The following is a 115,343-nucleotide window of genomic DNA, read 5'->3' as shown; positions in this document are numbered from 1 at the left end:
GACGTTTCCACAGATGGGCTCTTACCACTGCTTTCAGTAGCGCATTGTTTGTTTTCCCTTCTGGTTCTACTACTGTGCATTTGTTTCCTTTCTTCTTTAAATTCATTGCTATAAATGTCTTCTCTGACTCAGAATGCACCTCTATTCCATCTTCTTTTACCATTACTCCCTTTACTAATTTCTTCACCACTTCTTTCTGTTTTCCAAAACTTAAATTTTCCCATTTTTCTTCCCCTCTTTCCCAATTTTCATATAAGCGTTCAGCTCTCTTCATCACTTCTTTCTCTACTTCTCCGGCTATTACATTTCGGTTTCCTGATTCACAATCCTTTCCCCTCAAATGATTATTGCACACGTAATATCGGTACCTTTTATTTTCTTTTTTTGAGTATGTCAGCGTCATGTTTACATCACAGCTCTTGCACTTTATTATTCCCTTTAGTAGCGCCTCTTCATATTTTGCTTTTCTATACGGCTGATCCTTTATTAATTCCTGTGCCTTCTTCCATTTTTCTTCTTCTATTATCGCTTCATGCTTTCCTTTATATTGTTTCTCGTAATGTCTTGTTTTTCCCATATATATAGGGTTTGTTATTATTCTCCTTACCGTTGCTTTCTTAAATATCTCTCCTCCATATACTTTTCCCGATTTTGCTTCAAACTTCTTCGTTCGATATCCTTCTCTGTTTAACTCTCTTGCCAATTCTGCCATTGATTTCAGCTCCATATACCTTTCAAATATGTGCTTTATTACCTTTGCTTCTTTCTCATTTATTATTAATTCCTTATCTTTTACATCATAGCCGAGTGGTGGATTTCCTCCCATCCATAATCCTTCCTCTTTCGATGTTGCTATTTTATTTTTTACTCTCTCTACTATCATTTCTCTTTCTAGTTGTGCTGCTCCTGATAACACTGTTTGCACAAATTTTCCCATTGGTGTGTTGTTATCAAATATTTGCGTCACTGCTACAAAACTTATCCGGTGCCTTCTAAAAAATGACGTTACTTCTATGCAATCCTTCGTTTCCCTTGATAACCTGTCCAACGTGTATACTACCACGCAGTCTACCTCTCCGGCTTTTACATCTTCAAATAATTCCTTTATCGCTGGTCTATTTAAATTACTTCCTGAATAGCCTCCATCATCATACCTTTTGGCTAATGCTACCCACCCTTCTCGGCTTTTTATATATTTTTCACATGCTACTCGCTGTGCATCAAGACTATTAAACTTCTGCTCTAGCCCGTCTTCATTTGATTTTCTCGTATATATCGCACACCTTACCTCTTTTAGCATTTTCTCCCCCTCAACTTACCTTTTTATCACGCATCCCAAATAATAAAGGACCGTTGTAGCTCATTCCCATTATTTTTCCGGCTACCGCTGATAATGACGTATAAAACTCTTCTCGGTAGATCAAACCTGTATTTGTTACCATTACAACGTGGACTTCTTCTCCTCTCTCTAATATTAACTCTGTTCCCTCTACTGGCAGTTTGTCACTACTTATTCTTTTTCCCTTCTCTAGTCGATCTGCTAGATATTCTAGTCTTTTTGCCCCTTTTCTTGATATTTCTCCATACGCTTTCTCCTGTAACCTATATGCTAACCTCGGTATCAGGTATTTCTTTGAGTGTCTAGGTGCTTCTTCCTCAAATACCTTCTTCCATATTTTTTTCAGTTCTGCTAGTGGTTTTTTCTCTAAGCATTTTACCTCTTTTTCTACTTTTTTTTCCATATGATCACCTTTTCAAACACAGCCCTTCTGAATTTTTAAACGCTATAGCACTTTCTCATCCACAGTTTCTAGCTCTTCCTTTGCCGCTATCACACCTGCTGTCGTACTTTCCGATACAACCCTTATTCTTTCTATAAACTCTCTCTGTTTATTTGCCATTTTTACGTTCTCTAACACTTCTTTTATCTCTTTATTATTTCTCGCATAATCCATTGGGGTTTTGCCATATTTATCCTTTTGCTCTACATTTGCTCCCGCTTTTACTAGTTCTTCTACTATTTTTACCTCACTGACCATGCATGCCAGGTGTAACGCGGCAAATTTGCTACTACGTTCCACTACGTTTACCTCTACTCCCGCCTTTATCAGCTCTTTTATATTTTCTAGACGTTGCCCCATCACTGCTAGGTGTAGTGGTCTATATTTCCCGGCATCTGCTGCATCTAAATCTGCTCCTTTTTCGATTAATAACATCACTTTTTTTGGATCTAGCATCCCTACTGCATAATGTAATATCGTCCTTCCTTTTGTGTCTTTTTTATTAATATTTTCTATTGGGTTATCTAATACTTCTTTCCACGACTTATTAAATTCTTCTCTTTCTTTCTTACTAAATTTTACCATAAGTTCCTCAGCTATTAATACAATATAAAGTGGCTCCAATTTGGCTCACTTTAGCGCTTAGCAAATCTTGTTTGTTTACTAGCTACTTTTTCACTTAGGGCTGTTTTGGCATAAAAAGCAAGTTTTTTACAAAATATACACATTTTTTCCGCATATTATATTAAGATATAAATCTATATACTTAATCTATTAAATCTACCTCCTGCTGTTGTCAGCTTTTCTCTATCATTTAGCTTCTTTCCACCATTTACCACCTGCTTTTCCGATACCTTACTTATTTTTTCCATTAACTCCCTCTATTTATTCACTATTTTTCCTCCATTTTTCTTTAACACCTCGCTTATCTATTCATCACTTGCGTAATACATTGGGCTAAATCCTGATATACTTACCCGGTTTATTTCTGCCCCTGCTTTTATTAACTCTTCTACTATCTTTTTTCCACCTACCATACACGCTAGATGTAGTGCCGTATTTCCATCTTCTTCAGTTGCGTTTATATCTGCTCTGGCTTCTATTAATTCTTTTACGTTTTCCAGACGCATTCCAAGCGCTGCTAAGTGCAGTGGTGTATAACCTTCGTTATCTCTTGCATCTACATCTGCTCCTTCCCATATCAGCCAGTTTACTTTTTTTCTCGTCGACATTTTTGCTGCTCGGTGCAACATTGTTTCACCGTTTTCATTTTTTCTATTTATATGCTTTTTAGACAATTTGCCTGCAAGCAACTCTTGAAATAATTCATTAAAATCATCCCTTTCTTCTTGACTAATCCACATGATGTACCTCACTATAAAACTTCCTAACTTCTAGCGTTTGGTAAATCTTTTTTGTTTACCTACACCTACCTAATTTATAGCTGTTTTGGCATGGAAAAGCAACTTCTTTTTTTTCAAAAAACACACATTTTTACCGAATGTTAATGTAGTGTATGAAGATATAAGTATATATATTTAACTCATTAAACATATGACCTGTTTTTCTTCCCAACTTCTGTTCAAATGTCGATGTTCGTGCCACGTTAGTACACCTGGGTAAAACACTAAAATGTAATTTTCCGGTTCATGTATTGAATCCTTTTGCTCTGAATTTAAATCGCTTTCAAAATGAACATTGTGTTCTGCTAAACCAAATCTTATAACTTTTTGGTTGGTAAAATCTTCTACCTTGTAGTGGTGAGTAACGCTAAACCTTTCTAAAATTGGCTTGTATTTTAAATTCCACAGTTGTTCAGATAGTTTGCTACTTCCCAATAAAAATTTATCCCCTTCCTCTTCTATACCAGTAACCGGAAAACATGCGTTTATTTCTCCTAAGTTCCAGCTATCTGATAATACTATCTGCGCTTTAGCAAACTTAATTGCCGGTAGTAAGCTCTGTGGTAGCGGATATAGCGCTTTGAAGTTATACCACACATGATTTCTTTCATAAATACCGTTATAGTTCTTAGTATGAGGCTCGGTTTCTCCAAGGATTGCTACATCCAAGCGATATATGTCATTGCTTAAAGCTCGTTCATAATGATCGCGTAGATAGTTTTCTATAATCCTAATAACTGGACCACTAGACCTGAAAAAATTTACTCTTCCAAATGATAATACTGGTCCATCTTTTTCTATTTTTACCCCTGAATAATCCGATAACAAACTGCCAAAAAAGCTTTCATCTAAAATAAATCTTCCAATATTATAGTGGTCATTGAAAAGCCTCATTAGCCTCGATCTTGCTGGCAATGATAGTTTTGCTAGTTCTACTACTGCATCTACGAACGGTACATCTCTTATCCCTACCTGCAACTCAAAAAAGTGTTTACCGGGTGGCTCTTCAATGATCGTAATATCTTCTATATTTGCCCATTTTAATGCTATTTTAAGTGATTCTGGTGTGCCACGCAGTCTTTGAAATTTTATCCCTTCTTTTATCGCTTTTCTTTTGTCTGTTACCCAATGCAGGATTTCTCCCAGCCCGTACTCTTCAATTATCCATGGTAATACTTTTTCCCCTGGGCTAAATTTAAACCCTCTGATACAACCAGGATCTACTTTGTAATCTACTGCATCAACCAGCGCTTTTTCTTGTTTTGTTGCATTTGGTGGTAATAGCATTAATTCAACTCAACATTTAAACTTCTTAAGGCAGCACACTCATTCCCCAATACCACAACATCCTCTCTTGGCTCTATTAATTCTACGTTTTCTACTCCTTCTACGAACAAATTCGCTATAATCCATGATCTTGTCACCTTCCATCCCAATCTTTTCGTTGTTTCAAATTTTTCTATAAATTTCTTCTTCACCGTTTCAATAATATCTGGTCTTTTAATACTAATTCTGCTGTGGATATTTATTTCAATAATATTGCAACCAACTACTGTTATCGTATCTGTTAATACCCTTATATCATCCCTGGTGACTTGCTTTCCTACAATATCAAGTAGTTCTTCAGACGCTATGCCATTTGTGGATAACTCCGTGGATAAAATCGAGATCTCTACACTTCCTGGCACTTTTGATTCAACTAGCGCATCCTTTACTCTTCTATCTGCTGAGAGTGCTTGAAACCTATAATTTCCTCCAGTGCTCCAGCCAACTATTCTTGCCTTGATTCTTTTTCTAAATCGTTCGTCATCTTCTTCTTTTTCTCTCTCAACTCCGTAAAACTCAGCTAAACGATCTAAGTCTTCTCCTCCTGCGAACTTAAGTAAATTACTTTTTACCGCTTCGTTTATTCTTTCTCTCAGCAAAAGTTCTCGCCATGCTGCTACTTCTAAAACCTTTATTGCTGGATCATTTTCTACCAATGCTGTGAAACTTGATTCACGACGCACTAATTCTTCCTTCATCCGAGACAAAATTTCTTCAAAGTTCAGTGGCTCAATAATGTTAGGCTGCTCCATCTCTATACCACAATCCCACCAAAATGAATATTTTTTCCATTTGGTAGATAAATACCATCTAATGAAATATTGACCTTTCCTTCTTTCACTTCTGTAATTTTTACTTTTTCTAACTTAAATCTTTGCTCCAACTTTTGTAGAGCTTCTGCTACTGCTGCATAGATTTCCAAAGTTAAATCCCTATTAATTGGCTTATCTACTAATTCAAGTAGTCTTGACCCATAATCCCTTCGCATAACACGTGATCCTATCGGTGTGGTCAGTATATCAATTATTGATTGTTTCAGATGTTCTATTCCTTCTAATTCTTTACCTGTTTCTTTGCTCATCCCTTTCATTGTTAGCTCGCAAATACATTTTTGCTAATACTCATTACATGAAAACCACACGATGCCAAGTCACCGGTTCTTGTTATGCCAATATCATTAACAAATACGCTGTTTGATCCTTGCGTTAGTGTCTCTCCCATAGTTAAGATATCTCCTTTTCGACACACAGATCTACCGTTTACAAAAACATCGTTACTACCACTCATACAAACATGTGCTGGTATTCCACTGCAATAATCTCCTACACAAACGATTGCTTTACCCATCTATTAGTTTAGATATATTCTTTTTGCTTTGAGTTTTATTCCCTTTTTTGTCATTTCTATACTTGATTCCCCAACTTTTAGCGTTATTTTATCTATTACATCTATCTCTAAATGATGTTTATCTTTATCATACGATAACTTTGTCCCATCTTGAAATTTTGCACTATTTATTTCCTTTTTATTCTCCGGAGGGGGATATTTCTCCTGATATATTGCTGGTAATACTACCCCTAATGACAACTCTCCATATGGCGATAATACTATTACTTGCTCATCAATATTCGGCGCAAACCAACTTCTATCTTCTCCTGCTCTTGCCGTTACCCACGGAAGCCAATCCGTTAAAAATTCTCCTATTTTTACCCGCACTCTTGCTTTTTCATAGTCTACTTCTTTAACTAGACCTATACGAATAATATTCGCTAACTTCCTATTCAGCTCTGAAATTGCAAAATTATGCTCTAACATTTTCGCCAACACTTATTGTATGTGCCAGTTTCTGACCACACTGACTTCCATACATGGATTTCATGCACCCATTCAACCATCCACACTAGATATGCATCCAACTCTGGCCTAAAATCATCTCCTCCTGCTGATATAAATTCACCTGCTGAAACATTTTCCACGTCCCAAGTATTCTTATTCACTACTCTCGCAACTTCTGCTGCTAATTCTCTCACAACTACCGAGGAATCCTCGACTGTTCCATCAACTACAATTCTTGCTTCAAATCTTGCTCTCAGCGCCAATTCCTCTGTTCCTGGATCTTTTCCTTGCTCTAAACTTGACAATTCTACAAATACCGCTGGTGCTACTATTTCCCTTCTTATCGTTGGATATACTTCACATGTCTGTATCGCTGGTATTTCTTTCTTCAACATCCTGCAAATTGCTTTGTGCAACTCAGTTAAAATCATACTTTTACAATATAGTTTAATTCACGCTCAAAATATTTCTCAAATATCCCTTCTGTTTCATAATTAACTAGCTCCTTTATTATTTTTGATGCTTCTGGCTCCAATGCTAATTTTACCTCTTGTATTGGCAAAGCTGTTCTTCCTTCACGCCTAAAAACACCACTATTTCCTCTTGGCATTATTGCCATAAATGCTCCTATAAACTCATGTTTCCTACTTTCGCTCCTTTTCTTGTTTGTTTCATCTTGCCAACTGCTGATGCTCTAATATCATATAAATTTGCTCTCATTAATACGTCTAACCTACTTGTCTTAGCCTTAAAAATTCTCAATCTCTTTCTTATCACGTTTAAGTTTATTTTCTTTTCTTCGCTAATTTCTCTAGCTGCTTGTGATTTTATCCATAGCGCTGTTTTGTTTAGTGCCCTCATCGTTGCCAATTCCACTATAGATTTTTTGGCATTTACGCTTTGTATAATGCTTTCGGTGATTTCTATGTTTATACGCATCCTGACGCCTGAATCTTCCACAACATTCCTGAATTATCCCTAAGTGGTGGTGAATATACTTTGTACTTACGCTTATCAATAATAAAGGTATCTCCTACTACTGGCTGCAATACATCGAATATACTCACCTCAAGAAAAACCATCTCCCCGACAAATTGTCCTTCACCAATTCCATATAATTTATCTGGTTGTTGTTTCAGCACCTGAACCATGTATGACTTATCCTTTGATTCATACAACGCTTGCTGCCCTAAATGTGTAAAACAATCTTTCAATAATCTCTTAATATTTCCTTGCATGTCTTCTTTTTATGTATTAACTTTTACTTCGAGCAGAGCAGCTTTTTCATACCTCTTTTCTTGTAGTTGCTCTGCCCACAAAAACCATTTTACCTCTTTATGCAATAAACTTGAAAGGCACACAAAGTGGCTATATTGGTAGGAGGAAAGTCATTCTTTCCTTTTTGGCTCCTCTATGCTGCAACGATTTTTGTTAATATCCTCGGACGGTGGCACATCGGTAAAGGGTTTGATTGGGTATGAAGGTCAGTCCCTCTATCAAATCTTCTTGGCTCTTGTTTTGCACACAATGGCTGACCAAGGGTATTCACCGTCTCATTAAAGTCCGCTGGCGCAAAGTAAGTAGTAAATGTGCTTGCTGTACCAAGTGGAAAACAGTGTCCTGTGTCTTTTTCTATAAACCTTCTCACATTTCCTTCAGGGTCAGTTGCTTGTCCTCTGTACTCCTCAAATGTTATTCCACAGAACGTAAATCCTGATCTCATGTCGTTCCTTAGCGCTGCTCCTTCTTGCCATCTCTCGTATGCTTCTTTTACTTTGGCATGAGAAGTTAGTGCATCAAAAAACTCAGGACTTACCAGTGCATGAATCCCGGTCATGTATTCACCACTTAGGTTGTCCTCAACATGGCGCAATACTTCCAGACACTTACGCTTAACATCGGTTGTCGCAGTTCCCAGTGCAAAATTTACTACTTTTGGCGTAATTTCAAATTCGTTGTAAAGATTTAATAACTCTGACCCATCTGCATCAAGAATGATTCCCTTCAACGCCCCCATTCGCAAATGTTCTAACGTTATCGCGTGTTTGTTTCTCATCAACTCCAGATGATCTGTTACCACGTTAGCCAACGCTTTCAGTTCATTCTCTGACCCAAATGCCCTTATTCCTTGCACTTCCTCAGGTAACACTACGTCATCATGGGGAATATGTGGTATCGTAAATGTTCTTATTTTTCGTTTTCCGCGTTTTCCCACTGTTGCTGGTGCTCCCGGAACTTGCGTTGGTAATAAACTCAATACTCCGTTTTGCTCTTCTATCGTGATATGTCGAAATCTTACCGATCTACTTGGAAATAAATTTAAGCTTTCTGTTCGACCATAATTTATCGGCAATATGTTTATTGCTTTAGTTAATTCCGTCATACTAAATGCTGGATTTGTAAATGGATTTTGCATGTTTTTCCCCTTTAGTGTTTTAAATTGGTTTTGCTCTTCAGTTGAGCAGTTTTAAACTCCCTTACGAATGATGATGCCCCGTGCTTCAAGTTGCTTTATTGCTGCAGCTTTTTGCTCCTCAGTGATATTTCCTGGCCACACCACTGCATGATCTGCTAGCATTGCTATACGTGTAATGATTACTGCTTTGGTGGTTTCCGTTGCGTTTACATCACTTGTTATTACACCTATTGCTGTTTGCGTGCCATCTGTAGCCGCTAAGTTTATAATTTTAATTAGATCATCTTTATCACGACCAACAACCGTACCAAGTTTAAGGTTTTGCCCCTTTGCTACTGTTATTTGGTCTCTTGAATATAGATTTGATGCCTCATACTTTAATAGGTCACCAAGGTTATTTTGTTCGGTTATACAACTCATAAATTTTTCTCCTTTTTTTCCCTTTAGTTTTACCGCCATGTTTGATACGCGGCGGTAAAAGATAGATTGCTTATAATTTTTGGCTACTTGTTTACCGCTGTGTTTGTAGCTGTTATACGCCGCGGTAAAAGATATGCCATCCTGTAATTGCCTATTCTGGCGGACTTTGGTCACTTATTTACCGCGGCGTTTGTAATTGCTGATACCTAAATTTCTCAAATGCCAGATTGCGCTCGAGTTCTTGCTACCTGCATCATCAAGTCTTCTGGTGTATTTTGCGGTATTGTACTCAGTATCTCTGTCTTCTTCGTTCTCTCCGCCAGTATCGACATTAATATTTCTTGCGCTTGTTTTGCATTTACATTCTGCTCGATAAATTCTCCTATTTTCTCTGGCATCTTTGATAAATTACATAATCTTATTACCTCTAATACTTCCTTGCGGCACCTCTCATAACCTATTCGTTTTGATTCTTCCATTAACTCATCAGCATCGATGGTGTGGCCCTTATAGTTAAATTCAGCTTTACTCATATTGTTTCTCCTATCTATAAATTCAGAATATGTTATCACTTCATCAGCAAGTCCAATCTCTATTGCTTTCTCACCAAAATATAGCCCTGCTTCCGTTGATTTGATTGTTTCCGTGGAAAGATTCCTATTCCTTGCTACAAGCTCGACAAACATCTCATATAGGCGATCTACTTCCTCTTGTAAGCTTTCCAGACTTTCAGACGTTATTGGCTCGTGTGGATTTAAATCGTTTTTTCTCTTTCCTGCAAATACTGTGGTATATTTTATCCCTTGCTTTTCATCAAATCCACTTTGATCTATATGACTTGCTATTACTCCTATGCTTCCAACTCCTGAAGTTCTCGTTACCAATACTTTTTCAGCACTTGATGCAATTGCATACGCTGCAGAATACGCATCATCATTTGCTATTGCTACGATCTTTTTTAATCCCCTTGCTTCGTAAATAAAGTCCGAAAGATCGAATAAACTGTTTACTTCTCCTCCGGGGCTGTCTATGTCCAAAATTATTGTTTCTACTTCTTCATCTATTAAAGCTTCTTCTATCTCTTCACGTATCTTCTCATACGATGTCATCCCCAACACATCATCAAAAGCCTCTGACTTCTTCGTCAAGATTCCATGTATTGGTATTACTTTTATTCCCCTTTCACTATTTCTTACTGCATGTTTTATATTTTTAAACGTTGGATGCTTCTCTGCATGTAATGACAATAAATCAAAGCTTCTTTGCTCTATCATCATCGGTTTATTGAGCCAGCTCACTTGTGTTGTCATATTATTTCAGTATTAGAATCAAAACTACTGACGTCCGAGTCAAAACTTAAACCCAATTCACTAGCACGCCTTTGATCTTCAGCAATTTCTTGGTCGATTTCTTCTATATCGTAACCTAGCTCTGATACTACTTCTGACCTGCTTTTAAACCCATTCCTTACCGCCATTTGCTGTGCTTGCTGGTCTTTCAGTGGATCTACCCAATCAAACCCTTGCGCTATCCATTTTACCTTTTTTGCACCTTTTTCACTTATGTCTAATTCTCCAGATAGTATTGCTAATTCTAACCATCTACACCATACTGGCCGGCAAAACTGAAATACTACCACGTTATGCTGTAACATTGCACACCTCCGGCGAAACTCTATTAACCCTGCTCGTATCGATGAATAATTGACCCCGGTAAGATCTCCTGTTAGCTGCTCATACGTTATTCCCATGCCTACTGCTATTGCCCTGAGCTGCTGTTTCATGAATGCTTCGTAACTTCCTCCAACATCTGATGGCTCTGAAAATTTGATATCTTCCCCTGGATCTAAAAGTTGCATAGTTCCAGGTTCTAAACCAGATAATGCTACCCCTTGCTCATTGCTTTCCCCTTCTCCCATGATGTTCGCCTCAGGATCGAGTCTGGTAATAAACCCAGCAAACATTGCAGCAGTCTTTTTTCGTACTAATTCTGCATCGTCATATTGATCAAGTTCATAGAGCTTTAAAAGTACTGTAGAAAGCCACGGTACTCCTCGAATCTGCCCAGGTCTTAGTGGTCTGTAAATATGTAAAACATCATTTGCTGGTACTCTAACTGACTCTCCAAATGATCCTTCACCCGGATGTTCTCTAAATAGGTAATACGCTTCTCTTTGCCCAAGTCGGTTAAATTCAATCCCGTTTCTTATTACATCACCGTTGGCAAGGGTTTGATTGCTCTTATTGTCTAAATGCTCTGATTCAAGTACTTGCAGTTGTAACGGCACACAAAGACCATCTTCTCGTTTTCTCGTTCTCAGCCGTACAAAACATTCTCCTCCTTCAATCATGCTTCTACAGACCAATGCCTGCAGTCCATAAAAATCACTTACTCCGCTACTGTCTGCTTCATCTGTCCATCTCAGCCATAATTCTTGCACTTTTTTCCGAAATTCTGCATCTTTCGCCTTTGACTGCGGTTTTATTCCTGTCCCAACGCAATTACTCACTATCGTATCGATGATGTTTGCTGCATAGGAGTTCTTTCTTACCATGTCACGTGATCGACTTCTTAAAGTTTCAAGACTATGCGAGAGTAAGCTATTTATACTTCCTGTCTCTGGTTGAAAGTGCAATAATCTTCTGCCAGATCCAGCTCCATCCCATGCTGAACCTTTTGGTTTTGGTCGCTTGTGGAATAATTGTTTGAATGATTTCAATAACATCATGATATCCAAAAATCTTTTAATTCTTCTAATGTTCCGTTGAATTTATTTCTATCACATGAGCCTATTCCTTCTACTGAATTTGGTTTAGGACCTGTTTTACCATCGGTATACTGCCATAAAGTCCATTTTTTCCATCCTATTGGTAATGTTAGCTCTGCTCCCCATTTTGATAACCATAGTGGGCATTCAGTTAAAATCTGCGTTGCAAAATCTTTCAGAAAATAAGGACTGCCATAAATTAATGGTAAACGTCCCGTTACTACATAAACTCGATTAACAAAGTCTTCCGCTTGTTTTGCTGTTATACTTTTTCCATCTTTATTTTCTTCAATGTCGAGGGCTAGCAATATACTTGAACTATCGCCAATTGTCTCTAAAAAATGATCAGCTTGGTCTTTGCCGCTTTTTTCCCCGACACCAAAATGGTATGCTCCCCAAAGCAATTCCTCTTCTTCAGCGGCTTTTCTTCTTTTTGCATACTCAGGATCTATGTACTTCACCCCTTGCGTTGCTTTGTGTATGATGCCCACTATACCATCTTCTTTCACTAGCTTAAAATCTACACTTTTATTCCAATGGGAAATGTCTATTATTGCATTTACAAGCATCCCTGGTGTACCAGTGGCTATAATATACTTTAAATGCTCTAAAAAGTCTGGGTATTCATTTTCCATCATATAACTTCTCATATAACTCCTTTACTAGTTGCAATAACAATCTTTCTCTTCGGCTTCACACCTGCGACTTTCAATTCAGATTTAATGCGTTGTCTTAAGTCCAATAGATCTTTTATCTGAACTTCTCCATACCGAACTACATGGTCACCATATGCAATCGATACTACTCTTTCCCCGCTCTGTAGCTTCTTTATCGCTTCTTCTACTTGAGTTAAATATTCTTGGTTGTACATCAACTTTTCTCACTCAACCATTGACTTCTTCTCACTCTTTTTGACTTTTTAGTTTTTTCACCTACTAAACTTTCCCACTTACTCTCTGGCCATCTATCTATTCCCAGTGCTATCGATGCTGCTCTTGCGTAAACTCTGCAATCTAGTACTTCATTTCGATCTCTTATCTTTTGCCACTCTTGTTTGGTATACCCTTTTACTACCTTGGTAATTAGTTGTTCTGCAGTAAGTTGCTTAAAATATTCAGGTGGATACTCTGGAAAATGACAATACCCTGGGCCGTTTTTTAAAACATTAAGTAGCTGAAAAAGCTCGGACTTCAATATCGATACCCCAACTGGCCACAGCTTCATTCCTCTCTTTAGCTTTTGTCCGCTAACTGTTACATCTACTCTACTTGGGCTGCTAAGTGGCACTAGCGCTTTGTTTGCCCCTTTTACTGCCATTACTCTCCCTGACCCTTGGTGACCTCTTACCCAGTTGTATACCTCTTGTGTTGCATACCCAGCATCAACCGCCATCATACTTATCATATATTCAAGCCCATTTTCACCGATAAAATGATGATTCAAAAGCTCTGAAAGTTTTTCCCATACTTCTCCACTTCCAGTATCACCTTCTAATACCTGATAGTCTATTGACCAACTCTCACGACCCATACCCCATGCTACTACTTCTGCTTCTAAGCGGTCTTTTTGTACATCAACCCCTGCCGTTAACACTATTTTTCCACCTTTTGGCACCGTACCTATCGGAAAATTTTCTCGACGCTCAAATAGTTGCTTCCAGTCTGGTACTTCTCCTTTATCTACCCAGGTTTCTCCGAGTGTTGTATTTATCCAAACTTTTAGTAATTGTTCATTTTCCTTTGCATGCAGAAAATCTTCTACTGCTTGTTTCCAACTATACCAGCCAACTGGGCTATACAAGCTTGAAAGGTGGAATCCTTTTTTTTTCACCTTTTATTGGATTAGTAGGCCTCCATTCACCTCTAGCTAGCATCTCTGTTTTTTGATGATTTTTTATTTCTCCCCTACACTCTATGCAAACGTAGTGGGCTGTTGAGGGATCTTTATCTTTCCACTTTATCTGTGGCCATTTCAGCACCTGATAGTGATCACAATGTGGACAAGGTACAAAAAAGTATCGTTTGTCTGAATTCTCAAATTCCTTCTCTATTCTGCTTATTCCGTGAACCGTTGGTGTTGAAACTAAAAAGATTTTTCGCCGCGTAAAAGTATTAGTTCGGGCTATGCTGAGTAAAACTGGATCTCCTTCTCCTCCTGAATCCCCTGGATACGCATCTACTTCATCTAAAAAAAGATATCTTACCGGCATTGAACGCAAACCCACTGGACTGTTGGCACCTGTTACTACTACCGTTCCTCCCGGAAATTCCTTACTTTGTACAGTGTTGCCTGAATCTCTCGACCTTGGATCTTTTATTTTACTCCTTAAACATGGTGTATCTTCAATGAGCGGCGCAAATCTTCCCTTTGACCAACGCTTGCCCATTTCTACTGTTGGCTGTACTACCAGCATAGGGCCTGGTGTTTGGTCGATTATATATCCTATCCAGTTATTCCCAGCTTCTGTTCCGCCTATCTGCGCTCCTTTCATGAATACCACTTTTTCAGCCGGTGAAGATGAAGATAGTGAATCCATGATTTCTTTAAGATATGGGGTTCTCTCTGTTCTCCATTTTCCTGGCTCTGATGATGCTATCGTCGAAAGCTGACGGTTCTTATCTGCCCACTCTGATACTTTTAGTGGTGGATCTGGCCTTAGCCCTGCATAAAAACTACTGCTGTATATCATAATGCTGCAATTGTTGCACTTTTAAGGAGAAAAAGAGGTATTTTTTGTCTGCAATAAGTATCTGCTGATGCCTTACTTAAAATAAGTATCACAATTAATATATGGGTAAGGCTTACTAAACTCATTAAGAGCTTCTTTAGTGACCTCAAATTGTATTTCATCATTAAAATACACTCTGCGTTAGCTCTTCTAAAGCTGTTCTGATTTCCTCAGTCAGTGTCTCATGGATCTTCTCTGTGTTATTTATCGATGCTAGTAATGCTGAAACCCTATCTGGAATGTTAAGCAAATTATTACGGACAACTCTTGCAACATTAAATGCTTCAGTCTTTACTTCTTCTACTGAGATAAGTTCACCAATTTCAGCTTTTGCCTTTGCCTCGAGCAGTTTTCCCCGCTCCATCTCGTTTTTTATCCGGGTTTTAAGCAACATCGTTGAAAGATCATTATTTCCTCTTTTTTCCCCTTCTTCTCCACCTTTTCTCCTCAGTGGTTGACTTGGATCTCTAATTGCTTCTATTGCTCTATTTGCTTGTTCTCGGTCAATTAATCCATCTTTCAGCTCAACTATTCCTTTCTTTACTAAATAACAGACATATTGCTTGGCAAACCCTTGTTCCCTTGCCCATTCTGTTTGTGTGATTTTTCCCTCTTCCATCTTATTGTCTTGATTCTTGAATTTGTGCAAAAGTCTTTCCAGTATCAGCGAGAATAGCATCTCTTCCTGTATACACCTGCCAACGCTTTATCGTTACATCTACAAAGGCGGAATCAAGTTCTATGGTTCTACAGATTCTTCCTGTCCTCTCACATGCAATCAATGTACTTCCAGAACCACTAAATGGATCAAGAACTATATCCCCTGGTCCACTGCTGTTTACTATCGCTCTCTCCATTAACTCCACTGGTTTCATCGTTGGGTGCAGTGAGTTGTACGTTGGCTTATCGTAAAACCAGAGATCACTTTGATTACGTCCCACATGCCACTCACGTTTATTGCCATTTTTCCAACCTAGAGTATTGTTTCGTATTGTCTTTGATAATCAGATCTTCCTAGCGTAAAATGATTCTTTGCCCAAATGATGAATGTCGACCAACGACCACCTGCTTCTTCAAATACCTTCTGCAAGGTCGAAAGCTCTGATGATGATGCACAGATGTAAATTGCCCCTTTGGTGTATGCTAAAACGTGAGAACAAATGTCATAAAGGAACAATTCGTAATTTTCACCTTGATCATCGTTTAGTATTTTTTTGTCTTCTCTTTCCTGACTGTCACCATATGCTACGTTATACGGAGGGTCACACACGGTAATATCTGCCATTTTATCGTCCAGTACCGCTTTAAATGATTCAACCAGACAACTATCACCACAGTAGATTCGATGACCACCTAAAATCCACAGATCCCCTGGTTTCGACACTACTGACTTTTTATCGACCAATTCCACCCCCTCTTTTTCTCCTCTTTCTACTTCTTCTTTTCCATCAATGTTGTCGAGAAAGCGTTGGACTTTTTCCAGCTCAAATCCAGTCATTTTAAGGTCAAACTCCAAGTCTTCTAACTCTTGAATTTCCAACTTCAAAAGATCATCGTCCCACTTTGCCCAGTTAGCTGATTGATTGGCAAGTAAACGAAAAGCTTTGGTTTGGGCTTCACTTAAGTTATCACTGAGGACTACGGGAATACTCTCCATACCCAGTTTTCTTGCTGCTTTAAGTCTTAAATGACCATCAACCACAGTGCCATCGCTTTTTGCAACTATCGGAATACGAAAACCAAACTCCCGGATTGAAGCGCACATTCTGTTTACTACATCGTCATTCTTACGAGGATTACGCTCATATTCGACAAGATTTTCAATAGGATAGTAGTGTATTGCTAAGTTCATATTAGTGGAATAATTTATTAAATTACTAGTGGAGATTCTTAAGGACTTGTTAAAAAGTTAATAATTAAAAAACGTCTGACGCTAGAGAGGGTCCGGGGTTTCGCTCCCAAGTCCGCCAGTCTGGCCGAAAGGACCCACTTCCTATGTGTTATCTAGCATATTAAAATCTTTACTAAAATTATTAACACAAAGCATCAACGCCAAAGCATCGGCTTCATTATCATCTTGAGGAATAAACCCTTTTCCCTTTACAGCTTCAATAACTTCACTTTTACTTGCATTACCCTTACCGGTGATAAAGCGTTTTATCGTCTTGACAGGTACACCTTGATAAGGTATATTGTTTTCCTCGCACCAAGCTGTTAAATGAGCTAGAAAGCCTCCGTAGCAATGTGCAGCGTCAGTACCTAAATGTCTTCTTACTTCTTCAAAATACACTGCTTCAATATCTGAAAATCTTTCCCTCATCTCATTGAGCCACCTACGAAAATTTAAGAAGTGCATTCCACCTCCGCTGAAACGGCTACCATGAAAGTTTTCACTCCCACTTTGAATTACTCCATCTGTCAGAATTGCCCAGCCGGTTTGCTTGCCGAGGTCGAGTGTTAAAATAGACATCCTAAATTACAAAAACCCCATTTTGATAACGTAATAAATGGCTTGATCCCCCACAATATAGCGTCCGTTCATCTTTTACCTCTTCTAACATGGACAAGTGCCAGACTCTATCATCACATATAGTTATGCTTGAATCGTGCTCACATACTAAAACAGCGCAGTTTAATGTCTTTGCTATATGAGCACAGCAGCCATCCATAAACTGCTTAAGGTGTAAAGGGTCTCCACCAAATAAATCCGAAATTGTATCTAACACTACAAGCTTTGGCTGAAACAATTGAATATCTTCAAATAGCTCATGAAAGAAAGGGGTAAACTCTCCTATACCCTTATCGTTAAAAATCATTAAGAAATTATTCTCTCCTTCTCTTGCAAGGATTTGTATTTGGCTTTCAAATAAAGTTTCTTCAACTTGGTAAAGACATACACTGACGACGTATTATATCTCGTTTACTGCTCTCACAAAATACACCATATGCTTTAACCTGTTTGACATCCATATTGAGCAATGGCTTACCAGTAGCAACCGATATCATTAATTGTTGAGCAAGAAGTGATTTACCAACTTCACGTTCACCTTTAAGAAATGATACTTCTCCTAGGGAAAGCCAATCTTGTATGATGAATTCTTTTTCGGGAGGTGAACCAACCCATTTTGAACAATCTATTGCTTTTATCATAAAATTACTAAAAATATTTAAATTTAAGTTTGTAGCATAAGTTCCTAAATATCGTCTGGTTCCTTCAAAATACGCTATGAATGGGTTTTTGTAAGTCAATAACAAGAATCTTATGCTACCTACCTTAATTAGGAGTTAATTCCTTGCTATTATATATATTCACCAATTTTACAAAAACTGTTCACTTTTTTTGAAAAAAATTTTCATACAACTAAAAGTTACCTTACCTTTATAGTTACTGTAAGCGTAGATAATTTGGCTTTTGAAGAGACTTTTAAGGGTTTCTTTGTTCATGTGTTTCCTCAAATAGGGCATAGCTAAGCACTAAACAACGTAATTCATTCATTACTTCACTTCTTTCATCTATTAGCTCGTTTTCAATCTCTCCATATTCTTCAGTATCCTCTTCTACGTTTTCCAATTTTTCTAAGCCTTTTTCCAGTGAGTCAATCAAATCATCTACTTTGCGTTTTACGTGATTTCTAAAAACTCCTATATGCTGAGAAATCAGACCAAGTAAAAATACATCCCCTTGGAAATTTAATTCTGGCTGGCGTATAAATAACGCGATTGCTGCTTTTTTTCTTTCTTCTATAGAACCATGTTCAGCTTTTTCTAGAAGCTTGAAAGTATCAATGTTATCGCGCAAGAAGTTGCTGAATCTTAGCTCTCTTTCTGCGTAATTTCTCATGCTACTTGTCAATTTAGGTCTTAGTTCTCCATACATCTGTGGTAATAATTCATCTAACTCATCCAACTGTTTTAAACTTTTATCGTAAACTGAAGAGTGCATTATTAAAAGAAGGCGCCTACTTAATTTTCCAAAAAAACTTAAAATTACTACTCCATTAAGCGGATTATCATCACCGCGAAAAGGTTTCAATAACTTCTTATCCGTTGTTTTTTCTATTGCAGTAGCTAATTTACTTAATTGTTTCAGCTCTCTTAAACGTTTTCCTTTAGCTTCATCTACAACCTGTTTATAGAGATTTTGCTTATCTTCATAACCTAAAGACTCACAATATTCCCTCAATTGTTCAGGAGTTTTAGATAAAAGTCGTTGTATTTCCATAAGACCTCCAATATACCAACTTAACCAGCTTTTGTTATATATATTCACCGATTTTACAAAAACTGTTCACTTTTTTTTAATTTTTCTTTGCAAAGCGTAAAAAACGTGCTAAACTCACTAGTGAGTTTACTATACAGTAATAGAATTGCTAAGAATGCCATTTATTCAAGTTCTAAGGGGCATTATATGCGTTCTTTGGTAATGGTAGTATTTTTGTACCCTAAAGTTGCATCTAGCCTTAAAACAAAGTTTTTACCTCATCTAAAAAAATACAAATTCTCAATTACGTAACTTACCAAAAGCCTAAATTTCTTTTGCTTTCTTCAATCTTCTCTTCTCTACTCTGTTTGTTTGCCGACTTTTGTGTTATCTACACTCAATGCCCCTATACTCCGGATTTCTCACCACTTTTTCCGGGATTTTCTAAAAAAAAGTTAAAATAATTTTAAGGCAGCTAAGAAATTAAAAAGAGCCTAAAACCAGCTATGTCTTTTACAACAGCTTCTTCGCTATTTGAGATCTTTCCATTTTGGAAACAACTGATTATTTGAATCTAGAAGAGGTTACATGAGTTTTTGATAAAACAGTATCTCCCTATCTAGATCATCAGTAACGCTATAATAGCCTTCTAAGGCGTTTTTAAGAATGGTGTTGCAATGGAGACAATTGAAATGGGCTGATAGCTCTTTTTTACAATGAAAATGTGCTATGTAAAACTGTATCTTTTTGGTTTTAATTTCAAGGGGGTGAAAAATTGTCCCCTCCCTTCAGAAAGCCCTATATCTCTGCTTTTTTTGACTACTACAAAAGAAGTTTTTCTGTTGGAGACAATAAATTTTGCTCTTTGTCTCCATTTTAAGCAGCAATCAAATTTTACGAGCTTCTGTTTCTTCTTCTATGGCAGTAACTTCAAACTTTTTTCCTTGACCTTCATCTATAACCTGTTTATAGAGATTTTTTCATCAAAAGACTCACAATATTCCCTTAGGAGTTTTAGATAAAAGTCGTTATATTTCCATAAGACCTCCAATATACCAAAATAACCAGCTCTTGTTGTACCGAAATTATGAAAACTGTTCACTTTTTTTGAAAAAATATTTTACAACGAATAAAAAACGTGATAAACTAAAATAGAGTTTCTTTTGCAAAGATAAAATTTGAGGTGGGTGATGACTTAGATATACCTTTTAATCGGCTTTTAAAGGGTGTTACAAGCGTTACTTAGGTGTAGTTGGTATTATTTTACCTTAAGATACTAGAATCGCTTAAAAACGACATTGAAGGCTATTTGCTTTTCTACGTTCTGTTTTATGAACATTTTAACACTATTTTTTGGGTCAGACTTAGTTAAAAGTTGAATGCATTTAGATTTGTATGTTTTATTATTAGCTTATATTATTTTATCTATTATTATTTATTACTATTATATATATAATATATAAGGGTTTTGGGAAGCTAGAATCCGCTATACTGGCTGACTTTAGACACATGATTTCTAGGAACGCTTTTGGGAACGCAGGTGGAAAAGCTAGCTCTCACGCAGGATTCAGATTCCTAATTTCCAATTACTGATTTGGGAACCTGGGAATTGGGAATGTAATTCAATTGTTGGTGGTGTTATTTCTTATATATTCTATCTACCTTTAATTGAAAATTATATTGAGTTCTAAAATTAGCGTTTTAGTTAAGTAGATATGAATTGATAGTAGCTACAAGTTGAAAAAACAATAGAAGAAACTGGGTAAACTCTAAAATATTTTTACCCATAAAAAAAGACTTATCCTAACATTAAATTTTGCCTATAGCTAAAATCTTCAGCTCCAGGAGTGAATTTTCCTATACCACAAGCAAATGGTCCAGTTGGACTGTCAAGCCATTTATCTTCTTTCGAACCTGTAGACATTCCATTTACTAATTTTGGTGGTCTTGCTTGTAAAAGTTCCTGTACCATACGCTCTAGTCTATCCCTTCCCATGCTGTGAAAAACTTCAGGTAGTCTATGCCGTTGCTTATATACTCCTGTGCTTCCTGTGTGAGTAAATGGATGTCCTGAAGCAGCAGATCGTGTAATTGCATCAGTAAGACATATTTTAAGGTCTTTTTCACTAGCATTTTTAACTGTTAGTTGTATTGTTATATCTTCTAGTAGCCCCGTTTCCTGATTTCTTAGGTAAGTTCTTACAGTGCGATCAGCTAAACCATTGGCCTTCACAACTGCCCCATGAAACAAAGCATTCTGTCTTGGTGTTTCTCCTACTGCCTTAAAGATTTCTAGCCTAGCTGTATTTTCTACTGGCCAAAAAGCATATGAGCATCTAACACCATTAACAAGAGCAGAGGTACCACGGATGGCATCTCGTGCTTGTTCAGCAGTTAATATAGGTTTCTCACTCTTTGGCTTTCTCATATGGTGAGCAGTAACAATTGAAGCTCCAGTACTATTTGCTAGATCAGACAATAGACACATCAGATAATCCCCTACAGCAGGATCAGCATTTATATCTGCATGGATAAATGAAGCAAGTGGATCAAATACTATCAATTTCAGATCTTTAATTTCCTCGAGCTGTTTCATTACGGATTCGAATTCAGGAGAAACTTCGACGATTTTACCACGAACATTTCTGAGTATTGTAAGTGATCCTCTAACGTTTGGCAGTGGTACAATAAATAATTTATCTTTATGTTTCAACCTTTCACACTTAGGGTCAAGTCGTTCTAAGCGGCGGTGTATCTCACTTGCATCATCTTCTGCTGAAAAAATCACTACTGATCCATGTTCAGTAACCAAAGGACCAAAACCGCACAGTTGATCCATATCACTTGCAACCTTAAGTGCCAGGTCAAGAAGAAGCATACCTTTGCCTGTATCTCCCATTGCTGCTATTATTGAAGTAACACCTAAAGGAAATAGACCTTCAACAAGAAACTTTTGCTCTGGTACCGGACCTACAAAGCGCTCTGCACTCCAATCTAAAATGTTAAGTGGCTGTTTTGTGGATCTTTCTAAACTTTTCATATTTGAAGTATCAGTAGCTGGAGTATCAATAGTAAGTAACGGAGTTGAAGCTAAAAACTCTTTGACATCTATACCTTCCTCTACACAATCAGCAGCATCCCATTTCTCAGGCTTACCTCGAGGAATTTCAAGCACAGCAAGTGATGCAACTCCAATTTCTAAAAGCTTATTTCCAACATTTTTAGCATATTTTGCACCTGCTTCATCATTATCTGGCCAAATAATAATATGCTTGCCCTTCAGTTGTGACCAATCAGTCTTTTTAACATCTGCGTTTGCTCCAGACATTGTTGTTGTAGCTGTAATACCTTGTTTTATCAGTGCTTCTGCACATTTTTCCCCTTCAACTAGAATAACTTTGTCAGATTTTAAAATGCCTGGAATATTGTACAAAGGTCTGATTTCTGGTGCAGTAAAAGTAGATTTTTCACATCAAAAGGAAGATATCGCTTTCCACTATCATCATCATAACGATAGACTCTAACAATAGCTTGTCCGTTTTCATCATAATAATCCCAATATGCAGTTGGATTACCTGAAGTTTTGAGCTTTTTAAAATGACCAAACCACTCAGCTATAGAAGCCATTACTTCAGGAAACTCTATTCTCGTACTTTTTCTATGTACTGCTGCCCAAAGATCGATGATATCACCACCTTCTTTTGTTGCAAAATCGTGCCATAGGCCAGCTTCACTGCCACTTAATTCTACTACTAGACTCTTTCCTTTATCACCTTGTACATTGCCTATATAAAACTTATCACCACGAAAAGTTCCCCTTGGGAATAAATAAGAAAGGCATGATCTTATGTTTAATAATAGTTGTCTTTTTATTTCTTCTACATCAAATTGCTCTAATGGTTCTACAGTATTGTTAAAATCATAATATTCATCATTTAAAGTATTTTTTTTGTTTGACATCAGTTAAAAATCTTGTACCATAAATTGAAACTCCTTTTAAGATTAAGCGTTTGAAAGGTTTTTGAGTAAGGCTGTTTTGATTGGGGTCTTACTCTCTTCTTATGAAGTAAAAACTGCAATAGGAGGTTCTCTTGGCAAGGCTATATTAAGAAATAAAGGAAGTCAGTTTATGTTTATAGTGAAAAGTGAGGCTTTAGTATCTTCTTTCTTTTAAGAAAAAATGCTCTACTATAACTCTACTACATTTTACTCACTATGTCAACCTCTTAGTTTTTATTTTGTTGATATATTGCATACTACTAATATGTAAGGAATTTTGGCTAAACCTTCTCATATACGCAGGCATAGTTTAATTTAAGGTGGAATTATAAGCGAATAGAAAACCCTCTACTATATATATACCGTGTTTCTTATGACTTTTTCTGAAAAAATTAAAAACTTTTTTCTTTGGAGGAGTTTGGCCTACCTATTAATGATAATCTTTTCAAGCCATCTGTAAAAATGAAAAGTTTCTGAAAACGGCAATTACTTTTTGGTTCATGAATAGAATTATTAAAGATGCCTTTTATTCAAATTTTAAAGGGCATTACAGGCGCTAAAAAGGTACAATGGATCTAGAGTGGTAAAATCGCTTTAAAACGTAATTACAGGTTTTTTGCCTACCAATGAGACATAAAACACAAAATTTTGTCTCCGCTATACATGATGAAATTGGAGACGTAAATTTTGATCTTTGTCTCTATTTTGAACTATTGAGCGGTAGTTATCTGGTTCTTTACATTAAATAACTCAGCTATATTATAGTGCATTTTTTATATTAACTAAATCTCTTAATTGATCGTTGTTAAATTCTGTAATCCAACTCTCGCCACTACTTATAGTTAGGTTTGCTAATTCCTTCTTGCTTTGAATCATCTCATCAATACGCTCTTCAAATGTACCTGTTGAAAGTAGCCTGTACACCATAACATTACGTTCTTGCCCGATACGATAGGCCCGATCTGTTGCTTGTGCTTCCACTGCTGGATTCCACCATAAATCGTAATGTATTACATGGTTTGCCGCTGTTAAATTAAGCCCTGTTCCACCAGCTTTTAAAGACACTATAAGAATGTTGGACTGGAATAAGTTTTTAAAGTCATTAATCATTGTATCACGTGCTTTTCTAGAAAGTCCTCCATGTAAAAATGGCACTTTTGATTCAAACCTTTCTTCAAGTAGCCTAGCTATAATCTCACCCATTTCAGTGTATTGAGTAAATATCAATGATTTTTCTGCAACTTCACCAATACTAATCAATATTTCCTCAAGCATCTGCATTTTACCGGATTGTTCAATACTCGCACGCTTTTTCTTGCCAAACTGTGATGGATGGTTACAAATTTGCTTTAAAGCATTGATAAGTTTAAAGATTAGTCCCTTACGTTCAATTCCTTCACTCTTTTCTATCTTCTCCATAGTTGTATCAACAACCTTTTGATAAAGAGCTGTTTGTTCTGAAGTGAGGGAACAATAACGATTATTCTCAATTTTATCTGGTAAATCCTGAATAATGCTTTTATCACTCTTAAGCCTACGTAACATAAAAGGGCTAGTGATTTTCATAAACCTTTCTAGACAAGTTCTATCTCTTGCTTTTTCAATTGGTGTTGCAAAATAGGTCTTAAACTGCTTAGGGATACCAAGATAAGATTTATTGATAAAATCAAAAATGCTCCAATACTCAAGTAACCTATTCTCAACAGGAGTACCGCTCATTGCTATTCTATGCGTTGCCTCAATAGCTTTAATTGCCTTGGTTTGTTCGGTATTAGGATTTTTTATATTTTGTGCTTCATCAATCAAGAGCAAAAACCAGCGAATTTTATTAAGTTCTTTTTTATCACGACGTGCAAGACCATAGGATGTTAGAGCTACATCATAATCACTTGCCAATTCTCGATTTTGTCCGTGATAGATGAAAAGCTTTAATTCTGGTGCAAAACGCTCTATCTCCCTTTGCCAATTGCTTAAGATACTTGTAGGCGCTACTATCAAGACTTTATCTTCATTTAAAAATCCTGCATTTTTACAGTATAGAATGGCTGCAATAACTTGTATAGTCTTACCAAGACCCATATCATCAGCAATTATGCTACCAAACCCACTTTCTATGTTCTGTACAAGCCAACTAAATCCGCGTTCTTGATATGGGCGTAGTTGTGCTATTAGATTATTTGGCGTAGTTACAGGTGTGTAAGTATTAAATTTTTTAAACAAGCTTGTAAGCTGCTGGTCAAATGCTACTTTAGTTTCATTTACTTCTCCTGTTAGAGCAGCTTGCATAAGCTCTGCTTGACTTAAATAATCAGGCAATTTATCAAGTTTTTTTAATAAAGCTTCTACCTCTTTGTCATCCAAAAGGACGTATTGATCCACGATTCTTACAAACCCTCGGGAATCTTTTAGCAATTTTTTAAATTCTGTAACGCTTAGTTTTTTATCTCCTATTGCTACTTTCCAATCAAATTTCAATAAATTTTCCAGCGTTAAAAAACTTTCGCGATCTTCTTTTATTTTATCCTTGGCAGACAAACTAAGACTTAATTGTGGTTTGAAGATTTTTTGCAAAGATTTCGGCAAGATAACTGTTATACCTATTGCTCTTAGTACTGGTACAATACCCAGGAATAAAGGTGCAAAATCGTCTAAATTAAATGATAACTTGCTATTGCTATCAATCGATCTTTCTAATTCAGGTATGTATTCAGATAAGAGTGCAAGATCAGATAAAATACTAAGCTTTACGTTTTGATTAGAAAGTGCTTTTTCCAGCTTTATGAATGACTTCTCATCATCCAGTGATAACTGTACCTCAAGTTCAAATTTTTCATGGTGATCTTTTATCATTAAATAGAGTTTGTAAGGTTTATCTGCTAAATAAAGACGTGAAAGCCAGAGATTAATTGCTTGCGGTATTTCCTTGTTGCTAAACTCAGTAAACTTGTATGGTCTTCCAGTAAAGAATAATTCAAAGATGTATTTATCTCTATGCTTATCCAGTGATGCAAGAAAGTTATCTTCTATATACCCTAAAAGGATGAGAGAGATAGCAACATTTACCTGTTCCTCTGGTTCCATAGCGATTTCTTGATATTTAATCAATAGAGGCGGACAAATAGATGATATCTTGCTATGAATTTCCTTAACTGACTCATTAAACAACGCCGGAATCCACCTAATTATAATTTCTCCTCTTTTGTTTTGTAATACTTGTGGTATTAGCGCTGACTTTTCCATCAGCATATGTGCAAACTGTGAAATCATATGCATGAAGCGAAGTTCACGATTAAGCCTGTGAAGTAACGAATTAGGAATGTCGTTTAAAAATCGCGCTATATCTTTCAATACATTTCTACTTAGCATAAATACATTAGTTGTACCATTGCTCACTTGAGTAAGGTAATGCTGATCATCAATGAATAGTTGAAATGTTTGCCAATTCTCAATATTTCCCCATCTTTTAATAAATAGCTCCTCTTCTGATAGTTCCTTCTTAGAAGCTGGATAGTACACTAACTTTCCTGCAGGATACTTTTGCCAGTGCTTATAATCTATCTGTAAAATATTATGGAAGTTTTTTTCAAAAAAAAGTGGATTATCTGTTAAAATACTACTGATACAATCAAAAAGGTTAGGAATAGTTGATAAATCAATATCATTTAAAATTGCTTGGTTATGTATTCTAATTTTAGAACATGCCTTAAATATATCATCTATCTTTAAAATATTTTGAGCATTTTCTAATTTTCCATTCCCAAAATCATCGATAAGTGCTGACAAATTACAATTATGAATATTAAAAATCATGAAGGGGTTTTTATCAATTTCTGCAGCAATAAGATAAATTACAGCAGCAATGTGTTTACAAGGCATAGCCCAATCAGGACAGTTGCAATTTGCATTCATCTCTTCCCAATTTGAAGGAAACAATTTAATCCCAAGATCATTAAGCTTATCAAACAAGCTGGTTGGTAATTGCCTATTTATTAATTTAGATAGTATAGAAGGTGAAGTTTCAATAATTTGACGAATGGTCTGTTGTTCTGATGAGCTTAATTCATTGAGTATAATTTTGACTTTATATGGTTGAGGTTTTGAACCACGATATGGGTAAGATCCTGAGCTATGAACTTTAGCTGTAACTATGTGACCATTAATTTAATACCAAAAGTTCGACCAGTATTAGCACAAGTTCTGCCACGTGGAAGACGGTTATCATAATCAATTCTATTGAAGCACTGAAGCCATTTTTCTCCCCACCATGTTCTTCCATAAATAGTCATCTTGTAAAACTATATATTTTAACCTAGATAAGCTAGATGCTGATTCTATGGATGATTTTCTCTGAATATGCAAAACTCATCTTGAACTACTACAAAATGTTAATTATAACAACAGAGAGGGCAAAAGCAATAAACACTTATATCAAAGGAAAAATTGATTAAGGGAAAAGTGAAACTTTTTAAAGGTTGTTTAATACCTTTACACCTGTGATTGTAGCACTAATGTTGTGCGATAAATGTACAGTGAAAATGTCATCAGAAGTTACCCAATTATTGAGTAGTTTTTTTTACGGCGTCAAGACTCTTGCCAGCATAGAAAATATCAGTTCCTATATAAATATCCTTATGGGCTAAAAGAAACTTCTATTGGTTGATAGAAAACAGAAAAAAACTATTTAAAAAGTATACTCAACAATATAACAAGGAAGCATAAGTTAGGGAAAGTAGTAGGCCGTTGATAAGGATTTGCCTATTTTCTCGATCAACTAGCTTTTGTATAAGTACTGATGGGTCAATATAAATGAGTAGTTCTGGGAAGCTTACTTTATCGGCTAATCTATATTAGCGTCATAGAGGATTTATATATTTCAAGCATGTTAATTATTTTTTCTGGATCATTTAGGAAACTATAGTAGACTTTACAACTCATTAATTATCACTTAACTTACCTCCTAGTAAGTTCTTGAGTTATGTATGGATAACACGTTGATAATATTAGCAGCAGGAAAAAGCAGTAGAATGAATTCACAGTACTCAAAAACACTACACCCAGTAGGAAATTTTACTCTTTTAGAGCATATAATTCACAATGCAAAACCGCTGAGTTTAAAAAGTCTATCAATTGTCATTAACAAGCCTTTTCTAAAGGAGTTAGAAAGATTTAGTACCTTAAAAGATATAATTGATAAATATAATATAAAATTGATAATTCAAGAAAATATTACAGATACTGGCACTGCAGTTAAAATTGCCCTAGAAAGCCTGGAGCGGTTATCTGACCAAGACATATTTTTAATACAGTACGGAGACACCCCGTTTATATCTAGTGATACAGTTATGAGAATGACTGATTGTTTAAAGTGTAATAATAAAAATTTAGTTCTTCTTGGATTTAATAGTCAAGATAAGCAATATGGAAGATTAGTAATTGATGATAATGACAATGTTCAAAAAGTCTTGAAAAGTGAAGATGAAATTCTTCTTGCAAACTCTGGAATAATGGTTTCATACGCTAAAGATCTTTATACCCTAATAAAAGAAGTAAAATTTAATGATTCGACCAACGAATGTTGTCTTAATGATATAATACCCATTGCAGCAAGCAATAACTTACGTGCAGGTTATGTAGTCGCTGACGAAAAGGAAGCAATGGGGGTAAATAACAAAGAGGATTTGGTCAAAGCAGAACGTTATTTTCAGGCAAATAGAAGAAGACAACCAACCCTTCTTTCATAACTATATTTTTTTATTCATTGATCCTTAATTTAAGTTGACATTTGTTTTATACTAGTTTTATAATGCTTTTTAAGTCTTACTTGTAAGATGATAGGTGTGAAAGATTTTCCTGGTTGTAGTGAGAGGGACACATGGGAATATTAATAACAGGTGCTGCAGGTTTGATAGGATCGGCTTTAGTAGAAAAGTTAGAAAAGCAGGGTTATGAAGTAATAAGCTGCGATATTAGGTTTCGCGACAACCCACTCAGTTTTTTTTCAGAAGATATAATGCCGCTACTCGCTAAGTGTACGGGGGTTATTCATCTGGCTGCAATTTCTAGAGTTATACATGGTGAGCTTTATCCTAAATTGTGCCAAAAAGTTAATGTCGATGGTACAATCCAATTCTTAGAATTCTGCAAGTCGCTTCCGAATAAACCATGGTTTATATATGCAAGCAGTAGAGAAGTATATGGAGAACAAAAGGAACTACCAGTTGCAGAGTCTGCTAGTATTAACCCAATAAATAATTACGCCAAAGGTAAAGCGTTTATTGAAGAACAAGTAATAAATTTAAAAGGTTCTAACTTTAATGTAGCAATATTACGCTTCTCAAATGTATATGGTGGTTTACTAGATCATAGTAGTAGAGTAATTCCTGCACTCTGTATCAATGCATTGAAAGGCGATCCAATTAGGATAGAAGGTAAAGAATGTGTTTTTGATTTTACCTATTTGGATGATGTTATAGAGGGTATATACTTAACTGTTAAATATTTACAAAACGAGAAATCTTCTCTTCCTGCTATTCATCTTACTACTAATAGCCCATGTACTTTAGAAAACTTAGCAAAAACAATATTAAAAGTCACGGAAAGTGATTCTAGAATTGATTTTTATCCTCCAAGAAATTTTGACGTAACTAAGTTCCATGGTGATTTTACTAGAGCTAAAGAGCTACTTGGTTGGTCTCCAAAGCATTCATTAAAAGTAGGATTAGGTAAATTTATAAAAAGTCTACAAAACAATACACAAGAATATCCTAACAATATAGATATGGTAATATATGAAAATATTAAAAGTTATTCATGGTTACCCTCCTTATTATAGCGCTGGTTCGGAGGTTTACAGCCAAACTCTTGCCCATGAACTAGCCAATAATAATGAGGTACAAATATTTACTAGGCATGAAAACAGCTTCTTACCTGATTTCCATTATACTACAGCTCTGGACTGTAGTGATTCCCGGATCTTACTGAATTTAATTAATATACCTACAACTAAATATCGTTACAAATTTATCAATGAAGAAGTAAATATAAAATTTAAAAGAATAATAGATAACTTTCAACCAGATCTTATACATTTTGGTCATCTTAATCATCTATCAATTACTTTACCAGAAGTTGCTTTTAAAGAAAATATATCTACAATTTTTACGCTACATGATTTTTGGTTAATGTGTCCAAGAGGAAGATTTATTCAACGTAATTCTGAAGATTTGTTACGGCTTTGTGATGGACAGAAGGATCAAAAATGTGCAACCCAATGTTACAAGGGGTATTTTACAGGAGATGAAGAATTCTTGAATTCAGACTTAAATTATTGGGAACAATGGGTTGCAACTAGAATGAAGCAAACAAAGAAAGTAGTGGACTATATAGATTACTTCATTGCTCCGTCAAAATTCTTAATGGATAAATTTACTCAAGACTTTAATGTTCCGATAAACAAATTTCTTATCTTGATTATGGTTTTGATCTAAATCGTCTTAAGAATAGAAATAGGGTGCAAGAAAAAGAGTTTATTTTCGGTTATATAGGTACTCATACTCCCGAGAAAGGTGTTGACCTATTATTGAAGGCTTTTTCTCGCTTATCATCTAAAGCAAAACTTAGAATTTGGGGAGCGGCAAGGGAAGAAACTAAAACTTTAAAAGCGATTGCCGATCAGTTTCCACATGCTGTTAAAGAAAGGATAGAATGGATGGGAAGTTATAACAATAAAAATATAGTTACTGATGTATTTAATAAAGTTGATGCGATAGTTGTTCCTTCAATTTGGGGTGAAAATTCACCATTAGTAATACATGAAGCACAGCAACTGAGTGTACCAGTAATAACGGCTGATTATGGTGGCATGGCAGAATATGTAAGAGATGGAATAAACGGACTATTATTTAAGCATAGAGATACAAATAGTTTGTCAGAAAAAATGCAAGTCCTATCTACAGACCAGGAATTATACAGTGAACTGACCCAAAGAGGCTATCTTTATACTAAAAATGGTAATGTACCTTCTATAAGTGAGCATACTGAGAAACTTAACAAAATTTACCGTAATGTTATTGAAAATAAAGGCAAATCAGTGGCTACAAAACCTGGTCCTTGGAGAATTACTTTTGATACTAATCCAGATTACTGCAACTTTGCTTGTGTAATGTGTGAATGCTTTTCACCATATAGTAAAGTTAAAGAGGAGAAGAAAGCTAAAGGGATAAAACCCAAGATAATGTCAATAGAAACTATCAGGAAGGTAATTAAGGAAGCAGATGGAACACCTTTAAGGGAAATCATTCCTTCTACTATGGGTGAGCCTTTAATGTATAAAAGCTTTGATGAAATAATCAATTTGTGCCATGAGTTCGGCCTGAAGCTTAACCTCACGACCAATGGTTCTTTTCCTATTAAAGGAGCTAGAAAATGGGCTGAACTATTGGTACCAATTTTATCTGATGTTAAGATTTCCTGGAATGGGGCAACTAAAGAAACTCATGAAAGAATCATGAAAGGTTCAAAATGGGAAGTAGTGACAGAAAATTTAAAAACTTTCCTTGAAGTTAGAGATAAATACTTTAGCGATACAGGTGAAAGGTGTACCGTTACTTTACAATTAACATTTTTAGAAAGTAATTTACATGAACTTTACGACATAGTTGAGATGGCTATAAAAAATGGCATAGATAGAGTTAAAGGACATCATCTTTGGGCACATTTTAAGGAAATTAATGATCTATCTATGAGGAGAGATGAATTAGCAATTAGTAGATGGAATACGGAGGTGGGAAGGTTATATGAACTTAGGGATAATATGCTATTGCCAAATGGTAAAAAGATAAAATTAGAAAATTTTACGATCCTTTCTCAAGAGGGTATCAAGGATTTGGCTCCAGGTGGTCAGTGCCCATTTTTAGGTAAAGAAGCATGGATAAACAATGAAGGCAAGTTTAGTCCCTGCTGTGCTCCAGATGAACTACGCAAAACATTAGGAGATTTTGGCAATGTTAATGAAGTTAAACTGGAGGAAATATGGCAAAGTAGCGAGTACCTAAACTTACAAAAGAATTATTTAAACTATGAATTATGCAAAACATGCAACATGAGAAAACCATTAGTCAATTAATGAAAGATAGTGAGTACCTTAAATCTATTAGGGTTTCCCCCTGTGAAAGGTTTCACCAATTGTCAGAAAATCCTTTGTACAAAAATAGATTTATTAGAGTTGATAAATTTCACGAGCCTGGCCTTGCACCAGTTTATGATGAGACAGGCGCTTATCACATCGATGCAATGGGAGAAGCAATTTATCGCGACAGATTTTTAAAAACTTTTGGATTTTACTGCAATAGAGCAGCCGTAGAAGATGACACAGGGTATTACCATATTGATCCATCTGGATGTAGAGTATACAAACATTCGTATCAATGGATTGGAAATTACCAAGAAGATATTTGTGTGATTAGAAAGCATGATAAGTTTTTTCATATTGATTTGAACGGCAATAGAGTTTATGAGCAAGAATACAATTATGTTGGGGATTTTAAGGATGGTATCGCTGTAGTCCATAAAGATGGTAAAGCTACACATATTAATAATCATGGAAAGTTAGTACATAATAAATGGTATAAAAAGCTTAATGTTTTTCATAAAGGATTTGCTATTGCAGAAGATAAGCATGGCTGGTTTCATATAGATATTAATGGCAATCCTGTTTACCGGCAAAGATTTAAAATGGTAGAAGCATTCTATAATGGCATGGCAAAAGTTGAAACTTTTGAAGGTGTATTAGGACAGATCGATATTACCGGAAACGTAAAGTTTAGTATTTTTGATTTAGATAAAGAATCTCAAGTGCATAAGATTTCTGCAGAACTTTCAGCCTTTTGGAAAACTTACCTCGCAAATGTTGCTATTGAACTTGATTTGTTAAATATCTTACCTGCAACTATGCCAGTTTTATCTCAAAAGTTAAATATTATCGTTCCAAATCTAGAAAGGCTGTTAAGGGCGTTGTGGGAAATAGGGTTTATTGATTACGATAAGAACAAGGACTTATGGCAACTATCATCAAAAGGTAAGTGTTTTAAGGAAATACCATTTTTGCCTAAAGCAGCAGCAATGTGGGCAAGGGTTGCCGCTGAAAAGAATTGGTTAAAAATTGCCGATATATTAAGGCAGGAGTCAATATCTTCATTTGAATCTTTTAAGGAGAAAGAAACATCAGAAGACAGGAAAATAGCGTTTTACCAAGCATTGCTAGGATATTCCAGGTTTGACACTAAAGAGTTTAATTCTAGGGTTAATATAGATGGTGCTAAAAATATATTGCTATTTGGCGTACACTCTTTATTTCTTGCTTATTCTGATATACACAATAAAGGTTCTATAGGCTTATATTATTACAACGAACATAAAGTGCCTAGGCAGGCAGTAGAAGATTTAAAAATTAAACTCATAACTCAAGAAGAATTATCAGCTACAAATTATGAATTAGGTGTCTTTTGCCGCTTTCTGCAGCATTATGATGATAATAAGGTATTGTCTTATTTAAAATTGGTAAAAAATAAAGGAATACCACGCGTTTTAGTGATAGAAACTATCCTAGATTACTACTCCCCAGTGGGAGGTTCTGTAGATATTAATGTAATGGTTGAAACAGGGGGTAAACTAAGGACATTGAGCGATTGGAAAAGAATACTAAAACAAGTAAAAGGGCTTAAAATTTTTAGTATTGTACCTTTAACAGATTATTTATCAGTTATTGACATTAGGTGTTAATATATGAAAGCATTGCAAAAAATGGTTTTTTTATTATCAAAAATCTAGTTCCTTTAGAGTTAATAACTCAGTCTTTAAATGATATAATAAGCAAGATATCAAAGTTATCTCAAGAATTAGGTGTTTCAACTTCTGACTATTTAAACTGCACTGGAAGATGGGGTACATCATCTCAGGTAACTAGAATTGTATCTCAAGTATTAGATAAAATTATTAAAAATTATCTTGAAAAGTCACTTCAATGCCAGATACTGCAGAAAAAATCAAATGTTATATGTAAAACTGCTGATTTAATAGATGCAGTTCCCTTCCATCAGGACATCTCTTATAGCTTTAATGACCCTTATCATTTTTCTGTTTGGCTAGCTTTGAATAATGTCAATAAAACTTCAGGTGCACTACAAGTTATAGAAGATAGTCACAACTGGAAAATACAGCCTCTAGTTGATTTTTGGCATCCATACTTTTTGGATCAATACTCGGATAACCGGGAAAATTATAAAATTAAGTCACTACCTATTTCAGCAGGAGATGCGATAGTTTTTGATTCACGGTTATGGCATGGTAGTGATAAGAATATAGATGCTAAAGATAGGTTTGCTTATGTTACGAGATGGGTTGTAAAAGATAAAAGTCTTCCTTGTGTGCCAAAACCTCAGCCTTCAGTTTTTGGTATATTAAACTGTGGTGCATTAACAGAATTTATACTGAGAGAATACTTATCATTATTTCGTCGCCAGGAAAGTATAAAAACAAAAAATATGGAAGAACTTATTAAGAGCTGGTTAGCCTTTATTACAGACACAACTACAAATATTTCTGAGGTCAACACTGCTGAAGCTAAGCGAGATTTATATAAGCTACTTATTCTGAATCAAGCGTCAGCACTACATGATGCTGGAGACATTTCAGGAAAAATATACAAAAATTTATGGTTTTCACTGCTTGTATTTCTCAATAAAAAAGTCAATGTGGTGGAGCTAGCATTATAAATGAACAAAAGTAGAGTTGGTAGTTTCAAGTATATATTGGTGTTCATTTTGAATATCTTATCCAAGTTTAAGCTTAATGTGCTTGTAATGTTCCTGGTTGCCCTAGTAGTGGCTGTTGATTTATCTTTTAGAAATTATTTAGTAAAAAATATCTTAGATACAGCTGTAAAATATCAAGAAGGTAATGTAATTGAAAATCTTTTATTACCTGTAAGCGCTTATGTTTGTATGGCATTACTTATTACTACTGCTTTTAGATTCTATGGCTATTTTGTTGACATTCGAATGTTTACCTCAATGCGTCAAAAAATAGCTGATATGTCTTTTTACAGGCTGCTTCAGCAAGACCATTCCTATTATCAAAACAACCTATCCGGAAGTTTAGTATATAAGGTCAGTAACTTAATGGATAGTGTGATAGAGCTAATAAGACTGCTTATAGACTGTTTCTTTAGTTATAGTATAGCATTAATCTTGGCTATTTATACTTTATCACTAGTAAATATAAAGTTTGCAATAGCTACATTCATTTGGGTGAACATTTTTATTTTGATTTCGGTTTTCAGTTTTCGGGTGCTTACCGGATTAGCCGATGATCATTCTAAACAAAGTTCACAAGTAATAGCGGGTATAGCCGACAGTATTTTAAATGTTATATCAGTAAGGTTATTTTCTCGGCAAGCGCATGAGAGGCATAAATTTTTTCAAGTATGCAAGAAAAAAACTATTGCAGAAAGAAAATTACAATGGGCATACTTTTGGCTTTGGTTTATATATGGCTATTCATTTGATATACTCCAAGCAGTAAACTTGTATTTTTTAATTCATGATTATCAATTGAACAAGATTGCAATAGGAGATATTGCTCTTGTACTTGGAATTAATATATCGATTATAGAGTTTCTTAACCATCTAACTAGGAATCTTACCCAATTTTCTACTCATTTCGGCAAAGTTTCAGATGCATTGCCAATCTTGACTACCGTACCAGAAATTCAAGATAAGGAAAATGCTAAAAATTAAATTTATTAAGTGGAAGAATAACGTTTAATAATGTTTCTTTTTCTTATGAGGGTCAGAAGTCATTATTTCAAGATTTTTCAGTTACCATTAATCCTTGCGAAAAGGTAGGTCTAGTTGGTTATTCTGGAGATGGTAAATCTACTTTTATAAACTTAATCATAAGGCTATTTGATGTTAAAAAAGGTAATATACAGATTGATAATCAAGTAGTATCGGAAGTTACACAGAGTTCTTTGAGGCAACAAATATCTGTAATACCTCAAGAACCATTGTTGTTTCATGATACTATTTTAGCAAATATTATATATGGTAAACTTCAATCTACTATCGAAGAAATAATAAGAGCTGCAAAGCTGGATGGTATTCACGATTTCATTATGACTCTACCCGATCAATATGAAACTGTAGTCGGAGAAAAAGGCATAAAGCTATCTGGAGGGGAAAGACAAAGAATAATCATAGCGAGAGCATTTCTAAAAAACGCTCCGATATTATTTTTCGATGAGCCAACTAGTCAGTTAGATTCTATAACAGAGAAAACAATTCAAATGAGTTTATTTAAGTTGATGGAAAATAAAACCACCATTACTATAGCACACCGTATTTCTACACTTTTACATATGGACCGAATTCTAGTATTTGACAAAGGAAAAATTGTCCAAGATGGTAAACATTCTGAACTAGTTTGCAAGAAAGGTCTTTATAAAGAACTTTGGGATGCTCAAATTGGCTGTCTAAATATCAAAAAAGAAAATGGAAAAAACTATCGACCTTAGAAGTGACACTACAACTTTACAAATCTCCAACGTTATACACGCAATAAGTAGTGCAATCGTTGGAGATTTTGCTTACGGTGAAGACAAAAGCTGTAACAACTTATCGGAATATTGTAAACAATTATTCAAAGTAGAAGAAGCATTGTTCGTAACCAGCGGTATGCTTGCAAATAGGTTAGCTATTGCCAGTCAAACAAGTCCTGGTGATGAACTAATTACTCATTATAATTATCATGTTAATTTTTTCGATAGTGCAGGCAATGCAAAAGTAAATAGTATAGTGTTTAACTGTATTAGGAATAATACCGGAATCTTAGATATTGATGAAGTAGAATATGCTATTAACTCTAAACCGAGATATAAAATTTTTGCTCAGGTGAGTCTAGTTTCTATAGAAAATAGTATAAACGGGTTTAACGGTAAAATTTATCCTTTTAAGAAACAAGTAGAGTTATATAATTTCTTAAAAGCTCACAATATAAGTCTTCATTTAGATGGTGCGAGAATATTTAATGCTCATGCTGAAACAAATGTTGCTTTAGCTGACTATGCTAAATATGTAGATACAATGAGCTTTTCTTTTACTAAAGGACTTGGAGCTCCTTTTGGTTCAATGCTTATGGGTAAAAGAGAGATAATTGAAAAGGCTAAGAAGTTACAGGTTTGGTTGGGGAGTGGTTATCATCAAATTGGGTACTGCGCTAATGCAGCAAAATATGTACTACAGAATAATATCTCTAGGCTTAAAGAAGATAATAAGCTTGCTAAATTGTTTGCAGACAAGATTAAAGAAATTCCACATGTAAAGCTGATACTACCTTATCCATAAACTAACATAGTAAGCTTTAGTATAAAAGAACTAAATGTGACTAATGAGTTTTTTTTGAGTAAATGCCAAGCTTATGGTTTATTGCTCTTTCCTTGGCTCGAATCTCATATAAGAGCAGTTGTTCATCTTGGCATAGAGGAAGCAGACATAATAAATGCTGCTGAAATTATAAAGGAGGTTATATTAAATTTAGTATGAGGGTAAAAATAGATTTCTTTAGCGATTCAAACACTAATCCTTCATCTGAAATGAGGGAAGTAATGGCTAAAGCAAAAGTTGGAAATGAAGCTGCATGTGAAGATCCAACTGTAAACGAATTAATAGAAACCACATGTAAAATATTAGGTAAGCCAGCAGGAATATTTTTGATTTCGGGAACGATGTGTAATGTAATTGCTTATAAAGTGCACATTCAAAGACCTGGTGATTATTTGTTACTCGATGAAACTTCGCATCCATTAATAGTGCAATCTGGATTAATTGCAGCCCAGGCACATGCCACTCCTTTACCTATTAAAGGAACAAGAGGAATATTTACTGGAGAGCAAATCGTTGAGTTTATTACTCGTCCTAGCTTAAGGAATGTTCCAAAAGTTGGGCTTGTTTCTGTCGAACAAACAACGAATTTTGGTGGTGGAGCTGTGTGGCCTTTAGAGTATATTCAAGAGATCTCAAGTCTCTGCAAAAAGAACGACGTATCCTCTCATTTAGATGGAGCAAGGCTGTTCAATGCTTGTGCTTATGCTAAAATATCTCCAAAAGAATATGCAAATTATTTTGATTCGGTGTTTATTGATTTTAGTAAGGGATTAGGCGCTCCAATGGGTGCAGTATTGGCTGGAAGTGAAGAGTTTATTGAAAAAGCTTGGTACTATAAGTTTCAAATTGGCGGAGGTATGCACCAAGCTGGCATTATTTCAGCTGCATGTTTATATGCTCTCAACAACAACATGAATTCTTTAATAGAAGATCATAAAAAAATGCAGCACCTTATAAAAGGTCTTAGCTCTATAGATCAAGTTATAATCAATATTGACCTATACAAAACTAATATAGCGTATTTCTCATTACGTACTGATTGTATATCTGCTCAAGAATTAATAAATATACTAATGACAAATTATGGAATTAGGATGGCTAACATAAGAGGTAAAATCAGAGTTATAACACATAGAGATATAAGCTGTGAAGATATTAATACTACTATATCTACTATAAGAAAGATACTGAATAGGTAATTTCGATTGTTATCAATTTTCTACATTAATGGTTTGCAAACTTCTTGTAAAACAATATTATACCAACATAGTATTATGCTAGTATTTGCATGGAACTGTTTGGGGAATAGGTGTGAACTTTGTTTCCTTTCAATATTTACTATTCTTTTTTGGATATGTGCTACTTTACTTCTCAAGGCAGAGTATACCAATTGCTCTACCACTGTTAATAGATACTGACCATGTAAAATTAAGCTATTTTTTTGCCTGCTTTTCTTTTTTTTACGGAGTATCGAAATTCTTTAACGGGATAATCATGGACTTCAAAGATAATCCATTATTTATGTTTGGGCTATGCAATATTGTAACTGGAATATCAACCATTGGTATAATTTTATCATACAATAACCTAACCTTATTACTGTTAACATTGATATTATTAGCTTGGGCACAAGGAGTAGGTTGGCCAGCTATTACCAAGTTTATGATTACAAACTCTAGTATCTCTTCAATTGCATCATTGTGGGGGGTTATGAGTGCATCTCAGCAACTTGGTTCTTGCCTTACTTTAATTGTGTTACCAAGTATAATCAAAATATATGGTGTAAAAAGTGCATTTTTGTATTCTGGCCTCTTATGCTTACTTTTTGGAATTTACATAACATTAAAAGCATATTACAGAGAAAGTACTACTCCTACTATCTATAAGGTGCAGAAACCTAAAATTGGCATTAAGGTGACAAGTTCCATATGGTTTCTATGTTATGCTACTTTTTGTACTTATATTATAAAAATGGGAATCTTCTTTTGGTTTCCTATAATTTTAAAAGATAGATTACAAATCTCTCTTGTACAATCCTCACTAATCACAGGTGTCTATGATTTGGGTGGAATCCTTGGAACTTTAATCACAGGAAGAATTAGTGATATGTATTTCTTTCAAAATAGAAGTTTGCTAGCATTACTTTACATGCTGGGTATAGCACTCACTTTTATTGGAATGAACTTTTGTCAAAACATAGTTCTTATGAGTCTTGGTGCAGCTTTATCAGGATTTTTTATATTTGGAGTACAAGTACTAACAGGTGTTATAGCTGTAGACATTGCTCCACAAAATAATGTATGTACAATTGTAAGCTTGACAGGATTATTTGGGTATATTGCAAGTTCAATATTTTCATGTGTAGTTTTAGGGTTACTTGTGGAATGTTTTGGTAATAACATGATGTTCTCATTCTTCTTTATTTGTTCTGTTATTATATCCATTTGCTTTTGCGTATTATCAAGCAGGAACCTAAAACAACTGCATAAAGTTGACATAGGGAATATTTCTTAACATTAAACTTCCCAGGTAAACTTAGATTTTTTGCCCAGAGAGTAAACATTGTAACCATATCTTAGCAACAGTTCACTATCTAATAAATTACGAAAGTCAAAAATATTAGGTGTAGCCATAACATCCTTTAAAATTACAAAGTCTTGACTTTTAAATTCCCTCCACTCCGTTAACAATAACAAGGCTTCTGCGCCCCTTGCAGCTTCTATAGCGTTATCCGCGTACTCTATATCCTTTAGAACTTGCCTAGCATTATTCATTCCCACTTGGTCATATGCAGTAATTTTAGCGTTGTTATTCACTAACAATTTTGCGACATCTATAGCTGGACTATTTCTTACATCATCAGTACCAGGTTTAAAAGTTAGCCCCCATATCGCTATTTTTTTATTTTGAGCTCCATTTAGAGCATATTCTACCTTTTTAGCGATGTTTGTTATATGATTATAGTTAGATTCCTTAACTGAATTTAAAATTTGTAGCTTGACATTATGATCTTCAGCAATCCTTATCAAAGCTGACAAATCTTTAGGAAAACAGGATCCTCCAAATCCTGGGCCAGCTTTTAGAAATTCCCTACCTATTCTATGGTCCATCCCCATGCCATTAGCTAAAAGGTCGATGTCTGCTTCTAACATCTCACATAAACCTGCCATTTCATTGATAAAAGCAATTTTTGTTGCTAGAAAGGCATTAGAAGCATATTTAATCATTTCAGCTGTAACTGTATCAGTGACTATTAACGGAATATTCCTATCTGTAAATGATCTATATATAGCTTCTAGTTTTACTCTAGCTCGCTTAGTTTTTACTCCTATTATTATTCTATCTGGATATAAAAAATCTGATACTGCAGAGCCTTGCTTGAGAAACTCTGGATTAACTCCCAAATCAAAGTTGTAGCCCTTATTAGATAAATAATTATATATATTTTTTGTAGTACCAGGAGGAATAGTTGATTTTATAACTATTAAGCAATCTTGATTAACTCTCTCAGAAACTTTACTTATTGAATTATATACATTTTTTAAATCCGCATTTCCTAAGGAGTCTGATGGAGTATCTACAGTTACAAACACTACTTCTGTGTTGGGATTTATTTGAGAATACGAATCGAAGAATCTTATCCTTTGTAACTTTATATTATTCTCTAAATAGTCTGCTAATCCAGGCTCATATATAGGAATTTTTCCTAATTTCAATAATTCAATCTTCTTAGTATTTATGTCAATGCAATCAACGTTATGACCCTGCTCTGATAACATTGCACAAGATACTAAACCTACATACCCTATTCCTATAATGGTTATATACATCTTGTCATTACCTTAAAAATATCCTAATGTAGCTCAACTGCTTAAACATTTAAAAAGAACATCATTAACAATTAGAGTCATAAATTTTTACTCTAGCGTTGCATACATTATTTTTCTTAATTACTTTACTTTCTGAATAAACTATAAACAAAGTCGATGGTATTAATATTAAAATACCATACAAAGCACTTTTATCAGGCAACTCATTAAACATAACATATGTTACTATTGCAGAAATTATTAGCTCTATGTATCTATATGGTGCAAGTGCAGTAGCATCTGCAAGAGTAAAAGCTTTTAATATGAAGAACAGAATTAGATTTGAATTAATTCCCAAAATCAGTAGTAATACTAATTCTAACAAGGAAGGCAAATGCCAATAAAACAGCAAAGGCACAGTGGAAAAAATAGTTGTTGTTAGAGCTGAATAAAATAACATACTTATTACTGACTCTTTTATTGCGAGTTTCTTATTAAGTATGTCTAATATAGCAAAGATTAATGTAGATACAATAAAAATAAAAATTTTAGGATTAAAGTCTTCACTATAAGCTTTGGTAGTAATAGCAATACCAACAAAGCCAATAACAGTTACTGACCATCTTTGCCAAATTATATTTTCATTTAGTAAAGGGATTGCAAGAAGTATAACAAATAATGGTATAGAAAAACTTATAATTGTTGCAGTTACTATGGGAAAAATAGCTAACCCATAGGTCCACAAGGTTATTCCAACAAATAACAATACTACTCTAGTTATCTGAATAGATATTTGACTTGTTTTAAAAGCTTCTCTTCCATAGTAAAGCATAAAAGGTACAAGGGTAATAGTGCTAAATAAAAAGCGGAAAAAGATTACTTCAAAACTTTGGAGATGTAAACTTAGATATTTTGATATAGTATCATTAGCTACACTACTAAATAAACTAAGTATAAACCAGATAACTCCAAGTAAATAAGCTCTTAGTCTGTAATCCACAAAACTCCTAATTTAATATACAAACTTCCATGATGTGCTCATATAACTTCGCTGCAAAAAAGGTTGATAGCATACAGGCTCTCTTCTACTTACTGTTCTAACCATATTCACAAATTTTTGCTAAAAGTAGCATTAGAAGTATTATACAAGATATGTCTTTAATTGCGTAATTTTAATAGATTTAGAATAGAGATTATCTGAGCAGGGAGTTACTGACTGATTTTTTTGTAATATAAGATAAGAATGATAGACATTCAATCACAACTAAAAGTAGCATCAGCTGAGATGGATAATGTAACACCTAAAAATATTAAATGTCTGCAGCAGGAGGCAAATGCAATGATAGAGGACAACCAGGAATTAATAGATAAATTTTTGAAATGCCAAGCAAACTAAAGAAATAAAGCAAAGAAAGGTTTAAAAAACATAGTTTCGCCCAAAAAGCATACTAAGGGGCAAGAAGCTAAAATTTCAAACGATAAGCCAAAACCGCTACATGAGCAACCTCTAAAGTTGATGGAGAAGACCTCTAAAGTAAAAAAAGATAAAAAAGGAATAAAAGAAAAAATAAAAAGCTTAAAAACAAAGAAAGCAAAACCCGTAGAGAAAGAGCTGAAAAAGGGCAACGTGTTCAAAAAAGGCTTCAAAAAGCTAAAAGGGAAGCTGAAGAGCCTAAACCCCATAAAAGCTAAGAAAAACAAGATAATCGGGAGCAAGAAGTTAGCATTTTTACTAACATCTGCTACAATTGTGGCAATTTTACCAACATTCAGTTTAGCTCCTCTTCCAGCCTTAGCCATAACTTCTGCATGTGTTTTCAGTATTAACTTTATCGCAGTCAAGACACTAAAGAAATTTATTAAACAACGTAAATTAGCAGCAGAATCTAAAGAAGAGTCAACTCTACTAGCTAAGCCAGAAGAAGAAATTCAAGATGTGTCTATAAAACCAGTAAGTAAAGAAAATTCAGAGCAAATTTCTAAGGAATAGATTTCTACATTAATATACTACCTTAAATACTTTTCTATTTCTATTTAAATATTATTTATTCAATATAAAAGTAGTAGTAAAGCTAGTGGCTTCTTTGCAAAATACTAACTAAACGGGTATGCGAGTTAATAATTTAAAAACGTTTCTCGCTGCATACTCTAATACAAACACACTTTTTGTGGGGTTGCTATGACAGTAGAAAAGATTTTACAAAAGGCTGCAAAGGAAATTTATCACTTCAGACATCCTAGTATTTTTTCTTTATTAGTTAGTGCAGTTTTCAAATGGATCATAAATAGTAGATTGGGTGTTAGTTTTTTACATTTTGCTGCAGAAAAGAACTTTTATAATATCATTCGATTCCTTGTCAAACATGGTGCTAACGTTGATGCTGCAGATAGAGAAGGCAATACAGTACTACACGTTGCTTCCATATTTGGCTTTATCGAAATAGTACAAACTGTTGCAGCAAGGACTGAAAATATTAACGCCTATAATATTTACGGTAATACTCCTTTACATTTTTCAATAAAGTATAAGCAATTGTATGCTATGCAAAGGCTATTACGATATGGTGCAGACATTAATCGCCTAAATGGTCTAGGTGAGTCACCTCTTCATATAGCTGTAAAATGTGCTGATGGGGTAATGTTGGGGTTACTGATAAAGGGAGGCGCCTTTCTCGAAACTAAAAATGCAGAAGAAAGTACTCCTTTGCACCTTGCAGTTTCATTAAATAAGAAAGAGTATGTAGAGCTTTTATTGCGAAGCTGGGCAGATGTTAACGCAATTGGGAAAAGTGGTTGTAACCGCTGCATCTGGCTGTTATGAATGGCAATAAAGAAATTGTGGAATTATTGCTGAGTAAAAAAGCAAATGTTCATCTGAAATGTTTTTATAACTCTAAAGAAGGTTACACAGCACTAGAGAACGCTGTAGCGGATGAAAACGAAGAAATTACAGAATTATTTCTGCTTTACGGAATAACCTTAAAATAGCGGAGTGCAACAATGTCCTACGAGCAGATTTCTATATGTGGCATAATACTAATCATTGCTATTAAAATATTTTCCTTTTTTAGGAAACGAGCGTATAAAAGTCTTATCAGAAAGATGTCACTAAAAGAGCGTGAAGAGAAAATTGAACATAACCTTCAAGTTTATAAAGAAAATCTAAAAATAATTGGTGTTGCAAAACCGATAGGTAAATGGACAAAGATGGCTATCCTCAATAATGAATTGATGCAGCGGTTAGCACGATTGATACAGGAAGAAGGCGATGAGAAGGGATATTGGGAGCTATTTGTAAAAGCTCAGGCTTCAACTCAAGGCAAATATAAGGGAAGAGGGCGGTAGCTCCGAAAGTTTCCCATTGTTGTTGGCTTCCGGGAGTGTTAAATAAACCATACGCGTCAAGTTAAGGAAAAGTGTAAGTAAAGTTGATAGAGTGAAGGAAAATAATAAGGTATAAATTCTCTTGGATATATGAATGAGAGAACTTACAATGGACAGAATAGCTTGCTTATCAAAAGACCTCAATGAATTCTTTAATGAAAAAGCAGACGAAATATCAATTGCAGTAGGTTTTATAAAAAGAAAGAGAAAACTTAATGGCTCATCATTCATAAAAGCTATGGTTTTTGGTAACATAGGAGTTGATGATTGCAGCATAGAAACAATGTGCCAATTGCTAAATGAAGACTCGATAGAAATTACAAAACAGGGTTTAGATTTTAGGTTTAGTGAAGAAGCAGTTGAGTTCATGAAAAAAATGTATAACGAAGCTTTGTGTTTATTTAAAAAAAGTCTACAGATTGATTGCAAAATTTTACAGCAATTTGGAAGCGTTAAATTATTGGATAGCAGCTACATTAGCCTGCCCAGTAGCATAGAAGATATGTACAAAGGATATGGCAGTAGCTATAGAGATTGTGAGAATAATACCAAATCAGGAATAAAGCTACAGTTAGTCTTTGATTACCTGAATCAAGCGCTAGATAAGTTAAATTTTATGGAAGGAATAAGGTCGGATCAAGGTTATAGGGATTATCTGAACGGTTTATCAGCCAATGATTTGCTAATATTTGACTTGGGCTACTTTGTGCCTAGTTCTTTTAAACAGATTGATGAAGCAGGTGCATATTTTGTTAGTCGTTATAAGTCTGATACCAATATATATGATATAGAAACAAATCAAAAAATAGAGCTATTGGAGTATTTGGAAGGTCAATTATCTTCAGAAAAAGAAGTATTATTAGGAAAGGAAGTAAAAATTAAGGTAAGAATTATATGTCAAAAGCTAACTGAAGAACAGTCTATGGCTAGAAGAAGAAAGGCTAATAAATTAGCAAAGTCACATGGATATACATCTTCTCAAAAGAATCAAAAGTTATTAGATTGGTCAATATTTATAACTAATGTTCCAGAGAGTAAAATTAATGCTGAACAAATATTGACGGTTTATAGAGTAAGATGGCAAATCGAATTACTATTTAAACTATATAAAAGTCATATCAATCTTGATAAACTAAAAGGAAAGACAAATCCATTTAGAGTATTGTGCGAGCTATACGCAAAATTATGTGCTATTCTCGTATTTCACGGAATGATTGGCTGTGTAAAACTAAAAAAGAACACGGAGCTCAGTTTAACAAAGGCATTTATTGAATTGAAAAGGCGGGTTAGAGAGCTCTTTTTGATATTAAACAATATTGTCAATAATTTAAAAATTTTTCTAAAAAAGCTTACTATAATCTGGTCAAAGTTTTCTTTGAAAGACAGATATAGGAAGACCAGGGTATCTACTTTAAGCTCTCTACATTCCTTAACTTGACGCGTATGGTTTTTTGAACATTCCCTGTTAAGATGCCTAATCTACTTTTAGCCCCTCAGTATGTAAACTGCGTGGTAAAGACTCTAATTCCTTTGCAGCACTTAAACTTTTATTTTTTGCATGTATACCAAGCTTATTGAATTCTCGAGCAGCAGGAAACACCCTTGCTTCAAGAGAGCCAGCAGTTTTATTATAATGATCAACAGCACTTTTTAAGCTCCTGCGCAAATTATCAAAGTTTTCACCCATTGTGCAAATGCGCTCATATAAAATATGACCTAGTTCACTGATTTTCTTTGCGTTTTCAGCTATCATCTCTTGCTTCCATCCATACGCTATTGCTCTCAGCAACGCAATTAGAGTGATCGGTGTTGCAATGATCACTTTTTTTTCCACTCCAATCTCTATCAAAGCAGGCTCATATTCCAGTGCTGCGCTAAAAACCCCCTCCCCTGTTAAGAAAAGCACCACAAGTTCTGGCGTATTTTCAAATTGATTCCAATACTCTTTTTTACCCAAGTCATTTATGTGTTTTTTTATTGCCAGGGAATGGTTCTTTAATTTCTCCTTTTGTATTTGCAAATCATTTTGTGATATAGCATCCATGTAAGAATCAAGCGGCACTTTAGCATCTATTATTATTTGCTTTCCAGATGGCATTTTGATTATTAAATCAGGACGAAATAAATCATCCTCGTTTTTATCAATCACTGACGGCTGAGTAAAAAAATCGCAATACTCAATCATTCCTGCCATTTCTACCACTCTTTTGAGTTGCATTTCACCCCATTTGCCCCTAATGTGAGGTTTCCTCAGGGCATTAGCAAGGTTGGAAGTTTGGTTCATCAGCGCTCCAATTTGCTCCTTTAAACCTTCATAGGCCCCTACCCTCTCCTTTTCTAGCTCACGTATTTCATTATCGAATTTTTCTAATTTTTCTTTTATTGGAGTTACAACTTCGTTGATCGTTGCTTGTCTTTTTTTGAAATCGCTTTCCGTTTCTTTTAATTTACTATCGATTACTTCCTTTGCTAAGTTCAGAAAATTATTGTTATTTGTTTGCAAAGCATCAAGAGAGAGCGCTTTAAAAGTGTTTGTTAATCTCTCCTCTGCTTTTGTTAGTAATTCTATTTCCTTTTTCTTTTCCTCACGTTCTTTTTGCAGAGTTACTTCAAGTTCTGCTCTTTTGACCCTTAAATCAACTATTTCTTCATTCTTCGTAAGCAAAGTTTGCTTTGTTTCTTGAAGTTCTTGCTCTAATTTACATAAATTACCCTCAAGGTTTGCTTTCTTTTCGCTCAGTTTTTTTACGATAATGTAGAAAAATAGTAATAGAGAGACAACCAGAGCTATAGAATTGAAAAGCATCAGAATAAAAAAGCTGTATTTACAATTCTATATGATTTTTGTGTGTATAAGAAAGAAAAAAGGAGCACCTAAAGAGGTGACCTTACCCAGAAAAAGTAGAGAGAAAGTTAAGACGTTTTTATCATGAGAATAAATTGTGCAGGAATGCAATAGTTAATAGTAGAATGTCTACGTTATTTGTTACAAAAGATTTCTATGTATTCAAATATGGCAGTTCTGGTTTGTTGAGCGAGAAGTATCAATAAGCAGCTCCCTTTTAAGTGAACTTTTCTGCAACAGAGTTATCGTAACAACAGCCCTTATGGCTCATGCTGGAAATGATGTTTTTTGTATTCAATAGAAATTGGTAATTTTGAGAGGTATACTGTGACCCTTGATCGCTATGTAACAGCAGATTTTTATCGGGTTTGCGTTTATCAACGGCCATCAATAAAGAATCTATAACTAATTATCATGTTACTCATTAACCACCATGCGTGAATATAGGTCAATTATTGCCGCCAACAACCTTCTTTAGTTTTTATGTAGGTAATCCCAAACTTTATTTGGCTGATCAGTAGTAAAATTTTGATCCAATGTGTTCGGAGCCACAACTCGGTTGCTTATTTGCTGTTTTTTATTTTTGAACCTTCGTCTAAGCTTGGTTTTAATGCCATTTTCTTGCATAACACTTTGTACTGTTTTAATTTTTGCCTAAAGCTTTTAATTCAGCGTGAATTTTAGGGGCTCCATATCTGCATTTAGAATGCTTGATGTATTTTTTGAATATCTGCTAGAAGCCCTTCTTTTGCTAATTCTTTACTGCTTTTTTCCTTAGCAACCAATACCACCAGTACAAAACCCTACATAGTTCCTGTGTTTTATAGCAATTTCTATATAAAAGAATACTTTACTCTTTTTCTTTGCCCAGGGCTTTTTTTAAGATGTCTCTTTCTCTTATTAGCTCTTTTTTTAGATCAAATCTTTCTTTGTCATAAGGAGCCTTTGCCTGGAAATGCGTATGCTCCAGACATTTTTCCATCATATTTTCTTACTTAACATACTGCCATCTATACCTAGATCTTTTGCTATTTTTGTACTTGCTTGACCTGTTTCTTTAACCAGCTTAACAGCTTCTAATTTGAATTCTGCTGTATATTCTCTTCTATTTGTCATATTTTGAAAAAACGTTTTATTTTACTCCAAAAACGTCTTAACTTTCTCTCTACTTTTTCTGGGTAAGGTCACTTACAACTTACTTTTAATTAGTCTAACCCATGCGTGCCAATCCCTCTCACCAAGATTGCTTTCAAAAGATAGGAGTCCTTTACAGCTTTTGAGCAAATTTCTTCACTTGGAATTGATAACTCCTTATTCATTGCTAACGTTAAACATTGAGTTTTGCACGCTTGTTCTAAATGATACGTGTAAAACATTGCTTCTTGTATACTCCGACCACACGTTATAGATCCATGATTACGCATTAACATGACAAAATTTTCTTTCAGATCAGCTATTAACCTCTTTCCTTCTGTATCGCTAAGTGCTAGGGAATTATAATTATGGTAAGAGATTTTATTGTAAAAGTGCAGTGCCCATTGACTTATAGGAAGCAGCCCATCTTTGAGAGAAGAAACCGCTACAATAGAAGGTGTATGCAAGTGAAAAATTGCTTGAATATCTTTCCTTGCTTGATAAACAAAACCATGAATTATATAGCCAGTTCTATTATATTGATATTCTTTGCCTTCAACTACATCTCCATCAAATGATACTTTCATTAACGAACGTTCATCTACTTCATCAAAACGCATACCAAACGGATAAATATAAAACGACTTTTGATCTTCAGAACGCACTGAAAGGTGAGTATATGTATGATCATCGAACTTAAGGTAGGACAAAATCTGATAGGCATAGACTAGATCCCTTTTTACTCTGCTCTTTGTTAACAACACAATCCTCTGTTAGAATCTTCTGAAGGTTTATACGCGAAAAGAGACTTGTAGTAAACTAATAAGTCTATGCCACTCTGTCTTGCTTTCTGAATACCAAACACTTTTGTGTTGTAGCTTGCTTAAAAATAGTTATCGTTATTATAGAGTTTATATACAGAATTTATGTTTTTAAATTACACAATATCTTAACTACAAAAATAATTTTCTATATAATATTTCATATGTTTTAAAGCTTCATTTTTATGTTATTATAAATGTAAGTTTCAAGATTGAAAATAATATGGTAAATATTAACACAAAAAAACAGCCAGCAGGATTTTTCATATATCTCTCTGGTCTTTCGGGAAGTGGTAAACTTTCCACAGCAATAGAATTATCTAATATGATAGACGCATTAATTGTAAATAGCAAGTTCTATAACAATGTTCAAGCTTGCTCTATATACGATGGTGTCTTTGAACGTGATCCAATACCTAAAGAAGTTCAAGATAGAATATATGGCATTATGCAAATTATGCTTCAGGTAATAGAAAATTATCCGATTCACTCAAAAAATTACATATTTATTGATGAGTTGATGGAAAATAATGACCAGAACATGAGGATGTATGATTCAATAGTAAGGCTTAGTAAAAAAATGGGCACAGAAATCCTTCCTGTAGTACTCAGGTGCGATCTACTGACATTACAAAAGCGTATTGCATTAAAAAGGCAAAGAAAAAATAGGAGGGTGATTAATGTAAATAACGTTATAGAGAAATTGAGGACTAACGATTCATTTATACCACCAAGTGCCATAGAGATAGAAAATTCAAATATGAGTATAAAAGAAGTAGCTCAAGAAATAGTAAACCAGATGCACAAGCTTAGCCAAATTGCGTGTATGCAAAAGAATAATCTATAGCAATTTCATATACTGAGGCTCATTTAAATATAAAGCTTCAACTTCGTTTAATTTTTGCTTGTTCTTCAGTCTATAATGAACTAATAGTCCTGCATGGCTAGCATTTAAATTGCAATCCATATGTGTACTGCTTGTAGCGTGACCAGGGTCACATGCTGCAGTTGGACCAGACAGCGGCAATAAATTGAAATCAAATAACTGCGTATAAAACCCTTGAGCATTTTTGATTATAGCTCTGATATTTTTTTTGCTATTTTTACAAAGCAAAGATATTGCATAGGCTTGAACTTCCAGCGCACTAACTCCATATAACGGCTTATTTGTAGCAAGATTTATACCTTGTGCTGCTGATATACCAACTCTAATTCCAGTGAAACTTCCTGGTCCAACTACTACCGCTAAATGGTCTATTTTATCGTAGTTATAATTGTGCTTATTAAATAAAGTATTTAAAGTTTTAAAAAATGATTCTGCATGACTATTGCTGGCGGAATTGCGCTCTACAAAACAATTACCATCATAATCAACTATTGCTATTGAACTACCAATACCTACAGTATCAATCGCTAAAATAGACATTACTTAAGCTTATCATAGAGTTTTGCAAACATCATAGTAAAGGCACCATTACCCATAACATTTGCTGAAGTGATTATTGGATCAAACACTATATACAATGCTGTAATTAACGAAAGCATTTCTGGAGAGAATTTGAGATGTTTCTCAAGAATAGGTAGCATTACCATAATTCCTCCTGCCGGCACTGCCACGATAGCAAACTTAAATAACAAAAAATAGAGAAGAAAAGTTACATAATCTATTGTGAATAATGAATAACCGGAGGCAATTATCATTGATAATATTATAATAAAAAAGCAATCACCTACTAAATGAAAGCTAGCAGTTATTGGTACAACAGACGATGCTATGTCAGGTTGCTTTACATTTTTTTTGCTTCCTTCAAGAGTAAGCGGCATAGTTGCATTACTAGACATTGTGCTCATTGCAGTAATAAATGCCGGTATCATATTGCCTATACTAGCTATCCAGCTTGTAACCTTGAATGAATTTGCTGCTCCATATAAGAGGAAAACATAAAGGTAGGTTGCAGATGCTATAATAATGAAAATTATTGAGTAATCCTTAAATATTATAGATAAAACTTGATCATGCTGCATTTTTAAAGCAAGCCCAAGTACAAATATTGGAATAATCGGCGTCAAAAACGTTTTCAAAATAAAGAGAGTTAAATCTAACATTTTGTTCGAAAGCTCTTTGCTTTTCTTGGGTAGCAATGTGGACACTACTATGCTGGATACAAATCCACAAGCAAGGGCATAAAAATTAGAAAGGAGTAGCGGCAGCCTAAACGACCATAAAGGAACAATTGTTTCTTCATACGTTATATCTTGTATTGAATAAGTGTTTTGTATGATAAAATGCCCAACAGAATAAGCTATTAAACTTGAAGCCAGATTCGATAAGAAGATCATTATAATAAGTAATAATATAAACTTTATAGCTGACTGCTTAAGATTGTTAACACTGCTAAAGATTAACGCAAAAATAACAAAAGGCATTATAAATAGCAAAACCTCTTTTATACTAAGGCTCACTGAGTACAAGAAGGTTTTTATTTCCATTGGAACTAAATGACCAAAGAATGCAGCTGAAGTGATGACCGTGAGTAAGATTAGTAGTTGTAGCACGTTCTTATATACCAATGTTCTATGGACATATATATGGTAAGTTAGTTGTTAAGTAAAGCAAAACTGCCTAAACTGCACAGCAAATGGTGTAATGAAAGTAGCTGACACTGGAATGACAAAGAAGAGTGAAATTAGCACTCACTTATTATTCGTGTCGTTTTCAGTAAAAGCCTCCTCCCATGTGCCTTGAGTTGCTGCACGGCTATACTCTGTTACTCTATTTTCAAAGAAATTCGTATGTTCCACGCCATTTAGTATTTCATCAAGCCACGGAATAGGATTATCATTGACATCATATATGGACTCAAGACCTAATTGCATTAACCGTCTGTTTGCTACGTAGCGTATGTAATTGCGCACTTCTTCTGCGGATAGTCCTTCAACATCTCCTAAATCAAAGGCAAGCTTTATGAATTCGTCCTCAAGTTCAACGATGGTGCGACATGCAGAATATAATTCCTCTTTAAACTCGTTGTCCCAAATTTCATTATTCTCTTTAATAAATGTATTAAATAACATGATAATTGAATTGGTGTGCAAAGTTTCATCACGGGCTGACCAGGCGATTATCTGCCCCATTCCTTTCATTTTTCCAAAACGTTGGAAATTGAGCAAAATTGCAAATGATGCAAATAACTGCAACCCTTCAGTGAATGCACCAAACACTGCTAGAGTTTTAGCTACATGTTTTTTATCGTGTTTTTTGCTTTCCTCGAATTCCAACATATATTCATATTTCTTTCTCATAGCATCATACTTTAAAAATGCTTGATACTCACTTTCTGGCATGCCAATTGTGTCTAAAAGATAAGAATAAGCTGCAATGTGTATGGTTTCCATATTGGAAAAGCTTGCAAGCATCATGCATATTTCTGTTGGCTTAAATATATTTGAATAATGCCTCATGTAGCAGTTATTTACTTCAATGTCTGCCTGAGTAAAAAATCTAAAGATCTGGGTTAGTAGATTTTTTTCTACACTTGAAAGTTTAGTTTTCCAATCCTTCACGTCATCAGCGAGCGGAACTTCTTCAGGTATCCAATGGATTCTTTGTTGCTGCAGCCACGCATCATACGCCCAAGGGTAATTAAAAGGTTTGTATATTGGATCTGCTTCTAACAATGACATAAGACACCTATTATTTTCTAAAGTAAATATTATATTAAGTGATATTGAGAATCAGTCAATTTAACTTTTTTGAAATTTGACGGCAGATAATTTATTAGTGTATTATAGCTTCAAGTAATTTATCAACAGAAATGCGAGTATTAATATCTTTTATTTTATTATTTACAGTGAGCTGCACTCACACTATTCACAATCACGGAGCTCCTGGCATTAGTGTTGAATTGTGGAGCAAGATAAAAGTAGGTGACGATAAAGAAAAAGTGGTTCACACTTTAGGATCACCAACATTGGTATCAAAGTTCGATGACAATGTTTGGTACTATGTCTCATATAAAATTAAACAAGCCAATTTTTTAGGAAAAAGGAAGTATAGTAGTAAGTCTCTGCAAATTTCATTCGACCAGGACGGTAAAGTTGAAGATACAAAAGAAACTGACATCTTAGAGAGATCTTTGGCTGTTTCTGATTGAAAGTTTGCTCAGATCTTCCTACGTCATACCGCGGTTCATTCCATAACTGTACGAATATTGTGATTTTAGTCCACTAGGAAGGATGTTACCCAAGTAGCATGACACTTGTATCTGGAATCTATTTTGTACGCAATTCCATCATTGAATTACATTTTCGTGTGAAATGTGACGTTCACAACATTCATGCAGCTGCAATTACTTTAGCTATAGAATAAAGTCTAGTGTTACTTCACGCCAAATGTGGTGGTGCTGAATAGGCAAGCCGGTTAATGGGCTACATTTATATACTGCACGCATTGCGTTATCTGCTATCGACCTGAAAAGTGGATTATCTCGATAGGAACTACTGTCTGCTATATCGGCCATAATTATCTCACCTTGACTGGATAATAATAAGTTGATTTTTATACTAAAATTTTCTTTGTAAGCTATGCTTTCAGGAATGCTCCAGCATTTTGTAAGTTTGTCTCTTATAGAGTTAATAATTTCTGTTACAACTAATTCATCCTTTTTGCTCTCAACGCTTTTTTCGTTTCCTATTTCATTCTTTGCCTCTTTAACATCCCTTCTTAGTTTCTTCTCTACACTTTTTTTTCTTTTTGGAACAGGAATAAATTCTTTACCCTCGTTAATAATGACTTCTTCTTGCATTTCGATAATTTGCCTCGGTTGTGCTACAACAGTGTGCCCAACTGTTTCTTTTTTCCTTTGTGGTATAGAAACAACTGACGTATCATTCGTTTGGGCTTTTGTTGAAGGTAACGAAAAAAGCAGAAAACCACATGAAGATAAAAAAAGAATGTAATTAGAATAGAAAAAACGCATATGTTAAGCAGCTTGTTTTACTGGTTTAAAGCTAATATTGCATGTAAAGTCAATATATTTTAGTTGATGGACAAGTTTGAAGTAAATAAGGAATCCCTTCAAAGTTGCAGGTAAGCGAAAGATTGCCTTCTCGACAGACAAAGAATTGTATAATGGATTAAAAGGAACCGTATGACAAAAATTATAGGAAAAGAATATACAGAATTTTTAGAGCAGTTGAAAGATCGTATTGCAACAAGCCGTTATAAGGCAGCGCTTGCAGTAAATAGTAAGCTTATCTTGCTCTACCATTATATTGGAACAGAAATCTTAAAACGGCAAAGAGAACACGGCTGGGGAGCTAAGGTAATTGATCAATTAAGTAAGGATTTGAGAAGTACATTTCCAGAAATGAAAGGCTTTAGCACGAGAAATCTGAAGTATATGCGTAAGTTTGCCGAAGAATATCCTGATGTTGAATTTGTGCAGGAGCCTCTTGCACAATTAACTTGGTATCACAATATCACTCTTTTGGAAAAAATAGAAAGTCATGAAATAAGATTATTTTATGTAAAAAAAGCTATTGAACATACGTAACATTATGGTGATGCAGATAGAACTTGGACTACATAAACGTCAAGGAAAAGCAATAACTAATTTTAAAGAAAAATTACCATCTCCACAATCCGATCTAGCACATTACACATTAAAAGATCCGTATATTTTTGATTTTTTAAGTATAGGTAAGGATGCTCATGAAAGAGAAGTAGAAAAAGGACTCGTAGGGCATATGGAAAAATTTCTGTTAGAACTCGGTGAAGGATTTGCATTTGTTGGTAGACAATTTCATTTAGATGTTGGTAATAAAGACTTTTATATTGATTTATTATTCTATCATTTTAAAGTTACGTTGCTTCGTAGTGATTGAACTAAAAGATAAGGATTTTAAGCCGGAATATGCTGGTAAAATGAATTTTTATCTTTCTGCAGTTGATGATTTACTGAAGCACTCGACAGATCAACCTTCTATAGGGTTAATCTTATGTAAATCTAAAGACGATGTACTTGCTAAATATACACTCCGAGACATGAACAAGCCAATAGGGCTAGCAGAATATCGAATAACTGAAAATCTACCAGAGAACATAAAAACAGCTTTACCGACGATAGAAGAATTAGAAGCTGAATTATCCAAAATTTCAGACGAGGAAAAGTAATGTTACTAAAATCATTCAAACAATTATTTAGCAAACCAAAAGCTCAGTATGAAATGCATCAGGCTCAGGAAGAAGAGTGGCAGCCAATAACTTACTCTCTCATAGCCTTGAAACTTTGGAAGCAAACAGTAACGGAGTAAGTGATTTTTATGGATTACACGCTCTAGGTGCACTATCCTATATATCATACGGTCAATACACTCTAAATGAGATGGAAAGATGAAGGCATCATTATAGCTGCTAAAAAATACGGCGATAAAAACTTAATTCTTTCTTTGTTTACAAAAAATCATGGAAAGCGCAGGGGATTAACTAAGCTAACAAACAATAGCAATTATAAGTTTCAGATAAGTAATCTATTACATGCAGAATGGAGTGCTAAGTTACCTGAAAATCTAGGTTTTTTTAAGTGCGAATTAATCGAATCTCCATTCCATCATTTCTTTCAAGATAGGTTAAAAAGCATTACTATTGTTTCTTTCTCCTCTATTTTAGAAAAAGTGCTTCCAGAAAGTGAACCCTGTGCCGTGCTGTATGACAATTTTCGATATTTCATCGATGTAATTAAACACAACAATCAGTCTTGGCAAAGCCATTATCTTAACTTAGAGCTTCTGCTTCTTACGCAATTGGGATTCAAGTTAGACTTATCCAAATGCGCTGTAACAGGTGTTAAGGAAAATTTACAATTTATTTCTCCAAAAACTGGTAGAGCAGTGTCAAAAAAAGTAGGAGATTATTATGCAGATAAACTCCTACCTTTTCCACAAATGTTGCATGATGTATACAATAATACCCTACAAAACAGCTACTCATTCCAAGAATTTCAGTTAGGACTGAAAGTCACAGGATATTTTTTAAATAAGTATCTATTTTTGCAGTTAAACGTGAAATTTCCAGAGCTGAGAAACCTCATGTTGTCGCTTTAATCTTAGCAGTCCTACGTCATACCGCGATTCATTCGCGGTATCTCTTAGCATAGATCCAGCTAACAAGCAGCGGGACGACGGTTGTCAGGGTGTCATCCCAGCGCCCCTATGATGTCATCCCAGTGCCCAGACACTGGGATGGCTTTGTTGCATCGCTACTTATGAAAGGCTAACTATAATTAGGATTATAAGCAACTTATTGAAAATCTTGTTTTTTTGCAATCAATCTGATCAAATTTAAGAATAGTAATTTGTTATTTATATTAATAAATTTAATTCTATTGAAAATAGCTAAAGCATTGAAATTCTTGAATTTTAGCCGGATTAGTGAGTGGTAGTGAAATTTCTTTTACTCAAATTTAGGTATTCACTGACCGTTCTTGTTATAAATACCAGAATAATAAGCTACTGATATTCTCCACCTTTTTTATCTTTAATCCATCATAGCTAGCGATGCAACAAAGCCCACTGGGATCCAGAAAATTTGCTTGTGAACAAGCAAACTAGCATGGAAAGTGGTTACAACGTTTTCGATGAGATTATATGGAAAACTGGATTCCAGTGTCAAGCACTGGAATGACAAGGTATAAACCTTATCGTCATGCTGCCGCGAACCGTCATACCGCGATTCATTCGCGGTATCTCAGCATAGATTCCGCTAACTAGTAGCGGAATGACGGTTGTCGGCAAACTTAAGCCACTTTAGCTATAGCCAGTAACCACTCTATTTCTACCACTGTTTTTTGCTTTATATAAATATTTGTCGGCACGTACTATAAATTCTTTAATATTGTCAAGGTCAGATTCTTGCATTTCTGCAATTCCAATGCTCACAGTTACATCGTGGGTTGTATTTTTATCCGCAAGTATAAAAGGTTTTTTAGCAATAATTTTGCGTATTCTTTCCGCAATAGTATACGCATCTGATGTATCGGTATCTGGCATTACAACAACAAATTCCTCACCACCAAATCTAGCTAACAAATCTGTCACTCTAATATTTTCAGAAATTCTTCTCTGTATTTGCTTTAAAAGTTCATCTCCAGCACTATGCCCAAAACTGTCATTCACCATCTTAAAATAGTCTATATCAAGTATCATAAGAGACAACCTTCTATCCTTTTCCACAGAGTCCTTAACAATGTTTCTTAAGTGTGCATCAAAATATCTTCTATTATAACAGTTAGTTAATGGGTCCTTTATAGACATTTCCGCATTATTAAATAAATTCATTCTCAAGGCATCTTGATATCTTTTGCGTTTCACTTGCGAATTAACCCTTGCTATTAACTCACCCTCATCCAAAGGTACTGTTAAATAATCATTAGCACCTACATCAAGTGCTTTTACTAAATTGTTTTTATCATAATCCTCAGAAAGAATCAGAATTGGTGTATAACGTGTTTCCACCTTACTACGAAACTCAGAACACAAACGCAAGCCGTCAGTTTTTGAAAATTGCATATCAGAAATGATCAGGTCGTAACCATTCTCAATACCAACCTTCAATGCTTCTATTGGATCACTCAGTATTTTAATTGACCTAAAGCGTTGCTTTAATATATTATATATCTGCTCTGCTTGATGAACATCCTCATCTATAACAAGTATGTTAGCATCAAAAATCTGATTGGAATAATCCATAATACTGTTTCCTGCGACTCCACCAATCTCAGCGTTAGTTTCTCCTCTCAAACGCAATTCATCGATAATCATCTTTAAGCGTGTGAGAGACTTAATTCGTGCAGATAAAGCAGTTTTGTTTATTGGTTTAGTCAGAAAATCATCCGCGCCAGCATTAATACCTTGCACTCTATCATGAGTATCATGCAGCGCAGTTACCATAATTATTGGAATATGGGTTGTCAAGGGATCACTCTTTAGCTCCTTACAAACTTCAAAGCCATTCATCTTTGGCATCATGATATCAAGTAATATAATATCAGGCTGCTGCTTTGCTACTAAATCTATAGCTTCTTCACCATCATGAGCTACGATAACCGTATAGTACTCTGCTTTTAGTCGAGCTTCTAAAAGCTTGACATTAGATAGTACATCATCTACTACCAGAATCTTCGCTGTCATTATCTTTAGATGTATTATCTATATCGTAAGTAGGATAAAGCTTACCATTTTTACCAACTATGTAATTTACTTTCTCAGTATTACACTCTTTATATAAGTCTTCAATTCCGGCATCCTTCAATAACCTTCTGGCTTTTAACCTTACAATTGTAAAATACCTATATATAGTCTTAATAAAATCAATAAATACAGGTACCTTATTTTTATCAAGAACAATTATGCTCACTAAAGCTACAACTAAAATTTCTGAAAGACCTATATTGAACATTTTCCTATGAAGCAAGTACTTTAATCCTTCTGATTATAAATATTAATTTGCTTAAATCAAGTTTAGAAGCAACCATCTCATCTAAAAAACTATTATAACGTTCTATGTAGTCCTTATCATCACAAGCCCAGGTTTGAACCTTATCTTCGGGGTTATCAGTAGCTTTTATGACTTTAACAGCTAGCTTGTGATGGTAATTGCTTAAATCGTCCAATAAATCATTAACTAAGCTGCGATCCCAATAAGAAGAGCGGCTTTTCATCTTGATGGCAATTGTTCTAATCAGATCGAATCTTAACAGCGACTTTAACTCAAAGTATATTTTACCAGCATCAAGAATGGACAAAGATGTCTGTTCAGCAACAGATATAATGTCCAGTGCATAAGCAAGAACGCATAGATCAGCAACTTTTTTTGCTAGATCTTTATTTATATTAAGTTCTACTAAAGAAGTTGATCCATGGCTATAGATCTTTAATAGGTGTTCATCTAAAACATCAGTTAAGTTCTGGCCTAAAGTTTCAATTGCATCTTTAAATTTTGTAACATCATCCAATTCTACAAAGCTAAGCTTGCCAAGATTTTTCACTAGCCAAAATGATACTCTGCCAATAAATTTCTGCACGTTCCTCACTATTTGTAAGTATGAGTTAACATCAATTTTTCCATCCAATTCATCAATTTTCTGCCACAGGCTGTTTAAATCATACAGGTGGTTAACAACAATATATATGTTAACCGCTTCTTGTATCTTAATTCCAGTGTTCTCAGCCAAATTATTGATGAATATACAGCCCATTCTATTCACTACATCATTTGCAATGCAAGTAGAGATAATTTCTCTACGAAGTTGGTGTTTTAATATGAAATCCTTAAACTTTGTTACCATCTTTTTAGGAAAATAACCTAGCAAGTAGTCATGAGATATAAGATCTTTTTCAGACAGATCGGAATGTATAATTTCATTTTTTATTGCTGTTCTAGCATAAGACATTAGAACAGAGAGCTGAGGAGAACTGAAACCTTCTGCACCAGTTAACATCCTTGCTATCTCTTCTTCAGTTGGAAGAAATTCTACGCTTCGGTTTAACAGCCCAGATTTTTCTAAACTGAGCAGTAACCTGTGGTGCTGCTCCAATCTCTCTTTAGCTTGCAAACACTCAAGAAGTAATGCTTTTGTTTCAATTTTGTTGTGGTTCTCAAGCACTTTGGATGCAACTTCATCCACCATACTTGCCAGTATTTCATTCCTTTTTTCTAAAGAAATACCCCCTGCTTTCATAGCTGAAACAAATGCAATCTTAATGTTAACTTCAAGGTCCGAACATATCACTCCAGCTGAATTATCAACAAAGTCTGCATTGATATATCCACCTTTTTCAGCATATTCTATTCTTCCAAACTGTGTACAACCAAGATTTCCACCCTCTATAAACATAGAAGCTCTAATATCTTTACCATTCACTCTTAACTCATCGTTTGCTTTGTCACCGACCATGCTATGATTTTCACTCTTTGCCTTAACAAACGTGCCGATTCCTCCATTCCATATGAAGTCCACTTTTGCTTTCAACAGATATCTAATCAAATCACTTGGAGGTAGCATATCTTCTGTTATATCAAAGCACTTTTTTATTTCTTGAGAAATGTTTACTTGCTTACTGCTACGCTCAAATACTCCTCCACCCTGAGAGATCAAATCTTTGTTATAATCCATCCAGGTTGAAAATGGTAACTCAAAGAGACGTTTACGCTCTGTGAAACTCTTTTCTGCATCAGGGTTTGGGTCAACAAAAATATGCATATGGTTAAATGCGCCGATTAAATGTATATTTTTTGAAAGCAGCATACCGTTTCCAAATAGATCGCCAGCCATATCTCCAATCCCAATTACAGTTACATCTTGGTAAATATCCTTATTCATTTTCCAAAAATGCCTCTGTGCTGCAATCCATGCACCTCTTGCTGTGATACCCATCTTTTTGTGGTCATAACCTGCTGATCCACCAGATGCAAATGCATCACCAAGCCAAAAATTATACTCAGAGGCTATTTGGTTGGCATAATCAGAAAATGAAGCAGTGCCTTTATCTGCCGCAACCACCAAGTATGGATCGTCTTCATCATACCTAATCACATCCTTTGGTGGAATTATTTTACCATCAACTACATTATCAGTAATATCAAGCATTCCTCTAATGAAACTCTTATAGCACTCAACACTTTTCTCTCTTAAAATATTCTTATCTTTATAAGCTTGCTTTATTACAAACCCACCCTTTGCACCAACAGGGACAATAACCGCATTTTTTGTCATCTGAGCTTTCATGAGCCCCAAAACTTCAGTGCGAAAATCTTCCGTCCTATCCGACCACCTTAAGCCACCACGGGCTAATTTCCCTCCTCTTAGATGTATCCCCTCAAAAAGGTTTGAATAAATATACAATTCACGATACGGACGAGGATCAGGTAAACCATTTATTTTACTTGAGTCAAATTTTGTAGATAAATATGGTTTATCGTCTTGATAATAACTGGTCCTTAAAGTAGCCATTATCAAGTTAAATATCGAGCGCAAAACGTAATCATGTGAAACATTGCTGATCTCTTTTAGAAGTTCCTCAATTTTTTCTCTGACAATGTCCGTAGTTTCTGCTCTATCAATGTCTATGTTAGGATCAAATCTTGCATGAAATAGTTGTATCAAATACTTTACTATTTTTGGATGCTCTGAGACTACCTTTTGGATATATTCTGGATTGTAGTTAAATGACGTCTGCTTTAGGTAAGCACTTAACGCTCTAACCAGAAGCACTTCTTTCCACTTGAGCCCAGCAATAATGATCAAACTATTGAAATAGTCATTTTTAATTTCCTTGCTAAACACTTTCGCAAGTGTTATTTCAAATTGCTCTTTTAGAGTAATGTTGTCTATTAATTCATCGACTCTTGACAACACAAAATGGTGTATCCATATTCCGCCGTTAATTTCTATGTAATAGCCATTATGAGATAGAATCTTAGCTCCCAAATTCTTAGTAATTCTTAATATCTTCGATAATTCAAGACCTCCATTGCTCGAAGTGTAAACCTTTAATTGATAATTAAGATTGTCACGAGTAAGTCTTAAATCGACCTCGCTAACTCTTTTTTTCCTCACTATCTCCAATTTTTTCATATCGTAATATGCGTCATGAGGTTCGAAACTCTCTTGATAGCTTATTGGAAATGCCTTGCAATAACGGATGAATATATCCTCAACAGTGCTAAAAGTATTATATAAATTGTCTATAAAACGATCTTCCCATTTTTCCGTAATGTTCCTTAATTTGTTTTCGATACGCAAAACTTCATCATCAGGAATACTAGCGTTTTTAGCCTTTAGCACCACGTGCAATTTCATTAAGTCATATTCGTTTATAATGTGGTGGTTATAAATATCTGAACTTTCTGCATTTATCTCATCCTTCAATATATTGCTTATCTTGAGCATTAGCCTGGAGCTAGCATAACGCATCGGTATCAGCACTATACAACTAGTAAACGCTCCCTTACTTCTTAAGCATAACTTGACTCTTGGTCTTATTGCAAGGGATATAATAGAAGTACAAATTTGAAATAATTCTTTCTCATTAGACTGGAACAATTCATCACATGAGAATACTTGTAAAATATAAATTAGAGCTTTGTTATTGTGGCCCCCGGTTACAAACCCTGCACTTTTTTCTATAACTTTAACTTTATCTCTTATTATTGGAATAGTTCTAATATCTTGGACCTCCGCTGCAGAAGTAAATAGCCCGAAAAAACGCCGTTCCTTTACCACATTACCCTGGTCATCAAATTCTTTTACTCCTATACAATTCATGTATGTACGCCGATGGACTATTGAGATTAGATCTGATCTCAATATGTATAGGGAATCAAGGTTTGCAGAAGGAATCAACGTACTTTGACCTACTCTCATCAGGCCAAGGTCCTTTTTGCTGTCACAGACGAGTTTTTCATCTTTACCAGCAATATATTCTTGATAACCTAGAAATACGAAGTTATTATTCTTTAACCAAACTAGAAAATCTTTTTGCTCTTGATTTCGGTCTGGTGTCATTCCAGTGCGTGACACTGGAATCCACGTGTCCTTTTCCTGGATCCCAGTATCAAGTACTGGGATGACAGAAAGACTTGCCTCATCAAGTTTCTTGAGCATTAAGTGCCAATCTTTCACAACGCAATTAACCGCTTTCAGCGTTTTCTGTAGAGATTCTTTTAATGTATCAACAAAGCTGTCACTTATACCTTTGATAATTACATATATGACTGACTCTTTGACTCCATTGCTTTCTTCCAAAGAGTAAATCTCGTCTATTAGGCCATCTTTTCTTTTAATGTTAATTATGCTGTTGCTGTAATAGCATATGGTTAAATTGTGCGATTTAATAGTTGCAATAACAGAATCAACCAAAAATGGCATATCATCGTTTGTTATCTTAATCGTGGTAAAATCGCCTTCTATTCCTGGTATATCATCTATATTGCTTACTACTAACTTACTTTCATCTTTCTCTTTTTGAGAAACAAAATTGTAAGCATCGTTTACAATATATAGCAAAAACTTATCATTGGCTTTTAGGTCGCTTTTATAAACAAAACTATAAAAATACTTAATGAATTTTTTAATTTTTTCTTTATCTTGCTGATTTTCTTGATCAGCTAGCTTAAATAAAGACTCAGTGTCAACATTATGATCTATACACATTTTTTTTAACAAAAATACACAGTGAACTTAAACCTTTTTAACTAAGATTTCATTATCAAGAGCGTACACTATTAGCTCATCATTTTCTACTACTTCCCCTGATAAAACTAATTTAGCTAAATTATTTTGAATACACTCTTGTATAACCCTTTTTAAGGGCCTTGCTCCATATTCAGGGTCATATCCAGTTTGTGCTATTAGTTCTTTAGCTTCCTGCGACAAACTTATACTCAGTTTACGCTTAGCAAGTGTTTTTTGTAAATAAGAAAATTGAACATCTATAATTTTATAGATGTCATCTCTGGTTAAACTGTGAAATATAATAATTTCATCCAGCCTGTTTAAAAATTCTGGACGAAATGTTGATTTAACTATTTGCATCACTTCATTTCTTACAGAATCAACATTCCCTTTTAGCATTATCTCAGCGCCAAGGTTAGAAGTTAAAATCAGTATGGTGTTGCGAAAATCAATTAATTTACCATGACTATCAGTGAGTCTCCCCTCATCCAAGATCTGTAGCAATAGATTAAATATATCTGGATTTGCTTTCTCGATTTCATCAAACAGAATAACCTGATATGGCCTTCTTCTTACCGCTTCAGTTAATCTGCCACCTTGTTCATAGCCAACATACCCTGGAGGCGCGCCAATTAGCTTTGAAACAGAATGTTTTTCCATATATTCTGACATATCAAAACGCAGAAGCGCTGATTGATCGTCAAACAGAAATTCAGCTAAGGCTTTCGCAAGTTCGGTTTTACCAACCCCGGTTGAGCCTAAGAATAAGAATGAACCAAAAGGTCGATTAGTATCTTGCACCCCAGAGCGGGAGCGCCTAACTGCATTACTTATCGCTTCTATTGCATCTTTCTGCCCTATTACTCTTCTTCCTATTTCATTCTCCATGTTGAGAAGTTTTTCCTTTTCGCTGTGCATCATGTTATCAACTGGAATTCCTGTCCACTTTGAAACAATGTTTGCAATATCATCTCCAGTCACTTCTTTCTTTAAGAAACTATCAGTAACCTTTTCCTGATTTTTTAATTCATTCTCAAGCTGAGGAATCACACCATACATCAGCTCTCCTGCTCTTCCCAAATTCCCACTACGCTGAACTAATTCCAACTCTTTTCTAGCGTTATCTAATTTTTCGGCTGTTTCTTGTATTCTAGCTATTTTATTCTTTTCCATCTGCCATTTGCTGTTCAAGTCAGCAAATTTACTGTTTAGATTTTCGATCTCTTCATTTATCTTTTTTAAACGCTGTTTAGAATTTTCATCACTTTCTTTTTTTAAAGCCTCTGCTTCAATCTTTAGCTGTATAACCTTTCTCTCAAGTTCATCAATAACTTCAGGCTTGCTATCCATTTCAATTCTCACCCTGCTTGCTGCTTCATCAATCAAATCAATTGCTTTATCAGGTAAAAACCTATCTGTTATATATCTATTGGACAACGTTGCAGCAGCAATTATTGCACCATCTGTAATTCTTATACCATGATGCACCTCATATCTTTCCTTCAAACCCCTGAGTATTGAAATGGTATCAGTTTCAGTTGGTTGAGAGATAAACACAGGCTGAAAACGCCTTGCAAGTGCAGGATCTTTTTCTATATGCTGACGATATTCATCTAAAGTTGTGGCTCCTATACAGCGAATTTCTCCACGCGCAAGAGCAGGCTTCAGCAGATTCGAGGCATCCATTGCACCACTTGTTGCTCCTGCTCCAACTAAAGTGTGCAATTCATCGATGAATAATATAATTTTTCCCTCCGCTCTCGAAATCTCATTAATCACTGCTTTTAACCTTTCCTCAAACCCTCCTCTAAACTTAGTGCCAGCAATTAGTGCTCCAAGATCCAAAGCTAAGACCTTTGCATCATGCAAACCAAGTGGCACATCGTTTGCAACAATTCTATTTGCAAGCCTCTCAACTATTGCAGTTTTTCCAACACCAGGTTCACCGATCAGCACTGGATTATTTTTTGTCCGCCTCAGTGATACCTGCATAGTTCTTCTGATCTCTTCATCACGACCAATTACAGGATCAAGCTTTCCTTGCATAGCAAGCTCTGTAACATCTTTTGTATATTTCTTTGCCGCGTTTAATTTTTCCTCACTGTTTGGCGAGTCCGCACTGCTGCCTTGTCTCATTTCTGCAATAACTGAGTTCAGTTTTTGTAGAGTCACACCATTCTCTGCCAGAATTTTGCCTACAGTATCATCTTTTTGTGCAGTGAGGCCCTGTAGTAAACGCTCAACAGCAACAAATGAATCTTTATTTCTTCTTGCAATACCAATTGAATCTTCAAAAACTTTTGCTATTTCTCTTGAAAGTTGAAGGCCACCACTTCCTGGACCTTCAATTACTGGCAACTTTTTTATTGCGCTATCCACAGCATCAGAAATACTTTGCACACTTCCACCACAAGCGTTTATCAAATCCTGAACTAAACCTGATTCATCTTCAAGCATCACTTTTAGTAAATGCTCAGGCATAAAAATCTGATGCCCAGCTCCCAACGCTTTCATTTGAGCACTTTGAATTAGACTTTTTGCTTTTTCGGTAAATTTATTTAAGTCCATAACACCAGTTAAATTCATATTTGCTGATGTATATAACAACTGATTTCATAAATTTAAACCTAAAGTTGTTTATTGTTAGGTATGAAATTTAAAACTTTCTTAAAAAAGGAACTATCATAGTAACCATACAAATATCTTGTATCTCAAGACCTTTGGTTTTTGTTGCTGAAAATGGTTGTATTATTTAAGTTATTAACAATATACAATACTAAGTTAATGTAATTTATTTGGAGATGACAGGAAAATTTATTGTAACTTTATATTCTAAATAGAATAAAGTTCTTTTGTTAGTATTGTCCTTTTTGTAAAAAATATTCCTAATTTCTTCATCATTTCTGTGGGTAAGGTCATCTGCTTCTCTACCTCAAGTGGTTAACAAAGTTTCTTGTCACGAGGGACCAAATGGAAATCTGCTCGTTTTCACGCGAATTAATGTTACAAATTCTATACATTTCGTTACAAAATGGCATTCGCTTTCTCCATTATCCTTTACCTGCATTTTCATCAGCGTTCCTTGCGGTTTGCTTGCCATATAGGCGGAAATACAGGCTTACCCTGTTCCTTCTGTCATACAACAGTGGGTTAGGTGACTTCTCTATACCGGTGATTTGCGTACATCCAGAAATGAAAAATGTCACATTACCTTTTGGTCGGAGCTTATCAGCATCTTTAGCTCTTTAATCGTTACGATACTTATGAAGCTTCACTTACGTTCACCATACCACTAAGCCTAGCTCTCCAACCACATGATGCTTGTAGTTTATGCTCCTTTCACGATTGAGCATCTTCTTTTTCAAGAGGAGGTTCATTGTCCGCATCGCTTGGCACCAACCGGTTACCCGATTCGCACTGATGCGTAGACTCAGATGGCAAAACATCTGGTTTAATAAGTTTTAGAACTCTTTTAGTTTCTTTCTGAAGGAATTCCTCTCCTTTTAAACAATATGACCTAAGACTTTCAGGTCGCACCATTTCAATAATTAGCTGGGTTCCAGCAGAATCAGTACAGAAAACATCAACACAATACTTTGTTTTTTAGAGGCAATCTCAGCATCCATGATAGTGCTGAGAAATTCTATTTCTTCTATTTCATCTTTGCCAGCGAAGCCCAATATATCATTGAGAAAGTGAATGAGAATATCTTTATTTTTCTCAGTGCCAAATATTCTCTTGAACGCGAAATTGTTTTTTGGATCGAGAAATTTCGAAAAGGCCATAATTAAATACAATTAGGAGACGAATAATTATACACTATTTTTCGCAAATGTTCAACCTCTGATTACTCCTTATTCTTTGCCCTTCCTGCACGCTTACGTTCATTTGGATCAAGGAATTTCTTGCGTAAACGTATAGATTTTGGAGTTACTTCCACCAATTCATCATCATCTATATACGCTATCATATCCTCCAGTGTCATTATCTTTGGTGGAGTGAGCTTTATAGCTTCATCACTACCTGAAGCTCTTACGTTTGTTAATTGCTTACCCTTTAACACATTTATCTCCAAATCATTGTCACGGCTATGCTGGCCGACAACCATGCCACAATATACCTTATCCTGTGGCTTAATAAACATAATTCCCCTGTCTTGCAAATTGAAAATTGCATATGCCACAGCCTCACCCTTATCTGTAGAAATTAAAACTCCATTGCGCCTTCCAGAAATTGGACCTCTATGTGGAGCATAACTGTGAAATAAACGGTTAATTATGCCTGTGCCACGAGAATCAGTTAAAAACTCTCCTTGATAACCGATTAATCCTCTTGATGGCACTAAAAACGTTAATCTTGTCCTGCCATTACCAGAAGGTCTCATGTCAGTTACTTCACCTTTACGGAAGCTGAGTTTTTCCATGATGATTCCACTATATTCATCATCTACATCAATTACTACTTCCTCTATAGGTTCAAGTTTTTTACCGCCTTCTTCTTTAAATAACACGCGAGGGCGTGATACCGAAAGCTCAAAACCTTCTCTCCTCATATTTTCAATTAACACTCCAAGCTGTAACTCACCACGCCCACCTACTTCAAATGCTTCACCGCTTGGTGCCAAAGTCACAGTAATTGCAACATTTGTTTCTGCTTCCGCATATAAACGATCCTTTATAGCAGTTGAAGTAAGCTTTGTACCTTCTTGCCCAGCAAAAGGTGAATCATTAACGCTCAGAGTAATCGCCATTGTTGGCGGATCAACTGGAGTTGAGCTTACTGCAGTTGTAACTTCTGGTGCTGCTATAGTATCTGAAACCGAAGCTTCCTCAAGTCCTGCAATTGCAATTATGTCTCCCGCCACAGCTTGTTCTACTGGAATGCGTTTCAAGCCAGAAAATGAGAGCAACTTAGTTAATCTTCCTCGTTCAATTACTTTGCCATCGAGGTCAAGCACCTTAAGATCTGAATTAACTTGTGCAACACCCTGATAAACCTTTCCTGTCAATATTCTGCCAAGAAACTTATCAGACTCAAGTAGAGTGACCAACATAGCAAAAGGTGCATTTTGATCATAAACAGAAGGTTTTATATAATCTATAACCGTTGAAAATAATGGGCTTAAATCTTTTCTTTCATCAGAAAGCTCCTTAGCACACCAACCATTTCTACCTGAAGCATACAACACTGGAAAATCTAGCTGCTCGTTGGTTGCATCAAGGTTAAAAAATAACTCATATATTTCATTTAGTACTTCATCAATTCTGCTGTCTGGTCGATCAACCTTATTGATTATCACAATTGGCTTCAAATTTGCTTTTAGTGCTTTTGAGAGCACAAATTTTGTTTGTGGCATTGGACCTTCTGCAGCATCAACCAGCAGCAACACACCATCTGCCATGCACAATACCCTTTCTACTTCCCCACCAAAGTCCGCGTGCCCTGGCGTATCAATAATATTGATCTTTTCATCGCCCCACATTATTGATGTGCACTTTGCAAGTATTGTAATTCCGCGCTCACGTTCTTGGTCGCCACTATCCATAACTCGCTCTTGAACTTCTTGATTCTCACGAAACGTGCCACTTTGTTTTAACATGTTATCGAGTAAAGTAGTTTTCCCGTGGTCAACGTGTGCGATTATTGCTATATTTCGGATCGATTTAAATTCGTTCATTTTCTATCATTTCAAAATTAATTTAGTAATAAGTATACATAAAATACACTTAGAGTAAATAACTAAAGCTGTGCTGTGCTTCCAAGATATTATAGGATTACTTTGTTAAATATTCTCTACTCCCAGGTTTTGTTATGGGTAGTTGTTTTAATTCACTTGGAAGTTCTTCCTCGCTGTAGTTTTTGATGTTCAGTTCAATCAAAGATATGACAGGAAAAGGCAGTTTCGTTTCACTATTTCTCTTTATCAAAGAAGCTTCAGCAACAACTTTACCTCCTTCCCCTTCTGCACATTCCACTGCTTCAAGCGAAGATTTACCTGTGGTTATCACATCCTCAATAAGTAATATTTTTTCACCTTTTTTAATTTCAAATCCACGGCGTAATTCAAACTTGCCATTAACGCGCTCGCAAAACATTGTCTTTATTCCAAGCTGCCTGCCAATCTCATAACCCACAATTATTCCACCAATTGCAGGAGATAATATTAAATCTATGGAGCTATTTAATTCTTTTTTTATTTTATCTGCTAATAATGCGCAAACTTTCATGGCTCTGCTTGGATTTTCAAAAATCTTCGCACACTGTATGTATGTGCCACTATGCAGTCCGGATGATAAAACAAAATGCCCATGCAAAATTGCTTCTACTTCTTTAAATTCTTTTATTATTAGGTTATTTTCGTCTAATATCATTTTTTAAGTTTCACTATTACATTCTTTATTAATTATCTGAGTTATGCAAATATCAGACCACACATTTATTGCAGTTTCAAACATATCGATGATTGTATAAATAGGCAAAATCAGTCCCATAATATGCAAAGGAACATTCATCGATACGAGATAACTGGTTGCCATAAAATAGCACCCCATAGGCACTCCAGCGTTACCAATTGCAGCCCCTGTAGCTAAAAAAATCCATATCAACATTTCGCTCAAGGAAAATGCGTATCCGTTCATTTCTGCAACAAACATTACAGTGATTAGTATAAATGCAGCACATGCATTCATATTAATTGTTGTGCATATTGGTAAAATAAAAGACGACAATTTCTTTGGCACCTTTAGCTTGTTCTGCACACATTCTATAGTTGTTGGCAATGTTGCACTGGATGATTTAGAGAAAAATGCGAGCGTCAACGCTGGCATAACCCCCCTTAGCGTTTGAATTGGTGATATGCCTTTATACCACATAAGTAGCGGTAAGATCAGAAATGCCTGCACAAAATTTGCAGACATTATGCAAACAAAATACCATAAAAGATTGTAGAACTCGCTACCACCTTTTAATTCATGCAAAAAACATGTAATAAAAGACCAAACAGCAAGCGGAATAAATTTTAATAACCCTTGAGCAATTTTAAGTAGTGTATCAAAAAGTGCAGAGAATATTTGATGTAATATATCCTGCTTTTCTTTTGAAAGTGAAATAATAGCTCCGCCCATCAAAAAAGCGATTAATATACTACCAATAATGTTATTTTCAAGAAAGACTTGCACAAAATTAGAAGGAATGAGTGATTTTAAATATGAAAAATAACTGTGGTTATTGCTGTTAACACTCCCTATTGTATTACTTATGAAATTTTTTCTTGCTGGATCTATTAACAAATAAAACGATAATGCAACAAACGCAGCTATAATAGTTGTAAGCAGCGTATAAAATAGTGTTTTCTTAACTAAGGTTTTAATTTCAATTGAGTCTTTGAGTCCTGAAATTGTGGAAACTATAGATAGAAAAACTAAAGGTAAACTTATTAATTTCAACAAACTAACAAATATGTCACTAAATAGCTTTGCTATTTCAAATATAACTTCGTTGTTTAAATAGTAAGCAACTATTGCAAGCAGTATAGAAAAAAGTATTGCAAACTTGTGCATTGAAAATAAAACTTCAAAGTAACATTATACAATAATTTTGCTGTTTTGGAATCAGATTGATAGACAAAATAACTTTACAGATTAGGGAAAGATAAGAGGATGTGTTTATTCGGAGACAGTGTAAGATTTCTTAATTTAAATTTAGGTGCACTTAGCCCATTCTGGTGATAACAAATTGGAATAGATAAGATATGATAACTAACTCTTCTGCGAGTATATAGTTTTGCCGGACACAACAGTACGTACTACGTGTCCTTTTACTTTGCGACCATCGAAAGGAGAATTCTTTGATTTACTAGCAAAGTTGTCAGTTTTAATTTCCCATTCATGATTGAGGTCAACTAAAATTAAGTCTGCAGCAAGGTTTTTTTGTATACGACCACGTGGTATGTGTATTATATCTGCAGGCTTATATGTCAATTTTGCGAGCACATCAAGTAGACCCATTTGCCCACTGTGATAGAGTTCAAGTAAAAGGGGCAGCATTGTTTCAAGGCCAACAATACCAAATGCAGCATTTTCAAGTGGCAGATCTTTAGAACTACGATCATGCGGAGCATGATCGGTTGCAATGCAATCAATCACACCTGTCTTTAAACCTTCAACCATAGCTAAACGATCTTCTTCAGTGCGAAGTGGCGGGTTCATTTTTGCAATTGCCCCATGTTGTTTTACTATATCTTCAGTCAAAGTGAAGTGATGAGGGGTTACTTCGCACGTAACATTTAATCCCAAATCTTTTGCACGTTTAATAGCATCAAGTGAATCTTTTGAAGAGACATGTAGAATATGGTAGTGCACATTCTCCATATCTTTCATGAGCAGTATATCGCGACTTACCATAACCGATTCTGATGCACTTAAGATCCCCTTTACTCCCAATTCTTCAGAAATTTTACCTTCGTTGATTGCACCACCTGCTGATAAATTTAAATCTTCTGCATGTTGAGCAATAGGAACACCCAGCATACTTGAATAAAGCAGCGCCTGTCTCATAATCATTGGGTTCATAACTGGCATGCCATCATCAGTGAACCCAACCGCACCTGCTTCCTTTAAAAGTGCCATTTCAGTCAACTTTTCTTCCGAAGTGGTGATTTTAGCGTAAAATTCAACGTTTACATGTGAAGTTTCAAGTGCTCTATATTTCAAATATTTAGCCAAAACAACGCTATCAATTGCTGGAATAGTGTTTGGCTGACAAACTACAGTTGTAACGCCTCCTGCAGCTGCAGATTTGCTACCTGTATATATAGTTTCTTTATGTTCCTGCCCTGGTTCACGAAAATGTACGTGAATGTCAATAAGGCCTGGCATTAGAACAAGCCCTTTACAGTCTATTGTTTCATCGACCCCACTTGTTGAAAATAATGATTCGCCAAAATCAACAATTTTATCCCCTTCAGTCAATAGCGAACCTTTTATATCAAGTTTAGTTTCCGGGTCGATAATACGAGCATTAGTATACGCAATTTTATAGCCTTCCTTTTGCCCTGTTTGTAACAAATTCCAAGTCTGTGTCATTATATTTGAGTATCGATTATGCAATAAATCTAAAGTTTTTTTAATAAAACACAACCAAATTAAAACACAGACTAAGAGCTGTCTTGAATTAAAATTATCCCAAAAACCCCGCCCTTATAACCTAGTTAGCTCAGTTTTAACGTTAATGTGTGAAACTCTTAGCTCTGTTGGAGGATTTTCCAGTTGAATATCTAGCTCATTCTGCATGTTCGATAAACAAATTAAAGCTGAATCAAAATCTTCATCGAACTGTTTTGCTTCATGTATACCATCGATTATTTCCTCTAATTCTTCCACATCATCCATTTCTTGCGGCGCACTTTTTAATATCGCTTTTATTTGGTTTAAGTTTTGACGAATTTTCTCCTGATATCCAACAATTCTCTCTTGATATATGTCAATCATTTTTTGACATGCGTTGCCTCTAAATGGATGTTCTTTTTTCTCTTTTATGTAAGAATTTTGAAAGTCTTTACAGTTAAGGATTGCTTCTCTATGTTTTTTTATGTCATTAATTGCGCTGATTATCGACTTATCTATTTTCTTTAAATTTTCTTCCCGTTCTTCTCTTTTAATTATACTTTTGGATTCATTTTTTATCTGGTTCATTTTGTCATACAGGTTTCTGCATCCTTTGTAAGATACCATTGGTTGTAATATTCCTTCTTTTACACCTTTATTGTAAAAATTCTTCAACTCATCACTTGATAGTATTGTTATAGCATCTTCCCTTTTACCTTGTGATTTAGGATACTTTTTATTCAATGAACTAACATGATTTAACAAGAAATCTTTAACTAGCTCTTCCTTTTTAACTTCAGCTAATTTTTCTAGTGTTTCTATATATTTTAGAACTTCCGCAAAGAGCTGTCCACCAGATGGAGCAAATCCTTGAAGTGGTTTACTCTGAGCTTTATAAAAATCGGTTTGTAAAAAATCTTCAGCTTGTTTTTTTATTACTGAAAGTTCATTAAAGGCTTTTTCTGGATTGATTTTTCTCAAAATACTAATAGCTTCTCTAATCGCTTTTTCTCTCTTTTTATCACCTTGTTTTTCATTTAATATTAGACGTTCAGCTTTGGTAAAAGCATCACCGCGATCACTCTTTGCAATGTTACAAACGATGCTTTTTACAACTTTTTCGGTTGCTGCATAATCTATTTCTTTTGCAAAGCAGTCAACAAATGATTGCCAAACTTTTTTATTAACAAGCTTACTTGTCTTATTTTCAAAATCTTCTATATCTTTGAATCCTAAAATAGTATAGAGATTTTTTCGATTATTGGTTCGGCATGTTGTTTTGCCACTTTACCTTTTATATTGAATGGAAATTTACTAATCTTAGTTGTACCCACAATGTTACCTCAATATTAACGCTATCTATAAAAGTATAAAGATTTAATATTTAATTTTTAACTAATACTAGCACAGCTAACTATGGGAGCATTATGCTATAGCTGACCCAAGAAAGATTTCCCTACGTCATACCGCGATTCATTCGCGGTATAGATTCCGCTAACGAGTAGCGGAATGACGAATTTGTTGTTTTTCAAATTGTAGGTAAACCTAAGCCACTTTAGCTATAGCATCAATAGCAAGTGTCAATTAACACTTTAACTTCTTACTTGTCATCAGTAATATTGTTTATATAAAAACTATAATTTTTTATGCCTGAACTTGGGAATATATTGCTATTGCTAGCCTGCTTATTGTCTTTGACATATTTGTTTTTACCGCTTAGTTCTTGTCGGTTTATTACCACTGCCATATTTTTTTGTGTATCAACATCAATGGCTATTTTGATCTACTGCCACATTACAAATGATTTCTCACTCGAAAACGTATACTACTACTCACACACAACAAAACCTTTGATCTACAAGATTTGTGGTGTTTGGGGAAATAAAGAAGGATCTATGTTGCTTTGGACCTTAGTGCTTACCTTTTACCTATTTCTGATGGGTATTTTTATTGATAACGGCAGTAAATTGAAGAAAGTATCCTTGATCACCCAAGGCTTGATTTGCTTTTGTTTTTTACTGTTCACTTTACTTGAATCCAGCCCCTTCACTAAAATGCCAGGCATTGAAACAGATGGACTGGGTTTTAATCCGATATTGCAAGATATAGGCCTTGCTATTCATCCACCGATATTATATTTGGGGTACATTGGGTTTAGCGTTCCTTTTTCGCTCTCTATAGCTGGATTAATTGCAAAAGTTGAAGGAAATGTTTGGGCTAAAATTGTCAGGCCTTGGGTACTTATTTCTTGGTCGCTGCTCACTTTGGGCATCAGCTTGGGTAGCTGGTGGGCATATCGCGAACTTGGGTGGGGTGGATTTTGGTTTTGGGATCCAGTGGAAAACGTTTCTTTGATGCCGTGGCTAATTGCAGTAGCGCTGACACATTTGTTGCTCGTGGTACGGAATTTCAATGTTTTAAAGAACTTTGCTATTTTACTTACGCTTACAACTTTTATATTGAGTGTGACTGGAACATTTCTAGTCCGCTCAGGAATACTCACCTCAGTGCACACGTTTGCAGATGACCCAAGGTATGGACTGTATATATTAGCGCTACTTGGTGTAATTACAGTCAGTAGCTTAGTAATATTTGTAGTGTTTACGAGAAAAAATCACACATCTGCAATGTCATTCCAGTGCGTGACACTGGAATCTGAAAAGAAACTTGCTACTCAAGTGACAGAGGGTAGAAGACTCTTTTCACGCCTTACGATGATGCTGATGAACAATTTATTATTCATCACTGCCTTTTTCATTGTGTTCGTTGGCACTTTATACCCTACAGTGCTCGAATATTTAACCGGTGAATTAATTTCAGTTGGAGCACCATATTACAATTCTTTATTTAATCCTATTGCACTGGCTATTCTAGCCCTCACGATAATTGGGCAATACTGCAGTTGGCAGGGAAATAGTCTATTGCCAATATTCCGCGAATATAGATTTTCATTCTGCAGTGCTGCAGCTATTTTGCCGTTTATCTTTCACATGGAGCTAATAATTGTGCTATCAATTACTATCTCCATAGCATTATTAATCTTTGTTTTAGAAGCATACAGTAAAAGAATTCGTTTATTTAAGAGCGAATCAATTTTATTAGCAAAAAAAGTTTCTAAATCCTACTATGCAATGATGGCAGCTCATGCTGGAGTGGCAATTCTAGTGCTTGGTATAGCATATTCGGTTGGTTGGCAGGAGAAAAAAGAAAATTACTTAAAAATAGGGGATAGCATAACAGTCAATAAGTTTAAAGTTACTTTACGAAATATTGAGCTAATAAAAGAAAAAAATTTCCATGCAGTGAGGGGTACAATGGATATCAGGAATTTGCTGAATAATAAGATATTAGGTGAGATAACCCCTGAATATAGATTTTACCTTGTGGAAGGTCAGAAAAATGTTGAAAGCAGTATCTACCACAATTTATTTTCTGATATTTATGTTGTAATTGGAGAAATTGATAAGAGTAAGAGCAAAATTGCAGCTAAAGTGCACTATAAACCTGGAATGTCTATAATCTGGTTTGGATCCTTTCTTATCGCTTTTGGTTCGCTCCTTGCTGCTTTTCCTTTTAGTGGACGAGCAAGGATTGTCTAGCTGTCGTGGATTTATTAACAACGCTCCTAGGTCCAGAGTGCAACGTATGAGAAATTACCGAGCTATAGATACTGATTTGCAAAGGTTAGAACCAAAGAAAGTTATATTTTTTTATTGACAGACCTATATATTACGATATTCACTAAGGGATTAGTGAGTAATGGTTATACAATATGAATGGTGGGGTATCAGGCAAGGAAAAAGTTATACGCACTCCTTTCGATTTTAAGGAGCCTTACAGCGATTGGCGTCAAATTTTTAAACGTCCTAATCAACAGTATAACCCTTCCAACTATGATTCGTCGAGCGAAATAAATGAACACGATATAGAAACTCAAAAGATTGAAGAAGGTGATGGCCATGATTCAGGTATTAGTTCCGATGATGAGGATGACCGGACAACTTATACAGCAGTACAATTAACTAATGATTCTCTTGATAGCCAAAGATATACAGGAATATGCATTCCAACACCAACTGATGGTTGGGTAGGTGAAAATAATCATCAGACTGGTTTATCAGGTAATTTGCCAAACGGAAGTAATAATCCACAAATTTTTGAAAGTACTGATTCAGTACAGCTAGATAATATTGTTTTTAGCAATCTAATTCAGCTTTCCTTGATTAGTCAAGAGCATAATTCTACCTGCAATGATCATGTAATTTGTGATTCAGGTCACAATTCTGACGATGAGGATCAGTTTAAACTGTTGTACGAAAAGGAGAAAATAGAAGCACAAAATAATCAAAAATATACAGAAAATGTATGTAATCCAACAAATGGTGGTTTGTTAGGTGAAAGTGATAATCAACAGATTTATGAAGATACAGAAATAACTTCTGATTGTAATCCAGATGATTCAGATCCAAAAGGGAATGAGGGCTATGGTTTAGATGGTTCTTGTGAAAGTAAAGAAAATTTGACAAAGGGCGCTGACGGTAGTAATCAGACTTTTGAAGGTGAACAGAAAAGCTCAGAATTTCCGAAAGTTGACAATTGGTCAGATAGTGATGGGAACTCAGAAGATAGTTCGGACTCAAAAAAGGGTTCGTACTATAGTTCAGGTAATCTTGATTCAATGGAGTTAACAGATGATTTGGATTCAGAAAATGATCGGGACCTAGAAGATGATAATCCTTTTCTAAAAGACTCACTTTTTATGAAACTAAAAATGTCGTTAACTCAAAGTAAACAGGATCTGATTGATAAATGCTGTGGGGAGGTGAGAGGTATAACAGAACAAAATGAACAAAAAGATATAAAAAATACTCCAGAAAGTATTAAGTGCATAGTAGCTAAATACTTAGAAAAAGAAGTAATGTTAAATTTAAAATGTAGTTGTTGTAACAAAACTGTAACAAATACAGTATTTGAAGAAATAAAAGATCTTACTAGTGGTAGTCATATAAGTAACAGAAGTAACACTTTTGTATTTGATAACTTTCCCTATCAAAGTAAAGATAAAAACTGTAACAAAAAAAATGAAGTGTCCGAAGAGGACATTATCAAAAGCATTGTTAGTAATTTATTGTTAGAAGGTGGGAAAGTAAAACGCCATAATTTTTTCGATGGGAATGAGTTTGAGCAGATAGTTACTTGTAATGGATTTGATGATGGTCTTTCTGAGAAATGTAAGGAAATTGAAAGCAAGCTAAAAGGTTTAGCATATGAAAGTATTGTAAACAAAAGCAAGCAGACTCAAAATGTATTAGGAGTAGACAAGGATAATAGATATTTTTGTATAGAGTACTCGCAAGATAGTATTGTTGAAGTTGCAGAAATCCTAAACAATGAAAAAGCCAAAGACTTAAATTTAAGAGTTGGCATACTCAAAATTGGAGAAAGTATAGTAAGAGTTGAAAATGTAGAAGAAATAGGGGGAAAAAGAAATTACATGGATGTCTCAAAAGGTGGTATTGAAATGTCTTTTACTACTGAGGTAGGAGAGATAAGTATTTATCTAAGTCCTAGTGAGAAAGGCAGCAATAAAATAAAAGTGGAGATTGATGGGGAAAACAGAGCAAGGTTTAATGAGTTAAAAAATAGGGGAAAAAGTTTAGGGGAAAACTGTCTTTTAGGAGGAAAAAGTGTTGAGGAAGCTATAGAGCATGAAAGTTTTGAAAGATATGGCGGTGTACCTAACACTGCTATGAAGGAACCTAGCTTAGGTTGCGTTGCTAACATAGCAAGGGGGGATAAGCTTGCAGAGATAAAATGATGGGCCAAATTGGCAGTATTTTGCTCTTGTAATGTACTTCAAAATTGCAAAGTTTGCACTAGATAGAACTTAATTGACAGACAAGAATAACTGACAGAAAAATTTACATAGTCAAACAATCACAAAATAAACTAGTGAACTTTTTGAAAAGTATATAGAATTCAAATTATTACTTTAATTAAAGAAGATGGCACTTAGACTCATTCCAGATAACCTCGATATCAAGTTTAGTAAATATAGGGATTTGACTGCATTAATTAGCATTGTTCTTATCATCTTTTCAATATTCACTGTTGTGCTGCGTGGAGTGAACTTAGGCATAGACTTTGCAGGCGGGATTTTGATAGAGATAAAATCTTCAGATGAGAATCACTCTATTCTCGATGCATTAAAAGAAAATGGTTTTACAGTGCAAAGTTCAAAAGCGGGTGATAATTTAGTCATGCGTTTTAAAGATGAAGGAGATGAAGATAAAATCAAAAAGATAAAAAGCATACTAGAAGAAAAGCTGGGGAGCTCAATAAGCTATCGTAAAATAGACTATGTTGGCCCACAAATAAGCTCAACACAAATATTTGAAGGAATGTTATCCATGTTGATCGCGATTGTTGGAATATTTTTTTACGTTTGGTTTAGATTTAATTGGCAATGTGGATTCAGTGGAATAACAGCACTGATTCATGACGTGATTTTAACTGTTGGTTTTATTAGCCTAACTGGCATTGAGTTTAATATTTCATCAGTTGCAGCTCTCCTTACTGTCATTGGTTATTCAATCAATAACTCAGTAATTATATATGATCGGATTCGAGAGTATTGCAGGAGTGGTAAAAGTGGGCGGATGAGTGAGGTAGTAGATGCAAGTATCAACACTACATTATTTCGCACTATATTAACTTCTGGTACAACCCTTCTTGCTGCTCTTCCTTTGGTATTAATCTGCACAGATGCAGTGAGAGACTTCAGCTTGATCATTTTTTTTGGTATTTTGATTGGCACTTGTTCTGCAATATTTATTTCTGCTCCTATATTGACCTACAGAGCTTTGATAAGTAGATTGTAGAAGTGTTTAGTCGCGGTATAATATCAACTTATTATCTCTTATAGTGAAATGAAAATACCTTAAAAAGCTCATTCCAAGTAGTGAATGAGACATAGAATGAGTGTTAACGCTTGCCTGTACATCATTAATCAAAAAATTTCCTATTTTAACTTGAGGTATTTGGACCACTCCAGCTTTTATTTGACCTTTCGCAGTTTCATATATTTTAAAATCCTGAACGTTTTGTAAGTTAATACCAGCATGTAATGCGTCTTTTTGTGATAGAACAATATCGGTTGCTCCAGTATCAAGCAAAAACGTTATATTGCTATCATTGACTTGAGCCTGAATATAAAAGTGTCCATCGTATGATTTCGTAAATTCGATACTTCCACTATTTTGAATTCTTCCTTTATATGGTAAAAAAGTACTGAGAAATCTGTCGCTTAATTTGTCCCTTTGTGAATCAATAAGCATTGCAGTAGTGGCTATTATTAGTAACCAAATAACTAGATTTTTTACCGCGTTCATATTGTTAAAATTTGAAGCTATTAAAATAAATTTTAAAGATTAGCGTTAAAAGTTATTATTAAAAATAAGTAAATTTCATTGTTTTAGTACAATATTTAGTATACACTTTAAGAAGATATGTTTGATTTAATTTCATGTCAGAAGCAAAAAGTTTAATTTTGGCAGCTATCCTTTCCATGTTAATCATGGTGTCTTGGCGTATTATTTATGATAATTTTTTTAGTACAAACCAAAACCAGCCATTGATTGAAAATATTGAACATATCGAATCTTTTAACGACCTTGCTCCTATAATATACCAAAATCGTTCTGAAATTATTAATTCTACTCGAGAACAGAGGGTTAGTTTAACCAATAACATGATTAAAGGATCAATTTCTCTGAAAGGTGCAAGGTTTGATGACTTAATTTTAACTAATTACCACTTAGAACCGAATTCTTCTTCTCCACAAGTGGTGTTACTGTCACCTGCAGAATCAAAAGATGTATATTTCGCAGAATTTGGGTGGCTCGATCCGAATAACAAGATTAAAGTTCCAGATTCTAAGGCAGTTTGGCAAGCAGAGAAACTCAATCAAAAAGAGGTCAATTTATTTTGGGATAATGAAAATGGCATTGTGTTTAAAATGAAAATTAGCCTTGACGATAACTACATGTTTAAAATTGAGCAGATTGTTGAAAATAACACAAAAGATAATGTAGTTTTGGTTCCTTATGGTAAAATTAACCGTAAACGTGACAATATCAACAAATCTTATTGGATATCCCATGAAGGAGTACTGGGTGCATTTGATAATAAACTGGAGGAGTGGACGTATAAGGATATCTCCAAGAAACATTTAATAAAAGCAAATACAAGTGAAAAAAATTGGTTTGGTTTTGCTGATAAATACTGGCTCACAGCCATCATACCTGAAAAATCTGATAAAATAAATGTAAGCATTAAACATACTAACGCTAATGATATTGATAAATTTCAAGTAGATTTTGTTAAGTCTTATAAGAGTATACTTCCTGGTGCAAGCACTTCTAATGTGAATTATTTTTTTGCTGGAGCAAAAAAGTTGAATTTACTGGATTCTTATAAGGATACTCTCAATATACCTTTGTTTGATAAAGCTGTAGATTTTGGTGTTCTTTACTTTATAACTAAACCAGTGTTTTTACTGCTTGAATACTTTAACTTCGTTTTAAAGAATTTTGGCTTAGCAATATTATTGCTGACTTTAGTAATCAAACTTTTGATGCTTCCCTTATCTAATAGATCATATGTTTCAATGTTCAAGGTGAAAAGCTTGCAGCCTGAGCTAACTCGTGTAAAAGAGTTGTATAAAAATGACAGCTTAAAGCAGCATAAAGAGACAATTGCATTGTTTAAGAGAAACAACGTAAATCCAATGTCGAGCATTTTTCCCATGCTAATACAAATACCGGTATTTTTTGCTCTATATAAAGTATTATTTGTTACTATAGAGATGAGGCATGCTCCTTTTTTTTTATGGATTAAGGATCTTTCAGCTCCTGACCCAACGAACATCTTTACATTATTTGGGTTGTTTAATTATAACTTTCCTATTTCTATAGGCATTTTACCTATAATTTTCGGTGCCACCATGATAATTCAGCAGAAGCTAAGTGAGAAAGATCAAACCAGTAAAGATGATATTCAAGTAAATGTTATGAAGTTTTTACCTTACATTTCTGTCTTTATTTTTTCTTCTTTTCCTGCCGGCCTGGTAATATATTGGATATTTAGTAATATTATAACTCTAATTCAACAATCATTAATAAAGTTGTTTTTAACAAAAAAAGTGGTAGTAAATGTCGAGAATACTAATAGTTAATTCGATTTATTATACTGAAATAGCGAACCTTTTGCTTGAAGGTGCAATTGATAAATTAAAAGGCAGTAATGCCAGTTACGATGTAGTTGAGGTTCATGGTACATTTGAGATACCAGCTACAATTCTTTTTGCAGTCAAGAGTGGGCATACTAATTATGATGGTTATTTAGCTCTTGGGTGCGTAATTCGCGGTGAAACCGATCATTATCAATATGTTTGTAAAGGAGTAATTGAAGGCTTAAATGCAGTTGTTATGCATTATGCAATGCCCCTTGGTATGGGCGTAATTACCGCTGACAGCAAAGATAAAGCACTAGTTAGAGCTGATAAAAACAAAAAGAACGTTGGTGGCCATGCAGCCTCAACTGTTTTGCATATGATAGATTTACACAATAAATTAAAATAATGGAGGAAAAACCAGTAGATAAAAAGTGGCGCATAAAAAGAAGCACGGCAAGATTTCTTGCTGTACAAATTGCTTATTCAAATATTTTCGTAGGTTACAACAAAAGCACTTTTAAACTGGGAAATTGTGAGCTTAAGGACTACATAAATAAGTTGAAAGATATATTTGAATGTGAAGAATTTGAACATCAGTTCTTAGAAAACTTGTTATATAAGGTTATAAAAAGCAGTGAAGAATATGATAAAATAATAGAGTCTTATTTACACCCAAGTTGGTCCCTTTCACGGTTAAATCTTATAAGCTTATCTATTTTGCGTGTTGCAATATGTGAGTTAGCTAATTGTGATACGCCAGTTCCAGTTGTCATTAATGAATATACTAACATTGCATCTGATTTACTTGATAAACCAAGCGAAATTGGTTTTATTAATGGGTTATTGGATAAGGCAAAAGATGCAGTTAAATTAAATAAAAATCCTTAGCAGCTTCTCACAACTATATAAAAGTTTATTTTTTAAGGCAATTCCCATTGAGTAACTGACACTAAAAAATAAAGAGGCAGACTTAGCCTGCCTCTTTTACTTCACTTGGCCATACTGTCTATTTTCCTTGTTGTTGAGAAGCAACTTGTTCAACAATAAGCGAGCCTAAATAAGTGTTAACTCCTTTATTCTCATTTTTGTTTAAACCTAATGTTTTATTCCATTCTGTTTTATCTACTGTCTCGAACTTACCTTCTTTGTTTTTCACTTCTAGTGAATTTATACCTAAGAATACAGTATCACCAAACTCCGCTTTACCATCACCAATTTCACCAGTAACATAGTAATTTTTGCCTTCTAAGCTGAAGTTTATACGATATTTATCTTTTATAACCTCACCTTTTTCATTCTTGTTTTGGTTATTTGCTTTTATATCTTCATGCACTTCTTTTGTTACTTGTAACATTACTGTACCATCCTTAATAACAATCTTCGGAGCTTTCAACTCAGATGTTTTATTGTTTTTGCTGATAGCGTATATTGCTAGACTAGTTAGTGCAACAGCAACAATTGCTAATATACCGATTCCAAGTGGTGTAGCTGCAAAAGCTGCAAGTGGAGTAAGCATGCAAGTTGAAGACACCCAATATGGTGCTGAAAGTGCTATTGCTGCGCCTATGACATACAAAGAAGTAAGTGCAACAAGTGCAGTATTTGTTTTGTGAAATTGACCACAGTGATTTTGAAAAGTTAGCATAAACGACCTCGTTTAATAAAATATTAATATGCTTAAATTGTGTATAAAAAAATTGTCATAGTCAAGCTTTTTCGTAAGTTACCTACCACTTGAGCCAAAGCCCCCTGCATTGCGACCGGTTTCTTCTGTGCAGAACTCTTCTCTGTCATCCCAAATTACCTGAGATACCGGAGAAATAAGGATTTGTGCGATTCTATCTCCTCTTTTTATTTCGTATGGTTGATTACTTAGATTAATTAGGCAAATTTTAACCTCACCTCGATAATCAGAGTCTATAGTGCCCGGAGAGTTTAAGACAGTGATTCCATGTTTTGCAGCAAGACCAGAACGTGGGCGTACTTGCCCCTCAAAACCGTTTGGTATTGCAATCACAATTCCAGTTGGAATAAGTAATCTCTCAAGTGGATTTAAAACAGCAGAGTCATTCAATGCAGCATAAAGATCCATACCAGCACTCTGCGTAGTTGCATAACATGGAAGAGACAAGTCTTCTCCGTGTGATAATCTTTTTATTTCTACTTTAATTTTACTTCTTTGCACTCCAATTTACCATCTATGAAGACTCAATTATAGCATGTAAATTGTATCTGCAAAAGTGATAAATGTAAATGATGTCATTCCAGCGCGTGACGCTAGGCCATAAAATTCCTTGACAAGTTCAGTGCTCCTTTTTTTGTCATCCCAGTGCCCCTATGATGTCATTCCAGTCTGGAATCTAGTCCTTATTATGCAGCCACTTGGTTGAAATTAAGTCTTCTGGATCCCAGTGTCTGGGCACTGGGATGACACCCTGACAACCGTCATCCCGCTACTTGTTAGCGGGATCTAGAGATACCGCGAATGAATCGCGGTATGACGTAGATTGCTGTCATTCCAGTGTCAGCTACTTGAATGACACCCTCTTGGTATTCGTGTAGTTGTAAGCAGTATAGCTATAAATCACTCACAATCGATATGCTTGCATTACTCTCAGTAAATAAATCAAGCATAATGTTAGGTATTCTACCATCAACTATGTGAACAACTCCAGCACATTCCTCCGCCATTTTAACGTATGCCATAAGCCTTTCAATAAATTTTTCCCCTTTAATTTTCCCACAATCAATCGATGCATTTAAATTTTTAACAGATATCTTCCTGCCACCAATTTTATCTATTTCTTCATCTGTGTCACTCAAGATTATCATTTTAGATGCAGAAACTGCGATTGCGATTGCGCTTGCAGTGCTATCGGCATCAATATGATATGTTTCCCCATCTTTTCCATGACCAATTGGTGCAATAACTGGTATAAAATCTGATTCTTCAATAAAAAATAATATATCAGGATTGATTTCAGTGGGTCTACCGATGAACCCCATGTCTAATATCTTTTCGATATTATTTGATCTATCTTCTCTAAGCGTAGCGGTTATTTTTTCGGCTTTAATTAAGTTACCATCTTTTCCACATAATCCAATAGCTGAACCACCAGCAGAATTTATATACTGAACAATTTTTTTATTAACTGAACCACACAGTGCCATTTCAATGATTTTCATAGTGTCTTTGTCTGTAAGTCTGATACCATTCACAAACTTACTGTCCATACCCAGCATTTTTAACACCGAGTTAATTTCATATTCTCCGTCATGAATTATTACCGGATTTATACCAAGCTGCTTCAACAAGACAACATTATGCACAAAAGTATTAAATAGTGTTTCATCTAAGATTATTGTACCACCGCATTTAATGACAAAAGTCTCGCCTACAAAGCTAGGTATGTTAGATAGCACTTCAAGTAATATTTCTGCTTTTTGTTCAAATGATACCTCACCCTTTAAAAATTCGCTACTCTTCATTTTTTTATCTTGTAAACTTGAAAAACTCATCTCTTACCTTGGTTATTTTATGCTTAACACGGATGCTCATTTGATGAATTGACACATTCTCATTATTAATCCATTTTTGAATATCTTCTATAACAGCACCTAAGCTTTTTTGACTTACTTTATCTATTTTTGTTAGCACAATGTTAAAGTTAATGTTATTATATATTAACCAATAAATGAAGTCTTTGTCTATTTCTTTTAATCCTACCTTGCTATCTATCAACACAAACACTCTTCTTAGATTTCTTCTTTGAATTAGATAATACTCAATTAAGTTTAAATATTGTATAATTTCCTCCTTACCTGCATGAGAATAACCATACCCTGGCAGGTCAACAAGCCTGAACTTATCATTGTACATAGAGTAAAAATTTATTTGTCTAGTGCATCCAGGTTTAGAGGAAACTCTGGCAGCTTTTTTGCTGTTTATCAGTAAGTTAATCAGACTGGATTTTCCTACATTTGATCTACCAGCAAACGCAATCTCTGGAGCCGATTCATCTGGTAATGTTTTTATGTCCGAAGCTCCAAATATGAAATTGCAGTTTGATGTTATCTGTTTTGCCATTATATTCAACTAGAAGGTAGTAGGTATATTATAGTGTTATTGCTTGATATAAGAAATTTTTTATTTCAGTATATATTACTTAGCTAGATCTGTGCTATATGGATATGGAAAATAATTTACAAGACTTAAAGAAAAAATTTAATGATATAGAGAGGAATTTGGAAAATCCTACCAATTTAAGTCAAAAAGAATTCATTACCCTTTCAAAGGAATACTCTGAGCTCAGGCCAATAATCAAGATAATTGATGAATATAACACGCTGAAAGAGGAAATTTCAGACTTAGAAGAAATAATGAAAGATGAAAACAGCGAAGGTGATATAAAAGAGTTAGCAAAAGAAGAATTTTTCGAAAAGCAGAAGGTATTATTACCAAAAATAAAAGCAAAATTAAAGTTAGCATTACTGCCCAAAGATGAAGATGACTCAAGAAATGCAATATTAGAAATTAGAGCAGGTACAGGCGGAGAAGAAGCAGCATTATTTGCAGCAATGTTATTTCGTATGTATCAAAAATATGCAGAAAGAAGAAATTGGAAGTTCGAGCCAATAAGCATTTCTAATACAGGTATAGGTGGCTATAAGGAAGCTTCTGCACTCATTAATGGAACAGAAGTTTTTGCAAGGTTGAAATTTGAATCAGGGGTGCACAGAGTACAGAGAGTGCCAGAAACTGAATCCTCAGGAAGGTTGCATACCTCTGCCGCTACTGTTGCGATATTACCTGAAGTAGAAGAAGTTGACTTTAAAATAGAAGAAAAAGACTTACGAATAGATGTTTATAGATCCAGTGGTCCTGGAGGGCAATCAGTGAATACAACTGACAGCGCAGTAAGGGTCACCCACTTGCCAACAGGGATAGTTGTGATACAGCAAGATGAAAAATCGCAGCATAAAAATAAAGCTAAAGCGCTCAAAGTATTGAGGGCAAGGCTATACGAAATTGAAAGACAAAAAAAAGAAATGGAAAGGTCAACAATGAGGAAAAGTCAGATTGGCTCTGGTGATCGTTCCGAGCGCATAAGAACATATAATTTCCCACAATCAAGAATAACAGACCACAGAATTAATCTAACTTCACATCGGCTAGAGCAGATTATAAAAGAAGGCGAACTAGATGAATTTATTGAGGCATTAATCTCACGTAATGAAGCAGAAAGATTGGCAGGGGAAAGTTAGCAGCCTACAATGGAATATCTTTATTAATTACATAGGATCTTTTAAACGCAATAGATAGACAGTAAAAACAAGTTCTAGTACTATCGCGGATAAAACAAGAACAGCTACACTAATTGTTTGACCATTGTAAATGTAGCTTGTTAAGCCGATAAAAATAGCCATGATAAAAGCTCTAATGAACGAGACTGCAGAAGAAGCTGTGCCTTTAATTTCAGGGAAAACATTTATTGATGCATTAAAAATCACTGGCTGGAAAATTGCACAACCGATAGAAAAAATAATCATAGACAGTGTTACTAAGTAGAAAGAGTGGGGTACAATTATACTGAATATTACAAGCAATAGAGACCCAATAGTACCCACGCTCGTACCAGAAATTACACACTTTATTGCTCCAAGTTTCTGCAAGATTTTGCCAGCAAATAGACTGATGAGTGAGAAGCACCCAACTATTGCACCTTGATGTAGTGCATAAATAGTGCTAGATAAACCAAAAGTCTTCATATACAGAAAAGGTCTACAAGTAATGAATGACATATATGCAGCAGAAAAGAGGCTTGACATCAAAGACAACGTAACAAACCTAGTTTTCTGTAATCTTTCATCGTTTTTTTTAAACTGAAAATATCGCGGTTCTTTTTTGTTTCTGGTAACGCTAAAAGCAGCAAAACCCAAGAGATCAAACAAAGTATTGCAACAGTTGCATAATTACCACGCCATCCTACAATTTCATTGATGAAACTGCCTAACACTGGCGCAATTGCCATGACAACTGTAAGAACAGAATTCATGATTCCAATAAATTTCACCGCTTCGTCGCCTTTGTAGCTGTCTGCAACGATTGCAAACACAACTACAGATGTGCTAACACCAATGCCCTGAACAAAGCGAGAGATTAAAAGCCAAAAAATCGACGGTGCAAAAACACAACCAACAGCGCCGATTAATAACAAAGTGTTACCTATGATCATAATTCTCCTTCTGCCATAGCATTCAGACAATGGACCAAAAAACAACCCTCCTATGCAAAAGCCTAGGAAATTATAAGCAATAGTTAATTGAATTATGCCTTCCGGTACGTTAAAATAGTGCACCATATCAGGAAAACTAGGTACGGAAATGTCAATTTCAATGAACTTGGCAATGAGAGACAGGATTAACAGAAATGGTAGTAACATTTGAGATTTTTAATTAATGAATAAAAATATCACATTTAAAGCGTTGAAAGAAAACATTTTTTACTGTTATTAAAATGGTTAGAAACACCTCATGTGAAGGAATGGTGGATAAATTGGACACTAGGGTTAATTAAAGAAAAATATGACAACTATGTTAAAGCTCTTACTCTCTGTCCTAACTTTACTTATTTCCTCTTACTTTTTCAACAGTCCGTCTAAATTACTACAAGCAGTTTAATTTTTAGTAAATATGTCATTATTCAAAAATATGCAAGAAGCTTTATAGAAACTTAACATAATTTTATCATAAAAATGTCATTCTTAAGTCCTATGTAAAAACGAATTTTGGCACCAAGTGAATCTTTTTTAATTAACTATGAGCTGGATAAATTGGAAAATAAATTTTGTTTACTTTTACAATACCTTAAGATCTAATATAACTTTATCAGTCAAAAGTATCACAATAGGCTAGTATGTTCTTTACTCTTTTCCTAAAAATATTACCTATTTATATTACGATATTTATTGGTTATTTAGCAGGAAAATGTCTTAAAATTGATAGAAACACTATATCTCAAATACTCTTTTATATAGCTAATCCAATAGTGATTTTATATGGAGTTTCTCATACAGAAGTTAATTTAAAAGTAATTTCTCTGCCGATTTTGATATGGTTTATAGGTAGCACTATGTCCTTATCAGTGTATTATCTTTCTTCTTTTTTATTTAAGGATAACACGAGAAACATATTAGCATTTAGTTCGGGCAGCACAAGTATGGGTTATTTTGGCCTGCCGATTGCCATGGCTTTATTTGATGAAGATTCAGTATCTGTATATGTTGTTTGTTATATAGGAATGGCGCTATTTGAAAACAGCTTAGGATTTTACATAGCTGCAAATGGTATTTATACCGCAAAAGAATGCATATTAAAGTTGTTCAAACTTCCTTCGCTTTATGCGATGGTTCTGGGCTTCTTTTTAAGTATATACGATATACAAATACCTACTTTTTTAACAGATGTTATGATGAACATTAGAAGTACATTTGTCACATTAGGAATGGTGCTACTTGGAGTGAGCATTGCGAATATTGCAAGCTTTAAAATAGATTGGAAGCTTGCTTTGATCACTATTACAGCAAAGTACGTATTCTGGCCACTGTTTGTTTTAGGAATTGTCCTTTTAGACAAGCATGTTATAGGTATATACGATGAGAGCATATATAAAGCACTGATGTTGCTGGCTATTATTCCAGTTTCTGGGTCCAGTATAATACTTGCTAATATTTTGAATTATCAACCAGATAAAGCTACTCTGTTGCTTCTAATCAGTACTGCAGTGGGACTGTTTTATGTTCCACTAATAATATCATTATTTTTTACTAAACTTGTTCCTTTTTGATCAAAAAATTAAGCGCTTGCACAACCATTATTTGGGTAACAACACAAGACATTGATAAAACTTGAATTTATAGCTAAAGCAACTTCTACAATTTGGTAACCCGTCATCCCGCTACTAGTTAGCGCCGCGGCGGTAAATTGACCTTACCCAGAAAAAGTAGAGAGAAAGTTAAGACGTTTTTGGAGTAAAATAAAACGTTTTTTCAAAATATGACAAATAGAAGAGAATATACAGCAGAATTCAAATTAGAAGCTGTTAAGCTGGTTAAAGAAACAGGTCAAGCAAGTACAAAAATAGCAAAAGATCTAGGTATAGATGGCAGTATGTTAAGTAAGAAAATATGATGGAAAAATGTCTGGAGCATACGCATTTCCAGGCAAAGGCTCCTTATGACAAAGAAAGATTTGATCTAAAAAAAGAGCTAATAAGAGAAAGAGACATCTTAAAAAAAGCCCTGGGCAAAGAAAAAGAGTAAAGTATTCTTTTATATAGAAATTGCTATAAAACACAGGAACTATGTAGGGTTTTGTACTGGTGGTATTGGTTGCTAAGGAAAAAAGCAGTAAAGAATTAGCAAAAGAAGGGCTTCTAGCAGATATTCAAAAAATACATCAAGCATTCTAAATGCAGATATGGAGCCCCTAAAATTCACGCTGAATTAAAAGCTTTAGGCAAAAATTAAAACAGTACAAAGTGTTATGCAAGAAAATGGCATTAAAACCAAGCTTAGACGAAGGTTCAAAAATAAAAAACAGCAAATAAGCAACCGAGTTGTGGCTCCGAACACATTGGATCAAAATTTTACTACTGATCAGCCAAATAAAGTTTGGGATTACCTACATAAAAACTAAAGAAGGTTGTTGGCGGCAATAATTGACCTATATTCACGCATGGTGGTTAATGAGTAACATGATAATTAGTTATAGATTCTTTATTGATGGCCGTTGATAAACGCAAACCCGATAAAAATCTGCTGTTACATAGCGATCAAGGGTCACAGTATACCTCTCAAAATTACCAATTTCTATTGAATACAAAAAACATCATTTCCAGCATGAGCCATAAGGGCTGTTGTTACGATAACTCTGTTGCAGAAAAGTTCACTTAAAAGGGAGCTGCTTATTGATACTTCTCGCTCAACAAACCAGAACTGCCATATTTGAATACATAGAAATCTTTTGTAACAAATAACGTAGACATTCTACTATTAACTATTGCATTCCTGCACAATTTATTCTCATGATAAAAACGTCTTAACTTTCTCTCTACTTTTTCTGGGTAAGGTCAATTTGGGTCTGCACCATTTTTGAGTAATAGTTTTACTTCTTGTGCATTACCATCTTCTACAGCTAGGAATAATTGTTCTTCCTGTGTTTTTACGCGTGTTTCCACATTAGATATAAAAAATAACAATACTAAACATGCAATACCAATAATGCTAATATATTTTATAACTTTTCTCATAAGATATTTTACAATGCTTCTAATAATATTAGATATCATCTATAAAATTAAAAAATCCATGAAAGGGGATGAAAATATGTAAAAAAGTATTATTGATTAATTAAAAACAGATTTTGATTTGATAATACTAATAAAATCGATTTATCTTAAATTTACGTTGATTTTTACCTGTTATTTTTTGTAGTTTATCCAACGTAAATTCCAGGTAAAACAAAGTCGTTATCTCCAACCGTTACAACCAACTCTCCTTCTTTAATTTTTATTTGATTAGGTGTATGGTCCCATACCATCACACTCTGGGATCATACACCTAAAGTACTCCGACACTGGGATGACACCCCGGGGTTTCTGGGATGACAAAAAAGAGCCCCCTGAGCAAAAATCTTATAGCCACTTGAATGATAATTGACTTTTTGCCTAAAATAACTAAGAAAGAAACTTCTCATCAAGATAACTTAAATATATACTAATTCTCTTATTTTTAAACGATTTCTCATCATGAATTGCACGATCAAAAACCTGAATTTGACTTGTTATAATGCTACAATTATTATTTGCAACTTCTAATACGCCACTATCAATTACAACCTTCTTTTCTATTTGGTTACTCATTTTAACAGTAATCATACCAGGCAATAAATAAATTAAGTAAGGAGCATGGTGAGCTAAAATCATAAGCTCCCCTTCGAGCCCAGTTACTGAAAGAGAAACCACTCCACTGAATGAAATTTGATCATCAGGAGAGAAAAATTGCACTTTAAAAGTATTCATAATCTTTAACTTTTATTTAGCTTCAGCTTGTATTAATTCAGCCTTTTTTATTGCTTCATCTATATTCCCCACCATATAAAAAGCAGCCTCTGGTAAGTGATCATATTTGCCTTCAACAATCCCTTTAAAACTGGAAACAGTATCAGAAAGTGAAACAAATTTACCAGGCATGCCAGTAAATATTTCTGCAACGTGAAAAGGTTGAGAAAGAAATTTCTGAATCTTACGAGCCCTATCAACAATAATTTTATCTTCATCAGATAGCTCATCCATACCAAGTATTGCGATAATATCTTGCAGTGATTTATAAGTTTGCAATATACGTTTCACCTCAGAAGCTACATTATAATTTTCTTCACCAATGATTTCAGCAGATAAAGACTGAGAAGTTGAATCAAGTGGATCAACAGCAGGGTATATTCCCATTTCAGCTATTTGCCTTGACAACACTGTGGTTGCATCAAGGTGAGAGAATGTAGTTGCTGGGGCTGGATCAGTTAAATCGTCCGCAGGAACATATATAGCTTGCACAGAAGTAATAGAGCCAGAAGTTGTTGAAGCTATTCTTTCTTGCATTGCACCCATATCAGTTGCAAGGGTTGGCTGATAACCAACAGCTGACGGTATTCTTCCAAGTAAAGCAGAAATTTCAGAACCAGCTTGTGTAAATCTAAAGATATTATCCACAAAAAATAGAACATCTTGGTTTTCACGGTCACGAAAATACTCTGCCATAGTAAGTGCTGTTAAAGCAATTCTAGCCCTTGCTCCAGGAGGCTCATTCATCTGACCATAAACCAAAACAGCTTGAGATTTTTCATGCTCATTTATATTTATTACATTTGAAGTGATCATCTCGTGATAAAGATCGTTACCTTCACGCGTTCTCTCCCCTACCCCGGCAAACACAGAAAATCCTTTATGAGCTTTTGCTATATTATTAATTAATTCCATTATTAGGACTGTTTTACCAACACCGGCTCCACCAAATAAGCCAATTTTTCCTCCTTTAAGATAAGGTGCAAGAAGATCTATAACTTTTATTCCCGTAACTAAAACTTCTTCCTGTATTCTCTGTTCAGTAAAACTTGGAGGTGCTCTGTGTATAGGCTCTAAGTTATACTTTCCCTTCAGTGGACCACACTCATCTATAAGCTCTCCAACAACATTAAAAATCCTTCCTAAAGTTGAACGCCCAATTGGCACCGATATTGGTGCACCTGTATCAACAAATTCATCCCCCCTTGACATGCCATCTGTGCTATCCATAGCAATACAACGAACTATATTGTCACCTATATGCTGCGAAACTTCTAAAACCAGCTCCTTATCCTTATATTTTAGTTTGCTTTTTAAAGCATTAAATATTTTAGGCAATTCACCTTCAAATTTTATATCAACAACTGCTTGAGTTACCTTAATCGCTCTACCTATATTCATCTCTTTATTTTTATCACCTAACACTATAATTCCATAAAAGAACTTCTAAAGAAAATAAATTTTATATTATTAATAGAAATTTTGCAACATTAAAACGCTTACTAGTTACGCTTCATTACAAACAATGCAAATGCATTTAATAGCCAAGTAATAATAAACAATACTAAACTAAGCGCATAAGCAGCAAGAGTTTGTACACTATTGAAATCCTGATCTCCGGTAAGTAATGTAGCGATCTGCACGGTAATGGTAGTAACTGAATTAAGAGGGTTAAAAGTCAAATTTGCGTTGATTCCCACAGCCATTAGCACAATCATTGTTTCACCTATCACTCTTGAAATTGACAATAAAATTGCACTTAAAATTGTAGGCATTGCATAAGGTATTGTTATATGCCATATAGTTTCCGCTGGAGTTGCACCAAGTGCCATGAAGCCATAACGCAAGCTTTTTGGAACAGATCTTATGGCATCTTCGAGTAAAGAAATAATAAAAGGAAGAATCATTATCCCAATCGATAAACCGGCAACTAAGGCACTTTCTGAGTGTATACTTAAACCAAAAAAATTTGCTACCTGCTTTATAAAGAAAGACAAAAACACAACCGCGAAATATCCATATACAACCGTAGGAATAGCAGACAAAACTTGCAAAGTTGTATTAACAATATAACGCACTTTCTCACTCGCATATTCACTAATATATATTGCAGAAAATAAACCAAGCGGAACGACAACTAACATTGCTATAATAGTTATAAGTAATGTACCAACTAAAAGCGGCGCTATACCAAAACATCCTATCTTCTCTTCATTGATAGTGACTACATTGTGGCCCCATTTCAAGCAAAACAAGAATTCTGAAATAGCTACTTTATTAAAAAAACTAATGGATTGAATAAAAATAGACAGCATTATAAATAAAGTGATAAAAAATGATATGGCCAAAGCCACAAATAACGAAAGTTTTATTATCTTATTTCTTTTATTTTTAAAGATAAAAGCAAGCATGAAAAAAAGTAACGCTATAGAAATAAAAGTTACAAAACAATTATTATAGAATACTAACAACCAAGTTAGCATCCATACACAACTAAGATATAGATAAGATTTAACCTTATTTACTTCTTGAAACCTACTAAAACAAAATAAAAGGATTAGTAAGACAGGTATGACTATCACCGAATTCATTCTTCCATGCATCAAATTTTATTCTACGAAAATGTCATACAAGTTCACCATTATTTGACAATAAAGTAAAACAATTTAAAATAAATAATTATATTAATATAAAAACAATGAAGAGAACATTTCAACCAAAAAATTTGATAAGAAAGCGCAGACACGGATTTCGTTCACGTATGGCAACAAGAGCTGGAAGAAAAATCCTTAATAGGCGCCGTTCATTAGGGTGTAACAAATTATGCGCATAGTAAGTATAAAAAAAAAGATTTTTCTTCTGCTTTCAAAAATAAGTTAGCACTCAACAGTCTTTTTTATCGTGGGCTTTATATATCACTGTACGCTATAAAAGAAAGAGAACCTGAAAAGTACATTCATACTATTAGAGTAGGTCTGGCTATCAGTAAAAAAACCGGAAAAGCAGCAAAAAGAAATAAAATAAAAAGGCAACTACGAATGCTTGCTAAAATTAGCATTTTAAATATAAGTAATATAGGGCACTACTACATAATACTAACTCATAGAAACATTATGCAAGCAAGTTATAAAAATTTACAAAAAGATCTAACTATTTGCTTAAAAAAGATAAAATAAAAAAAAATCTCAATTAAGGTATTTACAACTATATTTTTTATGATAATATAGGTAAAATTTTTAAAAATAGTTAATGGGTGTGATGAATGGTAGAGCATATAAAAGAGGTAAATAACACAGGCTTTGGTCAGATGTATCAATTCTTATTTCTTCCTAAAGGAACAGATTGGAGGTCAGCATTTCGCCAACAAGAAGAATTATTTAAAAAAGTGGGAGGTAATGTAATATTACCAGAAATCAGTAATTCTCCTTCAAAAGGGAATCAATTAGGGGAAGTAGGAACAATGCTAAATAATGTAGAAAATGACCAAGAACATATAAGAAAAAAAAAGATATCATAGTTAAAGTAAAAACTTAAAGAATAGTAACAAAACAAGAAAGTTAAAATATAAGTATACCTACTGTCTAATTAACAAAGAAATTTTTATAAACTTGGCGGCGACCTACTCTCCCTTTTCAAGTACCATCAGCGCTAAAAAGTTTCACTTCCGAGTTCGAGATAAGATCGGGTGGTTCATTTTTGCTATAGCCACCAAGTCAATAAAAATTTCTAACTTAACAATTTTAACTTAATATTTAACACTGCATACACACATATAGAAAGCAAATAAATCAATCAGGCTATTAGTACTAGTTAGCTTCACATGTTACCATGCTTCCACACCTAGCCTATCAACGTGGTAGTCTTCCACGGCCTTAATTGGGAAATCTTTTTGAAGAGGATTTCTTGCTTATATGCTTTCAGCAATTATCCCATCTATACATAGCCACCCAGCGATGCTATTGGCATAACAGCTGGTACACCAGAGGTATATCCATCTCGGTCCTCTCGTACTAGAGTCAGACCTTCTCAAATTTCCTTCACCCACGGCAGATAGAAACCGAACTGTCTCACGACGTTCTAAACCCAACTCACGTATCACTTTAATCGGCGAACAGCCGAACCCTTGGGACCTTCTTCAGCCCCAGGATGTGATGAGTCGACATCGAGGTGCCAAACGGTGTCGTCGCTATGAACGCTCGAACACCATCAGCCTGTTATCCCCGGCGTACCTTTTATCCGTTGAGCGATGACCCTTCCATACAGAATCACCGGATCACTATGACCGACTTTCGTCTCTGCTTGGCTTGTCAGCCTCGCAGTCAGGCAAGCTTATGCCATTATACTATCAAGCTGATTTCCGACCAGCTCTAGCTTACCTTCGCACGCCTCCGTTACTTTTTAGGAGGCGACCGCCCCAGTCAAACTACCCACCATACAATGTCCTAGTTCCAGATAATGAAACATAGTTAGATATCAAAAGTGTAAAGGGTGGTATCTCAAGGTTGACTCCATTATAGCTAGCGCCATAACTTCAAAGTCTCCCACCTATCCTGCACATCACACTTTTAATAGCAATGTAAAGCTATAGTAAAGGTGCACGGGGTCTCTTCGTCTAACCGCGGGTACCCCGCATCTGCACGGGGAATTCAATTTCGCTGAAGTGATGTTGGAGACAGTGGAGAAATCGTTACGCCATTCGTGCGGGTCGGAACTTACCCGACAAGGAATTTCGCTACCTTAGGACCGTCAGTGTTACGGCCGCCGTTTACTGGGGCTTCAATTCGGAGCTTGCACCCTTCCTATTAACCTTCCAGCACCGGGCAGGCGTCAGACCCTATACTTCCACTTACGTGTTTGCAGAGTCCTGTGTTTTTAGTAAACAGTCGCTACTCCCTATTTTGTGCCACCTACTCATAGTTGCCTAAAAGCAGGTTACCCTTCTTCCGAAGTTACAGGTATAATTTGCCGAGTTCCTTCAACATCATTCTTTCAACACCTTAGTATACTCTACTCATCCACCAGTGTCGGTTTGCGGTACGGCCTCATAAATATAAGTGCTATTTCCTGGAGCTTCTTTTAAGCATAGATCAATCCAATAAGATCTATACAAATACGAAACCCGTCACACTTAAGAGGTTTAGGAATATTAACCTAATTGCCATCGACTACTCCTTTACGGACTCGCCTTAGGAACCGACTAACCCTACGCAGATTAACTTAACGTAGGAACCCTTAGATTTTTGGTGAGAGTGTTTTTCACACTCTTTTACGCTACTTATGTCAGCATTCTCACTTCCGATATCTCCAGCAGTTTTCACAAACCACCTTCACAGACTTACGGAACGCTCCGCTACCGCGCCTATTGATCGAAATCAATAAGCACTCACATCTTCGGTATACAGCTTTAGCCCCGGTACATTTTCGGCGCAGAAAAACTTATTTAGACAAGTGAGCTGTTACGCTTTCTTTAAAGGATGGCTGCTTCCAAGCCAACCTCCTAGCTGTAATGGTTTTTCTACTTCCTTCCCCACTTAGCTGTAATTTTGGGACCTTAGATAGTGATCTGGGTTGTTTCCCTCTTCACCACGGACTTAGCACCCGTAGTGTGCCTGCTATATAATTAATTGTTGGTATTCGGAGTTTAGTTAGATTTGGTAAGACGGTGAATCCCCCTAGTCTATCCAGTGCTCTACCCCCAACAACATACATACAACGCTCTACCTAAATAGATTTCGCGGAGAACCAGCTATTTCCAAGTTTGATTGGCCTTTCACCCCTAATCACAACTCATCCAATAATGTTGCAACATTAACTGGTTCGATCCTCCAGTGTGTTTTACCACACCTTCAATCTGGTCATGACTAGATCACTTGGTTTCGGGTCTAATCCATAAAACTAAAACGCCCTATTCAGACTTGCTTTCGCTACGCCTACACCTAACGGCTTAAGCTTGCTTCATAGATTAACTCGCTGACCCATTATGCAAAAGGTACGCTGTCACTCTAAATATCAATAAATTGATATAGAGCTCCAACTGTTTGTAAGCACTTGATTTCAGATTCTATTTCACTCCCCTCCCGGGGTTCTTTTCACCTTTCCCTCACGGTACTTGTTCACTATCGGTCGTTAAGGAGTATTTAGGCTTGGAGGATGGTCCCCCCATATTCAAACAGGATTTCACGTGCCCCGCTCTACTCAAGGATTTAAAAACTTTCTACTTATACAGGACTATCACCTTCTATGGTTACTATTTCCAGAGTATTCTAATTCTTATTCTTAAATCACTAGCCTTTTCCGCTTTCGCTCGTCACTACTAACAGAATCTCGGTTGATTTCTTTTCCTTTGGCTACTTAGATATTTCAGTTCACCAAGTTTGCTTTACATACTTAGTACGTAATAACTAGCTAAACTAGTTGGGTTTCCCCATTCGGAAATCTGCGGATCAAAATTTGTTGACAATTCCCCACAGCTTATCGCAGCCTGCCACGTCCTTCATCGCCTCTTAACACCAAGGCATCCATCAAGTGCTCTTAATAATTTATTTATCCGACTATATGCAGAATATGCAGAGTTAAATATTATTAAAATTGAATTGAGATTAAATTAATCTCTACCATAAAACTTGTCAAACATCTAAAAACTAAATTAATCTTTTATATGTTATAACCTAATAAATAATATGTCAACGCCTTTTTGCACAAAACATTTACTTATATTATCAACAACAATATACTAGCAATCCTAAACAGTATAATCTGAGAAATATGTGGTAAACTTATATATACAGTAAAAATTAATAAAAAAGATATTTTGTAAGATAAAATGTGTTAAAATCAATTGCCTAAAAATGATAATAAACATTCGGAGTATTTCTAACGTATGAAAAGTAATCTCTCTTTTATAAAAAACGTTGCTTTAAATTGTATGTCTAAGCTCATTGGCGTATTAAATATTAAGAAAGTAAAACACTTCATTGTGAATAAATATAATACTCTTCATAAAGAAATGACAGTGCTTCTTAAAAAATCTAAGAACCTGTTAAACACCAACATTGAAATCGGTTTATATCACTTTTATAAAGGTAGCATATCAGATGCAAAGTTACGATTTTGGTTAATTAGCATATTTTACCCCCATTTACCTATAGTCTGGTATAACATCGGAAGGTGTCATTTTGCGGTAGGGAATACTAACAAAGCTTATAATTATTTAACAAGGGCACTAAAATTAGATAATGACCACGAGGAGGCGTCTTACTATATAAAAAAAATGACAAACTCAGCGCCTATTACAGAATTGCCAAAAAACCTCATAAGACAATATTTTGATTACACAGGTGAATATTTTGTTGAGCATTGGTTGATTGCCAAACAATATAGAGGGCATGAACTTGTACACATGATAATTACAAAAATCTTCAACAACTCCACTTCTGAGCTCAATATACTCGACCTTGGTTGTGGAACTGGAATATGTGGTCATTTCTTGAAAATAAATAGTATTGGAAACCATATAATAGGAATTGACATTTCAAGTAGAATGCTAAATATCGCAAGAGGATGCTTTATAAAAGGTAAGCCTGTTTACAATGAATTAATACATATGGAAATGAAAGAGTTTCTTAAACAAGAGAAAAACCAGCAGTATGATGTAATTATCTTTGCTGAAGTGCTACATTATCTACATGACTTTCAAGAAGAATTGGAATTAGCAAAAAGATCTACGAGCAAAAAAGGGGTTATTGTATGTTTAATAAGAAGAAAGGAAGGTGAAGGTATTGACTTTGTAAATAAAGGAGACTATTTTCGTCACTCAGAAAGTTATGTTCAACATGTTGCAAAAGAAATAAATATGCAAATAAGTTATATGAGTTACTGTAAAATATATGGCAGTCAGGTTGACGGTATCTTGTTTGCATTACAGCATCAACAAGAAAATCCGAAAAACCTAACTTAAAAATCGCTCAAAATGACTTTTAAGTATCTATATATAATAAAAGAATAAAAGGAACTTTATGAATAACATTACCATTAATTACGCAAAGGACAGCAAATTAACCGACTTTGGAAAAGCAGTTCTATCAGACAGGTATTTAATAGAAAATGAAAGTTATCAAGACCTCTTTGCACGTATTGCTAATTACTATTCTGATAATAAAGAACATGCGCAGCGTCTTTATGACTACATGAGCAACTTGTGGTTCATGCCTTCAACACCAATACTCAGCAATGGTGGCACTAAGAGAGGGTTACCTATCTCTTGCTTTCTTAATGAAACCGAAGACAGCTTGCAGGGAATAGTTGATCTATGGAATGAAAATGTTTGGCTTGCTGCACGTGGAGGAGGCATAGGTAGTTATTGGGGAAATTTACGCTCAATAGGCGAAAGCGTAAAGGGTAGCGGCAAAACATCAGGAATTGTTCCATTTATTGTAGTGCAAAATGCTCTAACGCTTGCAATTAGTCAGGGATCCCTAAGGCGAGGAAGTTCAGCAGTCTACCTTCCTGTATCTCATCCGGAGATAGAAGAGTTTCTAGATTTACGCAAGCCAACAGGCGGTGACCCAAATCGCAAAGCGTTAAATATACATCATGCTGTAATAGTAACAGATAAATTTATGCAGGCTGTTGAAAATGATCAAGAATGGAATTTAATAAGCCCTCACAACAATAAGGTTATTTCAACTGTAAAAGCGCGGGATATATGGATCAAAATATTAACAGCAAGAGTTGAAACTGGAGAACCTTACATTATTTTCCTTGATGCAACAAATAACAATAAGCCAGAATCTTACAAAAAGCTCAACTTAGACATCAAGATGTCAAATCTATGCAGTGAAATAACTTTAACCACAGGTTATGATCACCTGAATAAGTCACGCACTGCTGTGTGTTGTCTATCATCCGTAAACCTTGAGTACTACGAAGAATGGAAAGACAATAAACTCTTCATAGAAGATATAATGCGCTTTCTTGATAATGTATTGGAAGATTTCATAAATAAAGCACCGAATGAAATGCAGCGAGCAAAATATTCTGCAGCCAGAGAACGCAGTATTGGTCTTGGTGTGATGGGCTTTCACTCATTTTTACAAAGCAAAATGGTTCCTTTTGAATCAGTAACAGCACAACAATGGAATAAAAAAATATTTAAGTATTTACGCGAGCAAGCAGATATAGTTTCTAAAAAATTAGCAGAAGAAAAGGGAGCATGTTCTGATGCCAAAGAAGTTGATCTAATGGAAAGGTTTACACACAAACTCGCTATTGCTCCTACTGCTTCGATCTCCATTATTGCAGGTAATACCTCTCCTGGAATAGAACCATATGCAGCAAACGTATTCATACAAAAGACACTTACAGGCTCATTTGTAGTGCGAAATAAATTCTTGCAAAAACTATTAGCAGAAAAAAATCAAGACAATGATAAAATATGGTCTTCAATTTCAACAAACGAGGGTTCCGTTCAGCATTTAGATTTTCTTAGTGAGCATGAAAAATTGACATTTAAAACAGCGTACGAGCTTGACCAAAGATGGATTATAGAACATGCAAGTGATAGAACTTCGTATATTTGTCAATCTCAATCAGTAAATCTGTTCTTACCTGCCAACGTACATAAACGTTACTTGCACAAAATACACATGCTTGCTTGGAAAAAAGGATTGAAGAGCTTATATTACTGCAGATCACAATCAATGCAGAGAGCCGATAAGGTCTCGCATGACATATTCAAAAAAAGTGAAATATTGCAACAAAAAACAGATATTGACTACGATGAATGTCTGTCATGCCAATAGCGGCCTTACTCAAAAAAGTAGAGAGAAAGTTAAGCAAATGGGTAAATAGACTTCTTGCATAACCATATAACGCACTTTTATTGGGAATAGAAACGAAAAAACTTACTTGACAAACTCCGCCAGCCCTCTTATCATAAAATTGAAGCTATTTATTTATCTTCTCTGTACAGATTAAATGACAAAAAAACTCACGTATCTGGCTTCTCATGTTTAATTTTTTGCACTATGTGCACCTTATGTCTTTATCAAACTTCTACCTACATAAGCTGAAACGCTCTTATAAAGCGTTTAAAACATAAAAAAACGCAAACTTAAAAAATGGATAGTGAATAACTAGCTACCCTAGGGTTTCTTTTGCCTTTTTTTTCATTTGGTAAATTTCTTAATATTTATGGCTAAACGACAACCGTCATCCCGCTGCTTGTTAGCGGGATCTCTTGTTAGCGGCTGAGATACTGCGGCGGTATGACGTAGATTGCTGTCATTCCGCTACTAGTTAGCGCCGCAGCGGTATGGTGTAGGAAAATTAGCTATATAGCTAACTTGTACCACGCGTTAAAGCTTTTAAACAGGTCTTGGTTTACTTACTCCATTATTTTCTTTATTATCAGATATCATTTTAAATAATATGGAGGAGCAAATTGTCAGCAATTGCCATTATTGATTTTGGTTCACAGTTTACACAGCTTATCGCAAGACAAGTAAGAGGAATGGGCGTTTATTGTGAGATATTTCCAAGCAACATCAGTTTTGAAACAATATCAAAATTCAATGGGTTTATTCTCTCTGGAGGACCACAATCTGTAAATGATGATTGTTCTGAAACAAGTAGAGTAGTACATGAAATTATAAAACTTAATGAGGCAACAAGCGTTCCTATACTTGGAATATGCTATGGACAGCAACTCATTTGTCATTATTTTGGAGCAAAAGTAAAAGAGAGTTTCAAACAGGAGTTTGGTAGAACTAAAATCAAGATACTAAAAGAATCCCCCATTGTAAAGGATACCTGGGATGTTAATTCTGAAGTGGATGTATTAATGAACCATGCGGACAGTGTTGATACTATACCACAGGGATTTACTGTTATCGCATCAGGTGTGATAAATCAAACAATTGCAATGATTGTTAACGAACAGCGAAAGATTTACTGTACTCAATTCCATCCTGAAGTGAGGCCCACAACAAATGGCAGTAAATTGCTCTCTAACTTCTTGGATATTGCAAATTGCGAAAGAGACTGGACAATGAAGTCGTTTATTGAGGAGCAAAAGGAAAAAATCAAAAATGTAGTAGGAGAGAAAAAAGTAATCGCTGCAGTAAGTGGTGGGGTTGATTCAAGTGTTACAGCGGCTCTCACATATAAAGCTATAGGAAAACAATTAAACTGTATTTTTATCGATACTGGGTTGTTACGCAAGAACCAGACCATTGCTATGTTGAAAGAGATTCCGATAAACTACGTTGATAAATCAAATTTATTTTTGAGTAGATTGAAGGGAATAACTGATCCAGAAGAAAAACGAAAAATTATCGGTAACACTTTTATTGAAGTGTTTGAAGAAGAAGCAAAAAAAATAGGTGATGTGGATTTTTTGATGCAAGGTACCATCTACTCTGATGTAGTTGAGTCAGGGCATGCCTCAGACAACACTAGTACAATTAAGTCTCACCATAATGTTGGTGGGTTGCCAGAAAAGATGAATCTGAAGTTAGTGGAGCCTTTACGTTACCTCTTTAAAGATGAGGTAAGGCTACTTGGAAAGGAAATTGGGCTTTCAGACGAGATAATATTTCAACATCCATTTCCTGGACCCGGACTTGCAGTGAGGATTATAAGTGAAGTCGATAAAGAAAAGGTGCAAATATTGCAAGAAGTAGATGAAATATATATTAATACGATGAAAAATTACGATCTATATGATAAGATATGGCAAGCTTTTGCTGTATTATTACCAATAAAAACTGTAGGCGTTATGGGAGATGGTCGTACGTATGGATATGTTTGTGCTTTAAGGGCTGTAACATCATCTGATGGTATGACAGCTGATGCATTTCCATTTGAAAATAAGGATCAACACTTGCTAGTATTTTGGGATTTTTTACAGAATGTTGGCAGTATAATTGTTAATAATGTTCCCGGAGTAAATAGAGTTGTTTATGATATCACTTCTAAACCACCCGCAACTATTGAGTGGGAGTAAATCAAAAAGATCCCGCTGCTTGTTAGCTGGATCTAGAGATACCGCGAATGAATCCCGGTATGACGGTTAATTTTCTTTATTTTGCTTATAATTTCCACAAGCAGTGCAAACATAAATGAAGAATACAAATATCCTTTTGGTAATTCTATATGAAATCCATGAAGTATGAGGTACACACCGACAAGTAAAATAAATAAAATGGCGATTATTTTTAACCCTGGGTTAGATTTGATTAACTGGGCGGTATAACTTGATAAAAACAGCATTGCTAGCATGGAAAATGTAAATGCTGTAGCAATTATTACCATGTTATAAGTTAGTGCTATAGCAGTTAATATCGAATCAACCGAAAAAACTAAATCTATTAATATAATTTGTAGCACAACTAAAAAAAATTTTGATTTAACGTTTGCTTTCTTTTTATTTTTCTTACATACAAAGATGTCATCCCGTAACTCCATAGAGCTCTTAACAATAAGGAATAATCCCCCTGCGATCATAAGTAAATCCCTTGCTGATGCAGTGTGAAATATAGGTTTTTGCATTGACAATATAGATGATGTAAAAAATAGTATTACAAAACGCATTAATAGTGCTAATCCAAGGCCCATAAGGCGCACTCTTTCTCTCAGCGCATTTGGTACCTTATCTATTGCTAGAGAAATAAAGATTAAATTGTCTACACTAAGTATAGTTTCAAGTAGTGTAAGTGTCAGTAAAGTCCAAGCATCAGTTAGCATTTTTGTTTCAAATTCGGTTCTTCTTACTCTACAATAGATGTGTAAAAATTAAGTGACTTCACTCAGAAGTTTTATAGCAGTTCTCCAGAAAAACAGGATATATAAAGTTCAGCAGCTTCTTCTATTTTCGTTTTTGAGCAAAATCAATAATAAGAGAGTTTCTTATTTTCATGCACGCAAATAAGATAAAGCCTTATTTTCATTTTTGACTTTATTTGAAAATAATATATACTATAAAAATAGTGTGCTAGGTTGAATGAATGTATATTAAAGGATCACCATCAGGCAAAGTATTCGCTGGTTATCAGGCATTTATACCAAGCCCCTTGCCACCAAAATTTGAATGGGACAATGATTTAGTTAATAGTCTTTAAACCCTTACTTTACTATAAGGAAAGTGGTTGAAAACTTAGGTGTCGTATTTACAACAGCCCAAAGAGCAATCGTAAAGCTTGAAGATTTAGGCATCGTTTCACAAACTTCTCAAGGAAAGAGAGATCGGGTTTATTGTGCAACTGATATTTTGAATATTCTAGAAGAACCAACTAAGATTACAGAGAACTTCGATAGCACATTGTAGCTATTGTGATGAATAAATTCAGCAAACAGCAAGCTTAAAGAGTCTGATCCAATGGACATGCTGAACAAAAAGTAAGGAGCTCCTTTTGGAGGATTATATTAACTTATTAATTAATTGCTTGACTTTTAGCAGGATTTATTATATTATTTATTAATGAGCAATGCAATCAAACCAAGGAGGATAGCATGATAAATAATTTGGATTCAATAATTCTTGGAATAAAAGATGGTGAAAAGGCGATTGAAGATTTAAGGGTTGTTCTTAAAAAAAGAAAAGAAGAAGTTATTACTACACAGACATTTAATTACGCTTTACGATGCCCAAAAACTACAAAGGAAGCGATAGTACACGAAATTCTGCTTCATTTTATACAAAATCCTGGCGAGCAATCACTAGAACAAGTGATACAATGCTTAGATAGAGCAATACAATCTGGGATATATGCAAAAAACAACCCAATAAGAAATCTAGATGAAGAATTTCGTACTCATATAAACTTTAAAGATGAAGAGGGAAATACATTACTACATCATGCAGTTATAGGTAATAAAACTGAAGAAATAATCACCCTTCTTGTTACATATAGTGCAAATCCTTTGATACAAAACGCGGATAATAAAATTCCTTTAGATTTAGCTCAAGGAGAAACAAAAGAAGTGCTTATTAAAAGTATGAAAAAACAAGCTAATACGAAAAAAGAAAGCGCTATGGTAGGCAGTTTGGTGCCTGGCGTAATAATTGGTGGTTTTCTTGGTGTTGTACTTGGAGCTGGTGTGTGTGTTGCAGTAAGTCTTTCTGGTGGTATGATACTAGGTGTAATGATAGCATCTTCTCTTGTTGCTAGTATAGCTATTGGACTGGCCATGTATTTTTTGAGTCAAGACTATGAACAGGCTAAAGCGATAGAAAAAACTATTAGCACTGTTAGCTCTGAAATATCTGTTGATGATACAACTGCCGCTAATAAAAATAATAAAGAAGGGCCACAACTTACATATAGCTGACCCAAGCAACACGTCATACCGCGATTCATTCGCGGTATAGATTCCGCTAACTAGTAGCGGAATGACGAATGTGTCGTTTTTCAAATTGTCGTAAGTCACTTTAGCTATAATACACACAAGGAGGGTGTCATCCCAGCGCCCCTATGATGTCATCCCAGTGCTTGACACTGGGATCCAGAAAAGTTTGCTTGTAAACTAGCATGGAAAGTAGCTGATCTTACACTAAATGAATGTTTTTGATGAGGTTGCATAGAAGCTGGATTCCAGCGTCACGCGCTGGAATGACAACTGCGTTTTTTGTTTTTTTGTCATCAAATACTCCTACTCTTTATGTCATCCAAGTGTCCTGACTACTTGGATCCAAGAAATTTAATTGTTTTAAATTTTTCCCTCTATACACCTATTTAAAATTTATGTTATCCACATGTGCAATATAATCTATAATAACGTTTATCAATACAATATATTAAAAAATATTATGAGCTTCGTAAAAGAAAAAAATACCCCTGTGATGGAGCAGTATTTGAACCTGAAAGCTCAATACAAAGATCATCTGCTATTTTATAGGCTAGGAGATTTTTATGAATTGTTTTTCGATGATGCTATTAAAGCTGCGAAATTGCTGAATATAGTGCTCACTAAGAGAGGTAATTCGTGTGGGCAAGAAATACCAATGTGTGGAGTGCCAGCACACAGTAGTGAATCTTACCTACACAAGCTAATAGATTTAGGATTCAAAGTAGCAATCTGTGACCAATTAGAAACTGCTGATGAAGCAAAAAAGAGGGGCTATAAATCCATAGTAAAACGTGATGTAGTGCGAGTTGTAACTCCAGGTACAATTATAGAAGATTCACTACTGGAGGATAAAAGCAATAATTATCTCGCGTCCATAGTTGAACAAAATGACGAATATGCTATTAGTTGGCTTGAATTATCGACGGGAAAATTTTTTCACACTTTAACGAGTTTGAAAGCTCTAGATAGTGATTTATTGCGTATATCACCAAGAGAATTATTAATTTCTGAAAAATTCACTGAGGATGAAAAAATTAGATCGATTTTAAAAAATTATAAAATATCAATTACGCAACACGCACAGAGTTTTTTTGAGTATAGTAAATCTCACAGAACGTTATGCGAGTTTTATAAAATCAGGGAACTTGGGAGTATAGGAAATTTCAGCAAAGTAGAAATCATGGCGTGTGGTGCACTGCTTGAATATGTCAGAGTAACGCAAAGGGGCTCCATTCCAAGGCTTGAATTCCCAAAAACCTATAAGCAACAAAATTTCATGCTTATTGATGCTTCAGCAAGGAGAAATCTTGAGTTGTTTTCAACTCAATTTGGTGAAAAGAAAGGTTCACTAATTTCAGTTATTGATCATACAGTTACAGCTTCTGGTGGACGCCTGCTCAAACAAATGCTCGCTTCACCCCTTGCTTGCTCCAAGGCAATCAATTTGAGGCTCAGCACCGCTCAATTTTTTGTAAATAATCATGAGCCACGCAGAAAAATACGAGAGATATTATCTAACATTCCAGATATTGAGAGGTCTTTATCGCGCTTAATACTAGGGCGTGGTTCACCAAAGGATATGAACCTATTGAAAATAGGCCTAGGAAAGACTTTAGAGTTGTCTGAGTTTCTGTCTACCTTGCATAATTATTGTTTAAGTGAAAAATCAGAAATTAACTCTCAGATGTCATTCCAGTGCTTGACCGGAGAAAAGGAACCAGTGTCTACTACTCAGGTGATAAGTAGTGACGAGAGTGAACTCAGCACAATACATAAGAGCCTTGGTAATCATAAAGACCTATTTGAACTGCTAAATAGTTCTATACTTGATAATAATCTCAGTTCCGTGAAAGAGGGAGGGTTTATCTACCCAAAATACAACTCAGAATTATCTGAGTTATCTTATATATTGAACAACAGTAACAAGTTGGTAACTAAGCTCCGTGAATCTTATCGCGACCTAACTGGCATTGCCGCACTCAAAATATTGCACAACAATATACTCGGTTATTACGTTGAAGTATCAGCAAATCACAAAATAACTTCGGATATATTTATTCATAGGCAAAGCTTAGCAAATAGCATGCGCTACACTACTAATGAATTGAAAGAACTAGAAAATAAAATTCTTACGGCACGTGATGCTGCAATCGGCTTAGAAATGAAAATTTTTAGTGAACTGTGTAGTGAAGTTGCTAAAGAGTCTGAAAAAATTGCTCTTGCTGCAAATGCTTTGGCAAAACTTGATATTAGAACCGCGTTTGCAGAGCTTGCAGTGCAAAATAATTACGTAAAACCCATTATTGATGACAGCAAAGAGTTCAATATCTGTAGCGGAAGACATCCAGTGGTTGAAGTTAACGATAAATTCATTGCAAATAGCATCAATTTAGCTGGTATACATCTAATTACTGGTCCTAATATGGCTGGAAAAAGCACTTTCTTGAGGCAAAACGCTCTCATTGCAATTTTAGCTCACATGGGGTCATTTGTGCCAGCAGAGAGTGTACATATTGGAGTGATTGACAAGATATTCAGCAGGGTTGGCGCAACGGATAATATAACAGCTGGTTATTCTACCTTCATGGTAGAGATGATCGAAACAGCAACGATAGTAAATCAGGCAACGGACCGTTCCTTGGTGATACTTGATGAAATTGGTAGGGGCACAGGGGTGTATGATGGATTATCTATTGCACAGGCGGTGATTGAACATATTCACAATGTAAATAAGTGCCGCGCCATTTTTGCAACTCATTATCATGAATTAACTAAAGTAAGCAAATACTTGAAGAACGTGAAATGTTTTTGTGTAAAAATAAGAGAGTGGAACGGAGAGGTTATCTTTCTACATGAAGTAATTGAAGGCATTGCAGATGAGTCATATGGAATACATGTAGCAAAACTTGCTGGTTTTCCTGATTCTGTTTTAAATAGAGCAAGTGAGGTATTTGAGGAGCTGAAGGCTTGAATCATTATTATAAGTGAAGAATTACCTATACAATCGTGGTAGTAGCTATAGAAACGAAAAACTTACTTGACACCCTTCGCCAGCACCTTTATCATGATAGTGAAGCTATTGTATTTGCTTTCGCCAATCTGCAGATTAAAAGGTAAGGATTACTTAATGTATCGGCGTCTTATGTTCAATTTTTTGCAGTATATAGATACTGTATGTCTTTACAAAACTTCATCTACATCTAGATTTTTATCTAAATAAGCTGAACGCGCTTATAAAGCGTTACAAGACATCAAAAAATGCCAATACTCGACAGAGATAGTAAAAGACTAGCTAACTCGGGGATTCTTTGTCTTTTTTTCTGCTTAGTAAATTTCTTAAACATTTGCAGCGTGAGTTAGTTGCAATTAAAAGCGGCTGAATCTCGCTTGTCAAGCGTTTAAAACATAAAAAACGCCAATATTTTAAAGCGGATAATAACCCCAGGGCTTCTTTTGCCTTTTTTTCATTTGGTAAATTTCTTAATGTTTGTGGCTAACATGAACAAACATTTGAGAGTAACTTCCGCTAGTAGGGTGTCATCCTAGTGTCTGGGCACTGGGATGACAAAAAAAGGAGGCTACTCGGATGACAGCTAGCCTGACAACCGTCATCCCGCTGCTTGTTAGCGGGATCTCTTGTTAGCGCCGCGGCGGTATGACGTAGAATTTTACACTCACCAATTCAGTGTCCAATCTGGATTCCAGACTGGAATGACACCCTTTTGGATGGAAACCAGTGTCAGGACACTGGGATGACAAGAAAGAGGCTACTTGGATGATACCTATAGCCCTGTCATTCCAGCGCGTGACGCTTGAATCTAGTTCTTATTATATATCCAGAGATTTACTATATTAGTAATATCAAACTAGATCAATTCTTGCTACTTCAATTTTTCTTTCAGTTAATTCCTGCCTGGCACGTTAAGTCTAGCCTTTTATAAATGAACCAGAATTATAATTTATCTTTCAAAAATCTCAAATGTAATAAATTTATGTTTTAAAGGATTTGATATATCAAATTTTATTGTATTTACTTTCTCATCAAAAACTATAGTATTCTCATCTATGTGATATCTGTCTATTTGATATGCTAGTGAAAATGCGTCAAGCTTATCAGAAGTTGGAGGAGATTTATATACCACTACATTTAAAGTTTCTAAGTCTAAGTTCACTCTAACAGTCACAACACCTTGTTCAAACGAACTTTCAAACAAACCTTGAATAGATTCACCATGCATACATGGCGGGTCCATTCTTACAGCAGATATACATCGATTATATATTGCATCCCCTGAACCGTTGTGCATGCACATCGTAAAATCTTTACTTCCTTGAAAAAGGTCTATAAAATCTACCATAACACTTCACCACTACATAACAAACACTTTATAATATTATAAGTAACTAGCAAGCTCCATTACTAATTTCGTAGTGACTCTAATTGCAAAATTTAATATAAGTAGTAAAGTAGAACCACTGAATAAAAAACATATGTTAATTAATACAACGTCGGAGCTGGAGGACATATGTGAGGGGTTGATAGCAAAAAAGCCAAAATTTATAGCAGTTGACACGGAGTTCATTAGAAATAATTTAATCTACTACCCAAAATTATCGTTAATTCAAATTTCTTACGGAGAGAAGAGTTTTATTGTAGACGCATTAGTGCCAGAAATTGATTTATCATTCATTAAGAAAATAATGCTAAATCAGGGGATAACCAAAGTGTTTCATAGCTGCCGGCAGGATATAGAATCCTTACTCACTGTATTTAAATGTATTCCCACTCCCATTTTTGATACCCAAGTTGCTGCTATGTTTTGTCATTATTATCATGACTTTATTGGTTACTCAAAAGTAGTGGAGCAATATCAAGGAATAGCACTGGATAAAATTAAAGCTAAAAATTCAGATTGGTTAAGGCGTCCGTTGTCCGAAGATCAGTTAGATTATGCAGTAAACGACGTGGTACACCTATATGACCTATACCAAATATTGTGCAATAAACTTGAAGAAAATAATAGGATGGGTTGGTTTCAAGAAGAGATGGAATCAATAGTTGATATAAATAAGTATTTACATAGCCCAAAAGATGCATGGAAGAGGATTAAATTTAATTATGAAGTAAATCCAAGATTGATACTAACTGTTAAAGCAGTTAGTGAGTGGCAAGAAACCTTAGCACAGCGCTATAATATGAACCGTAATAAAATAATCAATAATGCTGTAATAGCTGATTTTATTGAAAAAAATGTAGAGCATGTTGATGAGATTTTAGATGATCTCAAGAGGAATACAAAAAATATAAAAGATGCGGATTTACTAGAGTTTGTGAATATTTTTAATGAAAATGAGAGAAATTGGATGCAGCAAAACAACACCTTATCGAGTAATTATGATAAATCTGTACTTGATATACTCTCAATTATTTTAGATAGTAAATGTAAAGAAAGTAACATATCAAGGAAATTAGTTTCTTCAAAAGATGAGTTAACCGGGTCAATATCTAGACAGACAGATAAATTATTCAAGGGATGGAGATATGATTTTTTTGGCAGGTCAGTTGAATCATTTTTGAACACAAGCTCAAAATTTGAGATTTCAGCAGTGAAATCCGCAAATAATATAACCAAAATTCAGAGTAATTTAGTGGAGAATAACTGTTGCTAAAGTAATTTAGATTTATCGACAATCGTCATCCCGCTACGTGTTAGTGGCTAAGAGATACCGCGGCGGTATGACGGTTAAGTAGGGTGTCATCCCAGTGCCTTGACTACTTCGATCCAGGAAAATTGATTGTAAACGAGCAAACATTTTCGATAAAATTACCAAAAAGCTAGATCCCAGACTGGGATGACACCACCTACAAATTGCAATGTTCGTATAGTTATGTGCTTGACACTGGGATCTAGAAAATCTAGTTAATATATATAGAGAAACCTTAGCTATAGTTTCAAAAGAAGTCGAATGTATTTTGTTATATGATTATAAGTCTAACAGGCGGAATTGGGGTAGGAAAGAGCTTTGTAGCTAATTGCTTTCAAGAGTTTGGTGCTGTTGTATTTGATGCTGATTCTGTTGTACACCAACTTTATAAAGTGGATAAAAGCATAATAAGTTATGCAGAGAAAAATTTTCCTGGAGTGGTAGTAAATGGTGAAATAGATAGAACAGTACTGTCTAAATATTTCTTAGCCTACGATGAAAATTGGAAACAATTTCAATCTTTGGTTCACTCTGCTGTGCTGCGTGAATTAGAATTTTTTATTGCCAAGGAAAAAAAGATCGATAGAAAACTTTTAGTTTTAGATGTGCCACTTCTATTAGAAACAAAATTTTATTTATATTGCGACCTTATTGTTTTTGTTCATGCAGATAGCGTTGTGCAAGCTCAAAGACTTAACGAACGCAACATAGATAAAGAAAAGCTTAATCTAATCTCCGATGTTCAGTTATCTATTGAGGAGAAAAGGAAGATGAGTGACTTTATTATCGATACCAGTGTAAGCAAAGAGTATGTTTTTTCTCAAGTAAAAGATATAGTGGATTCATTAAACCTAAACACGTAGCTCTACGTCATACCGCCGCGGTATCTCTAGATCCCGCTAACAAGCAGCGGGATGACGGTTGTCAGGATCCCAGCAGCCTCCCTCCCCTGTCATCCAAGTAGCCCCCTATGGTGTCATCCCAGTGCCCAGACACTGGGATCCAGGAAAATTGATTGTGCACTATAGCAACATTTTTGATCAAAAACTGGATTCCAGTGGGCTTTGTTGCATCGCTACTTATGAAAGGCTAACTATAGTTAGGATTATAAGCAACCTATTGAAAATCTTGTTTTTTTGCAATCAATCTGATCAAATTTAAGAATAGTAATTTGTTATTTATATTAATAAATTTAATTCTATTGAAAATAGCTAAAGCATTGAAATTCTTGAATTTTAGCCGGATTGGTAAATGGTAGTGAAATTTCTTTTACTCAAATTTAGGTATTCATTGACCGTTCTTGTTATAAATACCAGAATAATAAGCTAATGATATTCCCTATCTTTTTTATCTTTAATCCATCATAGCTAGCGATGCAACAAAGCCATTCCAGTGTCAAGCACTGGAATGACACCCTTCCGATGGGAACTGCTCTCAAACTACAACAGCATGAGTAGCTATAGAAGCTTTAATGATACAAGAAAAAATAAACAGCTATCATTTTTTTAGTAATTAAGTAAAATAGAGTGAAAGATTGCGAGGAAGTTTTGAAAAATAAGATAAAAAAGATAGTAATTTCAGGAAAGGAAGTGTGGCCAATCATCGAGGGCGGCAAAGGCATTGCAGTTAGTGATGGAAGATCAAGCGGAGCATTTGCTGCAGCAGATGCTGTGGGTACATTTTCTGGTGCAAATGCTAAGCTTATTGATGATAATGGCAAGTTAGTGCCACTAATTTATAAAGGCAAAACAAGAAATGAAAAGCATAGTGAATTGATTGAGTATAGTATTGAAGCTGGAATTAGTCAGGCAAGAATAGCAAATGAAATATCAAAAGGTCATGGAAGAATACACATGAATGTACTTTGGGAGATGGGAGCAGCAGAACGCGTGCTTCATGGCATATTAGAAGGAGCGAAAGGTTTGATTCATGGTATTACCTGCGGTGCTGGTATGCCTTATAGGCTTGGAGAAATTGCAGCTAAATATCAGGTTTATTATTACCCTATTATCTCATCGGTGCGTGCTTTTAAAGCATTATGGAAGCGTGCTTACCAAAGAATATCTTCCTATTTGCTTGGTGGAGTAGTGTATGAAGATCCATGGCTTGCTGGAGGGCACAATGGACTCAGTAACAGTGAAGATCCAGAGCTACCACAGGCTCCATTTGAAAGAGTTGCAGAGCTTAGATCTTTCATGAACGAGATCGGTCTTTCAGAAACACCAATTGTTATGGCAGGAGGAGTGTGGCATTTGAAAGATTGGGAACATTGGTTTAACAATCTGCAAATTGGACCAATAGCTTTTCAGTTTGGCACTCGTCCACTTTTGACGAAAGAAAGCCCAATTTCTGCAGAGTGGAAAAAGAAGCTACTCACTTTAGAAGAAGGTGATGTATTTTTAAATAAATTCAGTCCAACAGGGTTTTACTCATCTGCAGTAAAAAATAACTTCATACGTGAATTGCAGGAACGGAATTCACGTCAAATAAAGTTTTCAGAAAATGCTAGCGAAGAATTTAATAATGAATTTGCAATGGGTAGCAGAGGTAGAAAGATCTACCTTACTGCAAAAGACAAAGAACTGGCAAATACATGGACTAAAGCAGGGTACACAGAAGCAATGAAAACCCCAGATTCAACTGTTATTTTTGTGACGCCAGATAAATTTAAACAAATAAGAGAAGATCAAATCAATTGTATGGGATGTTTGAGCCATTGTTTGTTTAGCAATTGGAAAGATCATGGTGACCATTCAACAGGACGAAAGCCAGATCCGCGTAGTTTTTGCATACAAAAAACACTGCAAAACGTTATACACGATGGTGATATTGAGAACGAACTCATGTTTTCCGGGCACAATGTGTACAAATTTAAGCAAGATCCATTTTATGAGAATGGCTACGTACCGGCAGTAAAAGAACTGGTGGAAAGGATATTGACTGGGTATTGAGTCAGTGACCTTACCCAGAAAAAGTGGAGAGAAAGTTTGGAATGTTTTTTACAAAAAGAATGATGCATCAAATTGTTCTGGAATGCAATAGTTAATAGTGACGTTGTTTGTTATAAAAAATTTCTATGTATTCAAATATTGCAGTTCTAGTTTGTTGAGCAGAGTGTTGTGAAGTATCAATAAGTATTTCTCTTTTCAATGAGCTAAAGAAGCTTTCCACAACAGAATTGTTGTAACAACAACCTTTATGACTCATCTATATTCTTTACAGCTAAGAGATATTGATAACCTTGCGAAGTATATTGTGAACCTTTATCACTATGTAATAGTAGATTTTTG

General features: G+C 35.0%; 87 protein-coding genes, 2 rRNA genes and 17 pseudogenes (1 of these 106 running past the window's edge). 44 read left to right on the top strand and 62 right to left on the bottom strand.

What is annotated here, in order from left to right:
* The 26 genes and pseudogenes from HUB95_RS02980 to HUB95_RS02855 all read right to left on the bottom strand — a co-directional run.
* Positions 1 to 1,300 carry the 5' portion of a recombinase family protein gene (locus HUB95_RS02980; RefSeq protein ID WP_209452274.1) on the bottom strand. It extends 224 nt beyond the left edge of the window, so the window shows 1,300 of its 1,524 coding nt (coding positions 1-1,300); it begins with the start codon at positions 1,298 to 1,300; its stop codon lies off the left edge, out of view.
* Positions 1,301 to 1,310: 10 nt separating this feature from the next.
* Positions 1,311 to 1,742, bottom strand: a complete 432-nt coding sequence (locus HUB95_RS02975) for a DUF2924 domain-containing protein (RefSeq protein ID WP_197907394.1) — start codon at positions 1,740 to 1,742, stop codon at positions 1,311 to 1,313.
* 42 nt (positions 1,743 to 1,784) lie between these two features.
* On the bottom strand, positions 1,785 to 2,366 hold the full coding sequence (locus HUB95_RS02970; RefSeq protein ID WP_209452273.1) for an ankyrin repeat domain-containing protein: 582 nt from the start codon (positions 2,364 to 2,366) through the stop codon (positions 1,785 to 1,787).
* Positions 2,367 to 2,710: 344 nt separating this feature from the next.
* The gene (locus HUB95_RS02965) at positions 2,711 to 3,145 is read right to left on the bottom strand and encodes an ankyrin repeat domain-containing protein (RefSeq protein ID WP_244662808.1); all 435 of its coding nucleotides are present in this window, start codon (positions 3,143 to 3,145) and stop codon (positions 2,711 to 2,713) included.
* A gap of 174 nt (positions 3,146 to 3,319) precedes the next feature.
* Positions 3,320 to 4,471 (bottom strand): phage tail protein, encoded by a 1,152-nt coding sequence (locus HUB95_RS02960; protein ID WP_209452515.1) that lies wholly within the window; start codon positions 4,469 to 4,471, stop codon positions 3,320 to 3,322.
* Positions 4,471 to 5,262, bottom strand: coding sequence for a baseplate assembly protein (locus HUB95_RS02955; RefSeq protein WP_209452514.1), 792 nt, complete (start codon positions 5,260 to 5,262; stop codon positions 4,471 to 4,473). Before HUB95_RS02955 ends, HUB95_RS02960 begins: the two co-directional genes overlap by 1 nt.
* A 2-nt stretch (positions 5,263 to 5,264) precedes the next feature.
* Positions 5,265 to 5,600 (bottom strand): GPW/gp25 family protein, encoded by a 336-nt coding sequence (locus HUB95_RS02950; RefSeq protein WP_197907398.1) that lies wholly within the window; start codon positions 5,598 to 5,600, stop codon positions 5,265 to 5,267.
* A 2-nt stretch (positions 5,601 to 5,602) separates the two neighbouring features.
* A complete protein-coding gene (locus HUB95_RS02945; RefSeq protein ID WP_197907399.1) occupies positions 5,603 to 5,857 on the bottom strand; it encodes a PAAR domain-containing protein in 255 nt (84 codons plus the stop codon).
* Positions 5,858 to 5,860: 3 nt separating this feature from the next.
* Positions 5,861 to 6,325, bottom strand: coding sequence for a phage baseplate assembly protein V (locus HUB95_RS02940; protein ID WP_197907400.1), 465 nt, complete (start codon positions 6,323 to 6,325; stop codon positions 5,861 to 5,863).
* Entirely contained in the window at positions 6,319 to 6,777 is a 459-nt protein-coding gene (locus HUB95_RS02935) for a hypothetical protein (protein ID WP_209452513.1), read from the bottom strand. The genes HUB95_RS02940 and HUB95_RS02935 overlap by 7 nt, the downstream gene beginning before the upstream one ends.
* Positions 6,774 to 7,285, bottom strand: a pseudogene (locus tag HUB95_RS02930) (phage tail protein). Before HUB95_RS02930 ends, HUB95_RS02935 begins: the two are co-directional and overlap by 4 nt.
* Positions 7,276 to 7,584 (bottom strand): head-tail joining protein, encoded by a 309-nt coding sequence (locus HUB95_RS02925; protein ID WP_197907403.1) that lies wholly within the window; start codon positions 7,582 to 7,584, stop codon positions 7,276 to 7,278. Before HUB95_RS02925 ends, HUB95_RS02930 begins: the two are co-directional and overlap by 10 nt.
* Positions 7,585 to 7,757: 173 nt before the next feature.
* Positions 7,758 to 8,762 carry a major capsid protein gene (locus tag HUB95_RS02920; RefSeq protein ID WP_209452512.1) on the bottom strand — a complete coding sequence of 335 codons (1,005 nt, stop codon included), beginning with the start codon at positions 8,760 to 8,762 and terminating at the stop codon, positions 7,758 to 7,760.
* 51 nt (positions 8,763 to 8,813) lie between these two features.
* Positions 8,814 to 9,182 carry a head decoration protein gene (locus tag HUB95_RS02915; RefSeq protein ID WP_174516748.1) on the bottom strand — a complete coding sequence of 123 codons (369 nt, stop codon included), beginning with the start codon at positions 9,180 to 9,182 and terminating at the stop codon, positions 8,814 to 8,816.
* 215 nt (positions 9,183 to 9,397) lie between these two features.
* Positions 9,398 to 10,492: a S49 family peptidase gene (locus HUB95_RS02910; RefSeq protein ID WP_174516744.1), complete on the bottom strand. Its 1,095-nt coding sequence runs from the start codon at positions 10,490 to 10,492 to the stop codon at positions 9,398 to 9,400.
* Complete coding sequence (locus HUB95_RS02905) at positions 10,489 to 11,907, bottom strand: phage portal protein (protein ID WP_209452530.1); 1,419 nt, start codon at positions 11,905 to 11,907, stop codon at positions 10,489 to 10,491. Before HUB95_RS02905 ends, HUB95_RS02910 begins: the two co-directional genes overlap by 4 nt.
* Positions 11,907 to 12,599, bottom strand: coding sequence for a glycoside hydrolase family 25 protein (locus tag HUB95_RS02900; RefSeq protein WP_197907405.1), 693 nt, complete (start codon positions 12,597 to 12,599; stop codon positions 11,907 to 11,909). The genes HUB95_RS02905 and HUB95_RS02900 overlap by 1 nt, the downstream gene beginning before the upstream one ends.
* Positions 12,596 to 12,820 (bottom strand): gpW family head-tail joining protein, encoded by a 225-nt coding sequence (locus HUB95_RS02895; RefSeq protein ID WP_174516742.1) that lies wholly within the window; start codon positions 12,818 to 12,820, stop codon positions 12,596 to 12,598. Before HUB95_RS02895 ends, HUB95_RS02900 begins: the two co-directional genes overlap by 4 nt.
* Positions 12,820 to 14,638 (bottom strand): annotated as a pseudogene (locus tag HUB95_RS02890) (phage terminase large subunit family protein). The gene HUB95_RS02895 and the pseudogene HUB95_RS02890 overlap by 1 nt, the downstream one beginning before the upstream one ends.
* A gap of 163 nt (positions 14,639 to 14,801) precedes the next feature.
* Positions 14,802 to 15,296 carry a hypothetical protein gene (locus tag HUB95_RS02885; RefSeq protein WP_174516746.1) on the bottom strand — a complete coding sequence of 165 codons (495 nt, stop codon included), beginning with the start codon at positions 15,294 to 15,296 and terminating at the stop codon, positions 14,802 to 14,804.
* Position 15,297: 1 nt separating this feature from the next.
* Positions 15,298 to 16,529, bottom strand: a pseudogene (locus HUB95_RS02880) (DNA modification methylase).
* Between the two features lie 141 nt (positions 16,530 to 16,670).
* Entirely contained in the window at positions 16,671 to 17,147 is a 477-nt protein-coding gene (locus HUB95_RS02875; protein WP_174516739.1) for a crossover junction endodeoxyribonuclease RuvC, read from the bottom strand.
* A gap of 1 nt (position 17,148) precedes the next feature.
* A complete protein-coding gene (locus HUB95_RS02870; RefSeq protein ID WP_174516738.1) occupies positions 17,149 to 17,493 on the bottom strand; it encodes an AAA family ATPase in 345 nt (114 codons plus the stop codon).
* 61 nt (positions 17,494 to 17,554) lie between these two features.
* Positions 17,555 to 17,827: an AAA family ATPase gene (locus HUB95_RS02865; RefSeq protein ID WP_209452511.1), complete on the bottom strand. Its 273-nt coding sequence runs from the start codon at positions 17,825 to 17,827 to the stop codon at positions 17,555 to 17,557.
* A 274-nt stretch (positions 17,828 to 18,101) separates the two neighbouring features.
* Positions 18,102 to 18,899: a hypothetical protein gene (locus HUB95_RS02860; protein WP_174516736.1), complete on the bottom strand. Its 798-nt coding sequence runs from the start codon at positions 18,897 to 18,899 to the stop codon at positions 18,102 to 18,104.
* A gap of 1,777 nt (positions 18,900 to 20,676) precedes the next feature.
* A pseudogene (locus HUB95_RS02855) lies at positions 20,677 to 22,838 on the bottom strand (AAA family ATPase).
* A 61-nt stretch (positions 22,839 to 22,899) separates the two neighbouring features.
* On the opposite strand from HUB95_RS02855, the gene HUB95_RS02850 reads away from it, so the two are divergent.
* On the top strand, positions 22,900 to 23,052 hold the full coding sequence (locus HUB95_RS02850) for a hypothetical protein (protein ID WP_197907409.1): 153 nt from the start codon (positions 22,900 to 22,902) through the stop codon (positions 23,050 to 23,052).
* Between the two features lie 584 nt (positions 23,053 to 23,636).
* Here the strand turns inward: HUB95_RS02850 and HUB95_RS02845 are convergent.
* Positions 23,637 to 26,810: a DEAD/DEAH box helicase gene (locus tag HUB95_RS02845; RefSeq protein WP_244662807.1), complete on the bottom strand. Its 3,174-nt coding sequence runs from the start codon at positions 26,808 to 26,810 to the stop codon at positions 23,637 to 23,639.
* A gap of 1,046 nt (positions 26,811 to 27,856) precedes the next feature.
* On the opposite strand from HUB95_RS02845, the gene HUB95_RS02840 reads away from it, so the two are divergent.
* The 9 genes and pseudogenes from HUB95_RS02840 to HUB95_RS02800 all read left to right on the top strand — a co-directional run bounded on the left by HUB95_RS02840 (position 27,857) and on the right by HUB95_RS02800 (position 39,829).
* Positions 27,857 to 28,618, top strand: a complete 762-nt coding sequence (locus tag HUB95_RS02840) for an NTP transferase domain-containing protein (RefSeq protein ID WP_209452510.1) — start codon at positions 27,857 to 27,859, stop codon at positions 28,616 to 28,618.
* Positions 28,619 to 28,749: 131 nt separating this feature from the next.
* Positions 28,750 to 29,709, top strand: coding sequence for an NAD-dependent epimerase/dehydratase family protein (locus tag HUB95_RS02835; protein ID WP_015588901.1), 960 nt, complete (start codon positions 28,750 to 28,752; stop codon positions 29,707 to 29,709).
* Positions 29,666 to 32,001 (top strand): annotated as a pseudogene (locus HUB95_RS02830) (glycosyltransferase). Before HUB95_RS02835 ends, HUB95_RS02830 begins: the two are co-directional and overlap by 44 nt.
* Complete coding sequence (locus HUB95_RS02825; RefSeq protein ID WP_006280066.1) at positions 31,962 to 33,656, top strand: WG repeat-containing protein; 1,695 nt, start codon at positions 31,962 to 31,964, stop codon at positions 33,654 to 33,656. Before HUB95_RS02830 ends, HUB95_RS02825 begins: the two are co-directional and overlap by 40 nt.
* A complete protein-coding gene (locus HUB95_RS02820) occupies positions 33,650 to 34,648 on the top strand; it encodes a phytanoyl-CoA dioxygenase family protein (RefSeq protein ID WP_244662804.1) in 999 nt (332 codons plus the stop codon). The genes HUB95_RS02825 and HUB95_RS02820 overlap by 7 nt, the downstream gene beginning before the upstream one ends.
* Positions 34,649 to 36,447: pseudogene (locus HUB95_RS06425) on the top strand (ABC transporter ATP-binding protein).
* Positions 36,425 to 37,474, top strand: a pseudogene (locus tag HUB95_RS02810) (threonine aldolase family protein). Before HUB95_RS06425 ends, HUB95_RS02810 begins: the two co-directional pseudogenes overlap by 23 nt.
* The gene (locus HUB95_RS02805) at positions 37,471 to 38,514 is read left to right on the top strand and encodes a threonine aldolase family protein (RefSeq protein ID WP_174516730.1); all 1,044 of its coding nucleotides are present in this window, start codon (positions 37,471 to 37,473) and stop codon (positions 38,512 to 38,514) included. The pseudogene HUB95_RS02810 and the gene HUB95_RS02805 overlap by 4 nt, the downstream one beginning before the upstream one ends.
* Positions 38,515 to 38,626: 112 nt before the next feature.
* On the top strand, positions 38,627 to 39,829 hold the full coding sequence (locus HUB95_RS02800) for an MFS transporter (protein WP_244662800.1): 1,203 nt from the start codon (positions 38,627 to 38,629) through the stop codon (positions 39,827 to 39,829).
* A gap of 2 nt (positions 39,830 to 39,831) precedes the next feature.
* Here HUB95_RS02800 and HUB95_RS02795 read toward each other — a convergent pair whose 3' ends face one another.
* Together HUB95_RS02795 and HUB95_RS02790 are read right to left on the bottom strand one after the other, a co-directional pair.
* Entirely contained in the window at positions 39,832 to 41,145 is a 1,314-nt protein-coding gene (locus tag HUB95_RS02795) for a UDP-glucose dehydrogenase family protein (RefSeq protein WP_209452509.1), read from the bottom strand.
* 64 nt (positions 41,146 to 41,209) lie between these two features.
* Complete coding sequence (locus tag HUB95_RS02790) at positions 41,210 to 42,124, bottom strand: DMT family transporter (RefSeq protein ID WP_209452508.1); 915 nt, start codon at positions 42,122 to 42,124, stop codon at positions 41,210 to 41,212.
* Positions 42,125 to 42,364: 240 nt separating this feature from the next.
* Between HUB95_RS02790 and HUB95_RS02785 the strand changes: the two are divergent.
* The 6 genes and pseudogenes from HUB95_RS02785 to HUB95_RS02760 all read left to right on the top strand — a co-directional run.
* Positions 42,365 to 42,520 (top strand): annotated as a pseudogene (locus HUB95_RS02785) (patatin-like phospholipase family protein); the annotation flags it as partial.
* A 120-nt stretch (positions 42,521 to 42,640) separates the two neighbouring features.
* Positions 42,641 to 43,114, top strand: a complete 474-nt coding sequence (locus tag HUB95_RS02780) for a hypothetical protein (protein ID WP_015588896.1) — start codon at positions 42,641 to 42,643, stop codon at positions 43,112 to 43,114.
* Between the two features lie 189 nt (positions 43,115 to 43,303).
* Positions 43,304 to 43,945 (top strand): ankyrin repeat domain-containing protein, encoded by a 642-nt coding sequence (locus HUB95_RS02775; RefSeq protein ID WP_209452507.1) that lies wholly within the window; start codon positions 43,304 to 43,306, stop codon positions 43,943 to 43,945.
* Positions 43,942 to 44,112 (top strand): ankyrin repeat domain-containing protein, encoded by a 171-nt coding sequence (locus tag HUB95_RS02770; protein ID WP_209452506.1) that lies wholly within the window; start codon positions 43,942 to 43,944, stop codon positions 44,110 to 44,112. Before HUB95_RS02775 ends, HUB95_RS02770 begins: the two co-directional genes overlap by 4 nt.
* A gap of 114 nt (positions 44,113 to 44,226) precedes the next feature.
* Positions 44,227 to 44,469 carry a hypothetical protein gene (locus tag HUB95_RS02765; protein ID WP_244662799.1) on the top strand — a complete coding sequence of 81 codons (243 nt, stop codon included), beginning with the start codon at positions 44,227 to 44,229 and terminating at the stop codon, positions 44,467 to 44,469.
* Between the two features lie 148 nt (positions 44,470 to 44,617).
* Entirely contained in the window at positions 44,618 to 45,946 is a 1,329-nt protein-coding gene (locus HUB95_RS02760; RefSeq protein ID WP_197907300.1) for an IS4-like element ISWosp9 family transposase, read from the top strand.
* A 36-nt stretch (positions 45,947 to 45,982) separates the two neighbouring features.
* Here HUB95_RS02760 and HUB95_RS02755 read toward each other — a convergent pair whose 3' ends face one another.
* From HUB95_RS02755 to HUB95_RS02740, 3 genes and pseudogenes are all read right to left on the bottom strand, one after another.
* Entirely contained in the window at positions 45,983 to 47,314 is a 1,332-nt protein-coding gene (locus tag HUB95_RS02755; protein WP_209452505.1) for a DNA recombination protein RmuC, read from the bottom strand.
* Positions 47,315 to 47,487: 173 nt separating this feature from the next.
* A pseudogene (locus HUB95_RS06595) lies at positions 47,488 to 48,469 on the bottom strand (IS3 family transposase).
* A gap of 72 nt (positions 48,470 to 48,541) precedes the next feature.
* Positions 48,542 to 49,251: pseudogene (locus tag HUB95_RS02740) on the bottom strand (class II aldolase/adducin family protein).
* 280 nt (positions 49,252 to 49,531) lie between these two features.
* Between HUB95_RS02740 and HUB95_RS02735 the strand changes: the two are divergent.
* On the top strand, positions 49,532 to 50,155 hold the full coding sequence (locus HUB95_RS02735; protein WP_015588891.1) for an ATP-binding protein: 624 nt from the start codon (positions 49,532 to 49,534) through the stop codon (positions 50,153 to 50,155).
* Here the strand turns inward: HUB95_RS02735 and tsaB are convergent.
* The 3 genes from tsaB to HUB95_RS02720 form a co-directional block, all read right to left on the bottom strand.
* Entirely contained in the window at positions 50,150 to 50,734 is a 585-nt protein-coding gene (tsaB, locus tag HUB95_RS02730) for a tRNA (adenosine(37)-N6)-threonylcarbamoyltransferase complex dimerization subunit type 1 TsaB (protein WP_015588890.1), read from the bottom strand. The two genes, HUB95_RS02735 and tsaB, sit on opposite strands and share 6 nt — an antisense overlap.
* Complete coding sequence (locus HUB95_RS02725; RefSeq protein ID WP_015588889.1) at positions 50,734 to 51,864, bottom strand: cation:dicarboxylate symporter family transporter; 1,131 nt, start codon at positions 51,862 to 51,864, stop codon at positions 50,734 to 50,736. Before HUB95_RS02725 ends, tsaB begins: the two co-directional genes overlap by 1 nt.
* Before the next feature lie 138 nt (positions 51,865 to 52,002).
* Positions 52,003 to 52,992 (bottom strand): ribonucleotide-diphosphate reductase subunit beta, encoded by a 990-nt coding sequence (locus HUB95_RS02720; protein WP_006280119.1) that lies wholly within the window; start codon positions 52,990 to 52,992, stop codon positions 52,003 to 52,005.
* 131 nt (positions 52,993 to 53,123) lie between these two features.
* Between HUB95_RS02720 and HUB95_RS02715 the strand changes: the two genes are divergently transcribed.
* A complete protein-coding gene (locus tag HUB95_RS02715; RefSeq protein ID WP_006279908.1) occupies positions 53,124 to 53,462 on the top strand; it encodes an outer membrane protein assembly factor BamE in 339 nt (112 codons plus the stop codon).
* Between the two features lie 204 nt (positions 53,463 to 53,666).
* On the opposite strand, the gene HUB95_RS02710 is transcribed toward HUB95_RS02715, so the two are convergent.
* Complete coding sequence (locus tag HUB95_RS02710; protein ID WP_244662810.1) at positions 53,667 to 54,179, bottom strand: hypothetical protein; 513 nt, start codon at positions 54,177 to 54,179, stop codon at positions 53,667 to 53,669.
* Here HUB95_RS02710 and HUB95_RS06090 point away from each other — a divergent pair.
* The 4 genes and pseudogenes from HUB95_RS06090 (at position 54,097) to recO (ending at position 56,412) form a co-directional block, all read left to right on the top strand.
* The gene (locus HUB95_RS06090; RefSeq protein ID WP_244662821.1) at positions 54,097 to 54,267 is read left to right on the top strand and encodes a hypothetical protein; all 171 of its coding nucleotides are present in this window, start codon (positions 54,097 to 54,099) and stop codon (positions 54,265 to 54,267) included. The genes HUB95_RS02710 and HUB95_RS06090 overlap by 83 nt on opposite strands.
* A 191-nt stretch (positions 54,268 to 54,458) precedes the next feature.
* Positions 54,459 to 55,483 (top strand): annotated as a pseudogene (locus tag HUB95_RS06475) (PDDEXK nuclease domain-containing protein).
* 76 nt (positions 55,484 to 55,559) lie between these two features.
* Entirely contained in the window at positions 55,560 to 55,706 is a 147-nt protein-coding gene (locus HUB95_RS02700) for a hypothetical protein (protein ID WP_007548499.1), read from the top strand.
* Complete coding sequence (recO, locus tag HUB95_RS02695; protein ID WP_141456877.1) at positions 55,690 to 56,412, top strand: DNA repair protein RecO; 723 nt, start codon at positions 55,690 to 55,692, stop codon at positions 56,410 to 56,412. The genes HUB95_RS02700 and recO overlap by 17 nt, the downstream gene beginning before the upstream one ends.
* Positions 56,413 to 57,114: 702 nt before the next feature.
* On the opposite strand, the gene HUB95_RS02690 is transcribed toward recO, so the two are convergent.
* From HUB95_RS02690 to HUB95_RS06065, 11 genes and pseudogenes are all read right to left on the bottom strand, one after another.
* Positions 57,115 to 58,497 (bottom strand): PleD family two-component system response regulator, encoded by a 1,383-nt coding sequence (locus HUB95_RS02690; RefSeq protein ID WP_015588886.1) that lies wholly within the window; start codon positions 58,495 to 58,497, stop codon positions 57,115 to 57,117.
* Complete coding sequence (tatB, locus tag HUB95_RS02685) at positions 58,469 to 58,765, bottom strand: Sec-independent protein translocase subunit TatB (protein WP_010082258.1); 297 nt, start codon at positions 58,763 to 58,765, stop codon at positions 58,469 to 58,471. The genes HUB95_RS02690 and tatB overlap by 29 nt, the downstream gene beginning before the upstream one ends.
* 4 nt (positions 58,766 to 58,769) lie before the next feature.
* Positions 58,770 to 63,521, bottom strand: a complete 4,752-nt coding sequence (locus tag HUB95_RS02680) for an NAD-glutamate dehydrogenase (RefSeq protein ID WP_209452504.1) — start codon at positions 63,519 to 63,521, stop codon at positions 58,770 to 58,772.
* Positions 63,522 to 63,548: 27 nt separating this feature from the next.
* Entirely contained in the window at positions 63,549 to 66,110 is a 2,562-nt protein-coding gene (clpB, locus tag HUB95_RS02675; RefSeq protein WP_209452528.1) for an ATP-dependent chaperone ClpB, read from the bottom strand.
* Between the two features lie 969 nt (positions 66,111 to 67,079).
* Positions 67,080 to 67,327 (bottom strand): annotated as a pseudogene (locus HUB95_RS06070) (PD-(D/E)XK nuclease family transposase); the annotation flags it as partial.
* Positions 67,328 to 67,389: 62 nt separating this feature from the next.
* Positions 67,390 to 69,219, bottom strand: a complete 1,830-nt coding sequence (typA, locus tag HUB95_RS02665; RefSeq protein ID WP_015588882.1) for a translational GTPase TypA — start codon at positions 69,217 to 69,219, stop codon at positions 67,390 to 67,392.
* 97 nt (positions 69,220 to 69,316) lie between these two features.
* Positions 69,317 to 69,913: an orotate phosphoribosyltransferase gene (gene pyrE, locus HUB95_RS02660; RefSeq protein WP_209452503.1), complete on the bottom strand. Its 597-nt coding sequence runs from the start codon at positions 69,911 to 69,913 to the stop codon at positions 69,317 to 69,319.
* Between the two features lie 3 nt (positions 69,914 to 69,916).
* Positions 69,917 to 71,101: a dicarboxylate/amino acid:cation symporter gene (locus HUB95_RS02655; protein ID WP_015588880.1), complete on the bottom strand. Its 1,185-nt coding sequence runs from the start codon at positions 71,099 to 71,101 to the stop codon at positions 69,917 to 69,919.
* Between the two features lie 198 nt (positions 71,102 to 71,299).
* Positions 71,300 to 72,625: a dihydroorotase gene (locus tag HUB95_RS02650; protein WP_197907172.1), complete on the bottom strand. Its 1,326-nt coding sequence runs from the start codon at positions 72,623 to 72,625 to the stop codon at positions 71,300 to 71,302.
* 114 nt (positions 72,626 to 72,739) lie between these two features.
* Positions 72,740 to 73,627 (bottom strand): hypothetical protein, encoded by an 888-nt coding sequence (locus tag HUB95_RS02645; RefSeq protein WP_244662795.1) that lies wholly within the window; start codon positions 73,625 to 73,627, stop codon positions 72,740 to 72,742.
* A 619-nt stretch (positions 73,628 to 74,246) separates the two neighbouring features.
* Positions 74,247 to 74,393 carry a hypothetical protein gene (locus HUB95_RS06065; protein WP_238514247.1) on the bottom strand — a complete coding sequence of 49 codons (147 nt, stop codon included), beginning with the start codon at positions 74,391 to 74,393 and terminating at the stop codon, positions 74,247 to 74,249.
* On the opposite strand from HUB95_RS06065, the gene HUB95_RS02640 reads away from it, so the two are divergent.
* From HUB95_RS02640 to secF, 3 genes are all read left to right on the top strand, one after another.
* Positions 74,335 to 76,245, top strand: coding sequence for a heme lyase CcmF/NrfE family subunit (locus HUB95_RS02640; protein ID WP_458694677.1), 1,911 nt, complete (start codon positions 74,335 to 74,337; stop codon positions 76,243 to 76,245). The two genes, HUB95_RS06065 and HUB95_RS02640, sit on opposite strands and share 59 nt — an antisense overlap.
* Positions 76,246 to 76,418: 173 nt before the next feature.
* On the top strand, positions 76,419 to 78,464 hold the full coding sequence (locus HUB95_RS02635; protein ID WP_209452501.1) for a hypothetical protein: 2,046 nt from the start codon (positions 76,419 to 76,421) through the stop codon (positions 78,462 to 78,464).
* Between the two features lie 187 nt (positions 78,465 to 78,651).
* Positions 78,652 to 79,527, top strand: coding sequence for a protein translocase subunit SecF (secF, locus tag HUB95_RS02630; protein ID WP_197907176.1), 876 nt, complete (start codon positions 78,652 to 78,654; stop codon positions 79,525 to 79,527).
* Between the two features lie 6 nt (positions 79,528 to 79,533).
* On the opposite strand, the gene HUB95_RS02625 is transcribed toward secF, so the two are convergent.
* Entirely contained in the window at positions 79,534 to 80,037 is a 504-nt protein-coding gene (locus tag HUB95_RS02625) for a TIGR02281 family clan AA aspartic protease (RefSeq protein ID WP_015588875.1), read from the bottom strand.
* Positions 80,038 to 80,171: 134 nt separating this feature from the next.
* On the opposite strand from HUB95_RS02625, the gene yidC reads away from it, so the two are divergent.
* Genes yidC through nusB form a run of 3 tightly spaced genes read left to right on the top strand, consistent with a single transcriptional unit; the run spans position 80,172 to position 82,769 of the window.
* Positions 80,172 to 81,881, top strand: a complete 1,710-nt coding sequence (gene yidC, locus HUB95_RS02620; RefSeq protein ID WP_209452500.1) for a membrane protein insertase YidC — start codon at positions 80,172 to 80,174, stop codon at positions 81,879 to 81,881.
* Positions 81,859 to 82,287 carry a 6,7-dimethyl-8-ribityllumazine synthase gene (locus tag HUB95_RS02615; RefSeq protein WP_197907177.1) on the top strand — a complete coding sequence of 143 codons (429 nt, stop codon included), beginning with the start codon at positions 81,859 to 81,861 and terminating at the stop codon, positions 82,285 to 82,287. The genes yidC and HUB95_RS02615 overlap by 23 nt, the downstream gene beginning before the upstream one ends.
* Positions 82,287 to 82,769, top strand: coding sequence for a transcription antitermination factor NusB (nusB, locus tag HUB95_RS02610; protein WP_015588872.1), 483 nt, complete (start codon positions 82,287 to 82,289; stop codon positions 82,767 to 82,769). Before HUB95_RS02615 ends, nusB begins: the two co-directional genes overlap by 1 nt.
* A 118-nt stretch (positions 82,770 to 82,887) precedes the next feature.
* Here the strand turns inward: nusB and HUB95_RS02605 are convergent, their stop codons facing one another.
* The 4 genes from HUB95_RS02605 to yihA form a co-directional block, all read right to left on the bottom strand.
* On the bottom strand, positions 82,888 to 83,526 hold the full coding sequence (locus HUB95_RS02605; protein WP_015588871.1) for a hypothetical protein: 639 nt from the start codon (positions 83,524 to 83,526) through the stop codon (positions 82,888 to 82,890).
* Positions 83,527 to 83,604: 78 nt separating this feature from the next.
* Positions 83,605 to 84,066, bottom strand: coding sequence for a dUTP diphosphatase (dut, locus tag HUB95_RS02600; RefSeq protein ID WP_015588870.1), 462 nt, complete (start codon positions 84,064 to 84,066; stop codon positions 83,605 to 83,607).
* Between the two features lie 392 nt (positions 84,067 to 84,458).
* Positions 84,459 to 85,370, bottom strand: a complete 912-nt coding sequence (gene argB, locus HUB95_RS02590; protein WP_015588869.1) for an acetylglutamate kinase — start codon at positions 85,368 to 85,370, stop codon at positions 84,459 to 84,461.
* 4 nt (positions 85,371 to 85,374) lie between these two features.
* Positions 85,375 to 85,968, bottom strand: a complete 594-nt coding sequence (gene yihA / locus HUB95_RS02585) for a ribosome biogenesis GTP-binding protein YihA/YsxC (protein ID WP_015588868.1) — start codon at positions 85,966 to 85,968, stop codon at positions 85,375 to 85,377.
* A 98-nt stretch (positions 85,969 to 86,066) separates the two neighbouring features.
* Here yihA and prfA point away from each other — a divergent pair, with 98 nt between their 5' ends.
* Positions 86,067 to 87,146: a peptide chain release factor 1 gene (gene prfA, locus HUB95_RS02580; RefSeq protein ID WP_015588867.1), complete on the top strand. Its 1,080-nt coding sequence runs from the start codon at positions 86,067 to 86,069 to the stop codon at positions 87,144 to 87,146.
* Between the two features lie 27 nt (positions 87,147 to 87,173).
* Here the strand turns inward: prfA and HUB95_RS06470 are convergent.
* Positions 87,174 to 88,324: pseudogene (locus HUB95_RS06470) on the bottom strand (multidrug effflux MFS transporter).
* A 16-nt stretch (positions 88,325 to 88,340) separates the two neighbouring features.
* Between HUB95_RS06470 and HUB95_RS06590 the strand changes: the two are divergent.
* The 3 genes and pseudogenes from HUB95_RS06590 to HUB95_RS06585 form a co-directional block, all read left to right on the top strand.
* A pseudogene (locus HUB95_RS06590) lies at positions 88,341 to 88,483 on the top strand (N-acetyltransferase); the annotation flags it as partial.
* 314 nt (positions 88,484 to 88,797) lie between these two features.
* On the top strand, positions 88,798 to 89,727 hold the full coding sequence (locus HUB95_RS02570; protein ID WP_141456821.1) for an AEC family transporter: 930 nt from the start codon (positions 88,798 to 88,800) through the stop codon (positions 89,725 to 89,727).
* A gap of 209 nt (positions 89,728 to 89,936) precedes the next feature.
* Positions 89,937 to 90,918, top strand: a pseudogene (locus HUB95_RS06585) (IS3 family transposase).
* 93 nt (positions 90,919 to 91,011) lie between these two features.
* Here the strand turns inward: HUB95_RS06585 and HUB95_RS02555 are convergent.
* The 4 genes from HUB95_RS02555 to pstC form a co-directional block, all read right to left on the bottom strand.
* On the bottom strand, positions 91,012 to 91,191 hold the full coding sequence (locus tag HUB95_RS02555; protein WP_223823054.1) for an ankyrin repeat domain-containing protein: 180 nt from the start codon (positions 91,189 to 91,191) through the stop codon (positions 91,012 to 91,014).
* A gap of 426 nt (positions 91,192 to 91,617) precedes the next feature.
* The gene (locus tag HUB95_RS02550; protein WP_015588865.1) at positions 91,618 to 91,962 is read right to left on the bottom strand and encodes a F0F1 ATP synthase subunit epsilon; all 345 of its coding nucleotides are present in this window, start codon (positions 91,960 to 91,962) and stop codon (positions 91,618 to 91,620) included.
* A 12-nt stretch (positions 91,963 to 91,974) separates the two neighbouring features.
* Positions 91,975 to 93,402: a F0F1 ATP synthase subunit beta gene (gene atpD / locus HUB95_RS02545; protein ID WP_197907308.1), complete on the bottom strand. Its 1,428-nt coding sequence runs from the start codon at positions 93,400 to 93,402 to the stop codon at positions 91,975 to 91,977.
* Between the two features lie 101 nt (positions 93,403 to 93,503).
* Positions 93,504 to 94,592: a phosphate ABC transporter permease subunit PstC gene (pstC, locus tag HUB95_RS02540; protein WP_038199744.1), complete on the bottom strand. Its 1,089-nt coding sequence runs from the start codon at positions 94,590 to 94,592 to the stop codon at positions 93,504 to 93,506.
* A 107-nt stretch (positions 94,593 to 94,699) separates the two neighbouring features.
* Between pstC and rpmH the strand changes: the two genes are divergently transcribed.
* The 3 genes and pseudogenes from rpmH (at position 94,700) to HUB95_RS02525 (ending at position 95,518) form a co-directional block, all read left to right on the top strand.
* Positions 94,700 to 94,834, top strand: coding sequence for a 50S ribosomal protein L34 (gene rpmH / locus HUB95_RS02535; RefSeq protein WP_006279898.1), 135 nt, complete (start codon positions 94,700 to 94,702; stop codon positions 94,832 to 94,834).
* A 67-nt stretch (positions 94,835 to 94,901) separates the two neighbouring features.
* A pseudogene (rnpA, locus tag HUB95_RS06055) lies at positions 94,902 to 95,177 on the top strand (ribonuclease P protein component); the annotation flags it as partial.
* An 86-nt stretch (positions 95,178 to 95,263) separates the two neighbouring features.
* Positions 95,264 to 95,518, top strand: a complete 255-nt coding sequence (locus HUB95_RS02525) for a hypothetical protein (protein ID WP_209452499.1) — start codon at positions 95,264 to 95,266, stop codon at positions 95,516 to 95,518.
* Between the two features lie 89 nt (positions 95,519 to 95,607).
* On the opposite strand, the gene rrf is transcribed toward HUB95_RS02525, so the two are convergent.
* Positions 95,608 to 95,714 (bottom strand): 5S ribosomal RNA (gene rrf / locus HUB95_RS02520).
* Positions 95,715 to 95,780: 66 nt separating this feature from the next.
* A 23S ribosomal RNA gene (locus tag HUB95_RS02515) occupies positions 95,781 to 98,546 on the bottom strand.
* Positions 98,547 to 98,881: 335 nt separating this feature from the next.
* On the opposite strand from HUB95_RS02515, the gene HUB95_RS02510 reads away from it, so the two are divergent.
* The 3 genes from HUB95_RS02510 to guaA all read left to right on the top strand — a co-directional run bounded on the left by HUB95_RS02510 (position 98,882) and on the right by guaA (position 104,005).
* A complete protein-coding gene (locus HUB95_RS02510; protein WP_015588862.1) occupies positions 98,882 to 99,958 on the top strand; it encodes a methyltransferase domain-containing protein in 1,077 nt (358 codons plus the stop codon).
* A gap of 58 nt (positions 99,959 to 100,016) precedes the next feature.
* A complete protein-coding gene (locus HUB95_RS02505; protein ID WP_006280151.1) occupies positions 100,017 to 101,801 on the top strand; it encodes a ribonucleoside-diphosphate reductase subunit alpha in 1,785 nt (594 codons plus the stop codon).
* A gap of 641 nt (positions 101,802 to 102,442) precedes the next feature.
* A complete protein-coding gene (guaA, locus tag HUB95_RS02500) occupies positions 102,443 to 104,005 on the top strand; it encodes a glutamine-hydrolyzing GMP synthase (RefSeq protein WP_197907247.1) in 1,563 nt (520 codons plus the stop codon).
* Between the two features lie 32 nt (positions 104,006 to 104,037).
* Here the strand turns inward: guaA and HUB95_RS02495 are convergent, their stop codons facing one another.
* Positions 104,038 to 104,745: a TerC family protein gene (locus HUB95_RS02495; RefSeq protein ID WP_141456817.1), complete on the bottom strand. Its 708-nt coding sequence runs from the start codon at positions 104,743 to 104,745 to the stop codon at positions 104,038 to 104,040.
* Positions 104,746 to 105,142: 397 nt separating this feature from the next.
* Between HUB95_RS02495 and HUB95_RS02490 the strand changes: the two genes are divergently transcribed.
* From HUB95_RS02490 to mutS, 3 genes are all read left to right on the top strand, one after another.
* Positions 105,143 to 105,325, top strand: coding sequence for a hypothetical protein (locus HUB95_RS02490; RefSeq protein WP_006279522.1), 183 nt, complete (start codon positions 105,143 to 105,145; stop codon positions 105,323 to 105,325).
* Positions 105,326 to 105,510: 185 nt separating this feature from the next.
* Positions 105,511 to 106,329, top strand: coding sequence for an ankyrin repeat domain-containing protein (locus tag HUB95_RS02485; protein WP_141456816.1), 819 nt, complete (start codon positions 105,511 to 105,513; stop codon positions 106,327 to 106,329).
* A gap of 478 nt (positions 106,330 to 106,807) precedes the next feature.
* Positions 106,808 to 109,318, top strand: coding sequence for a DNA mismatch repair protein MutS (gene mutS / locus HUB95_RS02480; RefSeq protein WP_197907309.1), 2,511 nt, complete (start codon positions 106,808 to 106,810; stop codon positions 109,316 to 109,318).
* Between the two features lie 988 nt (positions 109,319 to 110,306).
* Here mutS and HUB95_RS02475 read toward each other — a convergent pair.
* Positions 110,307 to 110,705 carry a hypothetical protein gene (locus tag HUB95_RS02475; RefSeq protein WP_209452498.1) on the bottom strand — a complete coding sequence of 133 codons (399 nt, stop codon included), beginning with the start codon at positions 110,703 to 110,705 and terminating at the stop codon, positions 110,307 to 110,309.
* Between the two features lie 133 nt (positions 110,706 to 110,838).
* Here HUB95_RS02475 and HUB95_RS02470 point away from each other — a divergent pair, with 133 nt between their 5' ends.
* The 3 genes from HUB95_RS02470 to HUB95_RS02460 all read left to right on the top strand — a co-directional run bounded on the left by HUB95_RS02470 (position 110,839) and on the right by HUB95_RS02460 (position 115,004).
* A complete protein-coding gene (locus HUB95_RS02470) occupies positions 110,839 to 112,017 on the top strand; it encodes a ribonuclease D (protein ID WP_141457325.1) in 1,179 nt (392 codons plus the stop codon).
* A gap of 311 nt (positions 112,018 to 112,328) precedes the next feature.
* The gene (coaE, locus tag HUB95_RS02465; protein ID WP_006280338.1) at positions 112,329 to 112,916 is read left to right on the top strand and encodes a dephospho-CoA kinase; all 588 of its coding nucleotides are present in this window, start codon (positions 112,329 to 112,331) and stop codon (positions 112,914 to 112,916) included.
* Between the two features lie 684 nt (positions 112,917 to 113,600).
* Entirely contained in the window at positions 113,601 to 115,004 is a 1,404-nt protein-coding gene (locus HUB95_RS02460; RefSeq protein WP_015588855.1) for an NAD(P)H-dependent flavin oxidoreductase, read from the top strand.
* A gap of 48 nt (positions 115,005 to 115,052) precedes the next feature.
* Here HUB95_RS02460 and HUB95_RS06580 read toward each other — a convergent pair.
* A pseudogene (locus tag HUB95_RS06580) lies at positions 115,053 to 115,343 on the bottom strand (IS3 family transposase); the annotation flags it as partial.

Origin of the sequence: Wolbachia endosymbiont of Ceratosolen solmsi (genome assembly GCF_017869155.1) — a bacterium.
GTDB classification, from domain to species: Bacteria; Pseudomonadota; Alphaproteobacteria; order Rickettsiales; family Anaplasmataceae; genus Wolbachia; species Wolbachia pipientis.
This window is presented reverse-complemented; position numbering and strand designations above follow the sequence as displayed.

What these genes read in the sequence shown, in the direction of transcription:
- HUB95_RS02975 (WP_197907394.1), bottom strand. Translation starts at nt 1,742, where the DNA reads ATGGAAAAAAAAGTAGAAAAAGAGGTAAAATGCTTAGAGAAAAAACCA.
- HUB95_RS02970 (WP_209452273.1), bottom strand. Translation starts at nt 2,366, where the DNA reads ATGGTAAAATTTAGTAAGAAAGAAAGAGAAGAATTTAATAAGTCGTGG.
- HUB95_RS02965 (WP_244662808.1), bottom strand. Translation starts at nt 3,145, where the DNA reads ATGTGGATTAGTCAAGAAGAAAGGGATGATTTTAATGAATTATTTCAA.
- HUB95_RS02960 (WP_209452515.1), bottom strand. Translation starts at nt 4,471, where the DNA reads ATGCTATTACCACCAAATGCAACAAAACAAGAAAAAGCGCTGGTTGAT.
- HUB95_RS02955 (WP_209452514.1), bottom strand. Translation starts at nt 5,262, where the DNA reads ATGGAGCAGCCTAACATTATTGAGCCACTGAACTTTGAAGAAATTTTG.
- HUB95_RS02950 (WP_197907398.1), bottom strand. Translation starts at nt 5,600, where the DNA reads ATGAAAGGGATGAGCAAAGAAACAGGTAAAGAATTAGAAGGAATAGAA.
- HUB95_RS02945 (WP_197907399.1), bottom strand. Translation starts at nt 5,857, where the DNA reads ATGGGTAAAGCAATCGTTTGTGTAGGAGATTATTGCAGTGGAATACCA.
- HUB95_RS02940 (WP_197907400.1), bottom strand. Translation starts at nt 6,325, where the DNA reads ATGTTAGAGCATAATTTTGCAATTTCAGAGCTGAATAGGAAGTTAGCG.
- HUB95_RS02935 (WP_209452513.1), bottom strand. Translation starts at nt 6,777, where the DNA reads ATGATTTTAACTGAGTTGCACAAAGCAATTTGCAGGATGTTGAAGAAA.
- HUB95_RS02925 (WP_197907403.1), bottom strand. Translation starts at nt 7,584, where the DNA reads ATGCAAGGAAATATTAAGAGATTATTGAAAGATTGTTTTACACATTTA.
- HUB95_RS02920 (WP_209452512.1), bottom strand. Translation starts at nt 8,762, where the DNA reads ATGCAAAATCCATTTACAAATCCAGCATTTAGTATGACGGAATTAACT.
- HUB95_RS02915 (WP_174516748.1), bottom strand. Translation starts at nt 9,182, where the DNA reads ATGAGTTGTATAACCGAACAAAATAACCTTGGTGACCTATTAAAGTAT.
- HUB95_RS02910 (WP_174516744.1), bottom strand. Translation starts at nt 10,492, where the DNA reads ATGACAACACAAGTGAGCTGGCTCAATAAACCGATGATGATAGAGCAA.
- HUB95_RS02905 (WP_209452530.1), bottom strand. Translation starts at nt 11,907, where the DNA reads ATGTTATTGAAATCATTCAAACAATTATTCCACAAGCGACCAAAACCA.
- HUB95_RS02900 (WP_197907405.1), bottom strand. Translation starts at nt 12,599, where the DNA reads ATGAGAAGTTATATGATGGAAAATGAATACCCAGACTTTTTAGAGCAT.
- HUB95_RS02895 (WP_174516742.1), bottom strand. Translation starts at nt 12,820, where the DNA reads ATGTACAACCAAGAATATTTAACTCAAGTAGAAGAAGCGATAAAGAAG.
- HUB95_RS02885 (WP_174516746.1), bottom strand. Translation starts at nt 15,296, where the DNA reads ATGGAAGAGGGAAAAATCACACAAACAGAATGGGCAAGGGAACAAGGG.
- HUB95_RS02875 (WP_174516739.1), bottom strand. Translation starts at nt 17,147, where the DNA reads ATGTCTATTTTAACACTCGACCTCGGCAAGCAAACCGGCTGGGCAATT.
- HUB95_RS02870 (WP_174516738.1), bottom strand. Translation starts at nt 17,493, where the DNA reads ATGATTTTTAACGATAAGGGTATAGGAGAGTTTACCCCTTTCTTTCAT.
- HUB95_RS02865 (WP_209452511.1), bottom strand. Translation starts at nt 17,827, where the DNA reads ATGATAAAAGCAATAGATTGTTCAAAATGGGTTGGTTCACCTCCCGAA.
- HUB95_RS02860 (WP_174516736.1), bottom strand. Translation starts at nt 18,899, where the DNA reads ATGGAAATACAACGACTTTTATCTAAAACTCCTGAACAATTGAGGGAA.
- HUB95_RS02840 (WP_209452510.1), top strand. Translation starts at nt 27,857, where the DNA reads ATGGATAACACGTTGATAATATTAGCAGCAGGAAAAAGCAGTAGAATG.
- HUB95_RS02835 (WP_015588901.1), top strand. Translation starts at nt 28,750, where the DNA reads ATGGGAATATTAATAACAGGTGCTGCAGGTTTGATAGGATCGGCTTTA.
- HUB95_RS02825 (WP_006280066.1), top strand. Translation starts at nt 31,962, where the DNA reads ATGCAAAACATGCAACATGAGAAAACCATTAGTCAATTAATGAAAGAT.
- HUB95_RS02805 (WP_174516730.1), top strand. Translation starts at nt 37,471, where the DNA reads ATGAGGGTAAAAATAGATTTCTTTAGCGATTCAAACACTAATCCTTCA.
- HUB95_RS02795 (WP_209452509.1), bottom strand. Translation starts at nt 41,145, where the DNA reads ATGTATATAACCATTATAGGAATAGGGTATGTAGGTTTAGTATCTTGT.
- HUB95_RS02780 (WP_015588896.1), top strand. Translation starts at nt 42,641, where the DNA reads ATGGAGAAGACCTCTAAAGTAAAAAAAGATAAAAAAGGAATAAAAGAA.
- HUB95_RS02775 (WP_209452507.1), top strand. Translation starts at nt 43,304, where the DNA reads ATGACAGTAGAAAAGATTTTACAAAAGGCTGCAAAGGAAATTTATCAC.
- HUB95_RS02770 (WP_209452506.1), top strand. Translation starts at nt 43,942, where the DNA reads ATGAATGGCAATAAAGAAATTGTGGAATTATTGCTGAGTAAAAAAGCA.
- HUB95_RS02765 (WP_244662799.1), top strand. Translation starts at nt 44,227, where the DNA reads ATGTCACTAAAAGAGCGTGAAGAGAAAATTGAACATAACCTTCAAGTT.
- HUB95_RS02760 (WP_197907300.1), top strand. Translation starts at nt 44,618, where the DNA reads ATGGACAGAATAGCTTGCTTATCAAAAGACCTCAATGAATTCTTTAAT.
- HUB95_RS02755 (WP_209452505.1), bottom strand. Translation starts at nt 47,314, where the DNA reads ATGCTTTTCAATTCTATAGCTCTGGTTGTCTCTCTATTACTATTTTTC.
- HUB95_RS02735 (WP_015588891.1), top strand. Translation starts at nt 49,532, where the DNA reads ATGGTAAATATTAACACAAAAAAACAGCCAGCAGGATTTTTCATATAT.
- tsaB (WP_015588890.1), bottom strand. Translation starts at nt 50,734, where the DNA reads ATGTCTATTTTAGCGATTGATACTGTAGGTATTGGTAGTTCAATAGCA.
- HUB95_RS02720 (WP_006280119.1), bottom strand. Translation starts at nt 52,992, where the DNA reads ATGTCATTGTTAGAAGCAGATCCAATATACAAACCTTTTAATTACCCT.
- HUB95_RS02715 (WP_006279908.1), top strand. Translation starts at nt 53,124, where the DNA reads ATGCGAGTATTAATATCTTTTATTTTATTATTTACAGTGAGCTGCACT.
- HUB95_RS06090 (WP_244662821.1), top strand. Translation starts at nt 54,097, where the DNA reads ATGACTTCTTCTTGCATTTCGATAATTTGCCTCGGTTGTGCTACAACA.
- recO (WP_141456877.1), top strand. Translation starts at nt 55,690, where the DNA reads ATGAGATGGAAAGATGAAGGCATCATTATAGCTGCTAAAAAATACGGC.
- HUB95_RS02690 (WP_015588886.1), bottom strand. Translation starts at nt 58,497, where the DNA reads ATGACAGCGAAGATTCTGGTAGTAGATGATGTACTATCTAATGTCAAG.
- tatB (WP_010082258.1), bottom strand. Translation starts at nt 58,765, where the DNA reads ATGTTCAATATAGGTCTTTCAGAAATTTTAGTTGTAGCTTTAGTGAGC.
- HUB95_RS02680 (WP_209452504.1), bottom strand. Translation starts at nt 63,521, where the DNA reads ATGTGTATAGATCATAATGTTGACACTGAGTCTTTATTTAAGCTAGCT.
- clpB (WP_209452528.1), bottom strand. Translation starts at nt 66,110, where the DNA reads ATGGACTTAAATAAATTTACCGAAAAAGCAAAAAGTCTAATTCAAAGT.
- typA (WP_015588882.1), bottom strand. Translation starts at nt 69,219, where the DNA reads ATGAACGAATTTAAATCGATCCGAAATATAGCAATAATCGCACACGTT.
- pyrE (WP_209452503.1), bottom strand. Translation starts at nt 69,913, where the DNA reads ATGATATTAGACGAAAATAACCTAATAATAAAAGAATTTAAAGAAGTA.
- HUB95_RS02655 (WP_015588880.1), bottom strand. Translation starts at nt 71,101, where the DNA reads ATGCACAAGTTTGCAATACTTTTTTCTATACTGCTTGCAATAGTTGCT.
- HUB95_RS02650 (WP_197907172.1), bottom strand. Translation starts at nt 72,625, where the DNA reads ATGACACAGACTTGGAATTTGTTACAAACAGGGCAAAAGGAAGGCTAT.
- HUB95_RS06065 (WP_238514247.1), bottom strand. Translation starts at nt 74,393, where the DNA reads ATGGCAGTGGTAATAAACCGACAAGAACTAAGCGGTAAAAACAAATAT.
- HUB95_RS02635 (WP_209452501.1), top strand. Translation starts at nt 76,419, where the DNA reads ATGAATGGTGGGGTATCAGGCAAGGAAAAAGTTATACGCACTCCTTTC.
- secF (WP_197907176.1), top strand. Translation starts at nt 78,652, where the DNA reads ATGGCACTTAGACTCATTCCAGATAACCTCGATATCAAGTTTAGTAAA.
- HUB95_RS02625 (WP_015588875.1), bottom strand. Translation starts at nt 80,037, where the DNA reads ATGAACGCGGTAAAAAATCTAGTTATTTGGTTACTAATAATAGCCACT.
- yidC (WP_209452500.1), top strand. Translation starts at nt 80,172, where the DNA reads ATGTCAGAAGCAAAAAGTTTAATTTTGGCAGCTATCCTTTCCATGTTA.
- HUB95_RS02615 (WP_197907177.1), top strand. Translation starts at nt 81,859, where the DNA reads ATGTCGAGAATACTAATAGTTAATTCGATTTATTATACTGAAATAGCG.
- nusB (WP_015588872.1), top strand. Translation starts at nt 82,287, where the DNA reads ATGGAGGAAAAACCAGTAGATAAAAAGTGGCGCATAAAAAGAAGCACG.
- HUB95_RS02605 (WP_015588871.1), bottom strand. Translation starts at nt 83,526, where the DNA reads ATGCTAACTTTTCAAAATCACTGTGGTCAATTTCACAAAACAAATACT.
- argB (WP_015588869.1), bottom strand. Translation starts at nt 85,370, where the DNA reads ATGAAGAGTAGCGAATTTTTAAAGGGTGAGGTATCATTTGAACAAAAA.
- yihA (WP_015588868.1), bottom strand. Translation starts at nt 85,968, where the DNA reads ATGGCAAAACAGATAACATCAAACTGCAATTTCATATTTGGAGCTTCG.
- prfA (WP_015588867.1), top strand. Translation starts at nt 86,067, where the DNA reads ATGGATATGGAAAATAATTTACAAGACTTAAAGAAAAAATTTAATGAT.
- HUB95_RS02570 (WP_141456821.1), top strand. Translation starts at nt 88,798, where the DNA reads ATGTTCTTTACTCTTTTCCTAAAAATATTACCTATTTATATTACGATA.
- HUB95_RS02555 (WP_223823054.1), bottom strand. Translation starts at nt 91,191, where the DNA reads ATGAGAAAAGTTATAAAATATATTAGCATTATTGGTATTGCATGTTTA.
- HUB95_RS02550 (WP_015588865.1), bottom strand. Translation starts at nt 91,962, where the DNA reads ATGAATACTTTTAAAGTGCAATTTTTCTCTCCTGATGATCAAATTTCA.
- atpD (WP_197907308.1), bottom strand. Translation starts at nt 93,402, where the DNA reads ATGAATATAGGTAGAGCGATTAAGGTAACTCAAGCAGTTGTTGATATA.
- pstC (WP_038199744.1), bottom strand. Translation starts at nt 94,592, where the DNA reads ATGAATTCGGTGATAGTCATACCTGTCTTACTAATCCTTTTATTTTGT.
- rpmH (WP_006279898.1), top strand. Translation starts at nt 94,700, where the DNA reads ATGAAGAGAACATTTCAACCAAAAAATTTGATAAGAAAGCGCAGACAC.
- HUB95_RS02525 (WP_209452499.1), top strand. Translation starts at nt 95,264, where the DNA reads ATGGTAGAGCATATAAAAGAGGTAAATAACACAGGCTTTGGTCAGATG.
- HUB95_RS02510 (WP_015588862.1), top strand. Translation starts at nt 98,882, where the DNA reads ATGAAAAGTAATCTCTCTTTTATAAAAAACGTTGCTTTAAATTGTATG.
- HUB95_RS02505 (WP_006280151.1), top strand. Translation starts at nt 100,017, where the DNA reads ATGAATAACATTACCATTAATTACGCAAAGGACAGCAAATTAACCGAC.
- HUB95_RS02495 (WP_141456817.1), bottom strand. Translation starts at nt 104,745, where the DNA reads ATGCTAACTGATGCTTGGACTTTACTGACACTTACACTACTTGAAACT.
- HUB95_RS02485 (WP_141456816.1), top strand. Translation starts at nt 105,511, where the DNA reads ATGATAAATAATTTGGATTCAATAATTCTTGGAATAAAAGATGGTGAA.
- mutS (WP_197907309.1), top strand. Translation starts at nt 106,808, where the DNA reads ATGAGCTTCGTAAAAGAAAAAAATACCCCTGTGATGGAGCAGTATTTG.
- HUB95_RS02475 (WP_209452498.1), bottom strand. Translation starts at nt 110,705, where the DNA reads ATGGTAGATTTTATAGACCTTTTTCAAGGAAGTAAAGATTTTACGATG.
- HUB95_RS02470 (WP_141457325.1), top strand. Translation starts at nt 110,839, where the DNA reads ATGTTAATTAATACAACGTCGGAGCTGGAGGACATATGTGAGGGGTTG.
- coaE (WP_006280338.1), top strand. Translation starts at nt 112,329, where the DNA reads ATGATTATAAGTCTAACAGGCGGAATTGGGGTAGGAAAGAGCTTTGTA.